At 70.9% G+C, this 92,965-nt stretch carries 70 protein-coding genes and 1 riboswitch (1 of these 71 only partly in view); of the genes, 53 read left to right on the forward strand and 17 right to left on the reverse strand.

Annotation, left to right across the window (positions count from 1 at the left end; genetic code table 11):
• Together C7444_RS20860 and C7444_RS05590 are read right to left on the reverse strand one after the other, a co-directional pair.
• Window positions 1-59 carry the start of a methyl-accepting chemotaxis protein gene (locus C7444_RS20860; protein ID WP_110399854.1) on the reverse strand. It extends 1,516 nt beyond the left edge of the window, so 59 of the gene's 1,575 nt are visible here — the first part of the coding sequence; it begins with the start codon at window positions 57-59; its stop codon lies off the left edge, out of view.
• A gap of 146 nt (window positions 60-205) precedes the next feature.
• The gene (locus C7444_RS05590; RefSeq protein WP_110399855.1) at window positions 206-1,645 is read right to left on the reverse strand and encodes an aminotransferase-like domain-containing protein; all 1,440 of its coding nucleotides are present in this window, start codon (window positions 1,643-1,645) and stop codon (window positions 206-208) included.
• A gap of 74 nt (window positions 1,646-1,719) precedes the next feature.
• Between C7444_RS05590 and C7444_RS05595 the strand changes: the two genes are divergently transcribed.
• The 11 genes from C7444_RS05595 to otnI all read left to right on the forward strand — a co-directional run bounded on the left by C7444_RS05595 (window position 1,720) and on the right by otnI (window position 12,804).
• Complete coding sequence (locus C7444_RS05595; protein WP_110399856.1) at window positions 1,720-2,391, forward strand: hypothetical protein; 672 nt, start codon at window positions 1,720-1,722, stop codon at window positions 2,389-2,391.
• Between the two features lie 147 nt (window positions 2,392-2,538).
• Window positions 2,539-3,954 (forward strand): cytochrome c oxidase accessory protein CcoG, encoded by a 1,416-nt coding sequence (gene ccoG, locus C7444_RS05600; RefSeq protein WP_110399857.1) that lies wholly within the window; start codon window positions 2,539-2,541, stop codon window positions 3,952-3,954.
• Window positions 3,955-4,083: 129 nt separating this feature from the next.
• On the forward strand, window positions 4,084-4,905 hold the full coding sequence (locus tag C7444_RS05605) for a FadR/GntR family transcriptional regulator (protein ID WP_110399858.1): 822 nt from the start codon (window positions 4,084-4,086) through the stop codon (window positions 4,903-4,905).
• A gap of 125 nt (window positions 4,906-5,030) precedes the next feature.
• A complete protein-coding gene (locus C7444_RS05610) occupies window positions 5,031-6,008 on the forward strand; it encodes a TRAP transporter substrate-binding protein (RefSeq protein ID WP_211317487.1) in 978 nt (325 codons plus the stop codon).
• A gap of 126 nt (window positions 6,009-6,134) precedes the next feature.
• Window positions 6,135-6,626 carry a TRAP transporter small permease gene (locus C7444_RS05615; RefSeq protein ID WP_110399859.1) on the forward strand — a complete coding sequence of 164 codons (492 nt, stop codon included), beginning with the start codon at window positions 6,135-6,137 and terminating at the stop codon, window positions 6,624-6,626.
• A 49-nt stretch (window positions 6,627-6,675) separates the two neighbouring features.
• Complete coding sequence (locus C7444_RS05620) at window positions 6,676-7,992, forward strand: TRAP transporter large permease (protein ID WP_110399860.1); 1,317 nt, start codon at window positions 6,676-6,678, stop codon at window positions 7,990-7,992.
• 32 nt (window positions 7,993-8,024) lie between these two features.
• Window positions 8,025-8,930, forward strand: a complete 906-nt coding sequence (gene ltnD, locus C7444_RS05625) for an L-threonate dehydrogenase (RefSeq protein ID WP_110399861.1) — start codon at window positions 8,025-8,027, stop codon at window positions 8,928-8,930.
• Between the two features lie 10 nt (window positions 8,931-8,940).
• Complete coding sequence (denD, locus tag C7444_RS05630) at window positions 8,941-9,957, forward strand: D-erythronate dehydrogenase (protein ID WP_110399862.1); 1,017 nt, start codon at window positions 8,941-8,943, stop codon at window positions 9,955-9,957.
• A 30-nt stretch (window positions 9,958-9,987) separates the two neighbouring features.
• Complete coding sequence (gene otnK / locus C7444_RS05635) at window positions 9,988-11,277, forward strand: 3-oxo-tetronate kinase (RefSeq protein WP_110399863.1); 1,290 nt, start codon at window positions 9,988-9,990, stop codon at window positions 11,275-11,277.
• 14 nt (window positions 11,278-11,291) lie between these two features.
• The gene (locus C7444_RS05640) at window positions 11,292-11,975 is read left to right on the forward strand and encodes a class II aldolase/adducin family protein (protein ID WP_110400046.1); all 684 of its coding nucleotides are present in this window, start codon (window positions 11,292-11,294) and stop codon (window positions 11,973-11,975) included.
• Between the two features lie 28 nt (window positions 11,976-12,003).
• A complete protein-coding gene (otnI, locus tag C7444_RS05645; protein ID WP_110399864.1) occupies window positions 12,004-12,804 on the forward strand; it encodes a 2-oxo-tetronate isomerase in 801 nt (266 codons plus the stop codon).
• A gap of 30 nt (window positions 12,805-12,834) precedes the next feature.
• Here otnI and arsC read toward each other — a convergent pair whose 3' ends face one another.
• The gene (arsC, locus tag C7444_RS05650; RefSeq protein ID WP_110399865.1) at window positions 12,835-13,275 is read right to left on the reverse strand and encodes an arsenate reductase (glutaredoxin); all 441 of its coding nucleotides are present in this window, start codon (window positions 13,273-13,275) and stop codon (window positions 12,835-12,837) included.
• Between the two features lie 177 nt (window positions 13,276-13,452).
• On the opposite strand from arsC, the gene C7444_RS05655 reads away from it, so the two are divergent.
• Together C7444_RS05655 and C7444_RS05660 are read left to right on the forward strand one after the other, a co-directional pair.
• Window positions 13,453-14,226 (forward strand): VOC family protein, encoded by a 774-nt coding sequence (locus tag C7444_RS05655; protein ID WP_211317488.1) that lies wholly within the window; start codon window positions 13,453-13,455, stop codon window positions 14,224-14,226.
• A gap of 213 nt (window positions 14,227-14,439) precedes the next feature.
• A complete protein-coding gene (locus C7444_RS05660; protein ID WP_170130643.1) occupies window positions 14,440-15,576 on the forward strand; it encodes a GGDEF domain-containing protein in 1,137 nt (378 codons plus the stop codon).
• 18 nt (window positions 15,577-15,594) lie between these two features.
• On the opposite strand, the gene C7444_RS05665 is transcribed toward C7444_RS05660, so the two are convergent.
• Entirely contained in the window at window positions 15,595-17,562 is a 1,968-nt protein-coding gene (locus C7444_RS05665) for a sensor histidine kinase (protein WP_170130644.1), read from the reverse strand.
• A gap of 46 nt (window positions 17,563-17,608) precedes the next feature.
• Between C7444_RS05665 and C7444_RS05670 the strand changes: the two genes are divergently transcribed.
• From C7444_RS05670 to C7444_RS05775, 22 genes are all read left to right on the forward strand, one after another.
• Window positions 17,609-18,259: a response regulator transcription factor gene (locus C7444_RS05670; protein WP_170130645.1), complete on the forward strand. Its 651-nt coding sequence runs from the start codon at window positions 17,609-17,611 to the stop codon at window positions 18,257-18,259.
• A gap of 202 nt (window positions 18,260-18,461) precedes the next feature.
• A riboswitch (cyclic di-GMP riboswitch) is annotated at window positions 18,462-18,549 on the forward strand.
• Between the two features lie 168 nt (window positions 18,550-18,717).
• The gene (gene tssB, locus C7444_RS05675) at window positions 18,718-19,224 is read left to right on the forward strand and encodes a type VI secretion system contractile sheath small subunit (protein ID WP_110399869.1); all 507 of its coding nucleotides are present in this window, start codon (window positions 18,718-18,720) and stop codon (window positions 19,222-19,224) included.
• Between the two features lie 58 nt (window positions 19,225-19,282).
• Window positions 19,283-20,785, forward strand: coding sequence for a type VI secretion system contractile sheath large subunit (gene tssC / locus C7444_RS05680; RefSeq protein ID WP_110399870.1), 1,503 nt, complete (start codon window positions 19,283-19,285; stop codon window positions 20,783-20,785).
• Window positions 20,786-20,860: 75 nt separating this feature from the next.
• Window positions 20,861-21,340: an Hcp family type VI secretion system effector gene (locus C7444_RS05685; protein ID WP_110399871.1), complete on the forward strand. Its 480-nt coding sequence runs from the start codon at window positions 20,861-20,863 to the stop codon at window positions 21,338-21,340.
• A 66-nt stretch (window positions 21,341-21,406) separates the two neighbouring features.
• The gene (gene tssE, locus C7444_RS05690; protein ID WP_110399872.1) at window positions 21,407-21,862 is read left to right on the forward strand and encodes a type VI secretion system baseplate subunit TssE; all 456 of its coding nucleotides are present in this window, start codon (window positions 21,407-21,409) and stop codon (window positions 21,860-21,862) included.
• Window positions 21,862-23,637, forward strand: a complete 1,776-nt coding sequence (gene tssF / locus C7444_RS05695; protein WP_110399873.1) for a type VI secretion system baseplate subunit TssF — start codon at window positions 21,862-21,864, stop codon at window positions 23,635-23,637. The genes tssE and tssF overlap by 1 nt, the downstream gene beginning before the upstream one ends.
• Window positions 23,601-24,704, forward strand: coding sequence for a type VI secretion system baseplate subunit TssG (gene tssG, locus C7444_RS05700; protein ID WP_110399874.1), 1,104 nt, complete (start codon window positions 23,601-23,603; stop codon window positions 24,702-24,704). The genes tssF and tssG overlap by 37 nt, the downstream gene beginning before the upstream one ends.
• A gap of 10 nt (window positions 24,705-24,714) precedes the next feature.
• Window positions 24,715-27,444, forward strand: a complete 2,730-nt coding sequence (gene tssH, locus C7444_RS05705; RefSeq protein ID WP_110399875.1) for a type VI secretion system ATPase TssH — start codon at window positions 24,715-24,717, stop codon at window positions 27,442-27,444.
• Window positions 27,444-29,483, forward strand: a complete 2,040-nt coding sequence (locus C7444_RS05710; protein ID WP_110399876.1) for a type VI secretion system Vgr family protein — start codon at window positions 27,444-27,446, stop codon at window positions 29,481-29,483. The genes tssH and C7444_RS05710 overlap by 1 nt, the downstream gene beginning before the upstream one ends.
• Window positions 29,484-29,493: 10 nt before the next feature.
• Complete coding sequence (locus C7444_RS05715; protein ID WP_110399877.1) at window positions 29,494-30,216, forward strand: toxin-antitoxin system YwqK family antitoxin; 723 nt, start codon at window positions 29,494-29,496, stop codon at window positions 30,214-30,216.
• Between the two features lie 3 nt (window positions 30,217-30,219).
• On the forward strand, window positions 30,220-30,606 hold the full coding sequence (locus C7444_RS05720) for a DUF4280 domain-containing protein (protein ID WP_110399878.1): 387 nt from the start codon (window positions 30,220-30,222) through the stop codon (window positions 30,604-30,606).
• 19 nt (window positions 30,607-30,625) lie between these two features.
• Window positions 30,626-31,006 (forward strand): hypothetical protein, encoded by a 381-nt coding sequence (locus tag C7444_RS05725; protein ID WP_110399879.1) that lies wholly within the window; start codon window positions 30,626-30,628, stop codon window positions 31,004-31,006.
• 41 nt (window positions 31,007-31,047) lie between these two features.
• Window positions 31,048-32,013, forward strand: a complete 966-nt coding sequence (locus C7444_RS05730) for an ABC transporter substrate-binding protein (RefSeq protein WP_110399880.1) — start codon at window positions 31,048-31,050, stop codon at window positions 32,011-32,013.
• Between the two features lie 22 nt (window positions 32,014-32,035).
• Window positions 32,036-33,310 (forward strand): dicarboxylate/amino acid:cation symporter, encoded by a 1,275-nt coding sequence (locus C7444_RS05735; protein WP_110400048.1) that lies wholly within the window; start codon window positions 32,036-32,038, stop codon window positions 33,308-33,310.
• Between the two features lie 9 nt (window positions 33,311-33,319).
• Window positions 33,320-34,018, forward strand: a complete 699-nt coding sequence (gene cuyB, locus C7444_RS05740) for a cysteate racemase (protein ID WP_110399881.1) — start codon at window positions 33,320-33,322, stop codon at window positions 34,016-34,018.
• A gap of 20 nt (window positions 34,019-34,038) precedes the next feature.
• A complete protein-coding gene (locus C7444_RS05745) occupies window positions 34,039-35,529 on the forward strand; it encodes a dicarboxylate/amino acid:cation symporter (RefSeq protein WP_110399882.1) in 1,491 nt (496 codons plus the stop codon).
• On the forward strand, window positions 35,526-36,077 hold the full coding sequence (locus C7444_RS05750) for a hypothetical protein (RefSeq protein WP_110399883.1): 552 nt from the start codon (window positions 35,526-35,528) through the stop codon (window positions 36,075-36,077). The genes C7444_RS05745 and C7444_RS05750 overlap by 4 nt, the downstream gene beginning before the upstream one ends.
• A gap of 14 nt (window positions 36,078-36,091) precedes the next feature.
• Window positions 36,092-37,423 carry a type VI secretion system baseplate subunit TssK gene (gene tssK / locus C7444_RS05755; protein WP_110399884.1) on the forward strand — a complete coding sequence of 444 codons (1,332 nt, stop codon included), beginning with the start codon at window positions 36,092-36,094 and terminating at the stop codon, window positions 37,421-37,423.
• 2 nt (window positions 37,424-37,425) lie between these two features.
• Window positions 37,426-38,187 carry a DotU family type IV/VI secretion system protein gene (locus tag C7444_RS05760; protein WP_211317489.1) on the forward strand — a complete coding sequence of 254 codons (762 nt, stop codon included), beginning with the start codon at window positions 37,426-37,428 and terminating at the stop codon, window positions 38,185-38,187.
• Window positions 38,188-38,218: 31 nt separating this feature from the next.
• Window positions 38,219-42,352 (forward strand): type VI secretion system protein, encoded by a 4,134-nt coding sequence (locus C7444_RS05765; protein ID WP_110399886.1) that lies wholly within the window; start codon window positions 38,219-38,221, stop codon window positions 42,350-42,352.
• A 23-nt stretch (window positions 42,353-42,375) separates the two neighbouring features.
• Complete coding sequence (gene tssA / locus C7444_RS05770; protein ID WP_110399887.1) at window positions 42,376-43,524, forward strand: type VI secretion system protein TssA; 1,149 nt, start codon at window positions 42,376-42,378, stop codon at window positions 43,522-43,524.
• Between the two features lie 43 nt (window positions 43,525-43,567).
• Window positions 43,568-45,220: a phage tail family protein gene (locus C7444_RS05775; RefSeq protein WP_110399888.1), complete on the forward strand. Its 1,653-nt coding sequence runs from the start codon at window positions 43,568-43,570 to the stop codon at window positions 45,218-45,220.
• 19 nt (window positions 45,221-45,239) lie between these two features.
• On the opposite strand, the gene C7444_RS05780 is transcribed toward C7444_RS05775, so the two are convergent.
• Window positions 45,240-45,944, reverse strand: coding sequence for an alpha/beta fold hydrolase (locus C7444_RS05780; RefSeq protein WP_110399889.1), 705 nt, complete (start codon window positions 45,942-45,944; stop codon window positions 45,240-45,242).
• Window positions 45,945-46,282: 338 nt separating this feature from the next.
• On the opposite strand from C7444_RS05780, the gene bglB reads away from it, so the two are divergent.
• From bglB to C7444_RS05830, 10 genes are all read left to right on the forward strand, one after another.
• Window positions 46,283-47,320 carry a beta-galactosidase BglB gene (bglB, locus tag C7444_RS05785; RefSeq protein WP_211317490.1) on the forward strand — a complete coding sequence of 346 codons (1,038 nt, stop codon included), beginning with the start codon at window positions 46,283-46,285 and terminating at the stop codon, window positions 47,318-47,320.
• 44 nt (window positions 47,321-47,364) lie between these two features.
• Complete coding sequence (locus C7444_RS05790; protein WP_110399891.1) at window positions 47,365-48,672, forward strand: ABC transporter substrate-binding protein; 1,308 nt, start codon at window positions 47,365-47,367, stop codon at window positions 48,670-48,672.
• Window positions 48,673-48,682: 10 nt separating this feature from the next.
• A complete protein-coding gene (locus tag C7444_RS05795) occupies window positions 48,683-49,915 on the forward strand; it encodes a Gfo/Idh/MocA family protein (protein ID WP_110399892.1) in 1,233 nt (410 codons plus the stop codon).
• A 194-nt stretch (window positions 49,916-50,109) separates the two neighbouring features.
• A complete protein-coding gene (locus tag C7444_RS05800; protein ID WP_110399893.1) occupies window positions 50,110-51,132 on the forward strand; it encodes a porin in 1,023 nt (340 codons plus the stop codon).
• Between the two features lie 49 nt (window positions 51,133-51,181).
• Complete coding sequence (gene kduI, locus C7444_RS05805) at window positions 51,182-52,018, forward strand: 5-dehydro-4-deoxy-D-glucuronate isomerase (RefSeq protein ID WP_110399894.1); 837 nt, start codon at window positions 51,182-51,184, stop codon at window positions 52,016-52,018.
• A gap of 74 nt (window positions 52,019-52,092) precedes the next feature.
• Window positions 52,093-52,854, forward strand: a complete 762-nt coding sequence (gene kduD / locus C7444_RS05810; protein WP_110399895.1) for a 2-dehydro-3-deoxy-D-gluconate 5-dehydrogenase KduD — start codon at window positions 52,093-52,095, stop codon at window positions 52,852-52,854.
• A gap of 38 nt (window positions 52,855-52,892) precedes the next feature.
• Window positions 52,893-53,777, forward strand: coding sequence for a carbohydrate ABC transporter permease (locus tag C7444_RS05815; protein ID WP_110399896.1), 885 nt, complete (start codon window positions 52,893-52,895; stop codon window positions 53,775-53,777).
• Window positions 53,774-54,670, forward strand: coding sequence for a carbohydrate ABC transporter permease (locus tag C7444_RS05820; RefSeq protein ID WP_110399897.1), 897 nt, complete (start codon window positions 53,774-53,776; stop codon window positions 54,668-54,670). The genes C7444_RS05815 and C7444_RS05820 overlap by 4 nt, the downstream gene beginning before the upstream one ends.
• A 20-nt stretch (window positions 54,671-54,690) precedes the next feature.
• Entirely contained in the window at window positions 54,691-55,821 is a 1,131-nt protein-coding gene (locus C7444_RS05825) for an ABC transporter ATP-binding protein (protein WP_110399898.1), read from the forward strand.
• Window positions 55,822-55,840: 19 nt separating this feature from the next.
• Window positions 55,841-56,803 (forward strand): sugar kinase, encoded by a 963-nt coding sequence (locus C7444_RS05830; RefSeq protein ID WP_110399899.1) that lies wholly within the window; start codon window positions 55,841-55,843, stop codon window positions 56,801-56,803.
• Here the strand turns inward: C7444_RS05830 and C7444_RS05835 are convergent.
• A complete protein-coding gene (locus tag C7444_RS05835) occupies window positions 56,763-57,806 on the reverse strand; it encodes a LacI family DNA-binding transcriptional regulator (protein WP_110399900.1) in 1,044 nt (347 codons plus the stop codon). The genes C7444_RS05830 and C7444_RS05835 overlap by 41 nt on opposite strands.
• 126 nt (window positions 57,807-57,932) lie before the next feature.
• On the opposite strand from C7444_RS05835, the gene C7444_RS05840 reads away from it, so the two are divergent.
• Window positions 57,933-58,913, forward strand: a complete 981-nt coding sequence (locus C7444_RS05840) for a LysR family transcriptional regulator (protein ID WP_110399901.1) — start codon at window positions 57,933-57,935, stop codon at window positions 58,911-58,913.
• Window positions 58,914-58,924: 11 nt separating this feature from the next.
• Here C7444_RS05840 and C7444_RS05845 read toward each other — a convergent pair whose 3' ends face one another.
• Window positions 58,925-59,776 (reverse strand): SDR family oxidoreductase, encoded by an 852-nt coding sequence (locus C7444_RS05845; RefSeq protein ID WP_110399902.1) that lies wholly within the window; start codon window positions 59,774-59,776, stop codon window positions 58,925-58,927.
• Between the two features lie 93 nt (window positions 59,777-59,869).
• Here C7444_RS05845 and C7444_RS05850 point away from each other — a divergent pair, with 93 nt between their 5' ends.
• A complete protein-coding gene (locus C7444_RS05850) occupies window positions 59,870-60,298 on the forward strand; it encodes a winged helix-turn-helix transcriptional regulator (protein WP_110399903.1) in 429 nt (142 codons plus the stop codon).
• Window positions 60,299-60,316: 18 nt separating this feature from the next.
• On the opposite strand, the gene C7444_RS05855 is transcribed toward C7444_RS05850, so the two are convergent.
• On the reverse strand, window positions 60,317-61,438 hold the full coding sequence (locus C7444_RS05855) for an AraC family transcriptional regulator (protein WP_245909424.1): 1,122 nt from the start codon (window positions 61,436-61,438) through the stop codon (window positions 60,317-60,319).
• A 61-nt stretch (window positions 61,439-61,499) separates the two neighbouring features.
• Here C7444_RS05855 and icmF point away from each other — a divergent pair, with 61 nt between their 5' ends.
• Entirely contained in the window at window positions 61,500-64,790 is a 3,291-nt protein-coding gene (icmF, locus tag C7444_RS05860) for a fused isobutyryl-CoA mutase/GTPase IcmF (RefSeq protein ID WP_110399904.1), read from the forward strand.
• A 30-nt stretch (window positions 64,791-64,820) separates the two neighbouring features.
• On the opposite strand, the gene C7444_RS05865 is transcribed toward icmF, so the two are convergent.
• From C7444_RS05865 to C7444_RS05880, 4 genes are all read right to left on the reverse strand, one after another.
• Window positions 64,821-65,312, reverse strand: coding sequence for a cupin domain-containing protein (locus tag C7444_RS05865; RefSeq protein WP_110399905.1), 492 nt, complete (start codon window positions 65,310-65,312; stop codon window positions 64,821-64,823).
• Window positions 65,313-65,418: 106 nt separating this feature from the next.
• Window positions 65,419-67,470: a phage integrase family protein gene (locus tag C7444_RS05870; RefSeq protein ID WP_110399906.1), complete on the reverse strand. Its 2,052-nt coding sequence runs from the start codon at window positions 67,468-67,470 to the stop codon at window positions 65,419-65,421.
• A 1,523-nt stretch (window positions 67,471-68,993) separates the two neighbouring features.
• Complete coding sequence (locus tag C7444_RS05875; protein ID WP_110399907.1) at window positions 68,994-70,094, reverse strand: ParB/RepB/Spo0J family partition protein; 1,101 nt, start codon at window positions 70,092-70,094, stop codon at window positions 68,994-68,996.
• A 1-nt stretch (window position 70,095) separates the two neighbouring features.
• Window positions 70,096-71,205: a ParA family protein gene (locus C7444_RS05880; RefSeq protein ID WP_110400050.1), complete on the reverse strand. Its 1,110-nt coding sequence runs from the start codon at window positions 71,203-71,205 to the stop codon at window positions 70,096-70,098.
• A gap of 722 nt (window positions 71,206-71,927) precedes the next feature.
• On the opposite strand from C7444_RS05880, the gene C7444_RS05885 reads away from it, so the two are divergent.
• Window positions 71,928-73,304, forward strand: coding sequence for a replication initiation protein (locus C7444_RS05885; RefSeq protein WP_170130646.1), 1,377 nt, complete (start codon window positions 71,928-71,930; stop codon window positions 73,302-73,304).
• On the opposite strand, the gene C7444_RS05890 is transcribed toward C7444_RS05885, so the two are convergent.
• The 5 genes from C7444_RS05890 to C7444_RS05910 form a co-directional block, all read right to left on the reverse strand.
• Window positions 73,305-75,653, reverse strand: a complete 2,349-nt coding sequence (locus C7444_RS05890; RefSeq protein WP_110399909.1) for a putative bifunctional diguanylate cyclase/phosphodiesterase — start codon at window positions 75,651-75,653, stop codon at window positions 73,305-73,307.
• Window positions 75,654-75,774: 121 nt separating this feature from the next.
• Window positions 75,775-81,021 carry a trifunctional serine/threonine-protein kinase/ATP-binding protein/sensor histidine kinase gene (locus C7444_RS05895; RefSeq protein WP_170130647.1) on the reverse strand — a complete coding sequence of 1,749 codons (5,247 nt, stop codon included), beginning with the start codon at window positions 81,019-81,021 and terminating at the stop codon, window positions 75,775-75,777.
• Between the two features lie 27 nt (window positions 81,022-81,048).
• Window positions 81,049-83,328 (reverse strand): GGDEF/EAL domain-containing response regulator, encoded by a 2,280-nt coding sequence (locus C7444_RS05900; RefSeq protein WP_170130648.1) that lies wholly within the window; start codon window positions 83,326-83,328, stop codon window positions 81,049-81,051.
• A 139-nt stretch (window positions 83,329-83,467) separates the two neighbouring features.
• Window positions 83,468-85,039 carry a methyl-accepting chemotaxis protein gene (locus C7444_RS05905; RefSeq protein WP_110399912.1) on the reverse strand — a complete coding sequence of 524 codons (1,572 nt, stop codon included), beginning with the start codon at window positions 85,037-85,039 and terminating at the stop codon, window positions 83,468-83,470.
• A 151-nt stretch (window positions 85,040-85,190) separates the two neighbouring features.
• Window positions 85,191-86,099, reverse strand: a complete 909-nt coding sequence (locus C7444_RS05910; protein ID WP_110399913.1) for a LysR family transcriptional regulator — start codon at window positions 86,097-86,099, stop codon at window positions 85,191-85,193.
• 339 nt (window positions 86,100-86,438) lie between these two features.
• Between C7444_RS05910 and C7444_RS05915 the strand changes: the two genes are divergently transcribed.
• From C7444_RS05915 to C7444_RS05930, 4 genes are all read left to right on the forward strand, one after another.
• Entirely contained in the window at window positions 86,439-88,148 is a 1,710-nt protein-coding gene (locus tag C7444_RS05915) for a DUF1302 domain-containing protein (protein ID WP_245909425.1), read from the forward strand.
• A gap of 27 nt (window positions 88,149-88,175) precedes the next feature.
• The gene (locus tag C7444_RS05920) at window positions 88,176-89,534 is read left to right on the forward strand and encodes a DUF1329 domain-containing protein (RefSeq protein ID WP_110399914.1); all 1,359 of its coding nucleotides are present in this window, start codon (window positions 88,176-88,178) and stop codon (window positions 89,532-89,534) included.
• Between the two features lie 13 nt (window positions 89,535-89,547).
• On the forward strand, window positions 89,548-90,666 hold the full coding sequence (locus C7444_RS05925; RefSeq protein WP_110399915.1) for a WD40/YVTN/BNR-like repeat-containing protein: 1,119 nt from the start codon (window positions 89,548-89,550) through the stop codon (window positions 90,664-90,666).
• On the forward strand, window positions 90,663-92,965 hold a 2,303-nt coding region (locus C7444_RS05930; RefSeq protein ID WP_110399916.1), incomplete at its 3' end, for an efflux RND transporter permease subunit. The genes C7444_RS05925 and C7444_RS05930, both read left to right, overlap by 4 nt.

A 92,965-nucleotide genomic window follows, 5' to 3' on the forward strand; every position in this document is an offset into this window, starting at 1 on the left:
AGGACCAGGGCGAATCCGACGCCCAGGCGGGTGCCGATGCGGGTATCTGCGAACTTCATGACACGGCGCTCCTGTCGTGCGGGGAGGAAAAGACTCATGCCCCGGGACTTCGACACCGCCGTCCGGGCCTTGAGCCCCTTCGAGCACCGCGCAGCGGGTTCCGATCGTATTCTTGATCTGGAACAAGCCTGCCGACCCGCCTCGGTCAAGGCGCCGCGGCCATCGCCTCGTGCGCCAGCTCGCCCAGCTGGCGCAGCGCCGACTCGAAGCGGGGATCGTCGGGGTGGCCGACGTTCAGGCGCAGGTGGTGGGTGAAGCGCCGGTCGGCGGAAAACAGCACGCCCGGGGCGGTGCTGATGGAACGCGCCATGGCCTGGCGGTGCAGCTGCAGCGCGTCGACGCCGGCGGGCAGCTCCAGCCACAGGAAATAGCCGCCGGCCGGCCGGGTCACGCGGGTGCCGGCCGGGAAATGCCGCTCGATCAGGCGCAGCGCACGCTGCTGCTGCACCGCCAGGGCCTCGCGCAGGCGGCGCAGGTGGCGGTCGTAGCCGCCCTGGGCGAGGTAGTCGGCGATGGCCAGCTGCGGGGGCAGCGAGGTGGCCAGCGAGGTCATCGTCTTCAGCCGCTGCACGACCGGCGCGAAACGCCCGGCGGCGGCCCAGCCGACCCGGTAGCCCGGGGCCAGACTCTTCGAGAACGACGCGCAGTGCAGCACCAGGCCGGCCCGGTCGAAGGCCTTGGCCGGCGGCGGGCGGCGGGTGCCGCTGTAGAGCTCGCCGTAGACGTCGTCCTCGATCAGCGGGATGGCGCGCCGGGCCAGCCGCTCGACCAGCGCCTGCTTGCGGGCGACCGGCATCAGCGCCCCCAGCGGATTCTGGAAGCTGGGCATGAACCAGCAGGCGGCCACCGGCTGGCGGTCGAGCAGGGCCTCCAGCGCTTCCAGATCGACCCCGTCGCGCGGATCGGTCTGCACCTCGACCGCCCGCAGGTCCAGCCGCTCGAGCGCCTGCAGCGCGGCGTAGAAGGTGGGGGACTCGACCACCACCACGTCGCCCGGCCGGGTCACGGCCTGCAGGCACAGGTTCAGCGCCTCCATCGCGCCGTTGGTGATGACCAGCTCGTCGTCGGCCAGCGGCACGCCCTGCAGCGTGCAGCGGTGGCGCAGCGCCTGGCGCAGCTGGCTCTCGCCCACGGTCAGCGCGCCGGTGATCTGGGCCGGCTTGAGCCGGCGCATCGCCCGCGCGCCCGACCGCGCCAGCGCCTCGAAGGGGAACAGGTGCGGCGCCGGGAAGGCCGAGCCCAGCGGCACGACGTCGGCGTCGCGGGTCGAGCCCAGCAGCTCGAACACCAGCTCGCTGACGGCCACCGGCGTGGCGTCGTGGCGAGGCTCGGCCGCCCGTGGTGCCGCGCGTGCGGCAGGCCGGTCGGCGCGCACGAAAAACCCCGAGCGGGCACGGGCCTCGATCAGCCCGTCGGACTCCAGCTGGCCGTAGGCCTGGAACACCGTCGACGGGCTGATGCCCCGCTGGCGGCAGGTCTGGCGCACCGACGGCAGGCGCTCGCCCGCCCGCAGCACGCCGTCACGGATGCCGTCGGCCAGCTCCTCGGCCAGCTGTTCGTAGAGGGTCGGGGCCGCGGCGCTCATCGCTCATCTGATCCGGTCGATTTTCAATGTATCTGCATCTTACAGATCAGATGCCCGCTGGGCACCATCAGCGCATGTCCACGCCCGCCGCCTCATCGACCGCCCGCTCCCCGGCCACCGCCGGGCTCGACACCCTGCGCCGGGTCGTCGACTCGGGGCTGCTGCGCTGCGCCGTGCCGGCGGCGCTGGGCGGTGCGGGCACGCTGCAGGACCTGGCCGAGGGCGCCGCCGCCCTGGGTCGGCGCTCGCCGGCCGCGGCCCGGGTGCTGCGCGCGCAGCGCCTGGCGATCGAGGCGCTGGTGCGCTCGCCCAACATCGGCCTGCGGGAGCACCGGCTGGGCGACCTGCTCAGCGGCGAACACGCCGGCACGCTGCCGGCCTCGCTGAGCGGGCCGGCGCTGCAGGGCACCGACACCGGCCGCGGCTGGCTGCTGCACGGCACGCTGGCCGGGGTCGCCAACCTGCAGTGGATCGGCTGGTCGGTGGTCACGCCGGTGCGGCTGGGCGATGAGCCGCCGGTCTGGGTGCTGCTGGGCAGCGAGGACAGCGGCCTGCGCCTGGAGCCCGACCGCAGCGCGCCGCCGGACAGCCGCACCGCGGCGCTGCACGTCGACCGGGTGCACTGGCGCGAGGACGAATGGCTGGCCGGCCCGGACCTGCCGCAGCAGCTGCAGGCCGTGGCCGACGCGCTGTCCGGCGGCCTGCGCCACGACGCCCGGCGCGGCCGCACGACCGCCTCACCCTGAGATCTCCGGCCTGGCGGGTTCGGCCCTTCGGGTGCCTCGCCGAACCCGCGGCCCGCACGCCCCGCCACGAGGCACCTGCCGCACCTGACACACCCCAGCCTGCTGCCGCGGCGCCTGTTGCGCCGCCCCCCCACGAACGGCCCTGCCATGTCCCAGCCCCATCGCGTCATTCCCCTCGTTCCCGACCGCTCCGCAACCGACGGCAAGATCCACGCGCGGGCGGTCACCGGCCTGCACACCCGCTGGCGGTGGGCGATGGTCTGGATCACCCAGCTGGTGTTCTACGGCCTGCCTTGGCTGACGCTGGACGGCCACCAGGCCGTGCTCTTCGACCTGGAGCACGAACGTTTCCACCTCTTCGGCGCGGTGCTCTACCCGCAGGACCTGATCTACCTGACCGGGCTGCTGGTCATCAGCGCGCTGCTGCTGTTCTTCGCGACCACGGTGGCCGGACGGGTGTGGTGCGGCTTCAGCTGCCCGCAGACGGTCTACACCGAGCTGTTCATGTGGATCGAGCACCGCTGCGAGGGCGACCGCAGGGCCCGGCAGCGGCTCGACCAGAGCCCCTGGAACGCCGACAAGCTGCTGCGCCGCGGAGGCAAGCACCTGGCCTGGGGCACGCTCAGCCTGTGGACCGGCTTCACGCTGGTGGGCTACTTCACGCCGATCCACAGCCTGGCGCTGGCGGTGCCGGCGGCCACGCTGGGCCCCTGGGAAGGGTTCTGGACGCTGTTCTACGGCCTGGCCACCTATGGCAACGCCGGTTTCCTGCGCGAGAAGGTCTGCCAGCACATGTGCCCCTACGGCCGCTTCCAGGGCTCGATGCTGGACCGCGACACCCTGATCGTGGCCTACGACCACCTGCGCGGCGAGCCCCGCGGGGCCCGCGCCCGCGGCAGCGATGCGGCCGCCCGGGGCCTGGGCGCCTGCGTGGACTGCACGCTGTGCGTGCAGGTCTGCCCGGTGGGCATCGACATCCGCCAGGGCCTGCAGGCCGCCTGCATCAGCTGCGGCGTCTGCATCGACGCCTGCGATCCGGTGATGGACAAGCTCGGCGCGCCCCGCGGCCTGATCCGCTGGGCCACGCAGCGCGAGATGGCCGGCGAGCCGCAGGCGCGGCGATCGCTGCGGCAGCAGCTGGCCCGCCCGCGCGTGCTGATCTACGGCGGCCTGCTCGGGCTGGTCAGCCTCGCGCTGGTCGTCGGCCTGCTGCAGCGCCCGACGCTGCGCCTGAACGCGATGCGCGACCGCGGCGTGATGGCCCGCCAGGTCGAGGACGGCCGCATCGAGAACGTCTACCGGCTGCAGGCGATGAACGCCAGCGCCACCCCGCGTGAACTGCAGCTGCAGGTCCGCGGCCCGGACGGACTGGCGCTGGCCTCGGACACGCGCCTGCAGCTGGCCCCGGCCGAGGCACGGACCGTGAGCGTCACCGTGCAGCTCGAGGCCGGTCCCGCCCAGGCGCTGGCCGGGCAGATCGTGCCGATCCGCTTCGAGCTGCAGGACCTGGCCACCGGCACCGACACGGCCCTCGCGGACTCGACGCTGGTCGTGCCCCGCTGAGCGCCACCCGCTGCCCGCCGCGGGTGGACCGGGGCCATGCCCCGGGGCCGGGGAGCATAGGCATCATGCGGGCTCGGTGATATGGTTGTCATACAGATTCCTGTACACCCACCTCACGCCCGCGCCCCCATGGACACCCCGTTTCCCCTCGACCAGCTCCCGTCCCTGCGGGTGGGCGCCCGCCTCTCCGAACAACTCGCCGAGGCGCTGGTGGTCAGCATCCGGGACGGCCAGCTGCCCCCCGGCCAGCGCCTGCCCACCGAGAGTGCGCTGGCCACCCGCTTCGGCGTCAGCCGGACCGTGGTGCGCGAGGCGCTGTCCAGCCTCAAGACGCTGGGGCTGATCGAGTCGCGCCAGGGCTCGGGCGCCTTCGTCCGGCACAGCCCGGCGCCCGCGCTCGAGCAGCTGACGCTGGAGCCGGACGGCTCGATGGATGCGGTGATCCAGATGGTCGAGGTGCGCCGGGCGCTCGAGGCGGAGTCCGCCGCGCTGGCGGCCGTGCGCCGCTCGGGCCAGGACCTGCAGCGCATCAAGACCACGCTGGCCCAGCTGGACCGGGCCGTCGCCGCCGGCGGTGACGGCGTGGCCGAGGACGTCGCCTTCCATGCCGCCATCGCCGCGGCCACGCGCAATCCTTTCCTGCTGTCGACGCTGGCCTACCTGAACCATTTCCTGCTGGACGCGACCCGTGTCACGCGCGCCAACGAAGCCACCCGCAGCGACCTCGAGCAGGAGGTGCGCCAGGAGCACGCGGCCATCGTCGCGGCCATCGAGGCCGGCGACAGCGTCGCTGCACGGCGGGCCGGCACGACCCACATGGTCAATGCCGCCGAGCGCATCGGCCGGGCCGATCCGGCGTTCTGGGCCCGCGAAGGCCTGAAGCTGGCCGACCTGCTGCGGGCCGAACTGGGCGCGCCCCAGGCGGCCCCCAGCCGCCCCCGCCGACGCTGATGTAACCACGTAGAAACCCGGATTTCAGCGGATCGACCTCGACGCGATAATTTGTACGACAACATGACCACGTGACAACAAGTCCGCGTGGCCATGGTCCGAATTCCAACGCCGAAGGAGACCCCATGTCCACCCGAACCTCCGTCCTGTTCGCCGCCGCGCTGACCGCCGCCACGATGTGCGCGCCGCTCCAGGCCCAGACCGTCCTGAAGATCGGTCACGTGCTGGCCAAGGGCTCGCATTACGACGTGGGGGCGACCGTGTTCTGCGACGAGATCGACAAGGGCACGCAGGGTCGCTACAAGTGCCAGATGTTCCCCGCCGGCTCCCTGGGTGGCGAGCGTGAGCAGGTCGAGGCGGTGCAGCTGGGCACCCAGGACCTGGTGATCACCTCGACCGGCCCGGTGGGCAACTTCGTGCCCGACATCAAGGTGCTCGACATCCCTTTCCTGTTCCGCGACTACACCCACGCCCGCAAGACGCTGGACGGCAAGATCGGCCAGGACCTGCTGGCCAAGTTCCCGGCCAAGGGCCTGGTGGCGCTGGCCTGGAGCGAAAACGGCTTCCGCCACATGACCAACAACAAGCGACCCATCCACAGCGTGACCGACGCGGGCGGCCTGAAGCTGCGCACCATGGAAAACAAGGTGCACATGGCTGGCTACAAGACCTTCGGCATCCTGCCCACGCCGATGGCCATGACCGAGCTGTTCACCGCGCTGCAACAGGGCACCGTGGACGGGCAGGAGAATCCGGTGGGCGTGATCCTCGCCTCCAAGTTCTCGCAGGTGCAGAAGTACCTGTCGCTGACCGGCCACGTCTATTCGCCCGCGCTGATCCTGGCGTCGCCGGGCGTCTGGTCGCGGCTCAACGAGGCTGATCGCAAGGTCTTTGCCGCGGCCGCCGGCAAGAGCGCCGCCGCGTCCCGCAAGAAGGTCAACGACGACGAGGCCAACGGCCTGGCGCAGCTCAAGAAGGACGGCATGCAGATCGACGAGAAGGTCGATGGCGACAGCTTCCGCAAGGCCGTGGCGCCGGCCTATGCCGAGTTCGCCAAGGAGTTCGGCGCCGCCAACATCGCGGCCATCCAGGCGGTGCGCTGACCTCACCCGGAGCCGGCTCGACACCCCGGCCGGCTCCGCTCCATGCTCGACCGCCCCGATGCCGGGGCGCGGTCCCCCACGCCCTGTCAACGGTGCCACGACGCCGACTTCACTCTGGATCCCCCGATGCGCTCCCTGTTTCTGACCCTGGACCGCTGGCTGACCGGCCTGGCGATGTGGCTCGCCTGCGCGCTGCTGGCGATCATCAGCATGCTGGGCATGTGGCAGGTGCTGGCCCGCTTCGTCCTGTCCGAACCCTCGACCTGGACCGAGGAGCTGATGCGCCGGCTGCTGGTCTGGTGCGTGATGCTGGGCATCGCGGTGGCCTTCCGCCGCGGTGCGCTGGTGTCGGTGGACCTGATGCTGCGCACGGCCAAGGGCCGCTGGCGCGACGCGGTGCGCTGGATCATCACCAGCACCGCACTGGCCTACCTGTCCGTGCTGCTCTGGCAAGGCATCGATCTGACCTCGCGCGTGCGTTTCCAGAGCTTCGCGGCGATGGACCTGTCCATGGCCTGGGCCTATGCCGCCCTGCCGGTGGGGGCATTCTTCTGCATGGTGGCGGTGATCGCCAACCACCTCGACCCGGTGTACGAGGAGCTGGAGAACGCCCAGTGAGCCACGCTGCCGCCGCCCGCCCTTCCTCCGTCGCCCTCAGGATTCCCCCATGTCTCTGACCCTGCTCGTCACCATGATGCTGGGCTTTGCCTTCAGCATCTCGATCGCCGTGTCCATCGGCGGCGCCGGCATGCTGGGCATCGCCGTGTTCGACCCCGAACGCCTGGTGCTCGCCCCCAAGGAAATGTTCACGGCCATCGACAAGTTCCCGCTGGCCGCGATCCCGTTCTTCATCTTCGCCGGCAACCTCATGGAGACCGGCGGCATCAGCCGCAGGCTGGTGGAGTTCGCCAAGAGCCTGGTGGGCGGCGTGCAGGGCGGTCTGCCGATGACCTGCGTGCTCACCTGCATGATCTTCGCGGCCGTCTCGGGTTCGTCGGTGGCGACCACCTTCGCCATCGGCGCGGTGCTCATCCCGGCGCTGATCAAGCACGGCTACCCGACGGCCTACGCCGCCGCGCTGCAGGCCACCTCGGCCGAGCTGGGCGTGATCATCCCGCCGTCGATCCCGATGATCCTGTACGGCGTGTCCGCCGAGGTCTCGATCGGCGAGCTGTTCATCGCCGGTTTCGGTCCGGGCCTGCTGATCGGCGGCGCGCTGATGCTGTTCGTGCACCTGTACTGCCGCTACAAGGGCTGGGGCAAGAACGACGGCGACGGCCGCCTCGGCGTGGGCCGGGCCAGCCTGGACGCGGCCTGGGCGCTGCTGATGCCGGTGATCATCCTCGGCGGCATCTACGGCGGGGTCTTCACGCCCACCGAGGCGTCGGTCGTGGCGGTGTTCTACGCGCTGATCGTGGGCATGCTGATCCACCGTGAGCTGTCGTGGCGCGACCTGCTGCCGGTGCTGCGCAAGTCGGTGATCTCCAGCGCGGTGATCATGTTCATCATCGCCAACGCCGGCCTGTTCGCCTTCATCATCACCCGGGCCGGCGTGCCCGAGGCCATCGGCGAGTGGCTCAGCGAGGTGCTGAAGTCGCCGATGTGGTTCCTGCTGGGCGTGAACGCCGCGCTGTTCGTCATCGGCATGTTCATCGAGACCTCGGCGGCCATCATCGTGCTGGCTCCGATCCTGGTGCCGGTGGCCGTGCACTTCGGCGTGGATCCGGTGCACTTCGGCACCATCATGGTCGTCAACCTGGCGCTGGGCATGATCACGCCGCCCTTCGGCGTCAACCTCTTCGCGGCCTGCACGGTCGCCAGGATCTCGCTCGACCAGATCGTCAGGCACCTGATTCCCTTCGTGCTGGTGATCATCGGCTGCCTGATGCTGGTCACCTACGTTCCCTCCATCAGCCTGGCGCTGCGTGACCTCGTGTTCGCCGCACCCGCAGCCGCCATCGCGCCCGCCATCGGCCCGCAATGACCCCCATGGACCCCCTTGCATCGAGAACCGAAATGACGACTCCAGCTTCCCTCCACATCGGCGTCATCGGCCTGGGCGCCATGGGCCGCGGCATGGCCGCCTCGCTGCGCCGCGCCGGCCACCTCGTGCACGTCTGCGACGTGCGGCCCGAAGCCGCACAGGCCTTTGCCGCCGAAGGGGGCGTGGCCTGCGCCAGCCCGGCCGAGGTGGCCGCGCACTGCGAGGTGCTGGTCAGCGTGGTCGTCAACGCCGCGCAGACCGAGGCCGTGCTGTTCGGTGACGGTGGCGCGGCCGCCGCGATGCGGCCGGGCAGCCTGTTCATCATGTGCTCCACCGTGGACCCGAACTGGTCGGTGGCGCTGGAGGCACGCCTGGCGGACCTGGGCCTGCTCTACCTGGATGCGCCCATCTCGGGCGGTGCCGCCAAGGCGGCCTCCGGCGAGATGACGATGATGACCGCCGGCACGCCCGCCGCCTATGCCAAGGCCGGCGACGCGCTGGAGGCCATGGCCGCCAAGGTCTACCGCCTGGGCGACCGTGCCGGCAACGGCAGCAAGGTCAAGATCATCAACCAGCTGCTGGCCGGCGTGCACATCGCCGCCGCGGCCGAGGCCATGGCGCTGGGCCTGCGCGAAGGCGTGAAGGCCGAGGACATCTACGAGGTCATCACCCACAGCGCCGGCAACAGCTGGATGTTCGAGAACCGCATGGCCCATGTGCTGGCGGCCGACTACACGCCGCTGTCGGCCGTGGACATCTTCGTCAAGGACCTCGGCCTGGTGCTCGACACGGCGCGCGCGAGCAAATTCCCGCTGCCGCTGTCGGCCACCGCGCACCAGATGTTCATGCAGGCCAGCACCGCCGGCTACGGCCGCGAGGACGATTCGGCCGTGATCAAGATCTTTCCCGGCATCACCCTGCCGGGCTCGCCCGCCTGAGGAGGCCACGATGCAGATCCTCATCACCGGTGGCAGCGGCTTCCTGGGCGCCCGCCTGGCCCGCACGCTGCTGGCCCGGGACGGCCTGGCCCTGGCGGGCGGGCGCACGCAGCCCCTGACCCGCCTGCTGCTGACCGACCTGGTGCCCCCGCCGGCCGACCTGCAGGCCCAGGCTCGGGTCCGGTTCGTGACGGGTGAGCTCAACGCGCTGCTGGCCAGCGGCGAGCTCGGTCTGGACGGGGTGGACGCCGTCGTGCACCTGGCCGCGGCCGTCAGCGGCGACTGCGAGGCCGACCTCGACCTGGGCCTGCGCAGCAACCTCGACGCCAGCCGTGCGCTGCTGCAGGCCGCGCGCCATGCCGGCCAGGCTCCGGTGTTCGTCGCGGCCAGCTCGGTGGCGGTGTTCGGCGGCATGCCCGGCCTGCCGCTGCCCGAGCCGGTGGGCGACGACAGCCTGCCCACGCCGCAGGGCAGCTACGGCATCCAGAAGTTCATGGTCGAGCAGCTGGTGGCCGACTTCAGCCGCCGCCGCCTGGTGCAGGGCCGCTGCGTGCGCCTGATGACGGTGGCCGTGCGGCCCGGACGGCCCAATGGCGCGGCCTCCAGCTTCCTCAGCGGCATGGTGCGTGAACCGCTGGCCGGCCGACGGGCCGTGGTGCCGGTGGCCGCCGGCACGCCGGTCGCGCTGGCCTCGCCCGGGCGCACCGTGGCCGGCCTGCTGACGGCGCTCGAGACCGGCGAGGCCGACTGGGGTCCGCGCACCGCGCTCAACCTGCCGGCGCTGTCCACCACGGTGGGCGAGATCGCCGCCGCGCTGGAGCGCCTGGCCGGCCCGGCGGCCACCGCCCTGCTGGACTGGCAGCCCGACGCCCGCATCGCCGCCATCGTCGGCGGCTGGCCCAGCCGTTTTGATGCGGCCCGCGCGCGTGGCCTGGGCCTCTTGCCCGACCCGACCGTCGACGCACTGCTGCAGTCCTATGTCAGCGACCACCCCGAAGCCGTGCGCCTGCCTTTGATGCCGGTTTGACACCTCTTTGACCCCATCGGAATCCTGACCATGACCCGACCGCTGCTCGGCTGCATCGCCGACGATTTCACAGGCGCCACCGACCTGGCCAACAACCTGGTGCGCAACGGCATGCGCACCGTGCAGACCATCGGCGTGCCCGACGGTCCGCTGGACGCCACGGCCGACGCCGTGGTGGTGGCGCTCAAGTCGCGCACCGTGCCCGCGGCCGAGGCCGTCGAGCAGTCGCTGGCCGCGCTGCGCTGGCTGCAGGCCCAGGGCGTGCAGCAGATCTACTTCAAGTACTGCTCCACCTTCGACAGCACGCCGGCGGGCAACATCGGCCCCGTCACCGAAGCCCTGATGGACGCGCTGGGCACGGACTTCACCATCGCCACGCCGGCCTTTCCGGACAACAAGCGCACGGTCTTCAAGGGCTACCTGTTCGCCGGTGAGGGGCTGCTGAACGAAAGCGGCATGCAGAACCACCCGCTCACGCCGATGACGGACGCCAACCTGGTGCGGGTGCTGCAGGCGCAGACGCGGCGCCGGGTCGGCCTGATCGACCACACGGTGGTGGCGCAGGGCGAGGCGGCCATCCGGGCCCGGATCGCCGAGCTGAAGTCGCAGGGCGTGGCCATGGCCATCGTCGATGCGGTGAGCAACGCCGACCTGCTGCGCCTGGCTCCCGCGCTGAAGGACCTGCCGCTGCTGACCGCCGGCTCGGGCGTGGCCATCGGCCTGCCGGGCAACTTCGGCTTGACGCCATCACCGCAGACGGCCGAGCTGCCGCCGGCGCGCGGCCGCCGGGCCATCGTCTCGGGCAGCTGCTCGGTGGCCACCAACGGCCAGGTGGCCGACTTCATCGCGCGGGGCGGCCAGGCCCTGGCGCTGAACCCGCTGCGCATGGCCGCCGGCGAGCCCGTGGCCGCCGAGGCCCTGGCCTGGGCCGCGGGCCAGCTGGCCGGCGCGCCGGCGGCGCCCGTGCTGATCTACTCCACCGCCGAGCCCGAGGCCGTGCGCGCCATCCAGGGCCGGCTGGGCGTGGAAGAAGCCGGCGCGATGGTCGAGCGCGGCATCGCGGCCATCGCCAAGGGCCTGGTCGAGCAGGGCGTGGGCCAGTTGCTGGTGGCCGGCGGCGAGACCTCGGGCGCCTGCGTGCAGGCCCTGGGCATCGCCCAGCTGCACATCGGCGCGCAGATCGACCCCGGCGTGCCCTGGTGCCATGCGGTCTCGCCCGTCGCGGCGCAGGGCCTGCACCTCACGCTGAAGTCCGGCAACTTCGGCACGCCCGACTTCTTCACCAAGGCCTTCGGCCTGCTGGCGGAGGACGCGGCATGAACGGCCCCGCCTTCCTGGACGAACGCACGGCCCGCGACGAGATCTGCCGGGTCGGCCGCTCGCTGTTCGAGCGGGGCTACGTGCACGCCACCGCCGGCAACATCAGCGTGCGCCTGGCCGACGGCTACCTCATCACGCCCACCGACGCCTGCCTGGGCACGCTGGAGCCGGACCGCCTGGCCCGGCTGGACGCCGAGGGCCGCCAGGTCTCGGGCGACCGGGGCAGCAAGACCATCGTGCTGCACCGGCGCATCTATGCGGCCAGCGCCGCCACCGGCCAGGCCGCACGCTGCGTCATCCACACCCACAGCACCCACCTGGTGGCCTGCTCGCTGCAGGCCGACGGCGCGGCGGGGGGCCGGCTGGCCGACGACGCCGAGCTGCTGCCCGCGGTCACGCCCTACTTCGTGATGAAGGTCGGCCATGTGCCGCACATCCCCTACCATCGGCCCGGCGCCCCGGAAGCGGCCGAGTGCGTGGCCCGGGCGATCGAACGCCATGCCGCCGCCGGCCACCCGATCCGGGCGGTGATGCTGGCCCGGCTGGGCCCGAACGTCTGGCACGACCACCCCGCGGCGGCCATGGCCACGCTGGAGGAGCTGGAGGAGACCGCCCGGCTGTGCCTGCTCACCCGCATCCCCCCGCTGGGCGCGCCCCAGATCGACGAGCTGCGCCAGGTCTTCGGCGCCAGCTGGTGACCGTGACCCCCTCCGGAGGATCCTGACCATGCCCCGTTTTGCCGCCAACCTGACCATGCTCTACAACGAGCATGCCTTCCTCGACCGCTTCGGCGCGGCTGCCGCCGATGGTTTCCAGGGCGTCGAGTACCTGTTCCCCTACGCCTTCGCCGCGGGCGAGCTCGCCGCCCGACTGGCCGACCACGGCCTGCAGCAGGTGCTGTTCAACGCGCCGCCGGGCGACTGGGAGGCGGGTGAACGTGGCCTGGCCTGCCTGCCCGGGCGCGAGGCCGAGTTCCGCGCCGGCTTCGAGCAGGCGCTCGAATACGCCCAGGCGCTGGACTGCCCGCGCGTGCACGTGATGGCGGGCCTGGCCCCGGCCGGCGTCGAACGCGCGGCGCTGCAGGCCACCTACGAGGCCAACCTGGCCTGGGCCGCCGGGCGGGCCGCCCGCGACGGCCGCGACGTGCTGATCGAGCCGATCAACCCCCGCGACATCCCCGGCTTCTTTCTGAACCGCCAGGACGAGGCCCACCGCATCGTGCAGGCCATCGGTGCCGCCAACCTGAAGGTGCAGTTCGACCTCTACCACTGCCAGATCGTCGAAGGCGACGTGGCGATGAAGATACGCCAGTACCTGCCCACCGGCCGGGTGGGGCACTTCCAGATCGCCGGCGTGCCCATGCGCCACGAGCCCGACCTGGGCGAGCTGAACCACCCTTACCTGTTCGAGGTGATCGACGAGGTGGCGGCGGCCTGCGGCTGGCAGGGCTGGGTGGGCTGCGAGTACCGGCCCCGGCTCGGCCCGCAGCCCGGCGCGACGACGGCGGGGCTGGGCTGGCGCCCGTGACGGGCGCGCCCGGGGGACAGGCCCCCGGCGTCAGCGCACGATGCGCTGCCCCCGCTCGTCGACCACGGCCTCGCCATCCTCCTTCGTGAAGGCGCGCTGCTGGGCCGAGGGCAGCAGGTCGAGCACCCGCTCGGACGGCCGGCACAGCCGCGCGCCCAGCGGGGTGACGACGATCGGGCGGTTCATCAGGATCGGGTGGGCCACCATGAAGTCGATCAGCTGATCGTCGCTCCATTCGGGGCGATCGAGCTGCAGCTCGTCATGCAGCGTGCCCTTGCTGCGCAGCAGCTCGCGCGGCGACAGGCCGATCGCGGCGATCAGCGCCACCAGCTCGTCGCGGCCGGGAGGGGTCTTCAGGTATTCGATGATCACCGGTTCGACCCCGCTGTTGCGGATCATCTCGAGGGTGTTGCGCGAGGTGCCGCAGGCGGGGTTGTGGTAGATCGTGATGGCAGTTCGGGTATCGGTCACGGTCGGTCTCGAAGTCAGGTCGCAAGCCACGCACCATACGCCCGAACGGCAGCGTCGACGAGACCCCTCGACCGCATCCGGGATGCGCCGCGCGCCTGCCGCCCGGCTTACGATGCAGGCCCGCACCGGTCACAGCCCGTCGGCCGGCCTCGTCGCTGCCCTCCCGGAGACGCCAAGATGCCCCGTTCACCCTGTCCCTTCGTCTGGTACGAGCTGATGACCGCCGACGCCGCGGCCGCCGAGAACTTCTACCAGGCGGTGCTGGGCTGGCAGATGCAGGACGCCGGCATGCCCGGCATGCGCTACACCATCCTGTCGGCGGGATCGACCCCGATCGGCGGGCTGATGGCGCTGGACGAAGCGGCCCGCGCCGCCGGCGCCCTGCCCGGCTGGATCGGCTACCTCGGCGTGGACGACGTGGACGCGGCGGCACGGCGGGTCGTGGCCGCCGGGGGCTCGATCCATGTCCCGCCCGACGACATCCCGGGCGTGGGCCGCTTCTCGGTCGTGGCCGATCCGCAGCGTGCACCCTTCGTGCTGTTCCGCGGCGCGACGCCGCAGGCCCCGGCCCAGGCCGAGCCCGGCACGCCCGGTCATGTGGGCTGGCACGAGCTGCACGCCGGCGACGGGCCCGAGGCCTTGCGCTTCTACCAGGACCAGTTCGGCTGGACCGCCGACGAGGCGATGGACATGGGCCCGATGGGGGTCTACCAGCTGTTCACCACGGGCGGCGAGGCGGTGGGCGGCGTGATGACGAAGAGCGAGGGCATGCCACGCCCGTGCTGGCTGTTCTACGTGAACGTCGAGTCGATCGACGCCGCGGTGGAGCGGGTCCGCACGCACGGCGGGCAGATCCTGCACGGCCCGCACGAGGTGCCGGGCGGCAGCTGGATCGTGCAGGGGCTGGACCCGCAGGGCGCGATGTTCGCGCTGGTCGGGCCGCGGGCCTGAGCGGGGCCCTGGCGCCGTCCACGCGCCGGGCGGCGGCAGGTCGACGCCCGCGGCTGCCTCTTCGTGAGGCAATCCAGGAAAGATCCAGCACTGGCAAGCCCCGATCACGGCCACCCACATCTTGCCCACAGACTTGCCCACACCAACGGGGGACAAGTCCACCGGAACCCCGGCGCGGGCTCAATGTTGCGGTCCGCCGGCCGAAAACCGGACATGGATGCGACCGCCGATGCCCCGTTCAGCCTGACGACCTTCCTGCTGGGACCCGCCGGCGGGGTGCGCACGCGCACGGTGATGAGCCTGATGTCGCTGCTGGTCTTCCTGATGTTCGCGGTGGCCCAGCATGTCGAGGTGCAAATGGGGCTGATCGACCGGCAGGCCTCCCATGCGCTGACCGTCTTCGGCCTCACCGGCGCGGTGCTGTTCGTGGCGATGATGCGGGCCGACCTGCGGCTGCCGGGCATCCGGGACCCCAGCATGACGGTGCTGCAGATCACCTTCGCGCTGGTCGCCATCGCCTGGTCCTACGGCATCCACGGGCCCGCACGCGGGGCGGTGATCTCGATCATGCTGCTGATCCTGGTGTTCGGCATGTTCGCGCTGAGCCCCCGGGAGTCGCGGACGCTGGGCTGGCTGGGCTTCATGCTGCTGAGCGGCGTGATGGCCTACAAGACACGGACGGACCCGCAGCGTTACCCCCCCCAGGTGGAGCTGATCCACTTCGGCTCCGCGGCCATCATCGCCGCGGGCGTGGTCACGCTGTCCTCGCGCTTCGGCCGGCTGCGCACCCGGCTGCTGCAGCAGCGCGCCGACCTGACCGAGGCGCTCGAGCGCATCCACCGGCTCGCCTCCCGCGACGAGCTGACCGGCATCCTGAACCGCCGCGCGATGATCGAGCAGCTGACGGCGCAGAGCTCGCACATGCAGCGTGGCGCGCGCCCGATGTGCCTGCTGGTCGTGGACCTGGACCACTTCAAGCGCATCAACGACACCTTCGGTCACAAGGCCGGCGACCTGGCCCTGCAGGCCTTCGCCAACCTGGCCACCCGGACGCTGGACGAGCGGGACGTGATCGGTCGCTGGGGCGGCGAGGAGTTCCTGCTGATGCTGCCCGAGACCTCGGTCGAGGCCGGGATCGAGCGCACCGAGCGGCTGCGCCAGGCTGCGCTGCGGCAGCCGCTGACCGACGTGCACCCGTCGCTGGTGATCACCTTCTCGGCCGGCCTGTCGCCCTGCCGGGGCATGCACGACATCGACGCGGCGATCGAGCGGGCCGACCAGGCCATGTACCGGGCCAAGACGATGGGACGCAACCGCACGGAGCTGGCGCCGCCGATCGCCGGCGCGTGAGGGCCGGCGCCGCCCGCCTCAGGCCGGCGGCCAGTCGAGAGCGACGACCGTGCCCCGGCCGGCATCGCTGCGCACCGTGAGGCGCGCGCCGATGGCCGCCGCCCGGGCGCGCATCGAGTCCAGGCCGATGCCGCGTGTGGCCACCACGGCAAAACCGCAGCCGTCGTCGTGCACCTCGATGGTGATCGCGCCGTCGGGCCGGCAGTGGGCGGCGAAGCGGACCGACCCGGCCTGCGCATGCTTGAGCACGTTCGAGAACGCCTCCTGCAGCAGCCGCAGCAGGTGCATGCGCTCGGCGTCCTGGCGCAGGAAACGGGCGGGCAGCGCGTCGCAGTGCCAGTGCAGCGCCGTGCCCCGGGTCTGCAGGGCCGGCGCCATGCGCCAGCGCAGCGTGCCGAGCAGGGCCGAGATCGGATCGTCCTCCGGATCGCTGGACGGATCGACCGACAGCACGTCGAGCACGCTGCGCAGCTCCTTGAGCGCATCGTCGAAGAGCTCGGCCACCTGGGCCACCTCGAGCGACTCGCGGGTGCGCAGCATCGCGCTGGCCGACAGCAGGTGGGCACCCAGGCCGTCGTGCATGTCGCGCATGATGCGCCGGCGCTCCTCCAGCACGACGAGCTGCTCGCGCTGCTGCTGCAGCCGCTCGTAGTCGGCGGCGATGCGCACCCGCTGGGCGTCGACCTCACGCTGGAGCTTGACCGCGGTGCGGGCCTCGAGCCGGGCGACGCCGACCAGGCGCTCGATCAGGTGCATGCCGAAGGCGATGCACAGCAGCGGCACGGCGACGTAGGACCAGGCCCGGGAGCCGTAGCTCGACACCGACCACCAGCTGCCGAGGTCGAGCACGTGGGCCAGCAGCATCAGCGCGAACGACAGCGTCATCAGCAGGCGCGAGACCGAGAACTCGCGCCAGACGCGGTGCAGCAGCGCGGCCTGGGCCATCAGGGCCAGCGGCAGCGAAACCAGCGCCATCGCGATCAGCCAGTCCTCTCGGTGCACGACCGGCAGGCCGCACAGCACCAGCAGGCCGCCGGTGTAGAGCCCGCCGATCCAGTAGCGCAGGCGACCGTCCGGGAAGGACGCGAAACAGAGCGCGAACAGCAGCATCGGGGCGATGAAGGCCACCCGCGAGGCGAAGAAGATCAGGCTCCAGTCGTCCAGGCTCATGTCGATCCAGGCCGTGGAGATGTGCAGCAGGTGACTCACCCAGGCCAGGGCCGTCAGGGCCAGCCAGAGCGCGGCCCGCTCACCCAGCGTCCACCACAGCATCAGGCCGGCCACGCCGAGGGTGGCCATCACCCAGGCGATGCTGTGGCTGCGGTCGTGCGCCTGCCGGGCCATCACGGTGCAGGACTCGCGCATCACGTCGCTGTCGCCGAGCAGGAAGGCCCCCAGTCCGGGCGCCAGCCCAGGCGGGGCCCGCACGCGCAGCAGCAGCTCGTGGGGGCCGGCCGCCAGATCGCCGCCCAGCAGCACGTGCAGCGGTCGCGCGAAACTGAGCGCCGCCACGGCGTCGGGCGTGTCACGCAGCACGGAGCGGCCATCCAGGCTCACCTCGCTCAGCAGCGGGCTGCGCGGCATGCAGACGCCCAGGCGGCCCGAGCCCTCGATCGCCGAGGGCAGGTCCAAGCGCACGCGGTAGGTCACGTCGGCCGGTCCGCCGGCGTCCACCGGCACCACGTGGGGCAGCGCACGGGACACGCCGTCGACCTGCGCCGACACGATCGGCCGGCAGTCCGGATCCCCCTCGGGACAGCGCAGCGCCTGCTCGCCCTGGCTGCTGCCCACCGGGGGCCGCACGAACAGGGCCAGCAGGACCAGGCTGATCAGCAGCGCCGCCAGGCCACGCGGCACCATCGGATGCCCGAGCAGGCCCGCCAGCGCCTGTCGCAGCCGGGTGCGCCACCGCCCCCGGCGGCCGCTGCGCCCGGCCTCGGGAGCCGGACCGGAATCGAGGGCCGCGGGGCGGGACGGCATAATCATCTTCATACTTCTCGACGGATGAACCAGACCTGTGCCACGTGCAGCATTGCGCCCGAACGTCCTGCTGGTGGAGGACGATCTCCATTTTGCGCAGTGGGCCAGCGGCGTGCTGCGCAGCGCCGGCGATTTGCGGGTACATGTCACGCACGGACTGAATGAAGGCCTGCAGGCGTGGCAGCTGCACCGCGCCGACTGGCAGCTGGCCGTGGTCGACCTGCACCTGGGCACGCTGCGGGGCGTCGACCTGATCCAGCAGATCGCCCAGGACCGCGCCGACCTGCCGATCCTGGTGATCACCTCGGTCGAGTCCCCGGCCGAAGCGCTCGAGGCGATCCGCGCGGGTGCACAGGGTTACATCCTGAAGTCGACCATCGACCACGAGCTGCTCAACGTGGTGCGCCAGGTGATGGCCGGCGGCTCCCCCATCACGCCGAGCATCGCCCGCCAGCTGCTGACCGAGTTCCGCGGCCATGGCCAGGCCGTGGCGCCGAGCGCCAGCGCCGTGCCCGGCGCGATGATGGAGAAGCTCTCTCAGCGCGAGGTCGAGGTGCTGCGCCTGCTCGCGCGGGGCTACACCGACAAGGAAGTGGCCGCGCAGCTCGAGATCGCCCCCACCACGGTCGACACCCACGTGCGCAAGATCTACCGCAAGCTGAGCATCAACTCGCGGGTCGAGCTGCGCCGGCTGCTGGGCTGAGCACTAATTCCTGTTCCGCGTCCTTCCTGCGGCATCCCGTGTTTCGCGTGATGTCGCGGCGGCGGTTTACCGGGCACATTCGACCCTCATGTGATGAACGTGTCCTGCCGCAACCGGTGTGCGGACAGGCCATGTTCCCGGCGGATCAGTTCCCGCCGGCTGGACGGGACCGGTGCGTGCCACGAGCCGCTGCGGGCCTCTCCGGTGATCAGGGCCCACCCGTGCGAAAGCCGGGGTCGCAAAGCCACCGGTCTACCGCCTGAAGAGGCCATGACAGCGGGGTTGCCACTGGAAGATCGATCCCGGTCGTGCGCCCCGCCCACACCGCCCGAGTCCTCCGGCACCCGAGCCGCTGACCTGGCCTCCCGGCCTGCCCCGGACCTCTGCGCTCCCGATCGACGCACGTGACCAGCCCCCTGCGCTCGTCAACCTCGTGTGTGTGAGAAATAGGAGTTCCCATGGCAGACAGTCTGCAGAAGTGGGTCGGTCGCAACCGCCCGCCACGTGTCCAGATCACCTATGACGTCGAACTCGGCGACGCGGTGGAGAAGAAGGAATTGCCGCTGGTCGTGGGTCTGATGGCCGACCTCAGCGGGCAGCCCCTGACGCCGCCGGCCAAGCTCAAGGACCGCCGCTTCGTCGAGATCGACGGCGAGAACTTCAACGAGATCATGGCCCGCATCGCACCGCGCCTGGACCTGTCGGTGCCCGACACGCTCAAGGGCGAAGGCCAGCTGAAGGTCGAGCTGAACTTCAGCTCGTTCGAGGACTTCCACCCCGAGGCGATCGTCACCCAGGTGCCGCGCCTGGCCCGCCTGCTCGAGGCCCGCCAGCAGCTGCGCGACCTGCTCGCCAAGCTCGACGGCAACGACGAGCTCGACGCGCTGCTCGACGACATCGTCAGCAACACCGAAGAGCTCAAGACGCTGCGCCGCCAGGCCGACGCCGGCACGCCCGCCGCCTGAGGCGGCCCGCACGCCATCGTCCTGCCGTCCAAGAACCTGACCAGAAGGGTGAACTCCCATGTCGACCGAACTTGAAGCTGAAGGCGGCGCTGCCGTCGCCACCCGCCCGGCGCCGAGCGCCGGGGCCAGCCTGCTGGACCGCATCGTCCAGGAAGGCAAGATGGCCATCGACCCGTCCCAGGGCAGCTACGCGAAGAAGCTGCTGGGCCAGCTGGCCACGCAGATCCTCGACGAGGGCATGAAGACCAGCCCCGACAAGGGCGTGGTCACGGCCATCAACGAACGGGTGGCCGAGATCGACCGCATCCTGTCGGACCAGCTCAACGCCATCATGCACGACCCGGCCTTCCAGGCGCTGGAAGGCTCGTGGCGCGGCCTGCACGACATGGTCCACGGCACCGAGACCAGCTCGACGCTGAAGCTGCGGCTGCTGAACGTCTCGAAGAAGGAGCTGCTCAAGGACCTCGAGTCCGCCGTCGACCACGACATGAGCGCGCTGTTCAAGCAGGTCTACGAGTCCGAGTACGGCACCTTCGGTGGCAGCCCCTACTCGCTGCTGATCGGTGACTACGACTTCGGCCGCCAGCCGCAGGACCTGGCCCTGCTCGAGCGCCTGTCCAAGGTGGCCGCCGCCGCCCACGCGCCCTTCATCGCCGCGGCCGCCCCGTCGATGTTCGACATGGCGTCGTTCACCGAGCTGGGGGTCCCGCGTGACCTGGCCAAGATCTTCGAGAGCGCCGAGCTCGCCACCTGGCGCAGCTTCCGCGAGAGCGAGGATTCGCGCTACGTCGCGCTGGTGCTGCCGCGCTACGCGGCCCGCCTGCCCTACGGCGCGCAGACCGATCCGGTCAGCTCGTTCGGCTTCGAGGAAGACGTCGACGGCACCGACCACTCGAAGTACCTGTGGGCGAACTCGGCCTACCAGCTCGGCCTGCGCATCACCTCGGCCTACGCCACCTACGGCTGGACGACGGCGATCCGTGGCGTCGAGGGCGGCGGCAAGGTCGAGGGCCTGACGGCCCACACCTTCAAGACGGCCGAAGGCGACGTGGTGCTCAAGTGCCCGACCGAGGTGAGCATCACCGACCGGCGCGAGAAGGAGCTCAACGACCTGGGCTTCATCGGCATCGTCAACTCCAAGGGCTCGGACCACGCCGCCTTCTTCGGCAGCCAGACGGCCAACAAGCCCAAGGTCTACAGCAAGGACAGCGCCAACGCCAACGCCTCGCTGTCCGCTCGCCTGCCCTACGTGCTGGCCGCCTCGCGCTTCGCCCACTACCTGAAGGTGATCATGCGCGACAAGGTCGGCAGCTTCCAGACGCGCGGGGAGGTCGAGGCCTACCTGAACAACTGGATCGCCGACTACGTGCTGATCAACGAGAACGCGTCGCTGGCCACCAAGGCCCGCTTCCCGCTGGGCGAGGCCCGGGTCGACGTGACCGAGGTGGCGGGCCGCCCCGGCGCCTACCAGGCCACGGTCTTCCTGAAGCCGCACTTCCAGATGGAAGAGCTGAGCGCCTCGATCCGCCTGGTGGCCTCGCTGCCGGCCCCGGCCGCCTGAGACTGAATCCACGGCAACACCCGCGGGCCGCCGGACGGCGGCCCGCTCCCCCACAGCGCAGACGGAGATCCTCACATGGACGTGATCATTCTGGAAATCAAGGACGTCAAGGGCAACTGCCAGATCGACAAGTACCAAGGGCAGATCATCATCCAGTCGTTCAGCCACGGCGTCAGCCTGCCGCTGCAGATGGACACCTCGAACACCGAGCGCACCGCCGGTCGACCGATCTTCCAGGAGATGAGCTTCTCGAAGATGGCCGACATGTCCACGCCGGTGCTCTACGCCGCGTGCGTGGAAGGCCGCAAGCTCGGCGACGCCAAGATCCACATCGGCCGCAACGAGAACGGCGTGTTCATGTCGGTCATCGAGTACGTGCTGACCAACGCCATGGTGTCGAACATCAGCACCTCGGGCGGTGGCGGCATTCCGGGCGACAGCTTCTCGCTGAACTTCACGAAGATCACGATGGACTTCACGCAGCAGAAGTCGGATTCCACCAAGAAGGGCACGGCCAACTTCGGCTGGGACCTGGAAACCAACAAGGCCGCCTGAGGCCGCGGGGACACCGGCGATCCCCTGCCGGTGTCCTGACCCGATTCCCCACTCCGACCGCGCTCCATGGCCACCTTGCTGCCCCACGCCATCGCGCCGCTGTTCGAGCGCCTGTGTGCCGACGCCGATGCGCCGGTGGACAGCGCCGCGCTCGACGAACGGGGCCTGCAGGCGTCGATCGGCCGGGAGCTGGCCCGCCTGCTCAACAGCCGCTCGCGGCTGGACTTCGAGGCCTTCGAGCGCCGCGAGCTCACCGTGCTCGACTACGGCCTGCCCGACTTCAGCGCCCTGAGCACCCGCTCGGGCGAAGACCTCGAGCGCCTGCGACGGGCCGTGCAGCGCGCCATCGCCCGCTACGAGCCGCGCCTGCAGCACCCCCGCATCCGGATCGAGCCCGCGGCGGGCACCGCCCGGGCCCGCATCCGCATCGAGGCGGCCATCTCGCTGGGCCTGACGCTGCGACCGGTGCAGTTCGAGATCGCCGCCGATCCGCATGTCCTTCCCGCTGAAGAGGTGAGCTGATGCGTCTGGGCGACGACCTCCTGGACTGCTACCAGCGCGAGCTGGCCTATCTGCACGACCAGGGTGCCGAGTTCGCCCGCAAGTACCCCAAGGTGGCCGGCCGGCTCGGCCTGGTCGGGGGCGAGTCGAGCGATCCGCACACCGAACGCCTGATCGAGGCCACCGCCTTCCTGGCCGCGCGGGTGCACCGCGACCTCGACCGCGACCTGCCGCAGCTGGCCGCGTCGCTGCTCGACAACCTCTGCCCGTCGCTGGGCCAGCCGGTGCCGTCGATGTCGGTGGCCGAGATCCGGCTCGACCCGACCCAGGGCAAGGTCACCGCCGGCCTGAAGGTGCCGCGCCACACGCTGCTGTCGACGCGGGCCGGCGACGGCCAGACCTGCCACCTGCGCACCGCCTGGGAGACCGTGCTGTGGCCGCTGCAGGTGGTCGAGGTCCGTGTCAGCGAAGGCCGGCTGCTGCGCATCCGGCTGCGCTGCGACGAGGGCACCGACCTGGGCGAACTGGAGCTCGACCGCCTGCGCCTGCACCTGCATGGCGACGCCGGCAGCACCATGCCGCTGTACGAGCTGCTGGTCAGCGGCGTCAGCGCCCTGGCGGTGCAGACCGGCGACGGCCAGCGCCACGTGCTCGACGCCCGCCACTGGCGCGAGGTCGGTTTTGCCGACGACGAGGACGTGCTGCCGCGCCCGCCGCATGCCCCGCCGGCCTACGCGCTGCTGCAGGAGTATTTCGCCTTCCCGCGCAAGTTCCAGTTCTTCGAGATCGGCGGGCTGCGCGGACGGCTGGGCCGCGGCCGCGAATGTGAGCTGTGCCTGACGATCCAGGGCGCGACCGAGCGGCTCGCCCGCCTCGATGCCCGGGTGCTGCGCACCGGCTGCGTGCCCATCGTCAACCTGTTTCCACGCACCAGCGAACCCGTGCGGCTCGACGGGCAGCGGCATGAATACCGGCTGGTCGCCGACCGGCACCGCGAGGGCATCACCGAGGTGCATTCGGTGCTGTCCGTGCAGGTCAGCGACCCCGCGGCCGAGCGGCCGCAGCAGGTTCCCCCTTATGCCGCGCTCGATCCGCAGGATCCGGTCCATGCGGCGGGTGTCTTCTGGGCCGCCCGCCGGGAGGCCAGCGTGCGGGCCGACCTGCCGGGCAGCGACGTCTGGCTGTCGCTGGTCGACCCGGGCCTGGCCCCGGCGCGCCCGGACGCGCCGGTGGCCTGGGCGCGGCTGCTGTGCACCAATCGCCGGCTGGCCGAACAGATCGCCGCGGGCACCCGGCTGCGGGCCGAAGGGCTGTCGAGCGCGCTGCAGGTGCAGTGCCTCTACCCGCCGACGCCGCAGCGCGACGCCCCGCTGGCGGGCGAGGCGATGTGGCGTCTGGTCGCACTGCTGCGGCTCAACCACGGCTCGCTGGTCGGCACGACCGGCGCGGGCCCGGCCCAGGGTGCCGAGGCGCTGCGCAGCATGCTGCGCCTGTTCGCCGACGACAGCGCCAGGGACCTGGCGCAGATCCGCGGCCTGCGCTCGCTGCACGCCCGCCCCTGCACCGCGCGCATCGGCCAGGACGCCTGGCGGGGCCACTGCCGCGGCACCGACGTGCAGCTCGAATTCGACGAGGACGCTTACGTCGGCGGCTCGCCGCTGCTGCTGGCCGCGGTGCTGGCGCGCTTCTTCGCGCTCTACACCACCCTCAATTCCTTCGTGCGCCTGACCGTGCGGCGCCGCGACGAGACCTGGAAACAATGGGCACCGATCAGCGGCCATCAGACCCTGCTCTGACCTCCCCGCTGCCGAGCCGGCCGCAGGCCTGCGAGCTGTTCCAGGCGATCAGCCTGCTCGAGCGCGCGCAGCCGCGGGGGGCCGCGCTGGGCCATGGCAGCGGACGGGGCGAGACCGTGCGGCTGAGCGCGCAGGTGGCCCTCGGCTTCGCGCCCGGCGACGTCACCTCGGTCGAGGCCGTGTGGCCCGGGGATCCGGCCGAGGCGGGCCCGACCGGCAGCGGCGTGCCCGCGGGCTGGCGGCTGGGCACGCCGCTGCTGTCGCTGGCCGGCGCCGACGGCCCGCTGCCGCTGTCCGACACCGAGCTGCTGACGCAGCGCCGGGCCTCGCGGGACCGCGCGCCGCTGGACTTCCTCGACATCTGGCATCACCGCTGGCTGAGCCTGCTCTACCGCAGCCGCAAGAAGAACCACCTCGGCCTGCAGTGGAACGCACCGACCGAAGGTCCGGTGGCGCGCACGCTCGACGCCCTCAGCGCCCTCGGCCTGGCCGAAGGCGCGCGGGGCCCGGGCGGCGAGCGGGCCTGGCTGCGCCACGCCGCCCTGCTGGGACCCGCGCCGCGTTCGATGGCCCAGCTCGAGGCGCTGCTGCAGGACCGGCTGGGCCTGCGCGTGCGCGGGCGGCAGTTCGTCGGCGGCTGGCAGGCGCTGGAGGCCGACGAGACCCCTCGGCTCGGACGCGGCAGCACGCTGGGCCGCACCGTGCTGGGCCGGCGGGCCTGGGATGCCGGGGCCGGCATCTCGCTGGAGATCGGCCCGGTGCCCGGCGCGCGCTGGACGGCGCTGCTGCCCGGTGGCGCCGACCTGGGGCTGGTGCAGTGGCTGGTCGGCCGCCATGCCCAGCAGGACCTGCAGGTGCAGGTCCTGCTGCACGCCGAGGCGGACGCCGCCGCGCCCCCCGCAAGGCTGGGCCAGGCCCGGCTGGGCTGGACCAGCTGGCTGGCGCGCAGCGCCCCGGCGCCGGCCTCGGCCAACCCGTCGGCCGCCCCATCGGCCACGCCGTGCCCGGCCCCCCCCGCACCGGTGCGCCTGCGCCTGGGTGCGGACCGCGCCCGGGCTGGCCTCTGAAGGACGCAGCATGGACATCGACATCCGCACCCTGCTGGGCCGCCTCAACCCCGAGTGCCGCCACGCGATGACCCAGGCCGCCGAGCTGTGCGTGCGGCAGACCCATTTCCATGTCGACCTCGAACACCTGCTGAGCTGCCTGCTCGAGCCGCCGGCGCCCGATGTCGCCCGGGTGCTGCAGGCCTTCCAGATCCGGCCCGAGGCGCTGCAGGCGCAGCTGCAGCGCAGCCTCGACCAGTTCAAGCGAGGCAACGGCCGCACGCCGGCGCTGTCGCCGCATTTCGCGCCCTGGTTCCAGGAGGCCTGGCTGCTCAGCTCGATGCTGCTGGGCGAGCAGCAGGTGCGCTCGGGCACGCTGCTGCTCGCGCTGCTGGAGGTCGACAGCCTGCGCGGCCTGCTGGTCGACGCCGCCCCCGGCCTGCTCGACATCCCGCGTGCCGCGCTGCGCGAGCAGCTCGCGCCGCTGCTGGCCCGCTCGGCCGAGGACGCCGGCGGGGCGACCCGGGCACCGGCACCCGGTGGTGCCGGCACGACCGATGCGGCCGCGGCGGAGGAGCCCGGCGCCCGCATGCCCGGCCTCGGCGAGCCGGGCCGCTCGACCAGCCCGTCGCTGGACCAGTACACCGTCGACCTGACCGCGCAGGCCCGCGAAGGCCGCATCGACCCGGTGCGCGGGCGTGACGCCGAGATCCGCCAGATCATCGACATCCTGCTGCGCCGGCGCCAGAACAACCCCATCCTCACCGGCGAGGCCGGGGTCGGCAAGACCGCGGTGGTCGAGGGCTTTGCGCAGCGCGTGGTCGCGGGCGACGTGCCCCCGGCACTGGCCCAGGTGTCGGTGCGCACGCTCGACCTGGCACTGCTGCAGGCGGGCGCGGGCGTGAAGGGCGAGTTCGAGAACCGGCTCAAGTCGGTCATCGCCGAGGTCAGGGCCTCGGCCACGCCGGTGATCCTGTTCATCGACGAGGCCCACCAGCTCATCGGCGCCGGGGGGGCCGAGGGCCAGGGCGACGCGGCCAACCTGCTCAAGCCGGCGCTGGCGCGCGGCGAGCTGCGCACCATCGCCGCGACCACCTGGGCCGAGTACAAGCGCTACGTCGAGCGGGACCCCGCGCTGGCGCGGCGCTTCCAGGTCGTCAAGGTCGAGGAGCCCGAGCCCGAGCTGGCCATCGAGATGCTGAGGGGCATGGTGCAGACGCTGCAGGCCCACCACGGCGTCGAGATCCTCGACGAGGCGGTGCGCGAGGCGGTGCGGCTGTCGCACCGCTACATCACCGGCCGGCAGCTGCCCGACAAGGCCATCAGCGTGCTCGACACCGCCTGCGCGCGCGTGGCGGTGGGCCAGAGCGGCACGCCCGAGGCGCTGGAGACGCTGACCCGCACGATCGACACGCTGGGCGCACGCATCGCCGTGCTGCGCCGCGAGCAGGCCACCGGCACGCCACGCCAGGACCAGATCACCGCGCTGCAGGCCGAGGTGCAGGCGCTGGGCCGCCGCCGCGACACGCTGCAGGCGCGGCTCGACGAGGAGCGCCGCACGGTGGCCGAGATCATCGCGCTGCGCCGCGCCATCACCCGCGCGCTGGACGAGCCCCCGGTGGTCGGCGAGGACCCCGAGGGCGATGACGGCGCGGTCGACCCGGCCGTGCAGCTGCAGCGCCTGAACAAGGGGCTCGAGGCCTTGCAGGAGGAGGATCCGCTGGTGCCGGTCTGCGTCGACGCCGGCACGGTGGCCGGCGTGATCTCGGGCTGGACCGGCATCCCGGTGGGCCGCATGCTGGCCGACGAGCTGCACGGCATCCTGAACCTGAAGGAGCGCATGGCCGAGCGGGTGGTCGGCCAGGACGATGCGCTGGACACGATCGCGCGGCGCGTGCGCACCTTCCGCGCCCACCTCGACGACCCCGGCAAGCCGGTGGGCGTGTTCATGCTGGTGGGCCCCAGCGGCGTGGGCAAGACCGAGACCGCCTGCGCGCTGGCCGACCTGCTCTACGGCGGCGAGCGCCACCTGGTCACGGTCAACATGTCGGAGTTCCAGGAGGCCCATTCGGTCTCCAGCCTGAAGGGGGCGCCCCCGGGCTACGTCGGCTACGGCCGCGGCGGGGTGCTGACCGAGGCGGTGCGTCGCCGGCCCTATTCGGTGGTGCTGCTCGACGAGATGGAGAAGGCCCACCCCGACGTGCTGGAGCTGTTCTTCCAGGTCTTCGACAAGGGCGTGATGGACGACGGCGAAGGGGTGCAGGTCGACTTCCGCAACACGGTCATCCTGCTGACCTCCAACGCCGCCCAGGACCTCATCACCGACGCCTGCGGCCCGGGACGCCGGCCGGCGCCGGCGGCACTGGTCGAGCGGCTTCGACCCGAGTTGCAACGCCGTTTCAGCCCCGCTTTTCTCGGCCGCCTGGTGCTGGTGCCCTACTACCCTCTGGGTGATGTGCAGATCCGCCGCATCGTCGAACTCAAGCTGGAGCGCCTGGCCCAGCGCTTCGCCAGCCACCACCACGCCCGCTTCAGCTGGGACGAGGCGGTGCTAGCCCACATCACCGCACGCTGCACCGAGGTGGACAGCGGCGCGCGCAACGTCGACGACATCCTGACGCAGTCGGTGCTGCCCGAAGTGTCGACCCTGGTGCTCGAGCACCTGTCGATGGCCGAGCCGTTCTCGGCCATCCACATGGCGCTCGACGCCGGCGGCCGCTTCACCTTCGGCTTCGACGCCGCACCGGCCGGGGCCGCCTGATGCGCACCGACTTCAGGCAGGACGGCGCGTTCATGCAGGTCAGCACGCCCTTCGGGGCCGACGTGCTGCTGCTCGACGCGATGGAGGCCAGCGAAGGCCTGTCGGAGCTGTCCAGCCTGACGCTGGACATGCGCTCGGCCGACACCGCGCTGGACGCCAGCCGCATCATCGGCCAGCCGGTCACCGTCACGCTGCAGGTCGGCGAGGGCCCGAAGCGCCACTTCAACGGCATCGTGGTGCGTTTTGTCCACACCGGTGGCGACCGCGAGTTCTCGCACTACCGCGCCGAGGTCGCGCCCCGGCTGTGGCTGCTGACGCTCAGCCGCGACCGGGCGATCTGGCAGAACCAGAGCGCCGCCGAGATCGTCAAGGCGGTGCTGGGCCGCTTCGGGGTCGGCTTCGACGACCGGCTCAGCGGCAGCTACGGCGCCATCGAGTACTGCGTGCAGCACGACGAGACCGCGTTCGACTTCATCTCTCGCCTGATGGAGGCCGTGGGCATCTTCTACTTCTTCAGCAGCTCCGACGGCGACCACCAGATGGTGCTGGCGGACGCGGCCGGCGCGCACGTCGACTGCCCCGATGGCGCCGCCGTGCGCTTCCTGCCCGCGACCGGGCCGCGCCAGCCCACCGACACCATCACCAGCTTCGAGCTCGAGCACCGGCTGGTGCTGCAGAAGCACACGCTGAGCGACTTCGACCCGCTGCAGCCCGGCACGGCGCTGAAGACCGAAGCCAGCGGCACGCTGGGCAAGGGAGAGGTCTTCGAATGGCCGGCCGGGCACCTGACGGTCAGCGCCGGCACCGCGCTGGCGAAGCTGCGGGTGCAGGCCAGCCAGGTCGACAGCCAGGTGCTGCGCGGCGACGGCCATGTCTACCCCTTCGCGGCCGGCACGCGCTTCACGCTGTCCGGGCATTTCCGCAGCACGCTCAACACCACCCATGTGCTGCGCCGCGTGCGCCACACCGTGCGTGACGGAGGCTACCGCAACCACTTCGAGGCCTTTGCCGCGAGCCTGCCCTTCCGCGCACCGCTGGACACGCCGCGCCCGCGGGTGCTGGGCAGCCAGACGGCCACCGTGGTCGGCCCGTCCGGCGAGGAGATCTGGTGCGACCAGCATGGCCGCATCAAGGTCCAGTTCCACTGGGACCGGCTGGGCCGCAACGACGAGAACAGCTCCTGCTGGGTGCGCGTGATGCAGGCCTCGGCCGGCGCGGGCTTCGGCACGCTGAACCTGCCTCGCATCGGCCAGGAGGTGGTGATCACCCATGTCGACGGCGATCCGGACCGCCCGCTGGTGACCGGCTGCGTCTACAACGGCACGCACGCCACGCCGGTCACGCTGCCAGCCCACCAGACCCAGACGGTGCTGCGGACCCGCTCGTCCAAGCAGGGCACGGCCGGCAACGAGATCCGCCTGGAGGACAAGAAGGACAGCGAGGAGTTCTACCTGCATGCCCAGAAGGACATGAAGGTCGAGATCGAGAACGACCTGAGCGTGACCCTGACCGAAGGCAGCGAGACCCGCACGCTGGAGAAGGGCGACCGCACCATCGAGGTCAGGACCGGCAAGGAGGTCCACAGCGTCAAGGGCACGCGCGAGCTGACCGTCACCGGTGACGAGACCCGTGCCAACGAGGCCGGTTTCAAGCACACCGTCTCGGGCGACTACACGCTCACCGTCGATGGTGACCTGGTGCTCGACATCGGCGGCACCATCCTCATCAAGTCGGCCAAGAGCATCACGGTGCAGTCGGGCACGACGCTCACCCACAAGGCCGGCAGCTCGCTGAGCAACGAGGCGGCCACCGCCCTGAGCAACGAAGCCGGCACCGCGCTCACCAACAAGGCCGGCACGTCGCTGACCAACCAGGCCGGCACGTCGCTGACCAACAAGGCCAGCCTCGGCCTGGTCAACCAGGCCGGCACGACGCTGGACAACAAGGGCGCCATGATCAACAACAAGGCCTCGGCGATGCAGACCGTCGACGGCGGCGGCATGCTCACCCTCAAGGGCGGGCTGGTGAAGATCAACTGAGGCCGGCTCGATGCACGCTGCCACCCACCCCACGATCGACGCCGGCCCGACCGACGCACGGCCCGTCGTGCTCGAGGAGCACGACGACGGCGGCCGGCTGCTGTCGAGCACCGAGCTCGTCGACGGCCTGCCGCACGGCCGCATGCAGCGCTACGGCCCCGAAGGCCGGCTGCAGATGGAGGCCTGTTATGTGCAGGGCCGCCTCGACGGCCTGCTGTGCCTGCATGGCGAGCAGGGCGAGATCGTGCAGAAGGCCCAGTACCGGCAGGGCCTGCAGCACGGGCTGACCCGCATCTACGCGATGCAGCGCTGCATCGCCGAGCAGCGCTACGTCGCCGGCCAGCTGCACGGCGAGAGCGTGATGTTCGACGACGCCGGCCAGCCGTCGGCGCGGCTGCGCTACGTCGAGGGCCGCCTCGAAGGCCAGGCCGTCTTCCTGCAGCAGGGCCGGGTGGTGCGCAAGGCGAACTACCGCAACGGCCTGCTCGACGGCGAGTCGACCGACCTCGACGCGGAGGGCACGGTGATCCAGATCGCCCACCACGTGGCCAACGTGCTGCACGGCCCGACCCGGCGCTACTGGCCCGACGGCGGCCTGATGGACGAGGTGGTCTACCGCATGGGCAAGCCCGTGGCCCCGCCCGCCCGCTTCGACCAGAAGGGTCGCCCGCTCGCCGCCGACGAGGCCACGCCGGGCGTGCTGGCCCGTCTCGAGAAACTCATCCGGGGCTGAACCATGGGACAACAGGTCTGCACCGGCGCGATGACGCAATGCACCTTCGGGGTCGCGCCGGGTTCGCTGATGGTGCTGCCGGTGAGCCTGGTGATGACCGGCGCCCCGGCGGCCAACATCATGGACAACAAGCCGCTGGTCAACGTGCTGCCCTTCGGCATGTGCCAGTCCATGGCCAACCCGATGGTGGCGGCCGCGTCGGCCGCCGCGATGGGCGCGCTGGTGCCCATGCCCTGCCTGCCGATGACCACCGCCCCCTGGGTGCCGGGCGCACCCACCGTGCTGCTGGGCAACATGCCGGCACTGAACAACAGCTCCAAGCTGATGTGCATGTGGGGCGGCGTCATCTCGATCAACGTGCCCGGCCAGTTCACCGTGATGGTGCCCTGAAGCCACGACGGAGCCCACGATGCAATACCGCTACACCCTGACCCGCCGGCTGCTGGCCGTGGGCACCATCAGCCTGCTGCTGCTGCTGACCCTGCTCTTCCTGCTGGGCGTGCAGATCGGCCGGCTGATGGCCGAGCCCGGCGGCCCGCCGGCCGCACCGGGCCTGGCCACGTTCGCGCCGGTCGTGCCGGAGCCGCTCGCCGTGCCGGCCCCGCCCGGGGCGGCCGCCCCGGACCAGCGCACCGCCCTGGCGGACCTCTCCTTCGTCGGCGACGCCGCCGGCAAGACCGCCGACCGGGCCGCCGACACTGCATCGCGCCGCGCCGTCGAGGCCTGGCAGTCGGCCCGTCCGGCACCGGGTGCGGTCGAGCCGGTCACGGCCTCCTTCACCGAGCGCTGATCCATGCGCCGCTCGCCCGCCCTTCTCCTCACGACGCCCGCATGAACTCCCCCCACGACTCCCGGCCCGTGACGCCTGTCGCCACGCCGCTGCACCGCCGCCGCCTGCTGGTCCGGCTCGCCGGCAGCGCGCTGTGCACGGCCCTGCCACTGCTGGCCACGCGCGCGGCCGCTGCCGCACCGGCGTCGGCCCCGCTGGCACCGACCACCGCCCCGGTCGCACCGGCCTCGGCGAGCACGCCGCCGGACCTGGTGCGCAGCGCGGACGGCCGGCTGCTGGCGCCCGACATCGCCCGCATCGTCGCGCGCGGCGAGCTGGTGGTGGCGATGCTGGGCGTGGACACGCCGCCCTTCTTCCAGAGGGTCGACGAGCAGCTGGTCGGACTCGATGTCGACATGGCGCGCGCGATCGCCCATGAGCTGAAGGTCAAGGTGCGCTTCAACCGCGAGGCGCGCAGCTTCAACGAGGTGGTCGACGTGATCGCGCGCAAGGAGGCCGACCTGGGCATCAGCAAGCTGTCGCGCACGCTGGCACGGGCGCAGCTGATCCGTTTCTCCGACCCTTACCTGCGGCTCAACCATGCGCTGGTGCTCAACCGGGTGGCGTTTGCCAAGCTCGCGCTCGACCGGCCGGTGCAGGCGGTGGTGCGCAACTTCCGCGGCAGCATCGGCGTGATCGCCAAGTCCTCGTTCGCCGACTACGCGACCCGCAACTTCCCGCTCGCCACGATCCGCACCTACCCCGGCTGGCCGGAGGTGATCGACGCGGTGCACCGGGGCGAGGTGGTCGGCGCCTACCGCGACGAGCTGGAGATCAAGCGCATGCTCAAGGGCAACCCGACCGCGGCGCTGACGCTGCGCACGGTCACGCTGAAGGACCTGGAGGACTCGCTGGCGATCGCCGTGGGCGTGTCCGACCCGGTGCTGCTGGCCTTCGTCAACCAGTACCTCGCGCAGCGCAGCGACAAGCTCGACATCGAGCGGGTCCTGAAGGCTCTCGATCATTGAACCCCGGAGCCTGAAGATGCGCATCGATGCCAAGACCCTGCAAGCCCTGGTGCTGAACCCCTGGGTCGTGCTGGGCAGCCTCGCCGCCGGATTCCTGCTGGGCGCCCAGGCGCCCGAGGTGGCCCTGAAACTCGGCTTCGTCGGCGACATCTACGTCGACCTGATGAAGATGATCGTGCTGCCCTTCATGGTGTCGGCGGTGATCTTCAGCCTGCAGCGCCTGTTCCAGGAAGGCGGCACGGCCCGCATCCTCGGCCGGGTCGCGGTGGTGTTCATCGCCTTCGCGGCCGTGGCCACCGTCGTGGGGGCGCTGACGCTGCTGACGATGCGCCCCGGCGCGGACCTGTCGCAGGAGACGCTGGCCACCTTCGGTCACATCGTCGGCGGTGACGTCGGCTCCAACGACACGGCGATGGAGCTCAACGGCGTCGACCCGGTGCACAAGGGCATCGGCGTGGTCGACGTGCTGGTCAACCTGGTGCCGGCCAACATCTTCGCGGCGCTGGCCAGCGGCGACACGCTCAAGTCGCTGGTCTTCGCGATGCTGTTCGGCTTCGCGGTCGGCCAGGTGCCTGCGCGGGTGTCCGAAGGGCTGACCCGCTCGCTCGACACCATCTACCAGAGCTGCCAGACGCTGACGCGCTGGCTGAACTTCCCGCTGCCGCTGGTGCTGCTGTGCATGAGCGCGGCGCAGCTGGCCAAGACCGGCGTGGAGCCGCTGGTGGCGATGACGCAGTTCGTGCTGGCCTTCGTCGTCGCGTCGCTGATCGCGCTGGGGGTCGCGCTGCTGGTGCTGTGGCGGCGCAGTGCCGACGACTTCCCGACCACGCTGCAGGCGCTGCGCGGCCCCTTCGCCCTGGCGCTGGCCACACGCAGCAGCGCCACCTGCATGCCGGTGATGATCGAGTCGCTGGCCGACCGGCTGGGCTTCGCCCGCTCGCGCGTCGAGCTGCTGGTGCCGCTGAGCGTGTCGCTGCTGCGCATCGGGCCGATGCTCTACTACGTCTGCGCCACGCTGTTCATCGCCCAGCTCTACGGCCGCTCGCTCGGGGTCGGCGAGGTCGTGCTGGTGATGGCCGCCTCGGTGCTGGCCGGCTTCGCCTCGGCCGGCATGAGCGGGCTGGTGACGATCTCGCTGACCGGCATGGCCTGCGGCTACCTGGGCCTGCCCTTCGAGGCGGCCTTCATCCTGTTCGTCGCGGTCGATCCGCTGTGCGACATGCTGCGCACCCTCGTCATCGTCATCGGCAACACCGCCGCGGTGTCGCTGATCTGTCCCCGTCCCTTGAAGATCTAGGAGATCACCATGCCCTGCATCGGAGTTCTTGGAGGCATGGGGCCCGCCGCGACGGTGGACTTCATGGCCAAGCTGGTCGCGTTGACTCCGGCCCGGAGGGACCAGGACCACCTGCCGATGGTCGTGGCCAACCTGCCGCAGGTGCCGGACCGCAGCGCCGCCATCCTCGGCCGCGGCCCCGATCCGCTGCCCAGCCTGCAGCGGGGCATCGATCTGCTGAACCACTCCGACGTCGGCGTGGTCGTGATCCCGTGCAACTCCTCGCACCACTGGTACGCGCAGCTCAGCGCCTCGAGCCAGGCGCCCATCCTGCACATCGCGCAGGCCTGCGTGCGCAAGGTGCCCGACGGCGGGCGCACCTGCGTGCTGGCCACCCGCGGCGCGCTGGCCTCGGGCTTCTACCAGCGCGAGCTGGCCGCGCGCGGCATCGACTGGGAGATCCCCGACGGCGAGCGGGAACAGCCGCTGGTCGACGAGACCATCCGCCTGGTCAAGGCCGGCCAGCCCGAACAGGCCGGCCGGCGGTTGCAGCAGATGCTGGCCCATGCCCACGGCCGCGGCGTCGAGGTGGTCATCATGGCCTGCACCGAGCTGCCGCTGGCGGCCAGCCACGCCGACACCCACGGCCTGCTGCTGATCGACAGCACGCTCGAGCTCGCCCGCAGCACCGTCGACTACGCGCTGCACGCGGGCTGGAACCACTGCTGAGCGGCCGCGCCCCTGCCACCATGCCCGCCTTCCTGCGCCAGACCTCGCACCCCCTGCTGCTCATGGCCTGTGCCGTGGCCGGGGCGCTGCTGGGCATGCTCAGCCCGGCCTGGAGCGTGGCCGCGGGGGCGATCGGTCGCCTGGCCGTCAACCTGCTGGACATGGCCGCGCTGCCGCTGCTGGGCGTGGCCACCGCCTTCGGGCTGCGCAAGCTGATGGCGCTGCCGCAGCGCGGCCGCCGCGCCGGCCTGGTGCTGGCCACCGCCGCGCTGACGCTGTGGTTGTGCGGCCTGGTCGGTGCGCTGGCAGGCCAGGCGGCGGGCCTGGGCCGCCACCTGGCGCCGCACGAGCTGGAGCGGCTGGGCCAGCTGGTGCAGCAGGTGGGTGGCCAGGCGGAACAGACTGGCGTGACGCTGCGGCCCGCGCGGCATGAGGATCGTCACGCGGGCGTGCAGGACGACCCGCCCGAGGATCCGACCGCCGCGCAGCGCTCCACGGTCCGCCTGCCCGACAACGTCTACGCGACGCTGGCCCGTGGTGAGCTGCCCGCGGTCATGTTCTGCGCGCTGGCCTTCGGCCTCGCCTTCGCGATGCTCGATCGCGGCCGCACCCAGGCCTTCTCGGTGCAGCTGGAGACGATCTACCGCGCCCTCGAGCGGCTGATCCAGCAGGCCAACCACCTGCTGCCGCTGCTGGTCTTCGGCATGGCCGCCCACCTCGCGGCCCGCACCGACACCGGCACGCTGATCCTGCTGGGCGGGCTGTTCGGCGCGCTGCTGCTGGCCTCGCTGTTCGTCGGCGGCCTCGCGCTGGCGCTCGTCTGCCGCCAGGCGCGCTGCTCGACCGGGCAGGCGCTCGCGGCGCTGAAGGTGCCGCTGCTGATCAGCCTGGTCTCGCCCAGCCCGGTCTCGGCCATCCCGCTGACCATCGATGCGCTGAGCGCCAAGCTGGGTTTCGCCCGCGGCGTGGTGGAGCTGCTGGTGCCCACCGGCGCGGTGTTCCTGCGCGCGGGGGGCGCGATCCACATCGCCGTGGTCGTGGTCTTCGTGGCCCAGCTCTACGGCCGCAGCCTCGGCCCGCTCGAGCTGCTGCTGCTGGGGTCGATGGCCGCGGCGGCGGCGCTGACGGTGACCGGCACCGGGCCGTACGGCACGCTGTCGGCCGCGGCGGTGGTGCTGGCCTGGCTGCGCCTGCCCCCCGAGGCGGTGCTGCCGGTGCTGCTGGTGGTCGACCGGCTGTGCGACGGCGCCCGCAACCTGACCTCGCTGCTGTGCATCGCCGCCGTCACCGCGGTGGTCAGCGGCGGGCTGCCGTCCGAATCGCGTGAATCCCCCCTGCCGACCGCGGCCGGACCGGTGCGGCTGGTGATCGGCCGTCCGGCCGCCGCCGCGGCGCTGGCCTGCGTGCTGCTGGCCGGTGCGCTGTCGATGCTGATCGGCGTGGGCGTCGGCCTGCGCCAGGCACGCGGCGGCTCGCCGGCCGCGGCCCAGAACACGGAGCTCCCTCGATGAGCCACCTGCCCTTCTTCTCGCGTGCGCCCGCCGCGGGCCGGCTGCTGCGCCTGGCCTGCGGCCTGGCCGCCCTGGCGCTGGCCGGCTGCGGCACGGTCGGCGGGGTCGCCAGCGTGCTGGCCTCCTCGACCGCCAACGCCTTCAGCGCCCCGCCCGGTCCGGCCTACCTCGACTGGAAGGGGCTGCTGGTGGTGGCCGATGCCGATGCCAACCAGAACAGTCCGGTCGCGCTGGACATCGTCTTCGTGCGCGACATGGCCACGCTCGAGCGGCTCGGCGGCCTGAGCGCCGCCCGCTGGTTCGCCACCCGCACCGAACAGCTGAGCACCGACCCGGACGGGCTGACCGTGCGCAGCGTCGAGCTCGTGCCCCGGCAGGTGCTGCGCCTGCCGGAGAAGGAGCTCGGCTCGCCGCGCGTGGCCGGCGTGCTGCTGTTCGCCGATTACATGACCCCGGGCGAGCATCGTGCCCGCCTGCCCAAGCTGCCCGACGGCACCCTGGTGCGCCTGGGCGCACGCACCTTCACGCTGAGCGCCCACGCGCTCTGAAACCGACTGCCGCGATGAACTCCCGCACCCCGACTCCTCCCGAACGCATCCAGTGGCATGAAGGCATGCTGCTGGGTCCGCAACACTTCCAGCAGCTGCAGGCCCGGATCGACGGCCTGGCGAGCTGGCATCTGCTGGCCGCCGCGCCGCTGGCCTGGGGCCTGCGCCACCTCGAGATCGACACCGGCCTGCTGGCCACCGGCGTGCTGCGGGTGCTGCGGCTCGAGGCGGTGATGCCCGATGGCAGCGCCGTCTGGCACGACGCCCGCGAGGCCGCCCACGGCAGCCTGGAGATCGACCTCGGCCCGCAGCGCGACGCGCTCGAGGCGGGGGCGCTCGACATCCACCTGACGCTGCCGTGGGCCCGCTCGATGCGCAACCCGAGCGTGCCCTCGCGCTTCCGGGCGATCGCCGAGCTGCCGGTCGAGGACGAGGTGTCCGACGGCGAGCCGGCCGATCTGCCGCGCCTGCGCCCGCAGCTGGGCCTGGCCGCGGGCGGGCTGCCCCCCTCGCTGTGGCAGTCGATGCGGCTGTGCACCGTGGTCAAGGACAACGAGCTGATCCGCCTGGGCGACGAGCTGCCGGCGCTGCAGGCGCTCGACCGTGAGCACCCGCTGTGGCGCCGGGCCTGGGCGCTGTGCGGCCAGCTGCGGGGCAAGGCCGCCTACCTGGCGCGCCAGACCCAGCTGCCCTCGTCGCGGCTGGAAGACCGCCTCGCGCTGCTCGAGCAGCGGGAACGGCTGGGCGCGCTGCTCGCGCCGCTGGCGCCGCTGGAGGCGCTGCTGCAGGCCCAGGCACCCGCGCCGCTGACGCTCTACCTGGCGCTGTGCGCGGCCCTCGGCCCGCTGGCCACGCTGCGGGCCGGCGCGATGCCGCTGCTGCCGCCGGCCTACGAGCATGCCCGCCCGCGGGCGGCCTTCGAGGCGGTGTTCGCCGCCCTCGAGGACGCGCTGCAGGCCGTCAGCCAGGAGCACCGCCTGCAGCCCTTCGACTTCCGCGAGGGCCTCTTCGTGCTGGCCCTGCAGCCCGAATGGATCGGCGCCCGGCTGGTGGTCGGCCTGCGTGGCCAGAGCGAGCGCGAGCTGACCGCCTGGATGGACGGTGCGGTGATCGGCTCGGCCTCGGCCTGGACCTCGCTGCGCGAGCGCCGGGTGCTGGGCGCCGCCCGTTCGCGCATCGAGGCCGCGCCCGAGCTCGGCCTGCAGGCCAGCAACGGCTACACGCTGTTCGCCATCGAGGCGAGCGCCCCGCTGGTGCAGCCCGGCGAGCCGCTGCTGATCGCGAACGCCAACGAGTCCCATGCCGCCCAGCGCCCGCATGAGGCGATGCTGTTCGTGAAGGGATGAGCATGTCCGACGCCGTCAACCCGACCGAAGCCGACGATCCGCTGGACGCCGGCCTGCGCCAGTTCCACGAGGCGCTCGAGCAGGTGCTCGTGCAGTTCCCCGACACCGGCGAGGCCGAGGCGGGCGAGCCGGCGGCCCGCCAGGTGCTGCGTGACCTGCACAACCTGATCGAGCTGCAGACGGTCAACGAACGCCGCGGCGGCGGCGGCGGCACGGCCGCGCTGGCCGCGCCGGTGCGCTACCTGAAGGCCGCGCTGGCCGACGAGATCCTGCTGAGCCGGCCGTGGGCCGGACGCCGCGTGTGGCCGCAGCGCCTGCTGGAGGCCGAGATGTTCCGCACCAGCGTGGCCGGGGACCGGGTGCTGGCCGACATCGAACGCCTGCTGGCCGACCGGGAGCCGTCGCAGCGCACGCTGGCGCGGCTCTACCTGTTCGCCCTGGCGCTGGGTTTCCAGGGCCGCCTGCGCGGCCAGCCCGAGATCGGGCGGCTGGCCGGCCTGCGCACCGAGCTGTTCCAGTTCGTCTACCAGCGCACGCCCGAGTCCGGCGCGCGCGACCGCGTGCTGTCCGAGCAGCCCTACGCCAGCACGCTGTCGCACCTGGCGCCGCTGCACCGCCGCGGGGTCAGCCGCTGGGCGCTGATCGGCGCGATCGTGCTGGCCGGCCTGCTGGTGCTGTCGGAGCTGCTGTGGCTGTGGCCGACCTGGCCGCTGCGCCAGGCGCTGGACGGCCCGCGCCCCGTCGCCACCGAGGTGTCACGCTGATGTCCCCGAACCGCCTGCCCACGGAGCCGTCATGTTCCTGAAGGACCACCTTGTCCTCGCCAGTCTCGGCGCACTGATCCTGCTGGTGCTGGGCGTGCTCGCCCTCGTGATCCGCGCCGCGGCCCGGTCCGAGCCGGCCGCCGCCGGCCCGCGCGCGCCGGTGCGCCTGCGCTCGGACACGCTGCGGGCCTCGTTCCGCCAGGCGGTCGAGCTGATCGAGTCGAGCATGGCCAGCCGCGCCAAGCGTTACCAGCTGCCCTGGGTGCTGGTGCTCGACGAAGGCGACGGCAGCAGCGTGCTGCCGCTGGCGCAATCGGGCATCGCCAGCGCGCTGGGCACCGATGCCGCCGGCGCCGCCGCCGCCCAGGGCCTGACCTGGCACTTCTTCGACCAGGGGGTGGTCATCGACGTGCAGGGCGCCTACCTCGGCGGTGCCGACGAAGGGGAGCAGACCGGCGAGCAGCCCTGGGACCAGTTCCTCGGGCTGTGCCGCGAATACCGCCCGGCACGGCCCTTCGACGCGATGGTCGTCACCGTGCCGGCCGCGCTGCTGCTGGATCACCACGCCGACGCCCGGCTCGAGCTCGCCCGGCTGGCCCAGCGCGCCAACCGGCGTGTCTGGCTGGCGCAGAACCGCTTCGCGATGCGCTTCGCGCTCTACGTCGTCGTGTCGGGCTGCGAACACCTGCCGGGCTTCTCGGCCTACGCCCGCGCGCTGCCCGACCTGCTGCGCAAGTCCATGCTGGGCTGGTCCTCGCCGCACGACCTGACGCTGACCTACCGCGCCGACTGGGTCGAGGAAGCGCTGCGGCAGACCCGCCGCACGCTGGCCGACTCGACGGCCGAACTGCTGGCCCTGGGCGCGCCGGACACCGACGCCACCGCCTGTTTCCTGCTGCCGGCCCGCATCGACGCGCTGCGCCCGCAGCTGCAGCTCTTCGTCGACGAGCTGATGCGGCCGAGCTCCTACCACGAGCCCTTCATCCTGCGCGGCCTGTACTTCACCGGCGATGCCAGCGAGGTGGCCGAACGCCTGGCCCGCAGCGCCGGCCACCCGGCACCGGGCGCGGCCGACACGTTCGACGGCTTCCCCGCCACCCGGCCGGTCGCGCTGGCCGACGGCCTCATGCCGGCCGAGGTCGACCTCGGCACCCCGGTACTGCCCGCCGAGGCCCGCCAGCCGGTCTTCCTGCGCGACCTGTTCGAGCAGAAGGTGTTCCGCGAATACGGCCTGACCCGGCCGTCGGGCACGCAGCAGCTGCAGCGCCCGCTGCTCGGGCGGGGCCTGCGCTGGGCCGCCATCGGCCTGGTCGGGGCCTGGTGCGTGGGCCTGGGCGTGGGGTCGCTGATCCTGCACCGCCAGAGCACCGTGCTGACGCAGGTGCTGGGCCGACTGCAGAGCGACACCGACACCCAGCTGCGCGCCGGCCTGCGTGGCGAGACGATGCCCGCGGAGTGGCATCGCCAGCGGGCGCTGGGCCTGCTGCAGCTGATGGAGCAGATGGACCGCCAGCGCCTCTGGTCGCTGTTCATGCCCGGCTCCTGGCCGGTGATCGACTCGCTGCCGCACCGGGTGCGCGACCGGCTCGAGCAGGCGTTCGGCGACATCGCCGTCAGCACGCTGCGCAACGCGCTGTACGAGCGCACCGCCCGGCTGACCGGCGTGGCGCAGGACCCGAGCACCGGGGCGCTGGTCAGCGGCGCGCCCTGCAGCGACCCGGCCGGCCTGCCGGGCCCGGCCGCCGGCGCCGCCCCCCACATGACGCTGGGCTTCGAGGACCTGGGCAGCTTCCAGCGCCTGCTGGCCTACACCGCCGCGGCCGAGCAGCTCGACCAGGCCACGGCCGCGCTGCAGCGCCTGCTCGATCCGGCCCGTCCGGCCGACGGTGCCGACCTCAGCCTGCTGGTGCGGGTCACGCTGGGCGCGGAGCTGCCGGGCCGGCCCGACCATGCCGCGGCGCTGTTCCGCTCGCGGGCCGCGCAAGGCTCGGGCGTGGCCACGACGGCGATGCAGCAGGCCCTGCAATGCAGCCTGCGCCGGGTCGCCACGGCGCTGCTGGCCGATGCCTTCGAAGGCAACGATCTGCTGGAAGCCCAGCGTGCGGTGGTCGAGCAGCTCGAGGCCGCCGCCGGCGGGGAAGGCGACGAGACCGCGGCGCAGACGCTGGCCTCCTGGCACGCGCTGCACGACACGATCCGCAGCCAGCAGGCGCTGCTGGCGCGTGGCAACGGCACCTGGATGCACCAGACCAGCTTCCAGCCGGGCGCCGCCTGGGACCGGACGCTGGGCCGCATCGCCGCCAACCGGCTGCTGGGCCCGGACACCGCCCGCGCGCTGCAGGCCGACAGCGAGGCCGCCTTCCAGCGCTTTTCCGTCGCGCTGGCCGAACAGACCGGCGCCGAAGGCGAGACCGGCGCGGTGTGGAACGACAAGACCCAGCGCTGGGACATGGCACCGGGCCTGACGGCGCTGCACGGCGCGCTGACCGCCCTGTTCAACCAGCCCTACATGAACGGCACCAGCGAGCGACCGCTGCCCGGCAGCGTCGAGCCGATGATCAGCTGGGACCTGGCACGACTGGACCAGGCGCTCGCGGTGGGCGAGCAGCGCAAGCGTTTCCAGGCCGAGCTGCTGGGGCGCTTTCCGCCCGACATGCAGGGCGCGGTGGCCCAGCTGGTCGACGGCCAGTTCGCCCGGCTGATCAGCGACCACCTCAGCTCGGCGCTGGTGCCGGGGGCCCGACTGGCGCCGCCGGACGCCGGCACGGCCGATGCCGAACGCAGCCGGCTCGCCCGCATCCAGGGGCTGCTGGTCGAACTCGGTGCGCAGCCGGTGCTCGAGGCGCTGCGCAACCTGCAGCTGCGCGACGCGTCGGCCCGGCTGCGCCAGCTCGACGAGGCGCTGGACCGCTCGGAGCTCTACGCGCCGCAGCGGGGCAACTTCAGCCAGTGGCGCGGTGAACGCGGCCCGGCGCTGGCCGGCTTCGGGCTGGGGGACGGCGCCGCGCTGGCGGCCTACCTCGGCCAGCAGCGCGCCCGCATCGAGACGCTGGGGCGCGAGGCCGAGATGGTGATCGCTCAGCTGGGCGGGCGCAGCGGCCAGAGCCTGCTGGCCGAGCGCTGGGAGAACATCGCGCGCGACCTGGAGCGCTACCGCCTCAAGAACCCCAACAGCAGCCTGCTCGCGCTGGAGAACTTCCTGCTGACGATGGGCGGCGACGTCGACGTGAACAACTGCGGCGAGCGGCTGGGCACCCGCCCCGCGCCGGCCACGGGTTCGGCCCGCGGCGGCGACTTCTTCGCGATGCGCCAGCAGCAGCTCGCCAGCAGCCTGCAGCAGCGCTGCGCCGAGCTGCAGGGCAAGGACCAGCAGGAGCACTGGGGCCAGTTCGCGCGCCAGTTCAACCAGGGTGCGGCCGGAAGGCCGCCCTTCGTCGTCGGCGGCTGGACGGCCGATGCTCCGGCGCTGGACCTCGACGAGATCGCCGCCCTGCTGCCCGCGTTCGAGCGGGCCCAGCGCAGCCTGCGCCAGATCGGCACCGAGGGCGGTGCCCCCGGCGCCGGCGCGGCGCGGCGTTTCGTCGACCAGTTCGACCGGATGCGCACCTTCCTGCAGCCGCTGCTGCCGGCGGGCGAGGCCGCGACGGGCTACGACCTGGGCGTGGAGTTCCGCGCCCGGCCGCAGGCAGAGGTCGAGGGCAACAAGATCATCGACTGGGTGCTCGAGGTCGGCCCGCAGCGCCTGGGCTGGCGCGAGCCGCCCCGGCCGCTGCGCTGGGAGCCCGGCATGGCGGTGGCCCTGCACCTGCGCCTGGCCAAGGACGGCCCGGTCGTGCCGCGCAGCGACGAGCGCCAGCCGGCGCTGGCGGTCGACGGACGCAGCGTGACCCTGCGCTACGCCGACCCCTGGGCCCTGCTGAACCTGCTGCAGCGCCATCGGGAGAACGAGGCCGCCGGCAAGGCCGACGGCCGCTCGCAGCTGCTGCGCATCGAGTTCCCGCTGCTCGCCACGAGCGTGGCCGGCAGCGAGACGTCCCCGGCCGCACCAGCCGAGACCCGCGCCCGCGTCTACCTGCGCCTGACGCTCAGCCCGGCGGGCAAACGTGCGCCGCTGGCCTGGCCCGGCCCGTTCCCGACCCGGGCGCCCGAGCCCGGCGCGCGCTGAAGCCCCTCCGAGACGGAACCGCCATGAACGCCCCGCTGCTCCACCCCCTGCCCCCGCTGCTGTTCGACCTGGACGAGCTGCTGGCCCCGATCCCCGGTGCCGATCCGGCCGGGCCCTCGATGCGCTACGACCGCACGATGGCCGAGATGCGCCGCGCCCGCGAGGCCGACGACCCCAGCCTGCCGATGGGCGAATGGGAGCGCCCGCTGAAGAAGGCCGACTGGCCGGCCGTCGTGCTGCTGGGCACCCGGCTGCTGGCCGAGCGCAGCAAGGACCTGCAGGTGGCCGCCTGGGTCACCGAGGCCTGGATCCACCTGCACGATCTCGACGGCCTGCAGGCCGGCATCGCGCTGCTGATCGGCCTGATCGAGCGGCACTGGGACGGCATGCATCCGCGCATCGAGGCGGGCGACACCGATGCCCGGGTCGCCCCGCTGGTCTGGCTCAACGAGTCGCTGCCGCTCACCGTGTACCTGCAGGTCGGCGTGACCCAGTGGCCCGACCGCCGTCCCCCGCGCATCTCGCTCGAGGACTGGGACCGCAGCCTGCGCCGCGACGACGACCCGCCGGCGTCCCCACCGGGCAGCGACGCGTCGAGCCTGCCCACCCGCGACGAGCTGCTGCACGGAGGCCGAGGCCCGTCGACCGCCCAGCTCAAGGCGCGCCGCCAGCAGGTGCTGATGCTGGCCGGTGAATGGGCCCGCCTCGACAGCATGGTCAACCAGCACCTGGGGGCCGACGCGCCCAGCCTGGGCAAGATGGCCGAGACGCTGGCGCAGATCGAGCGGGTGCTCAACCAGCTGATCGCCGCCCGTCCGGCCCCGCCGGAGCCTGCCGCGGCCGCACCGGCCGAAGGCGGGCCCACCGATCCGTCCGCAGGGAGCCCCGACATGTCCGAGACCGCCGCCGACCCGGTGACCCTGCACGCCGACCCGGTCGCCCTCGCCAGCGGCGGCTCGATCCGCTCCCGGGACGAGGCCTACCGGCTGCTCACGATGGTCGCCGACTACCTGCAGCGCACCGAGCCGCACAGCCCCACGCCCTACCTGATCCGCCGCGCGATCGGCTGGGGCGAGCTGCCGCTGCCGCAGCTGATGCAGCTGCTGCTGCGCGAGGAAGGTGACCTGAACCGGCTGTTCACCGTGCTGGGGCTGACCCAGGCCACGGACTGACCCCCTCGAGCCCCTCCCGTTCCCCCTGCCTGCGGAGACCGCCATGCCCCCCCCCGAGACCTTCTCGTTCACCCCGCCGCTGCGCCCGCCGTTCGTGTCCTACGAGCAGTGGCTGAGCAAGACCTCGCAGCGCTTCAAGGCCCGCAGCAGCGACACCCGGGCGGTCGACCTGGCCTACCAGCGCTGCGTCAGCGGCCCGAACCGGGGTCCGGCGGCGGAGCGGGCGCTGCTGACCGCGCTCGACCAGTTCCTGACCACCAAGGGGGGCCACTGGCATCTGGTGGCGCGCAACCAGGCCAGCGACGGGCTGATGCAGCGCCTGCACGATCACCTGCGTCAGCAGCATGGCGCGGCCGACCACCGGGAGGCCGGCCTGCGGCGGGTGCTCAGCCACGACGTGCCCGAGTCGCGTTTTGGCGTGCTCTACCTGCTCGGCCATGCACGGATCGACCTGAACCACCTCAGCCTCGCGCTGGAGGGCCTCGCCTCGACCGGCAACGTGGTCGGGCAGGCGATGGGGCCGCAGTTCAGCACCACGGTGGCCGGCCATGCACTGGGCGGCAGCCACATCTCCACGCTCGGGGCGGCCACGGCCCGCCTGGGTGCCGGGGCCGCACGCACCGGCCTGCTGGCGGGGTCGCAGGTGCAGCGTGACCTCGTCACGCCCTCGAGCCTGACCCTGCCACGGCTGGCCTGGCCGCAAGACCGGCAGGCGCTGCTCGCGATGGACCCGACCGGCCTGGTGGCGGGCTTCGCGGCGCTCGGCCCGGTGATGATGCAGATCAGCCAGACGGTGCTGCGGGCGGTGCAGGACTTCCTCGGCTGGTTCCTGCGCAAGCTGCGCGCCAACGAGCGCCTGGTGCTGCAGGTCGCGGGCACGCTGGTCAAGCTGGTGGTGGCCAACATCCTGCAGAACGCCGTGCCCTACCTGAGCTCGGCGATCGACATCGGCCAGGGGGTGGTCAAGACGCTGCAGGCGAGCAAGACCTCGATCGAGACCTGGCTGATGCGCCGCCAGGTGAACCTGATGTCCGGCCACCCCGAGCAGATCGGCGCGGCCATCGAGTCACAGATGCAGCAGGGCATCGGCACGGGGCTGTGGAGCGCGCTCAAGGGCGGAGCCGGCGTGGCCACCCAGGTCTTCCTGCCGGGCATGGGGGCGCTGGTGGGCGCCATCATCAGCGGCGTCGAGTTCATCGTGGTGACGATCAAGCGGCTGTGCGAGCAGTCGGACATCCACGACTTCCTGGACCAGGCCCGCACGCTGTGGACCGAGCAGCAGCGTTTTGCCACCCGCAACGAGCACGGCCACCTGCGGCCGGACCTGACGCCACGCAGCGGCAGCCTGATCCACGACACCGAAGGCTTCAAGGCGTTCTTCCAGCAGGGCTGCGACGCCAGCCCGCTGATCCCGATGCTGACGCTGAACTCGGGCATCTGCGGCAGCCTGTGGACGATGATCAAGCTGTCGGACGACACGCTGAGCCCGAAGATGATCGAGCCGGCCACCTTCAGCGCCGGCGACAGCTACTTCACCCGGCTCAAGCAGTTCGGCCAGCGCTACATGGCCGCCTCGGGCTTCCGTGTCCACTCGGCCAACGCCGACGTGCAGCGTCTGCTGACGCACGCCACCCGCGACCACACCGCCACGCTCAGCCACACGGACCGGGTCCTGGCCCTGGCCGGCGGGCTGTGAAGGCGGACTGGTGCGGCGCTCAGGCCGCACCAGTCCGCGGCAGGAAGCGCGTGATCGCTTCACCCAGCGCGCGGGGCCGCTCCAGCGGAATCATGTGCCCGGTCTGCGGCAGCAGGCAGAGCTCGGCCTGCGGCAGGTGGCGCTGCATCTCCTGCAGATCGGCCACCTCGACGAGGCGGTCCTGCTCGGCGCCGACGATCAGCACCGGGCAGGTGATCTCCGGCAGGCGCTCGACCAGCGACGGCCGGTCCATGGTCTCGCGGATCTGGGCCACCAGCACCTCGCCGCCCAGCGTGTCGTACATGCGCTGCATCACGCCGACCACGTCCGCGTCCTGCAGGCGCTCGGGGTGGACGAACTGGGCCAGCCGGGCCGGCGACATCGGCGCGAACGGCGCCCGGGCCAGCAGTTCGAGCGTGCGCAGGCGCTGCGTCTTCTCCTGCTCGCCGAGGCCGCGGGCCGACGCCGCGATGATCGTCAGCGACGCCACCTGCCCCGGGTGGCTCAGGGCGTGCTCCAGCGCCAGATAGCCCCCCATCGAGAACGCCACCAGGTGGGCCGGATCGCCACTCTCGCGGGCGATCGTCTGCTGCATCGCCCGGCGGCTGGTCGCCTGCTGCAGCGGCACGAAGCGGGCGCTGCAGCCCGCGGGCAGGTGAGGCCGCAGCGTGGCCCACACCCGTTCGTCGCACATCGTGCCGGGAATGAAGTCGAGTCGTGTCATGTGCAGGCCGCCCGCAGGGGCGCAGGAACGAAGTCCGTGCCAGTGTGCCAGCGTGTCCGTCCGGCTCACGATCGGGCCGCTGGCGGACCCGGTCTCGATGGTCGGCAGCAGCCAATCCGTTATCGGGTTTTCACCAATCAAGCGATTCGATAATGGAATAGCCTTCGCGCAATTTTTGATTGGAGTCTCGGCGATCGGCCTCTTACATTTGCGCCACGGACAGACCTGTCCCTCCCCCACCCACTGTCCCGAGGCCTGAACCCATGGCGATCTCCCAGCCCAGCCGTCATACCCCCGCAGAACTTCATCAGCTTGTCCGATGTGTTATCGATAACTTAGTGAACATCAAGGATGCCGACGGCCGCTTCCTGCTGAAGCTCGACGACGGGCGCGTCATCGACACCAAGGGCTGGAACGACTGGGAATGGACCCACGGCATCGGCCTGTACGGCCTGCTGCGCTACCAGCGCCTGACGCACGATGCCCGGGCGCTCGACACCATCACGCGCTGGTTCGACGACCGCTTCGCGGCCGGCACGCCGACCAAGAACGTCAACACCATGGCCGCGATGCTGACGCTCGCGCACCTGTACGAGGCGACCGGCGACAGCCGCTACCTGCCCTATCTGGACATCTGGGCCGAATGGGTGATGCACGAGATGCCGCGCACCGAAGAAGCCGGGCTGCAGCACATCGTGTTCAACAGCGACAACCCGCAGCAGATGTGGGACGACACGCTGATGATGTGCGTGCTGCCGCTGGCCAAGATCGGACTGGTGCTGAACCGGCCGGCCTATGTCGAGGAGGCCAAGCGCCAGTTCCTGCTGCACATCAAGTACCTGACCGACACCCGCACCGGCCTGTGGTTCCACGGCTGGACCTTCGATGGCCGGCACAACTTCGCACGCGCCCTCTGGGCCCGTGGCAACAGCTGGATCACGATCGCCATCCCCGAGTTCATCGAGCTGCTGGACCTGCCCCCGGGCGAGCACCTGCGCGAGATCCTGGTGGGCACGCTGCGCTCCCAGGTGGACGCGCTGTGCCGGCACCAGGATGCCGAAAGCGGCCTCTGGCACACGCTGATCGACGACCGCAGCTCCTACCTCGAGAGCTCGGCTGCGGCCGGCTTCGCCTTCGGCATGCTCAAGGGCGTGCGCAAGCGTTATCTGGATCCGTCGTGCCTGCCGCATGCCCGGCGCGCCGTCGAGGGCGTGATCAGCCAGATCGATGCCAGCGGCGAACTGCGCAACGTCTCCTTCGGCACGGCCATGGGCGACACGCTGCAGTACTACAAGGACGTCGCGCTGACCTCCATGCCCTACGGACAGGCGATGGCCATCCTGTGCCTGACCGAATACCTGCACCATTTCATCTGAGCTCAAACGTTCCCGACCCGATACCGCAGAACAAGGAGACATCCATGAACGATCACCGCCGCCGCCTTCTGAGCACCGTCTGCGCCCTCGCCTGTGCCGGTTCCCTGTCCAGCGCCTTCGCGCAGCCGACGACGACGCTGCGCTTCTCCTGGTGGGGAGGCAACGAGCGCCATCAGCTCACCCTGAAGGCCATCGAGGCCTTCGAGGCCAGGAACCCGGGCGTCAAGATCAAGGCCGAGTACGGCGGCTTCCAGGGTTACCTGGAGCGCCTGACGACCCAGATCGCCGGCAATTCCGAGCCCGACGTGATGCAGACCGACTGGGCCTGGTTGCCGATGTTCTCGAAGAACGGCGACGGTTTCCTGGACCTCAACAAGTACCGCCCGGTGATGGCGCTGGACCAGTTCACCGACGACGCGCTGAAGATGGGCATGGTCAAGGGCAAGCTGAACGCGCTGCCAGCCTCGTTCACGGCCCGGGTCTTCGTCTGGAACAAGACGGCGTTCGAGAAGGCCGGCCTGCAGATCCCCAGGACCTGGGACGAGCTGCTCGCCCTCGGCCCCCAGGTCCAGAAGAAGCTGGGCGACAAGGCCTATGTGCTCGACGGCGACAGCCTGGACATGCTGCTGCTGGCCCACACCTATGCCTTCCAGAAGTTCGGCCAGCCTTACGTGCACCCGACCGAACCGAAGGTGGCGATGAGCGCGGCGGCCATCAAGGAGTGGATCCAGGCCTACAAGCGCCTGACCAGCAACCACGTCGGCGTGCCCCAGCCGACCCGGGCCGCGCTCGGCGGCGCCGACAAGCCCACCGAGCAGCAACCCGACTGGGTCAACGGCAACTGGCTGGGCTACTGCGCCTGGGACTCGGCCACGCGACTGCGCGTGGCGGCGCTGGCGGCCCCGCAGCAGGCCGTGATCGGTGACTTCCTGACCCTGCCCGATGCCAGGAACTCGGGCATGGTCGGCCGCGCCGCGATGGTGCTGGCCGCGAGCCGCAACAGCAAGCAGCCGGAGCTGGCGGCCCGGTTCATCAGCTTCATGCTCACCGATGTCGAGGCCGGACGCATCCTGATCAACAGCCGCGGCATCCCGCTGGCGCAGAGCCAGGTCAAGGAGCTGTTCCGCGAGGGCCGGATCGGTCCGGTCGAGATGCAGGCCTTCCAGCAGATCAAGGCCGTGCGCGAGGCCGGCAGGATCACGCCGCCGTCCCCGCTGTTCGAGAACGCCCGCATGGCCAAGCTGATGCGCGACACCTTCGACCAGGTGGCATACGGCAAGATCAGCGATGACGAGGCCGCCAGGCGCCTGCTCGAGGAAGGCAACTCGACGCTGCAGCGCATCAAGTTCTGAGGGCACGCACATGTCGACGTTCACCCGCAAACGTGTGGCACTGGTCGGCCTGGGTCATCGCGGCACCGGCATGTGGGGCCGCGAGCTGCTGGACGCACAGGGCCGCTGGGTCGAGATGGTCGGCCTGTGCGACAGCAATGCACGACGGCGCGAGCACGCGCAGTCCGTGATCGGTGCCGACGTGCCGGTCCATGCGGACTACACCAGGATGCTGCGCGAGGTGCGCCCGGACTGCGTGATCGTCTGCGTGCCCGACCACCTGCACGACACTTTCATCGTGGAGGCGCTGGAAGCCGGCTGCGACGTGATCACCGAAAAGCCGATGGCTATCAGCGCCGCGCGATGCGCACGCATCATCGAGGCCGAGCAGCGCACCGGCCGGCGTGTGGACGTGGCCTTCAACTACCGTTTCACGCCGACCTCGGTGCAGCTCAAGCAGCTGCTGGCGTCGGGCGTGATCGGCCCGGTGCAGTCCGTGGACTTCAGCTGGTTCCTCGACGTCCAGCATGGTGCCGACTACTTCCGCCGCTGGCATGCCCGTCAGGATCGCTCCGGCAGCCTGTTCGTCCACAAGGCCTCGCACCACTTCGATCTGCTCAACTGGTGGCTGGACGACGAGCCGGTGCAGGTGTTCGCCCGGGCGGCACTGCGCCGCTACGGCCGCAACGGCGTGCAGGGCGGCACCCGCTGCCGGACCTGCGAGCGGCGCTGCGAGTTCCACACCGACATCGGCGCCGATCCGTGGCTCGCCGGCCTGTACGAGCAGGCCTCGCAGCTCGATGGTTATGTGCGTGATGCCTGCGTGTTCCGGCCGGAGATCGACATCCCCGACACGATGAGCGCCTCGCTGTCCTACCGTTCAGGCACGCAGGTGAACTACTCGCTCAACACCTACCTGCCGATCGAGGGATACCAGCTCGCCTTCAACGGCCTGGAGGGTCGCATCGAGGTGCGACAGCATGAACGCCAGCCCTGGGCGGCCCCACCCGCCGACGAGATCCGCGTGCTGCGCAACGCCGGACCCGCCCGCACGCTGTGGGTCGCCCACGGTGCCGGGGGACATTTCGGCGGCGATGCGGCCCTGCAGGACCGGCTGTTCCGACCCGCCCCGACCGACCCGCTGGGACAGCGGGCGGGGGCCCGGGCCGGTGCGCTGGCCGCGCTGTGCGGCATCGCGGCGATGAAGAGCGTGGCCTCCGGGCAGGCCGAGGCGGTGGAGGCCGTCGTGCAGCACGCCCCCTAGCCGGTCGCCCGGCCCCCCTGAAGACTCCGTCGCCATCGACCCTGCCGGTCGATGGCGTGGACGGTCGCGCGCCGGTGCCTGCCATGGCCCGATGCCGGCTGGACCTGGAATCGCACCGCTGGCTCCCTGCGTGAGCCTGTCGGGTCGATCGTTTCATCCGCTTCTCAAGACTCGAGACCACAGGAGACACCCGCATGAAGACCCAAACATCCTTCGCCGCCGCCGCCCTGATCATCACCAGCATCGGCAGCGCCTCCGCCCAGTCGGCGGTCAACATCACCGGTCTGCTCGACATCGGCGTCAAGTACAACGGCAACCCGAGCGCCGGCACGCCGACCTACGCGGTCGCCCGCGGCAACAACAACCGCATCACCTTCTCGGGGGCCGAGGATCTCGGCGGCGGCCTGACCGCCACCTTCGGCCTGCAGCACCGCTTCGAGCCGGACACCGGCACGCTCGAGAACCCCAGCGGGGGCACCAGCCGGCCGTTCTGGCAGGGCGAGTCGCGGGTGGGCCTGCGTGGCGGCTTCGGCTGGATCCGGATGGGTCGCGGCCTCACGGCCGTGCAGGATCCGAACGGGGCCTACGACGTCTACGGCGTCGCCACCGTCGCTTCGCTGCAGGGCGTGCTGACGGCGGGCTTCAACTCCGACCCGGCGCAGAGCAACGGCGCCGGCGGCGGTCGGGTCAACAACGGTATCTTCTACCAGAGCCCCGACCTCGGCGGCACGGTGCTGCGCGCCTCGTTCTCGCCGACCGAAGGGGTGGCCGGCTACAAGCACCGCCACACGGGCCTGTCGGCCGAATACAAGGCCGGCGCGCTGAACGCGATGGCGGGCTGGGAGAAGAACTCGGCCGGCAACAGCCTGGTCGAGATCGCCGGCAAGTACGACTTCGGCCGCGCCATCGCTTTCCTGGGCTTCAGCCACCAGGACACGATCGACAGCGCACGCGACCGCACCGGCGTCGCGTTCGGGGCCCGGATCCCGGTGGGCAAGCTGGTGATCAAGGCCGGCTACGGGCGCCTGAAGACCAAGGACTTCGTCGGCAGCCAGTCCGCCACCGACACGGTGCTGGGCACCGGCGTCGACTACCTGCTGAGCAAGCGGACCTACCTCTACGCCGACGTGGCGCGGCTGAAGACGGCCGAGGGCAGCACGGCCCTCACCTATCGCCAGGCGACCGTGGCCGACCTGGGCATCGCACTGACCTTCTGACCCGGAGTGCGCGCCCGCGGCGGCGCGCCCCATCCCACCTGGAGCATCCATGGACATCCGACAAGCCATCCACAGCGAGCACGCCCGGCAACTCGACACCGAGGGCCTGAGGCGCGAGTTCCTGGTCGAGCGGATCTTCCGCAGCGGCGAGATCACGCTGACCTACAGCCACATCGACCGCATCATCGTCGGCGGCATCCAGCCGGCCGACGTGCCGCTGGCCTTCGGGCCCGAACTCGGCCGGCACACGGGCACGGCCAGCTTCCTGGAGCGACGCGAACTGGGCCTGATCAACATCGGCGGTGACGCGCTGGTGACGATCGACGGCCAGCGCTTCGAGGTCTCGACGCACGAGGCGCTGTACATCGGCAGGGGTGCGCTCGAGGTCACCTTCGCCAGCCTCGATGCCACCCGCCCCGCCCGGCTGTACTTCAACAGCGCCCCCGCGCACAGCAGCTTCGCGCACCGCAGGATCACGCTGGAGCAGGCCTCGCCGCAGACGCTGGGCGACGCGAAGAACAGCAACCGCCGCACCATCCACAAGTTCATCGTGCCCGGCGTGGTCGATTCCTGCCAGCTCGTGATGGGCATGACCCGGCTCGAGCCGGGCAGCCTGTGGAACACCATGCCCTGCCACACGCACGAGCGCCGCATGGAGGTGTACTTCTACTTCGACATGGCCGATGACGCGGTGGTCTTCCACATGATGGGCGAGCCGCAGCAGACCCGGCACGTCATCGTGCGCAACGAGCAGGCCGTGATCAGCCCGAGCTGGTCGCTGCACTCGGGGGTCGGCACCCAGGCCTACACCTTCATCTGGGGCATGGTCGGGGAGAACCAGGTCTTCCCCGACATGGACCACGTCCGGATGCAGGACCTGCGCTGAAGCCGCCAGCCCTCCCTGACGCGCAAGCGCACGCACACGCACACGCTGCAACCCCCACCCCACACGGAGGCCACATGGCCAGACACGACTTCCAACTCGATGGCAAGGTCGCCATCGTCACCGGCTGCAACACCGGCCTCGGCCAGGGCATGGCCCGCGCACTGGCCGCCGCCGGCGCCGACATCGTCGGCGTCAACCTGTCCGACGCCCGGGAGACCGCCCGCCACGTCCAGGACCTGGGCCGCCGCTTCCACGCCGTTCAGGCCGACCTGGGCGACACCGGCGGCGTCGCCGACATCGTCGCCCAGGCGGTGCAGGCCTTCGGCCAGGTCGACATCCTCGTCAACAACGCCGGCATCATCCGGCGCGACGATGCCCTCCAGTTCAGCGAGAAGGACTGGGACGACGTGATGAACATCAACCTGAAGACGGTGTTCTTCCTGTCGCAGGCCTTCGCGCGCCAGGTCATCGCGCAGAAGACGACGGGCAAGATCATCAACATCGCCTCGATGCTGTCCTTCCAGGGCGGCATCCGCGTGCCCTCCTACACCGCCTCCAAGAGCGGCGTGATGGGCATCACCCGGCTGATGGCCAACGAGTGGTCCGGCCTGGGCATCAACGTCAACGCGATCGCCCCGGGCTACATGGCGACCGACAACACCGCCGCGCTGCGTGCCGACGAGGGCCGCAGCCGCGCCATCCTCGATCGCATCCCCGCCGCACGCTGGGGCACGCCGGCCGATCTGGCCGGTCCGGTCGTCTTCCTGGCCTCGTCTGCGTCAGACTATGTCCATGGACACACCCTGGCGGTCGACGGTGGCTGGCTGGCACGCTGACGGCAGACTCCGGGGACTGACGCCAAAGGAGACACCCCATGTATGAAAACAAGACCCTGGGTTTCATGTACGCCCTGCCGTTCGTGCTCGGCATGCTGATCTTCACCCTGTTCCCCTTCGTGATGTCGTTCGCGCTGAGCTTCACGCACTACGACATCATCAACCCGCCGGAATTCGCCGGCCTGGACAACTACCGCGAGATGGCCGGCGACCCGCTGTTCACCCAGTCGCTCGGGGTGACGATGCTGTTCGTGGTGCTCACCGTGCCGATGCGGCTGGCCTTCGCGCTGCTGATCGCGCAGGTGCTGAACTTCAGGCTGCGTGGCATCGACTTCTTCCGGTCGGCCTACTACCTGCCGTCGATCCTGGGCGGCTCGGTCGCGGTGGCGGTGATGTGGCGCTTCCTGTTCTCGCGCAACGGGCTGATCAACATCGTGCTGATCCAGCTGGGCTTCACGCCGATCGACTGGCTCGCCGACGAGCACTACGCCATCTGGACCATCGTGCTGCTCAACGTCTGGCAGTTCGGCTCGGCGATGGTGATCTTCCTGGCCGCGCTGCAGAACGTGCCGATCTCGCTGTACGAGGCTGCGCTGATCGACGGGGCCGGCAAGTTCAGCATCTTCTTCCGCATCACGGTGCCGCTGATCACCCCGGTGATCTTCTTCAACCTGGTGATGCAGACGGTGCAGGCCTTCCAGGAGTTCAACGGACCCTACATGGTGACCGAGGGCGGCCCGCTGCACTCGACCTACCTGCTGTCCCTGTACATCTACGAGCAGAGCTTCAAGTTCTTCAACCTCGGCTACGGCAGCGCGCTGTCCTGGGTGATGTTCCTGCTCGTCGTGGTGATGACCGGCATCGCCTTCTGGTCTTCGAAGTACTGGGTGTTCTATTCGGGCGAGAAGGAGAAGGCACGATGAGCACCATCACCCGGACCGACGTGCAGGTCGCCGGCGACGAGGCGCTGCGCACGCAGCGCCGCGAGCTGCTGAGCACCCTCGTGCGCTACACCCTGCTGATCACCGTGGGGGTGCTGATGCTCTACCCGCTGATCTGGCTGGTGGGGGCCTCGTTCAAGAGCAACGCCGAGATCTTCTCCGAGATCGGCTTCTGGCCCGACCGCCTCGATTTCAGCGCCTACGTGAAGGGCTGGAAGACCAGCACCGAGTTCACCTTCGCGACCTACTTCCTGAACTCGTTCGCGATCATCGTGCCGCGCATCATCGTCACCGTGATCTCGTGCGTGATGGTGGCCTATGCCTTCGCGCGCTTCGAGTTCTGGGGACGCAAGGTCCTGTTCGGCATCATGATCGCCACGATGATGCTGCCGCAGATCATCCTGCGCGTGCCGCAGTACCTGATGTACAAGGAGTTCGGCTGGCTCGACACCTACCTGCCGCTGATCGTGCCCTCGGCCTTCGCCACCGACGCGTTCTTCATCTTCCTGCTGGTGCAGTTCCTGCGGGCCGTGCCGCGCGACATGGAGGAGGCCGCGCAGATCGATGGCTGCAACTCGGCGCAGCTGCTCTGGTACATCATCGTGCCGCTGCTCAAGCCCGCCATCATCTCGGTGGTGGTGTTCCAGTTCATCTGGACCATGAACGACTTCATGGGCCCGCTGATCTACCTGTCGACGGTCGAGCATTACCCGGTCTCGCTGGCACTGAAGATGAGCATCGGGGCCACCGAGGAGGTCGAGTGGGCCAGCGTCATCGCGATCTCCGTGGTCGCGCTGCTGCCCTCGGTCATCGTCTTCTTCATGGCCCAGCGCCACTTCATCGAAGGTGCCACGTCCAGCGGCATCAAGGGCTGAACCCTTCTCAAGGACACATCATGGCAAACGTTTCACTCAAGGGCCTGGAGAAGGTCTACGGCAACGGGTTCAAGGCCGTGCACGGCATCGATCTCGACATCCACGACGGGGAGTTCATCGTCTTCGTCGGACCCTCGGGCTGCGCCAAGAGCACGGTGCTGCGCATGATCGCGGGGCTGGAGAGCATCAGCGGGGGCGAGCTGCACATCGGCGGCACGGTCGTCAACAACCTCGCACCCAAGCAGCGCGGCATCGCGATGGTGTTCCAGAACTATGCGCTCTACCCGCACATGACGGTGCGCGAGAACCTCGCCTTCGGCCTCAAGCTGGCGGGCACCGGCAAGGAGGACCTGAAGCAGCGGGTCGACCAGGCCGCCAGGACGCTGGAGATCGAGCACCTGCTCGACCGCCTGCCCAAGCAGCTGTCGGGCGGCCAGGCGCAGCGGGTGGCGGTGGGCCGGGCCATCGTCAAGCGGCCGGAGGTCTTCCTGTTCGACGAGCCGCTGTCCAACCTGGACGCCAAGCTGCGGGCCTCGATGCGGGTGCGCATCACCGAGCTGCACAAGCAGCTCAAGCAGAGAGGCCAGCCCTCGACGGTGATCTACGTCACCCACGACCAGACCGAGGCGATGACGATGGGCGAGCGCATCTGCGTGCTCAAGGACGGGACGATCCAGCAGGTCGACACCCCGACCGCGCTCTACGAGCGCCCCGCCAACGCCTTCGTGGCCGGCTTCATCGGCTCGCCCGAGATGAACCTGCACGAAGCCCGGGTGACCGAGCATGGCGGGGGCACCGCGATCGAGGTTGGAGGGGTCGTGCTGCCGCTGCCCGGGCACAAGGCGGACCGGCTGCGCGGGCACCTGGGCAGCACCGTGCGCTTCGGCATCCGGCCCGAGCACATCGCCTCACGCGAGACGGCGGACCGGCCGGGCCCGGTCATCGGCGGGCAGATCCGCCTGCAGGAGAACATGGGCAGCGAGATCTTCGTGCACTTCGACGTCGGGGGCGTGCCGCTGGCCAGCCGGCTGCCCTCGGACCGGCTGGGCCAGCTCGCCGGCAAGGGCCGTGGCGCGTCGCACGACTTCGTCGTGCAGATGGACCGGTGCCATGTGTTCGACGCCACCAGCGGCGTCAACCTGACGTTGTGATGCCGGAGCAGGTGTCCGCATGAAACCACCAGAGCAAGCCGCGGCCGCGGGCCGCCAGGTCGCCGTGTTCGGCGAATGCATGATCGAGCTGCAGGGCGAACCCTTCGGCCCGCTGCGCCAGAGCTACGGCGGCGACACGCTGAACACCGCCGTCTACCTGGCGCGGCTGGGCGCGCGCCACGGCATCCGCGCCTGCTACGCCACCGGTCTGGGCGACGACGTCTACAGCCAGGGGCTGGTGCAGCGCTGGCAGGCCGAGGGCATCGACACCTCGCTGGTGCGCCACCTCGCCGGCCGCCTGCCCGGCATGTACTCGATCCACCTCGACGCGAGCGGCGAGCGCCAGTTCGCCTACTGGCGCGACAGCAGCGCCGCGCGGTCCTACTTCGATGTGCCGCAGACGCCGCTGGAGCAGGCCGGCGCCGACATCGACACCCTGTACTTCAGCGGCATCAGCCTGGCCATCCTGCCCGACGCGGCCCGCCTGCGCCTGCTGGATCTGGCCCGGCGGCTGCGCGCCCGGGGAGGCCGGGTGGTCTTCGACAACAACTACCGGCCACGCCTGTGGCCCGATGCCGAGGTCGCCCAGGCCTGGTTCGCGCAGGCCTTCGCCTGCACCGACATCGCCCTGGTGACCGCCGACGACGAGCGCCTGCTGCACGGGCTGCCGACGCTCGACGCGGCCGTCGCCCGCAGCCTGGCGCTGCCGGCATCCGAGGTGGTGATCAAGCGAGGCGCGCAGCCGGTCATCGTGCGCCGCGCCGATGGCACGACGGTCGAGGTCGCCGCCGTGCCCGTCGCGCGGGTGGTCGACACCACGGCGGCTGGTGATTCGTTCGCCGCGGGCTACCTGTGCGCCCGGATGATCGGTCGCGACGTCGAGAGCGCCGCCAAGCTCGGCCACGCGCTGGCGGCCGAGGTGATCCAGCATGCCGGGGCGATCATCCCGGCGACGGCGACGGACCGGTGGAACCCCGGATGACCAGCTGGCTGGCGAACTCGATCGGTGCGGCGGCCGGCACCGGATCGTCGATGCGCTGCAGCAGCAGCCTGACGGCGGCTTCGGCGATCTCGGTGGTGGACTGGCGCACGGTGGTCAGGCCGGGCTGGGTGTGCATCGAGGGGGGAATGTCGTCGTAGCCGACGATGGACACGTCGTCGGGCACGCGCAGGCCGAGCGTGCGCACCGCATCCATCGCCCCGAAGGCCATCTCGTCGCTGGCCGCGAAGACCGCCGTCGGCGGCACGCTCAGGGCCAGCAGCTGCCGGGTGCGCTCGAAGGCCTGGGCCTGGTCGAACCCGCCTTGCACGATCAGCGCCGGATCGCCGGCCAGCCCGGCCGCCTTCAGGCTGTCGAGGTAGCCGCGCTGGCGCTCCGGCGACTGCCCGGTGTGCGAGGTGCCGGCGATGAAGGCGATGCGTCGATGGCCCAGGCTCAACAGGTGATCCACTGCCGCCTTGGCGCTGTCGTGGTTGTCCCCGCGCACGATGTCGAGCGTCGTGCCGCTGCGGCTGTAGTCCAGCAGCACCGCGGGCAGGCCGCTGCGCTCGACGGTCTCGATCAGTTGCCGCGACCTGGGCAGGGCCAGCAGCAGGCCGTCGCACAGGCCGCTCAGCATGTGCTTGATGGCCGGCGGCGAGTCGTCGTCCGGGTCGTGCGCGGTCAGGCCGATGAACAGGTCCATGCGATGGCGCCGGGTCGCCAGACTGACCGCCGAGACGATCTGCGCCAGATAGGGCGAATGCAGTTCGTTGACCAGCATGCCCAGCACATGGGTGCGGGTGCGCTTGAGCCCCTTGGCGGCGATGTTGGGGAAGTAGCCCATCTCCTCGGCCGCGGCCAGCACCCTGGCGCGCGTCGCCTTGGCGACATAACCGTTGCCGCTCAGCGCGCGCGAGACGGTCATGGCGGAGACGCCCGCCTTCTCGGCCAGGTCGTAGACGGTGGTCTGCGCGGGCGCCGCCGCGGCGCGAGCCTTCTTCATGGGTCACTTCCTTGTCGCGTGGAAGCGTATTAGACCGTTTCCCGGCCACGGCCGGACCGGATGGATTTCGATGCAGAATCGACGCCGACCCTTGCGCTGCGCAATGCCCCTGAACCGAAAGTCCGCATGTCGCTGACACCCCGACTCGTCAACCGCCTGCGGCTCAAGCACTGGTCGCTGCTGAGCGCGCTGGGCGAGGCCTCCACCCTGAACCAGGCGGCCGCGCTGATCAACGTCACCCAGCCTTCGGCGACGAAGATGCTCTCGGACATCGAGAGCGCCTTCGGCGGTGCGCTGTTCGAGCGCCATGCACGTGGCATGCGGGCCACCCCGCTGGGCAGCGAGGTCGTGGCCTACGCGCGCCAGACCCAGGCCAGCCTGGAGCGTTTCCTCGAAGGCATCGAGATCAAGCGGCGCGGCGGGCACGGGCACCTGGTGTTCGGCACCATCATGGGCGCGGCACCCGACCTGGTGGCCCGGGCCGTGGCCGACATCAAGCGCGAGCGACCGCGACTGAACATCCGCATCCTCGGCGAGACCAGCGACCAGATCGGCGTTCTGCTGGAGCGCCATGACATCGAACTCGCCGTGGGGCGGTTCAGCGATCCGCTGCAGCACAACAAGTTCGACTTCGCGCCGCTGTCGGACGAGCCGCTGCGGGCGGTGGTGCGACACCAGCATCCGCTGGCCCGGCGGCGCAGCCTGGACTGGCCGGAACTGGTGCGCTGGCCCTGGGTGCTGCAGACCATGAGCAGCCCGTCGCGCCTGCTGCTCGAGGAGGAGTTCACCCGGGCCGGCGTGGCCAGTCCCGCGGACGTCATCGAATGCACCTCGGTCTTCGCCACGCTGCAACTGCTGCAGTCCAGCGACGCCGTGGCCGTGCTGCCGGAATCGGTGGTGCGTGACCATGTCAAGGCCAGGCTGCTCGTGGCCCTGCCCCTGGTCGTCGGCCAGGAGCTGAAGGCCTTCGGGCTGCTGACCCGGCGCGACGAACCGCTGTCGGAGATCGCCCAGGCCTTCATCACGCACCTGCAGCACAACGCCAGGCTCCAGGCCACCCCGCGGGCGGCGAAACGATCAAAGGCCGCCCGCCCGCCGGGTGGGTGACGGGCCGGCGTTCACTGCACCGCGGCGCGCACCAGTCCGGCCAGCGGCGTGGTGGGACGGCCGATCAGCGCGCTGAGCTGGTGGCTGTCGTCGAACAGCGCGCCTTGCGCCGCACCGGCATCGGAGTCGGCCAGCAGCGCGGCCAGCGGCTCGGGCAGGCCCGCGCCCAGCAGCGCCGCCTGGAAGTCGGCCTGGGGCAGGTCCTGGTAGACCACGGAGCGGCCGGACTGGCGGCTGATCTCGGAGGCCAGCTCGGCCAGCGTGTAGGCCTGGTCGCCGGCCAGTTCGTGCACCCGGCCGGCCTGGTCGTCGCGCAGCAGCACCGCGACGTCAGCGGCCGCGTAGTCGGCCCGGGTGGCCGAGGCGATGCGACCCGCGCCGGCGCTGCCGATGTAGGCGCCATGCTGCAGCGCCGGGGCGATGCTGGCGAGGTAGTTTTCGGTGTACCAGCCGTGGCGCAGCAGCACATGCGGCAGGCCGGAGGCCTTCAGCAGCGCCTCGGTGGCGACGTGTTCGGCGGCCAGGCCCAGCGGCGAGCGGTCCGCATGCAGCAGGCTGGTGTAGGCGACCAGGCCCACGCCGGCCTGGCGCGCCGCGTCGATCACGTGGCGGTGCTGCTCGACACGCTGGCCGACCTCGCTCGACGAGATCAGCAGCAGCTTGTCGATGCCCTGGAAGGCCGGCACCAGCGTGTCGGGACGGCCGTAGTCGGCCAGGCGGACCTGCACGCCGCGGGCGGCCAGGTCGGCCACCTTGGCCGGGTCGCGCACCGCGGCGACGATCTGGGCGGCGGGCACGGTCTCGAGCAGCGCCTCGACGACGAGGCGGCCCAGCTGGCCGGAGGCACCGGTGATGGCGATCATGCGTGTTCCTTCTGTTGTTGAACGGGTGAAGACAGGGCGCCAGCTTAACCATTACACTCACTTTTTGTAAGTACGCACAAAAAGGTAAGTACCATGGACACTCCCGTGACCCTGAGCGAGGCGCTGCAGCGTGGCAACCTGTTCGCCGAGCAGTGCCCTTCGCGCGAGGTGCTCAAGCACGTCACCAGCCGCTGGGGCGTGCTGGTGCTGGTCGCGCTGATGGGCCGCACGCTGCGCTTCAGCGAACTGCGCCGCCACATCGGCGGGGTCAGCGAGAAGATGCTGGCCCAGACGCTGCAATGGCTGGAGGGCGACGGCTTCGTGCGGCGCCTGTCCCATCCGGTCGTGCCGCCGCACGTGGAATACAGCCTGACGCCGCTGGGCGTCGAGGTCGGGCAGCGGGTGCAGGGCCTGGCGGACTGGATCGAGGGCAATCTGCCCGCCATCCTGGGCACGCGGGAGCGCCCGGCGGCCGCACCCGCACCCGCACCCGCACCGACCCCATCACCACCACAGGCCTGAGGCCCGGGGGCGCCCGGCTCAGCGACTCTCGCCGGCCGGCTCCAGCCGGCGACGCCGGTATTCACCCGGCTGCAGGCCGTTCCAGCGCTTGAAGGCCCGGTGGAAGGCGCTGGCGTCGTGGAAGCCGAGCTCGGCGCCGATCTCGTCGATGCTCAGCGTGCCGTGGCACAGGCGGTCGATCGCCAGGTCGCTGCGCAGCTGGTCCTTGATGCCCTGGTAGCTGGTGCCTTCGGCCTCGAGGCGGCGGCGCAGCGTGGTCGGTGTGGTGCCGAGCTCGGCGGCCACGTCCTGCAGCACCGGCCAGGTGTCGGAGCCGGCGCAGCCGCGCAGGCGCCGCCGCAGCCGGGCGGTCCAGCTGTCGTGGTTCTTGTAGCGCAGGAAGACCGACTGCGGGCAGTGGCGCAGGAAGGTGGCCAGGGTCGCGGCGGTCTGCACCACCGGGCTCGACAGCGCCCGGGCGTCGAAGCGCATGCAGGTGAACGGGGCGTCGAAGCCGACGTGCTGCGAATACATCAGCGTGTACTCGCCCGCATGGGGCGGCCGGTCGTGCGCGAACTCGACCTGCTGCAGCTCGATGCGCCGCCCGGCCAGCCAGCAGGCCAGGCCGTGCACCAGGATCAGGAAGGTCTCGTCGGCGAACCGCCGCTGCGCGGCACCCTCGATGCGGTTGATCAGCCGCAGCTCGGCCCGGCCGCCCTCGACGTGCAGCTCACCCCGCACCTCGTCCAGGAAGAGCGCCAGACCACGCAGCATGCGCCGCAGCGCCCGGTCGAGGTTCTCGCAGCCCAGCACGGCCTGGCACAGCAGCGCGAAGCTGCCGACCTTCATCGCCCGCCGGTCGAGCCCGAAGAACTCGTCGTCCAGCTCACGTGCCACCGCCAGCCACAGCTGGGAGAAGGCCGGCGCGGGCACACGGGCGGCGGTGGCGCCCAGCAGCGCCGTGGGGATGCCGGCGGCGGCCAGCACCCGCTCGGTGGCCGCGGCATCGAGCCGGGCCACCGCGGCCTGGACGAAGTACATCGAGACGGTGTCCCGCTCGATGGGGTCGTCCCGTTCGGTCGAGCTCGCCTGCATCGGCACGATTATCGGCCAGCGGGAACGGGTGGCAAAAAACGCCAGCACGCTGGCGGCCGCGGTCATGGCGCCCGCCCCGGCGCCTGCCTACAGTGGTCGGCGAGTGCATGCCCCCAGGAGACAAGACATGACCGACCTTTCCGCCGAGTTCAAGGCACTGGCCCAGTACCGCCCGACCCACAAGGTGCGCTTCGTCACCGCCGCCAGCCTGTTCGACGGCCATGACGCCGCGATCAACATCATGCGGCGCATCCTGCAGGGCATGGGCGCCGAGGTGATCCACCTGGGCCACAACCGCTCGGTCGACGAGGTGGTGACCGCTGCGCTGCAGGAAGACGTGCAGGGCATCGCCGTCAGCAGCTACCAGGGTGGGCACAACGAGTACTTCAGCTACATGGTCGAACTGCTGAAGGCGCGGGGGGGTGAGCACATCCAGGTCTTCGGCGGCGGCGGCGGGGTGATCGTGCCCGAGGAGATCAAGATGCTGGCCGGCCACGGCGTGCGCATCTTCAGCCCCGAGGACGGCCAGCGCATGGGTCTGGCCGGCATGATCGGCGAGATGGTGATGCGCGCCGACCGCGACCTGACCGGCCATGCACCCACCACCCTGGCCGCCATCCAGGGCCACGGCGAAGCGGCCTGGCGTTGCCTGGCGCAATTGATCACCGCGCTGGAAAACGGCAAGGCCTCGGCAGCACTCGTCACCGAATTGCATGCCGCCGCCAAACTGGCCAAGGCCCCGGTGCTGGGCATCACCGGCACCGGCGGCGCCGGCAAGAGCAGCCTGACCGACGAGCTGATCCGTCGCATCCGGCTGGACCAGGACGACGCGCTGCGCATCGCCGTGATCAGCATCGACCCCAGCCGGCGCAAGAGCGGCGGCGCGCTGCTGGGCGACCGCATCCGCATGAACGCCACGGGCCCCTGGCAGAACGGGCAGCGGGTCTACGTGCGCTCGCTGGCCACGCGCGACACCGGCAGCGAGATCAGCGCCGCCCTGCCCGACGTGCTGGCCGCCGCCAAGGTGGCGGGCTTCGACCTGGTCATCGTCGAGACCTCGGGCATCGGCCAGGGTGACGCGGCGATCGTGCCGCTGGTCGACGTGCCGATGTACGTGATGACGCCCGAGTTCGGCGCGGCCAGCCAGCTCGAGAAGATCGACATGCTCGACTTCGCCGAGTTCGTTGCGATCAACAAGTTCGACCGCAAGGGCGCGGCCGACGCGCTGCGCGACGTGGCCAAGCAGGTGCAGCGCAACCGCAATGCCTTCAACGTCCTGCCCGACCAGATGCCGGTGTTCGGCACCATGGCCAGCCGCTTCAACGACGACGGCGTGACCGCGCTGTACCAGGCGATCAAGGCACGGCTGATCGAGCGCGGCCTGAAGCTGCACGACGGCCGCCTGCCGCTGGTGAACACGAAGCACAGCACGCACCAGACGCCGGTGGTGCCGGCCTCGCGCACGCGCTACCTGGCCGAGATCAGCGACAGCGTGCGCGGCTACAAGGCCCGCGTGCGGGCGCAGGCGAAGCTGGCGCGGGAACTGCAGCAGCTGCGCTCGACAGCGGTGATGCTGGCGGCCGACGACGCCTCGAAGGATGGCGCGAAGAACACCGTGCTGCGCCTGGCCGACGAGCGCGCCACGCGCCAGGACCCGGCGGCGAAGAAGCTGCTCGACCAATGGCCCGAGATGCAGCGCGCCTATGCCGGCGACGAGTACGTGGTGAAGATCCGCGACAAGGAGATCCGCACCAACCTGGTCCACACCACGCTGTCAGGCAACAAGATCCGCAAGGTGGCGCTGCCGGGCTTCGAATGCCATGGCGAGTTGCTGAAGTGGCTGATGCTGGACAACGTGCCGGGCAGCTTCCCCTACACCGCCGGCACCTTCGCCTTCAAGCGCGAGGGCGAGGACCCGACGCGCATGTTCGCGGGTGAAGGCGACGCCTTCCGCACCAACCGGCGCTTCAAGCTGGTGAGCGAGGGCCTGCCGGCCAAGCGGCTGTCGACCGCCTTCGACTCGGTCACGCTGTACGGCAACGACCCCGACCGCCGGCCCGACATCTACGGCAAGGTGGGCAACTCGGGCGTGTCCATCGCCACGCTGGACGACCTGAAGGTGCTGTATTCGGGCTTCGACCTGTGCGATGCGGCCACCAGCGTCAGCATGACGATCAACGGGCCGGCGCCCAGCATCCTGGCGATGTTCATGAACGCGGCGATCGACCAGCAGATCGAGAAGTTCACCCAGCAGAACGGGCGCGCGCCCACCGACACCGAGATCGCCAAGATCCGCGAATGGGCGCAAGCCAATGTGCGCGGCACGGTGCAGGCCGACATCCTGAAGGAAGACCAGGGCCAGAACACCTGCATCTTCAGCACCGAGTTCAGCCTGAAGGTGATGGGCGACATCGCCGAGTACTTCGTGCACCACAACGTGCGCAACTTCTATTCCGTGTCGATCAGCGGCTATCACATCGCCGAGGCCGGCGCCAACCCGATCAGCCAGCTGGCCTTCACGCTGAGCAACGGCTTCACCTTCGTGGAGGCGTATCTGGCGCGCGGCATGCACATCGATGACTTCGCGCCCAACCTGAGCTTCTTCTTCTCCAACGGCATGGACCCGGAATACTGCGTGCTGGGCCGGGTGGCGCGCCGCATCTGGGCGGTGGCGATGCGCGACAAGTACGGCGCCAACGAACGCAGCCAGAAGCTGAAGTACCACGTGCAGACCAGCGGCCGCAGCCTGCACGCGCAGGAAATCCAGTTCAACGACATCCGCACCACGCTGCAGGCGCTGATCGCGGTCTACGACAACTGCAACAGCCTGCACACGAATGCCTTCGACGAGGCCATCACCACGCCCACCGAAGACAGCGTGCGCCGCGCCATGGCCATCCAGCTGATCATCAACCGCGAGTGGGGCCTGGCGAAGAACGAGAACCCCAACCAGGGCGCGTTCATCATCGACGAGCTGACCGAGCTGGTGGAAGAGGCGGTGCTGGCCGAGTTCGAGAAGATCGCCGACCGGGGTGGTGTGCTGGGCGCGATGGAGACCGGCTACCAGCGCGGCAAGATCCAGGAAGAGTCGATGCACTACGAGATGCTCAAGCACACCGGCGAGTACCCGATCATCGGCGTCAACACCTTCCGCAACCCGCACGAAGACCCGAACCCGAAGCAGATCGAGCTGGCGCGCAGCACGACCGAGGAGAAGGAATCACAGCTGGCCCGGCTGGCCGATTTCCACGCCCGCCATGCGGCCGAATCAGCGGCCATGCTGAAGAGCCTGCAGCAGGCGGTGATCGACAACCAGAACGTGTTCAACGTGCTGATGGATGCGGTGCGTTGCTGCAGCCTGGGGCAGATCACCAACGCGCTGTTCGAGGTGGGCGGGCAGTACCGGCGCAGCATGTAGAACCGCTGCCGGACGGCCGGCGCAGCGGGCTCAGCGAGCCGGGAACAGGTGGCGCCAGGCCAGCACCAGCGGGCCAGGGTGCTGCAGCTTGAACACCTTCTTGGCGTGCTCGGGCACGTGCCAGACGGCCTTCGTGCCGGCGTGGAAGACAGCGGTGTGACCCGGGTCGAGCACGAAGCGCCGGCCCAGGTATTCCACCTCGACCCGACCTTCGAGCAGGTGCACCGTCTCGTCGAGACCGAAGGTCCATTCGAAGGTCGTCGGGCCGTCACAGGCCCACAGACCGGTGATGCTGCGTCCGTCCGCCGAGCGGGCGGTCTCCACCGCCCTGAAATTGGGGGTGCCCGATTTCACCCATGACGGGTCGACGTTGAAGGCCGCCATCGGACGGTGCTGCGTCCCGGACGAGGGAGGCGCCGCCTGCTGCAGGTAGTGCCACGCATCCCACAGCACGGCGGCCGTCAGCGCGATGACCGCACCGATGACCATGGCGACAAGATTCTTCAGGTGCGGCTGCTGCATGTGCGGATTCTAGGAACGGGCCCGTGGCAGACGAAGCGCCGAGCAGGCCGGCTTTTGCACGCCTGTTGTGCCCGAGCGGGCACCGCCAACGCCATCGCACGCGCCATCAGGCCTTCCTGCCCCCCCAGAATCGACCGACGGCACGCATGCGACGCTTGTCCTCGGTGCTGACGTAGACCGTCGTGGTCGCCAGCGAGGCATGCCCCAGGTTCTGCTGGGCGATCTCGATGGGCATGCCTGCGGCGATCGCGTGGCTGGCGTGCGAATGGCGCAGCCAGTGGGTGCTGGCGCGGGCCAGGCGATCGGCACCACGCGTGTCGCCCCGGGCCTGCAGCACCGCGGCGCAGTCGGTGAAGAAGGCCTTGATCTGGTCGTACAGCGTGCTGGCCGCGATGCCCTGGCGGGGATCGGCAGGCGAGCACCCCCTCAGCCCCGGCGCCCGCTCGGCGATGTCGCTGGCCTGGCCCAGCAGATGAGCCCCCCGGTTGCTCGCATGCTCGGGGTCGGCGTCCAGCCCCCTGGACAACAGGTAGGCCGAGAGCTGGCCGATGACCTCGGCGGGCACCGGCACCTGGCGCAGCTTGCGCCCCTTGCCCACCACCCGCAGCACCCAGCCCTCGAGCGGCTCGTCATCGTCGAGGTCGGGCGGATACTCGACCCAGCTCAGGTCGTCGACGGTGGCCGCCGTCACCTCCGACAGGCGCAGCCCGGTCGCATAGAGCAGGTGCACGGCCAAGCCCAGCCGCCGCTGGGCGGACGTGCCGGATCGCTGCTCGAGCCGCTCGCGCACGAAGTGCCACTGCGCCACCGTCAGGCTGCGCCCGGCGTTCAGGCTCGGCGCGCCGGCGCGGGGCACCCCGACCGCGGACCAGGGGTTGCCCATCAGGTAGTTCTGGTCGACCAGGAATCCGTAGAGGTTCTTCAGGATGGTCAGCGCCTGACGCTGCGCCGAGGCCGACAGCGGCCCCTCGAACGGCCGCCACAGCGGCGACCAGCGTTCGCGCGAGCGCTCGCCGCACCAGCGGCTGCGGGGCTGGGGATCGGCCAGGAAGTCGCGGAACTCGAGGCAGTCCTCATGGTTCATCGACGACAGCGCCTTGCCCTTGTGCACGATCGCCCAGAGCAGGAAACGCTCGGCCTCCTTGCGGTAGGCCCGCTGGGTGCTGGACAGGCAGCGCAGCCAGTCATCGTCCTGTGCCACCCCGGCGTCGCGCTGGCGCCGGCCCGCCTGGAGCCGCGCCTTCTGCTCCGGGCTCAGGCCGTGCTTGGAACGCAGCCACGCCAGGATGGCCTGGTGATCGTTGTCCGCGCGCAGCAGGCACTGCGCCTGCGGACGGCGGTAGAGCCCCTGGCGCCCGTCGAGCGCGGCCGGCACGATGAACTTCTCCAGCGGCAGGATCGCCGTGGCCGGGGCGACCACCGCCGCGAGCTCGTGCGTGTAGAGCTGACGGCGAGCCAGATCGACATGCGGCCCGACGGCCAGGCCGAGGCTGGCCTCGTGGCGACGCAGCCAGTCCAGGATGCGCCGGGCCTTGCCCTGCCCGATGGCGGCGATGCCCGCATGCCAGCCCCGCCCCACGCCGTTGATGCGCTCGATCAACTGGGCCAGCGTGAACAGGTCGACCGCCTCGAGGCGGCGGGCCAGCGCCGGATGCAGCCAGGCGGCCACCGCGTCACCGGCAGCCGGTGGACGGGCCACCAGATCCTCCAGCCAGCGCAGCGCCTCGAGCTGCCGGGCAATCAAGCGACCCCGACGCTGCAGGCGCTGGGACAGCCGGCCGTACCGCTGCTGGTAGGCGGCGACCTGCTCGGCCTGGGACTGATCCTCGAAGCCATGCTCGTGCGCGAACTCCTCGAGATCGGGCAGGCGCTGGGCCGGCTCGGTCAGCGTCGCCACGTCGATGCGCACCAGCCGGGCCGTGCCAGGGCGATCCTCGCGCCGGGCCGCGGCCGCGAACTCGTCGCGGATCCAGGCGATGGTCGAGCGCACCAGACGCTGGTCGGTGGCCTCGCCTTCGACGCCCAGGTAACGCTCCCAGCTGTGCCGCAGGTCCAGGCCCTGCACGACCGCCCGCATGAACGCGAAATGATCGGCGCCGAGCTTGCGCGCCCGCGGATCGGCCCGCCGGAGTGGGGCAACCCCGTCAGCGCTGCCCATGGAAAAGTCCTGTCGCATCAGTCACCTGGCCGATTGTGGTGCACGCAAGTCCGATTTGTCGATGATTTTTCAGCCGCATGATAAGGATAGTAATCATGCACATGAAAGCACTCCAAATTCTGCTCGAACAACCCGTGGGAGCCAGGAAAGACCGGCAGGCTTCACCACCGCTCGCGGCATGCTCAGACCCTGTCGCCCGACGTGAGGACCGATCGTGAACAGTGGGGCCGGATTCGACGGTCATCCCCGATCCACCGGAGATTGGCGCTCAGCATCCGGCATGGGGCCCACACGGCGGCGCCCGACGGGGCGCACCCGGGTCTGCATCAAACGGGCTGTCCGCCATTGGCGCCTGCGGCCTCGCGCCCTCCCCGGCAACGCGCGGCTCTGGTGCAAGACCCGGGGCCACACGACGCTCGAATGGCGAGCCCGGCGGCCCGACGCACTGACTGCGTGGAAGTCCTCGTCCCTTGCAGACCACGCACACGAAGATCCGCTGGAGGGGGATGCGCCTGATCTCTCCTGGTGGACACTCGCCGAAGGCCAGCGCCGATTCTCATCGCGGCAGACACCGCAGCCCCCGGGACACCAGAAGGCAAGCCGGCGACATGGCCGACCGGTGACCTCGAACGGCAGCACTCGCTCGTCGCCAGGACGGCTGGCGTAGCCTCACCCAGCTTTTCGCCCAAGGGAGAAGGAGTACCGGTCCCTGCCCATTCACCAGTTCCAGGGCGAGCGCAGGCCATCGCCATGCCGTTCTGTCAGCGTTCCCGGGAACAGGACCAGACAGAATCTCGGCAACATCCGCGGGACCAGCCACAGCCAAGACATGGCCGATCCGGCACCGGCCCCTCTGAGCGTCGCCCACGGGCTCACGACACTGATCGCTCAGCCGGCCGACTCACCCGATGCAGGGCCGGCTTCTGCGGTTCATGCCACGGCGAGAAGCTCTGGATGTGCGACGATCCGAGGCAAGTCCGAGGCGTGACAGTCGATCAGCAGCACCAAAGTCTGCACACCATCTCTGGGCAGCGGAAGTCCATCACCGCCGCCACGATGAATGCGTGCGACGGAAAGACCCCCCGCGCAAGCTCCGGCAGCTCTTCCCTGGTGCAGGATGGTGAAGCTCTGCCGATGGCTTCGCGCTGGCGCTCAGGGCGATCGTGTTGCGTTCATTCGCAGCCAGGTTCATGCGACAACGCCGGGCCCGGAGCGCTTCACGGTGCTTGATTCGAAGGACGGTCACTCAGGTCTTCGAAGCACAAGCGCAGGAGGCCGTCCACCGCACGGCCAACAAGGTGGCCGAGCCCGCTGAGGACAGTTCACCGCCATGCGCCTGCCCACGGTTTCCGCAACGCCAGGACTGCCGACCCTCGTGAGCCACGTGCATCGGCAGGGGTGGAACCGTTCCACCCCTGCCCACCCTCCACCGCGGTCCATCGATGTTCTGGAGACAAAAAAAGGGGGTGGAACGGTTCCACCCCCTTGCTGCGAACAAGCTCCGAGCTGATCGGAGCTGAAGATCAAGGCTGAGGTTTCTGGAGCATCCGGATGAAATCTTCCATCGCCCGCCCGAGTCGAGGCAGGCTCTCACCCGGCACCACACCCGCATCGATGCTCACGGTGATGGCGCCCTTGGGCGTCATCTCGATCACGCCGACGGCCAGTCCATCGACCTCGAGCCTGCAGGTCGGCAGGGGGTGGAACGGTTCCACCCCCTTCGTGCCCGCCTGGCTCAGTTGCTCGAAGACGGCCTTGGCCGTGACCTTGCCTTTCTGCTTCGCCAGATCCCTGGCGCGTTGCAAGACAACCTCCGGATGCGCGGAATATGCGTCCGCCAGTGGCTTGGCCCAGCGGAACTGCAGGTCCAGCGGAGACGGGAAGGCGTTCACCAGCGCCTCGGGCAGATCGGCCAGCGCGAGGGCCTTGCCCAGCGCACTCAGGTCGACGCCGATGGCCTCCGCCAGGCGGCGATTGGAGGGGAACAGGCCCTGCTTGAGGGCTCGGCGGTACATGACCCCCTGCTCCCAGGCCGACAGATCCTTGCGGGCCCGATTCTCGCGGTCCATCTCGACGAAGAGCGTGCGGTCATCCAGGTTCTCGACCACGGCCAGGACCGGCAGGCCCAGCTCCAGGCAGGCCTGGTGGCGCCGGTGACCGAACACGATCTCGTAGGACGCTGGTGCGTCCTGGGCGGCCGCGATGGCCCGCACCTTGATGGGCTGCACGTTGCCGCCCGCACTGGCGATCTCGGACTTGAGCTGCTGGAACTCGGCCGTCGAGAAGCTCAACTCATGCCGATTGGCAAACCGGCTGCGGATGACCAGGTGGGGATCGATGGAGCGTGTCGCCTTCGCGCCTTCCCACTGCTGCAGGTCTCCCAGCGCATCACCGAGCTGGTTCTTCAGGCTGGCCGCCTCGGCCGCCCGCAGGCGCAGTTCCTCGTTCTCCTTGAGCAGTTCCGAGCGGGCATCGTTGGCGTAGGCCATCATCGCCCCCGGTGCCGTCTTGGGGCGTGGTGCGGCTTCGGCCACGGGTGTCGCCTCGACGCCCGGCATGCCGGGCAGGCCGCTGAAGTTGAGCCGTGCAGCCTTCACGGACAGCTTGTTCTCTCTCGTTGCCATCTCAGCCTCCGAACTGCTCGACCTGGTTGGCCCACACCGCCTCGATCTGCTGCTCGATCAGCTCGCACATCCGGTCGTAGGCATCCCGTGCACGAGCGAAGGTCCTGGCGTTCATCGAACCCCGCGGCAGGTCGTAGACGGTGCCGAATTCGGCCGCCGCGGTGGCGGTCACGGCCGTCTTCGGGATCTCGATGGGCAGCACCTTCTCGGTGTAGCCCTCGAGCACCCATTGCCGGACGACCGAGCTGGCCGCATCCGTCGATTCGACGCGTGACAGCAGCACGTCGATGAACTCGAAGGTCTTGTCCTGTCCGCGGCTGCGGATCAGCTGGTTGCACAGGTCGCTGAAGAGATCCCAGAACTGGGCGGAGCTGGCGAAATCCAGCGCCGACGGTGGCAAGGGCATCAGCACACCGTCGGCGGCCATCAGCGCATTGATGGTCACGTAGGACAGCGCTGGAGGGGTGTCGATGACGATCACGTCGTAATCGGCTCGAGCCTGGTCCAGCCCGCGGTCCAGGCAGCGCCAGAACTCGAAACCCGGATCCTTGGTCTGGCGAGCGGGCAGGGCGAACTCGGCGCCGAACAGCAGCGGAGCCGCGCAGACCAGGTCGATGCCCGGCCAGTAGCTCTTGCGCACGGCATAGCTCAGGTCATCATGTTCACCCGCGAACAGCAGCATGGCCGTGTCCTCCTGCTCGACCTCGGCGTCGGGCAGCACGCCGAACAGCGTCGTCGCCGACCCCTGCGGGTCGAGGTCGAGCAGCAGCACCTTGTGGCCACGCATCGACAAGCCCTGCGCCAGCGTCACGGCCGAGGTGGTCTTGGCCACCCCACCCTTGAAGTTGGCCACGGTGATCGTGATGGCGGCAGTGTTGGCCGGGCGCAGATGGGCGCTGCGGAACTCCCTGACCCACACCTGGGCATCGGCCATGCTCCATTCCCGTCGGTTGCCCGACATCGTGCCTTCAGGAAGATCACCCCGAGTCAGTCGATAGGAGATCTTGCTCTTGTCGACATTGCACAGCGCTGCCAGCTGTGCGGCGCTGACGGCGGGGGCGCACTTGGTGGCCGAGGGTGGCAGCATGGCTTCCCGGATCTGTCCCATCATGGCAGCGATCCGGGCGGCCTGCAGTTCGATGTCTGCCAGTGACTGTCGTTTGATGGGGGCTCTGGTCGTGCGCAGTGGGTCGCTCATGAGGTGTCTGGTCCTGGTTCCGTCCGCTCCGTCTGGCGGACAACAATTGATTATCAGCCGAGTCGACAGAAAATCGCACAACTTCAGATGAAGCGTCTGTCTTGATGCGCTTCTGTGCGGCTTCAGGCTCCTGTTCTTGTCTTCTTTCAAGCTTCCCGTGGAGATTCAAGAAGAACTTAAATACATTAAAGAGATTAAGCCTTGTGGATAACGTTCAAATTTCATTGAAAATCAAAGGCTTGCGCTTTTTGCGACGGAACTTTCGTCCAGCTTCTACCCGCTTGCGTCCCTGATCTAACCGCATCCGTCCATGTCTTGCCCGGAAGGTGTCCGGCTGCTACCCGGTGGTCCCGGCGGCCCGGTCTATCGGGGCTGTGGAGGCTGTGGACAAGCCAGGTGATCGGATTTTCGAGAACTGACCATGTTTTACCCGGGTAATTCATGCGATGGCCAGGGGGCAGATGCATCGATCTGTCCATGATCTACCCGGTGCTGCCAGGCGACTTCGCTCCATCTGTCCACCTTCTAACCGGTCCTCTCGGCAGAGGAGGGGCGAAATGTCCAGCTTCTGCCCGGTCTTGCAGTCGAAACTCGAGTGGAATTGCGTCCAATCGTCGACGGACATATCATCGGACATGGACAAAAAAGAGATGTCGCTCGACGGGGGAGGGCCGCTGGCGGACCCTTCGTCGGGTGAAGGCACCGAGCTGCGCAAGCCGCACGAGATGATCGTGCTGGTCCCGAAATCGAAGCGCGTGACGCTGACGGGGCGCCGCCTCTACAACGCCTTGCTGCAGGTGGCGCAGTCGCGCCTGATCGCGATGGAGGCGATGCCCCCGGCCGATTTCCTGTTCGAGGCCCCGCTGCCCGCGCTGCTGCGCACCACCGGCTCCAGTGGCGAGGATCGCACCGCCGCCAAACGTTATCTGCGCGAGATGCGCGGCCTGGAGGTGGACTGGGAGACCACCGCGCCCGGGGACGGCATGAAGTGGCGCGACTTCTCGATGCTCTCCGAGGTGGCCATCGAGGTGCGGCGAGGCGAGAACTGGGTGTCCTGGTCCTACCCGCCCACCATCATGGCCGCGCTGCGCGAGCCCGCCCGCTGGGCCAGCATCGATCTGGCGATCCTGGCCCGGCTGGGCACCTATGCCGCGGTCGCGCTCTACGAGATCTGTGCACGCTACCGCCACAACCCGTCCGGCCTGACCAGCCGCAAGCCGGTGCAGTGGTGGGCGGATGCCCTGAGCCAGGCGCCCCGGGGCGCGGAGCGTCGTGAATGGCGCAAGTTCAAGTCCGAGCGGGTCAAGGACGCGATCGAGGAGATCAACCGCGAGACCGACCTGGAGGTCGAGCTGATCGAGCACAAGCAGGGTCGCGCGGTCACCGAGGCCCAGTTCGCGGTGCGCTTCAAGCGGCAGGCCCTGCGCCACAAGCCTCAGGACGACGGTCCGGTCGATGCCAATCTGGTGCTGCGCGGCGAGTCGCTCGGCATCCGCGAGGTGCGGCTCGAAGGACTGATCAGCGAGTTCGGCGAGGCGAGGGTGCGCGAGAAGATCGACGCGCTGGAGCGTCGTGCGGCCAACAGCAAGCTCAGGAGCATCGACAACGCCTACTCCTACCTGCGGTCGCTGCTGCGCAACGACGACGTGCCGGTCGAGCTCGAGAGTCCCCCCGAGGTCGGTCCGGTCGTGGCGCCGGCGCCGCGGGTCCAGATCGGAGGGCTGGCCATGCCGCAGCCGCAGCCAGCTTCATCCGACACCACCTGGCTCAATGCCAGGATCGCCTCGATCAAGGCCGAGATCATGGCCATGGAGGCGCCGCGACGTCAGCAGTGGGTCGACCTGGCGGTGGCGGAGCTGGCGGCCAGGAAGCTGCTCAGCGCGGTCGTCGCCCGGCGCATCGCCCAGGGCGACGTGCTGCACGGCGTGCTGGGTTCGGTGATGGTGCGCCTCTATGCGCTGGACCGTCATGGTGATCAGTGGGATCAGCCGGCCGCCCTGGCTCCGGCCTGATCAGCCTGGCGTCAGCCCGGCCTCGAAATCCTCCAGCGTCGCCGGTCGGCCGAACAGGTAGCCCTGGAAGTGCCGGCAGCCGCTGTCGACCAGGAAGGCTCGCTGCTCGTCGGTCTCCACGCCCTCGGCGATGACCGCCAGCCCCAGGCTGCGGCCCAGCGCGATGACGGTGCGCACGATGGCCGCTTCGCTCGTGTCGCGCGTGACGTCGCGCACGAAGGACTGGTCGATCTTCAGCTGGTCGAGCGGCATGTTCTTCAGGTAGGCCAGCGACGAGAAGCCGGTGCCGAAGTCGTCCAGCGAGAAGCTGACCCCGCGTGCGCGCAGGGCGCTCATCCTGGCGACCACCCCGTCCATGTCGGTGGCCAGGATGCTCTCGGTCATCTCCAGCTTGAGCCGGCTCGGATCGGCCCCGGTGCGCTCCAGGGTGTCGAGCACCTGACCGACGAAATCGGGCTGGCTGAACTCCCGGGTGCTGACGTTGATGGCCAGCATCAGGTGCCGGCAGTGCGGCAGGTCCTGCCAGCGCCGGATCTGCCGGCAGGCGGTCTCCAGCACCCATTGCCCGATGGGGATGATCAGTCCGGTTTCTTCGGCCAGCGGGATGAAGCGGGCCGGAGACACCATGCCCATGCCCGGATGTCGCCACCGGACCAGCGCCTCGGCACCGAGCACCTGCCCCTGGTCGTCGACCTGCTTCTGGTACATCAGCACCAGTTCGTCCGGAATGGCCCGGCGCAGCTGCTGCTCCAGCTGGACCCGCTGCTCGAGCAGCGCCTGCATGCTGCTGTCGAAGAAGCGCACGCGGTTGCGGCCGGCCCGCTTGGCCTCGAACATGGCCATGTCGGCCCGCTTGAGCAGTTCGGCGGCATCGGTGTCCTGCTCGCCGAACAGGCAGATGCCGATCGAGGCCTTGCAGGGGTAGAGCTCGTTGCCCAGCGTCACGGGCTCCTGGATGCGCTGCAGCGCCTGCTGCGCCAGTTCACCGGCCACCGCCTCGGCCTCCTCGCGGTGGGCGCTCAGGCCCTTGAGCAGCAGCACGAACTCGTCGCTGCCCAGTCGTGCCAGCGTGTCGTCCGGGCGGATGAGGCTGGCGAGCCGGCTGGCGATCTCCATCAGCAGCTGGTCACCGATGTCGTGGCCGCGGGTGTCGTTGAGCAGGCTGAAGTGGTCGATGTTGACCAGCAGGACGGCGCCCCGCTGGCGGGTGCCCAGCGCGTGCAGCAGGCGGTCGCGCAGCTGACGCCGGTTGGCCAGGCCGGTCAGCACGTCATGGAAGGCCAGCTGGTGCATCACCTGACCCAGCACGCCGGTCTCGTCCTGCGGCTTGCCGCCCGGGAGGGCTGGCTGGGCGCCGCGCAGGCTGCGGTGGGCCCGGGCGATCTCGGCCAGCGCGACGATGGGGCGCACCACCCGGCCCGAGATCAGCCAGGTGATGCCGGCGAAGGCCATGGCCACGATCACGCTGAAGAGCAGCATCAGGCGGCGATTCCAGGCGATGGACTCGAAGGTGTGGCGCGTCTCCTCGCGCACGATCACGGTCCAGGCCAGGTCTTCGACCGCGGCCTTCGTGCGGACCCGGGCCCGGGCCGAGAAGTGGGTGCCTGACGCGCCCTGCCGCTCCAGTGCCGCGAGGTCGGTCGAGGTCTCGTGGCGGGGCTTGTACAGCCAGATCCCTTCCTTGCTGGCGATCAGCACCTCGATGGAGGCGGTGTTGCCCAGGTCCATCGAGGTGGTCCGGATGATGTCCTGCACCCAGTTCCAGTAGAGGTGCGCGCCCAGCACGCCGCGGGCTTCGCCTCGGGGGCCGCGGATCGGTACGGCGACGTCCACGAAGCGGGGTGGCTCACCGTCCGGGCCCATGTGCAGATGGCTGGCCAGCAGCTTGGCGTCGTGCGGGTCTCCCAGGTAGATGCCTTGCAGGCCATGGGCGAACCAGGGGCGAGACGAGATGTCCTTGCCTTCCAGCAGGCCGCGACTGGCGGCGAGCACCTGTCCGGAGCGTCCGGTCAGGCCGATCCAGGCATAGGCCGGCTGGCGCTTCTGCAGGCCGTCGAGCAGCGGGCGCACCTGCTCGGGATCGCTCAGGCCTGTGCTCGACAGCAGGTCGGCCATCAGCGAGATCTCCTGCTGGCGGTTGTCGAGGTCCTCGACCAGGGTGCGCGCGATCTTGTGGGCCGTCACCTGCAGCGTGCGCTGCGCGCCTTCCTGGATGCCGACCTCCCAGCGCCACTCCATGAAGGCGGTCAGCAGCAGCCCGAACACGATGCCGCTGGCGCCCATGGCCAGCGAGAACCGTCCGCGCACGCTGCGGAAGGGGGACAGTCGGGACAGGAAGAGGAACCGCATGGTCAACCGAGGTTATAGATCGCTTCGATGAATCCTGGGTGTGCAGTTTCTACGTACTCTTGAGTACCATGCGATGGTCTGATCCTGGTCACGTGCGTTCGATGGCGAGTCCTCAGGATCGTCACGGACCCATGGCTTGCGAGCCCCCTGTCGGGATCTCCAGCTCGAAGGTGGCGCCGCGGCCCGGCCCGTCGCTGCGGGCGGTCAGCGTGCCGCCCATGTCCCGGGCGGCCAGCACGCAGCTGTGCAGGCCGAAGCCGTGGCCGTCCTTGCGGGTGGTGAAGCCGTGTGCGAACACCCGCGTCAGGTGTTCCGGGGCGATGCCGATGCCGTTGTCCGACACCGTGATGTGCAGCCGCTCGCCCTGCCGGTCGACCTGCAGGCGCACCAGCGCGTCGGAGCGGCCGTGGTCGGTGCAGGCGTTCTTGGCGTTGGCCAGCAGGTTGACCAGGATCTGCAGCACCCGCGAGCGGTCCAGGCGCAGCCCGGACAGCTCGGCCAGCCGGGTCTCCACCCGCACGTGGTGGCGGGCCATCGAGGCCTCGTTCATCTGCAGCGCGTCGTGCACCAGGCTGCCGATCTCCACCGGCTCGACCACGCTCGAGCGGCCGGCGTACGACTGCTGGGTGGCGACGATGTCCTTGATGTGGCCGACCCGGCCGACCAGCAGCTCGAGTTCGGCCGCCAGCTCGGACTGCTCGATCGCCACCGCCTGCACCAGCCGGTTCAGGTAGCCGGGCAGCCGTCGGCCCTTGTCGTCGTGCGTCAGGAAATGGCCCAGGTCGTCCGGGTGCTCGTTCATCAGCGCCATGGCCCGGCCGAAGCCGCTCACCTTGGACTGGCGCAGCCGGTTGCCGATCAGGTCGGCCGACACGTTGACGCTGTTGAGCACATTGCCCACGTTGTGCAGCACGTTGGTGGCGATCTCGGCCATGCCGGCCCGCCGGGCGGTGTCGAGCAGCTGGGCCTGGGCGTCCTGCAGCTCGCGGGTGCGCTGCTCTACCCGGGCCTCGAGCTCGGCGTAGAGCCGGGCGTTCTCGAGCGAGACCGCCAGCTGCGCGGCCACCAGCTGCACCGCGTCGAGCCGGTCGGCGGCAAAACAGCCGGTGGCCAGCCGGTTCTCCAGCAGCAGCATCGCCCGGGCCTCGCCCTGGCTCAGGATGGGCAGCACCAGCAGCGCGCAGCGCTGCAGGCCGGCCAGGTGCGGGTCGCCGGCGAAGCGGTCGTCCTGCATCGCGTCGTCGATCACCAGCGGCTGGCGCGTGCGTTCGGCGTAGCGGAAGGCCGACATCGGCACCAGGCCCTGCTGCCCGGCCAGATCCAGCGGCATCGCCGGCGTCGCGGCCGCGTCGGCGGCCAGCACCAGCCAGCCGTCCGGCGCCTCCCGCCGCAGCGCCAGGTGCACGTCGGTGGCGCCGGTCATCGCGCCCATCAGCTCCACCACCCGGGCGGTCAGCCGCTCCAGGCTGGTTTCCGAGCTGAGCAGCTGCGAGGCCCGCACGACGGCGAGCAGGTCGATGGCGTGGTCGTCGCGGGCCGGCGTCGGTCCGCCGTCGGCCGGCTCCCGCGCCTCGGGCCGGTGGGCGGTCGGGCGCAGGAAGGGGTGCTGCAGCATCAGCCTCTGCACCTTGGCCGTCGCTCCCCAGTGTTCATGGGCCTGCCGCGCCTCGGCCAGCAGGCAGCGGCCGGTGGCCACGAGTCCGTGGTCCAGGTGGAAGCGAGCGGCCCGCTCGGTGATCAGCGCCCGGTGCCAGGCCCGCGAGCGGGTCGCCACCCGGTCCATCGCGGCGTCGAACGCCCGGGCCGCGGCCCGCTCGTCCCCCAGCGCCCAGGCCTGTTCGGCCTCGATCCAGTGCTGCAGGTGCAGGAAGTTGCCGGGCTGGTCGGCGGCACGCTGCGTCATCCAGGCCCTTGAGCCGGCCAGGGCCGCGCGGGCCTCGGCCAGGTCGGCCCCCGGGGCCGCGGCGCGGATCCGCCCGGCCATCGCCAGCGCGTTCAGGGCGTGCGCCCAGGCGGTCGGGTAGAAGCCGGGCATCGCCCCGAGCAGCGGCATCGCCGCGGCGATGTGCGACTGCAGGCGCGGCAGGTCGTCGAACAGCGCCGCCGACAGCGCCCGCAGCAGGTGGAAGGTCACGCCCAGCGTGCCGACGGCCAGCCGGCCGCTCTGGCGCGCGGCCTCGTCGAACGAGGCGTCGTCGAGGCTGCCGGGCGGCTCGGTGGGCTCGGTCAGGCTGCGCAGCAGCTGTCGGTAGGTGCGGTAGATGCCCTGGGCGAACTCGTTGCCAGTGCGCTGGGCGAAGGCCAGGCCGCGGTCGACTTCGTCGATGCAGGTCTGCAGCGCCGGTGCGCTGTCCAGCACGGCCGGGGTGGTGGCGTTGTAGGTCAGGCAGGCGAACTGCAGGTCGCCGCCGCGCAGCAGCGCCTCGTGTGCCTCGCGGGCCTGGGCGATGCTGTCCTCCAGCGGGCCGAACCAGTGCTGGGTGGCGATCGCGTGCACGTGGCGTGCGGTGGCCGTGGCCAGCTCGTAGCCGCGGGCTTCGCCCACCGACAGCGTCTGCCGGGCCAGCGTGTGGGCCGCCCCGTAGGCCTGGCGGCGGGCCATCAGCACCAGCGGCATGCTCAGCGCGGCGCTGCGCACCAGGGCCGGGCAGGGGCCGTGCACGGTCCACAGCCGCCGGCTTTCCACGGCCAGCCAGGCGTTGATGTCGGGGGCGCACTGCAGCGTCGGGATCACCAGCCGGTCGAGCAGCTGGGCCACGGCGACGACCCGGGCGTCGCTCACGTCCGGGCGGTGGCGGTCGTCCGGGCCGACCGTGTCCGACAGCGCGGACAGGCCCTGCTCGATCGCCGCGGGGTCCTGCGTGGGCACCTCGGTGCCCAGCCGCGCCAGCAGGGCCACGCCGAGCTGCACGGCCTCGGGGCCGCGGGCGCGGTGCGTCAGGCTGGCGATCTGCAGGCAGGTGGCCTCGACCTGATCGAGCGCCTCGTCGCTGCACCGCTGGACGAACCCGAAGGCCGCATCGGCCTCGTCGAGCTGCCCGAGGTTGTAGAGCGACAGGTGGCGCTCGGTGGCCACGGCGATGCGCAGGCTGCGGTCCGTGTCGCCGGCCAGCCCGCTCAGCAGCGTGATGGCCGCCGACATCAGGCGCTCCACCATGCCGTGGCTGACCAGGCGCAGGCGGGCGGCGGCTTCGTGGAACAGGCGGGCGGCCCGGCCGCGCTCATCGGCATCGTCGATCAGCGCGGCCGCCGGCAGGTACTGCTCGGCCGCCACCGCCCTGAAATGGGCGTGCCGGGTCAGGCGGCGCGCCAGGTCCAGGTGCAGGCGGCAGGCGCCCCGTCCCTGGAGCCGGCGGTACGCGGCCTGCTGCACGCGGTCGTGCCGGAAGCGGATCGCCCGCACGCCGTCGTCGATCATCACCAGCAGGCCGTCGTCGAGCGCGGTGGCGGCCTGCGCCTCGACCTCGGCGGGGGCGCGCCCGCTGGCGGCCTGCAGCAGCTCCAGCGACAGCTCGCCCCCCAGGCAGGCCATGATCTCCAGCAGCTCGATGGTGGCCGCAGGCAGGCGCTCGATGCGCGCCTGCAGCAGCTCGAGCACCTCGCCCCGGCCGACGTGGGCCTGGATCTCGCGGGGATCCCACTGCCAGCCGGCGTCGCCGGCCACCAGCACGCCGTCGCGCCGCAGTGCGTTGATCAGCTCCACCGTGTCGAAGGGGTTGCCCGCCGTGCGCGGGGCCACGGCCCGGGCCAGCGCGTCCGCCTGCGGCAGCGGCAGCCGCATCATGCTGGCGAGCAGCTCGGTCAGGTTGTCCGGGGGCAGATTGTCCAGCAGCAGGCGCCAGGGCGGGCCCGGCTGCTGCTGCCAGCGGTCCAGCCGGGCCTGCAGCGCATGGGTGGCCCCGACCTCGCCGGCCCGGTAGGCGCCCACCAGCAGCAGCCCCGTCAGGCGTGCATCCGTCAGGATCGCGTCGAAGGTGCGGATGGCCGGGGCGGCGGCCCACTGCAGGTCATCGATGACCATCACCAGCGGCCGTTCGGGCGAGACGATGGCCCGCAGCAGGTCCAGCACCGCCTGCACCAGCTGGCTGCCGGCGAGCAGCACGTCCTGCGCGGGCGTGCCGTCGGGTTCCACGCCCAGCAGCAGCGCGAACTCGGGCAGCAGCGTGGTGACCAGGCCGACGTTGGGGCCGAGCGTGCGGCGCAGCCGCAGCCGCTGGGCCGCCAGCGCCGCTTCAGGCTCGGCCAGCAGCAGGCGGCCGAGGGCCCGCAGCGCCTGGTGCATCGCGTCGGTGTCCTGGTCCTGGCGCAGCTGGTCGAACTTGCCGCAGACGAACCAGCCGCGCCGGGCGGTCACCAGCGGGCGCAGCGTGTTGATCAGGGCCGTCTTGCCCACGCCGGGCGCCCCGGCCACCAGCACGGCCCGGCGCTGCGGGGTCAGCGCGGCGTCCAGGGCCGAGGCCAGCACGGCCCGCTCCGGCTCGCGGCCGACCAGCTGCGACGGCGGAGCGAGCCAGTCCGGGTGGTCGTGGCGACCGGGCACGAACGGCGGGCGCGGGTCGGCCGCCGGGTCGGGCCGCATCAGTTCGGCCAGGTCACGGGCCAGGCCCTGGCCGCTCTGGTAGCGCCGGTCGGGCGATTTTTCCAGCAGGTGCAGGATCACGTCCGACAGCTCGGCCGGCAGCGCCGGCCGGCGCTCGATCGGGGGCACCGGCAGCACGGCCAGGTGCTGGTGGATCAGGCGCAGCGGATCGGCCTCGACGAACGGCGGGCGGCCGGTGGCCTGCTCGTAGAGCAGGGCCCCCAGCGCGTAGAGATCGGCACGGTGGTCGATGCCCAGGCCGGAGCGGCCGGTCTGCTCGGGCGCGCCGTAGGCCAGCGTGCCGGTCACCAGGCTGTGGTGGATGAAACCGGGCTGCTCCTCGGCCGAGGTGGTGGCGTGCTCGAAGCCGATCAGCACCGGCGTGTCGTCCGCGCCGGTCAGCACGATGTTGAGCGGATGCAGGTTGCGGTGCTGCACGCCGCGCTGGTGCACCGCCGCCAGGATGCGCGCCAGCCGCCCGGCCAGGCGCAGCAGCTCCGGCAGCGCCATCGGCGTGCCGGCCTCGCGCTGCGACAGCCGTTGCCCGCCGTCGTCCTCGAGCAGGATGTGGTCGTCGGCCTCGTCCCCGGGGGCGAGCCGGGGCACGCCCGCCACGCCGGCCAGCCGCTCGAGCACCCGGCGCTCGTTGCGCAGCCGCATCCGCGCCTGCGGGCCGAAGGCCTGCTTGCAGATGACGGTCGTGCCGTCGGGCCGGGTCTGGCGCAGCACCCGCAGGGTGGTGCTGCGGTGCAGCAGCACGTCGGTGTCGGCGGTCGGGGGCAGTGCCATCGGCTCCATGGTGCGGCTCGCTCGTGTTCAGTGGGCTGGGGGGGTGTCCAGCCGGTTGCGCTGGGCCTGCCACAGCGCGTCCAGCGCCGCGGCGGCCATCGGTCGCCCGAGCAGGTAGCCCTGGGCGGCGTCACACCGGTGGGCCTGCAGGAAGGCCAGCTGCTCGGGCGTCTCCACCCCTTCGGCCACCACCGCCATGCCGAGCGCGTGGGCCATGCCGATGATGGCGCGCGTGATGGCCTCGTCGGCCTCGATGCTGGCCAGCCCGGCGACGAAGGCGCGGTCGATCTTGATGAGGTCGAGCGGAAAGCGCCGCAGGTAGCTCAGGCTGGAGAAGCCGGTGCCGAAGTCGTCCAGGGCCAGCGACACGCCCATGGACTTGATCGACCGCAGCGTCTCGATCACCGCGTCGGTCTGGTGCATCAGCAGGCTTTCGGTCAGCTCCAGCTCCAGCAGCCCGCCGGCCAGGCCCGAATCGTCCAGCACGCGCCGCACGGTGGCGGGCAGGTCGTGCTGGCGGAACTGCCGCGGCGACACGTTGACCGCCACCGACAGCCCCAGCTGCCAGCGCTGCTGCCAGGCCTGCGCCTGGGCGCAGGCGGTGCGCAGCACCCAGTCGCCGATGTCCACGATCAGGCCGGTCTCCTCGGCGATCGGGATGAAGCTCGAGGGCGGGACCATGCCCAGCGCCGGGTGGCGCCAGCGGATCAGCGCCTCGACGCCGGTGACGCGGCCGCTGCCCAGGTCCAGCTTGGGCTGGTAGTGCAGCTCGAACTGGTTCTCGTCGACGGCGGTGTGCAGCGCCCGGGCCAGCGTCTCGCGCTCGCGGGCCTGCTCGCTCATCTCGCGGCTGTAGAACTGGAAGCCGTTGCGGCCATCGTGCTTGGCCCGGTACATCGCGGTGTCGGCATGCATCAGCAGCGCCTCGCTGCTGTCGCCGTCCTCGGGGAACAGGCTCACGCCGACGCTGGTGCTGGCGTGCAGCAGGTGGCCGTCGATCTCGAAGGGCGGGGCCAGCGCGTCGAGCACCTTCTGCGCCGCGGCGGAGGCATCGCAGGCCCGGTGGATGCCCGGCAGCAGCACGACGAACTCGTCGCCGCCCAGGCGGGCCACCGTGTCCGACCGGCGCATGGTCTCGCGCAGCCGGGTCGACAGCGCCACCAGCAGGCCGTCGCCGACCGGGTGTCCGTAGCTGTCGTTGACGAACTTGAAATGGTCCAGGTCGAGCCAGAGCACGCCGACCCGCTCCTGCATGCGCCGGGCGTGCGCGATGGCCTGGTCCAGCCGATCGCGCAGCATGAGGCGGTTGGGCAGGCCGGTCAGCGCGTCGTGGCGGGCCTGGAACTCCAGCGCCTGCTGGTGGTCCCGGGCGGCGGTGACGTCGTTGAGCACGCCCACGAAGTGCGTCACCGCACCCTCGGCGTCACGCACCGGCGCGATGTGCAGCTCGTTCCAGAACGCGCTGCCGTCCTTGCGGCGGTTGCGGAACACGCCGTGGCCTTCACGCTCCTCGCGCACGGCGGCGGCGATCTCGCGCAGGGCCGGCTGCTCGGACTCGTCGCCCTGCAGGAAACGGGCGTTGCGTCCGAGCACCTCCTGGGGCGGGTAGCCGGTGATGCGCTCGAAGGCCGGGTTGACGTATTCGATCGGCTGGTCGGCCCGCAGGTGGTCGGTGATCATGATGGCGTTGACCGCGGCCTCGATCGCCCGGTCCCGCACCCGCAGCGCCAGTTCGGCCTGCCGGCGCGCCTGCACCTCGTCGCTGAGCTCGCGGGTGCGCTGCCTCACCGCCGCTTCCAGCCCGTCCATCTGCGACTGCGCCTGCAGGCTCAGCGACCACTTCATGACCAGCGTGCGCGCCAGCTGCAGCACCTCGATGGTGTCGAAGGGCTTCTTCAGCACCAGCAGGCGGTCGCGCGCGTCCAGGCGTCGCAGCACGTCCTCCCAGGCGTGGTCGGTGTAGGCCGTGCAGATCACCACCTGCAGGCGTGGATCGGCCTGCCACAGCCGCTCGATCGTCTCCACGCCGTCCCAGCCCGGCGGCATGCGCATGTCGACGAAGGCCATCGCGTAGGGCCGGCCCTGCTGCAGCGCCTGCTGCACCCGGCTCAGGCCCTCCTGTCCCTGGTAGGCCGAGTCGAGCTCGAACTCGATCTGCTCGGCCGCGGCGCTGTCGCCGAACAGCAGGGCCTCGTCGTCGAGCAGGTCCATCGCGTCGGAGGACACGGCCAGGAGCTTGCGGAAATCCTCGTGGATCGACGGCATGTCGTCGATCAGCAGGATGCGGCGGTTCGTCGGCAGGTTCATCATGCGTTCCTCGTGCGTGGCCCGGTGCCCACGGGGGCGGACACCGACGGCAGCCAAGTCCTGCAGTGTGAACCACCCGGCCTGAACCTCCCGTCTCGCGGCCCGCGATGCCCGGGCCGTCGCGCCACCCCTGGGGTGGTCACCAGGGTTGTATCGGAGCGCACGCAGGCTTCTTGAGGCGAGGGGGCTCGAAGCGGAACACCCCGACGGTGCCCACCAGCCGCTGCGCCTGCCGCCTCAGGCTCTCCGCGGCCGCGCTGGTCTCCTGGACCAGCGCGGCGTTCTTCTGCGTGCCCTGGTCGATGTGCTGCACGGCCAGGCCGATGTGGCGGACCCCTTCGTTCTGCGTGCCGCTGGCCTGGCTGATCCGGGTGACCAGGTCGTGGACCTGGCCGATGGCGAGCACGACCTGCTCCATCGTGCTGCCGGCGCGGTCGACCAGCGCGCGACCCCGCTCGACCCGGTCGCCGCTCGAGGCGATCAGGGCCCTGATGTCGCGCGACGCGTCACCCGAACGCCGCGCCAGGGTGCGCACCTCGTCGGCGACGACCGCAAAGCCCCGGCCTTGCGCACCGGCCCGGGCGGCCTCGACCGAGGCGTTGAGGGCCAGCAGATGGGTCTGGAAGGCGATGGCGTCGATCACGCCGATGATGTCGGCGATGCGCCGGCTGTCCTCGCCGATGCCGTGCATGGTGTCGACCACCTCGTGCACCACCTGGCCGCCCTGGCGGGCGACGCCGCTGGCCTGCTGCGCCAGGTCGCAGGCCTGGCGGGCATCGACGGCGTTGTGGTGGCTGGAGCTGCCCAGCGTCTCCATCGAGGCGTTCGTCTGCTGCAGGGCCGCGGCCTGCTGCTCGGTGCGCATCGCCAGGTCCGCACTGCCGTGGGCGATCTCGGCGCTGGCATTGGCCACCGTCTCGGCGCTGTCACGCACCTGACCCACCAGCTGGCGCAGCCGGTCCTGCATGTGGGCCAGCGCCTGCAGCAGCTGCGAGGTCTCGTCCCGCCCGGGCACGTGGATGACCCGGGTCAGGTTGCCGCCCGCCACGTCGCTGGCCACCTCGATGGCGTGGCGCAGCGGCTGCACCACCGAGCGGCTGAGCATCAGGCCGATGGTGATGCCCAGCGCCGTGGCCAGCAGCATCAGCCCCACGCTCCAGCCGACCGCCTGCCGCCCCTGCCGGAAGGCCTCGGCCGCGATGTCCGCGCTGTGGGCGGCGATCTGCTGCTGCAGCGCGTCGAGCAGCCGGGCCGGCTCGCGGTCGATGCCACGCACCATCAGGTCGCCGATCGACGGCTCCAGCCCGTTGTCCTTGAACTTCTCGAGTCCGGCCCGGTAGCCGGTGGCCATCTGCCGGTGGGCCGCGATGAAGCGCTCCAGCAGCTCCCGCAGCGCCGGGTCCCGGAGGCGGGCCTTCAGCGCCTGCGCGCCCTCGGCGACGGCCTTCTCCTCGTCCTGGAAGGCGCTCCAGTGCCGCTCCAGCAGCGCGCCGTCCATGCCACGCAGCAGCAGGTTCTTCCATTCCTGCACCTGGGTCTTGAAGTGGCTGACCATCACCGCGGTGGCCCGTTCGTCGGCGACCCGCTCCAGCACGTCGGCCCGCAGCGTGTCCAGCGACCGGCTGCTGATGAACAGCCCGCCCAGGCCCGCGGCCAGCGTCAGCAGCAGCGCCAGTGCGAAGGCGAGGGGGACTTTCCTGTCGATGTTCATGGCGTCCTGGCTCGATCGACTTCAGGCCGGCCCCTGCCGGGGCCGGTTCGTCGCCGCGGGATCCCCCGCCGCTGGAGTCTGTATCGGGCGTGCCGGTCGCGGATTCAATGAAGTTTTCGTGACACGCCGGCCGGGCGGAGGCGGGCGGGGCTCAGGCCGCGTCCTGCGCCACCGCGATCAGCTGCTGGCGCAACCACGCATGGGCCGCGTCCTGGGTGTTGTGGCGGTTCCACTGCATCACCAGGTGCAGCGGCGGGATCTCGAAGGGCGGGGGCAGCAGGCGGATCGGCAGGATGCGGGCGTACATGCGTGCCAGGCGGGTGTGCATGGTGGCGATGCGCTGCGTGCCCACCACCAGCGGGGGCAGCGAGTTGAAGGTGCTGGCGGTGACCACCACCTCGCGGGCCACGCCGTGGGTCGACAGGAACCAGCTCTCGAAGGTGGCGACCCGCTGGTCGCCGAACTGCGCGGCGACGTGGCGCGAGGCCATGTAGTGCTCGAAGCTCAGGCCCTGCGCCGGCAGGCGATGGCCGGTCCAGACCACGCAGGTGTAGCTCTCGGACATCAGCTGCTGCATCGGGTGCTGGTCGCTCGCGTTGCGTTCGGGATAGAGCGCGAAGTCGACCTCGCCGCGCTCGAGGCGCTGCAGGTTGCTGTCGCCCAGGCTGACCACGTCCATCGAGATGCCCGGGGCCTCGGTCTCCAGGCGCTGCGCCAGCGGCGTCAGCAGCACGGTGGTGGCGTAGTCCGAGGCGTTGAAGACGAAGCGGCGCTGCTCGCGCGTGGCGTCGAAGTCGGCCTTGGCCGCCAGCGTGGCCTGCGAGCGCAGCAGCAGGTCGCGCACCGGCTCGCGCAGGTTCTGCGCCAGCGGCGTGAGCTCCATGCGCCGCCCGACCTGCACCAGCAGCTCGTCGCCGAAGTGCTCGCGCAGCCGCGCCAGCGCGCTGCTGGTGGCCGAGGCGCCGATGTGCAGGCGCTCGCCCGCGCGGCTGACGCTGCGGGTGTCGAGCAGCGCGTCGAGCGTGACGAAGAGGTTGAGGTCGAAGTGGCCGAGGCGCATGGGATGGGGTCTCCTGTCTTTCGATGCCATCGGATGATGGTGTCGAAAGTAATTGATTTGCCTGGATGGTAATGACTTCTAGGATTGCGACACATCAAACACCAAGAACACCGGAGACCGACATGAATCCACGCGCCACCGCGCCGCCGCCGCGCACCCGCCCGGACTGATCCGTCCGCGCGCCGGAACCCGGCCCTCGCGCCGTTCCGATCCCGCTTTCCCTCCAGGCCATGCCGGCGCTCCGCGCGTCCGGCAGGGCGCAGCGCTGCCCTGCCGGGCGGCTGACCACGCCGCAGAGCGTGCTGCGAACGCTTCCGACCGCCCCACAGGAGACCCCCAGTGAACCTCGCCCGAACCTGCATCCGCCCGAGTCGGCCCCGCCGCGCGCCCGGCATCCCCCTGCTGCCCGGTGCGCTGATGAGCGCCGTGCTGCTGGCCCTGAGCCCGGGCGCGGCCCGCGCCTTCGAGGTCGACACCGGCCACCCGGACCTGAAGGTGCTGTGGGACACGACGCTGAAGTACAGCACCGGCTTTCGTGTCAAGGGACCCTCGTCGTCGGTGGTCGGAGGCTCGAACTACGACACCACGTCGTCGAGCTATTTCCCCAACACCGACGACGGCAGCCGCAATTTCCGCCGCGGCCTGGTCTCGAACCGCCTCGACCTGCTCAGCGAGCTGGACGTCTCCTACCAGGGCTTCGGCGCGCGCATCTCCGGCGCGGGCTGGTACGACCGGGTCTACCAGCGCGGGCGCAACGACAACGACTCGGCGTCGACCGCCAACGCCACCTCGGTCGAGCACGACCAGTTCACCGAGGCCACGCGCAAGCTGCACGGCGGCAGCGCGGACCTGCTCGACGCCTTCGTGTTCGGCAAGTTCCAGCTCGGCTCGACCAACGCCTCGGTGCGCCTGGGCAAGCACACGCTGCTCTACGGCGAGAGCCTGATGCTGGGGGCCAACGGCATCGCGGCGGCGCAGGCCTCGATCGACGTGGTCAAGGCCGCGACGGTGCCCAACGCGCAGTTCAAGGAATTCATGATGCCGATCAACCAGCTGTCGGCACAGCTGCAGGTCTCCGAGGACGTGACCGTGGGCGGCTACTACATGCTCGACTGGAAGAGCGACCGCCTGCCGGGCTCGGGCAGCTACTACTCCTTCATGGACTCGCTGGCCACCGGCGGCGAGCGGCTGATCGTCGGCCACTCGCCGGCCGGCAACGTCGGTTTCGCCCGAGAGGCCGACATGAAGGCCAGGCGGTCCGGCCAGGGCGGCGTGCAGGTGCGCTTCCACGTCGAGGACGTCGACTACGGCCTCTACGCGGTGCAGTGGCACGACCACGGCCCGTCCGGCCTCTACCTGCACCCCTCCGCCACGCCGGTGGCCTCCTCCAGCGGTCTGCAGGTGGGCACCTACCAGTGGGCCTTCCATGAGGGCATCCGCGCGGTCGGCGGCAGCTTCAGCACCACGCTGGGCAACGTCAACCTGTCGGGCGAGGTGTCCATGCGCAGCAACACGCCGCTCGACAGCGATGCGCAGGTCGACGTGGCCGGCGCCGACAACAGCGGCAATCCGCTGTACGCGGTGGGCAAGTCGGCCCATGCACAGGTGAACTGGATCGCCAGCATCGGCCCGACCTTCCTGGCCCGCGAGGCCGACTTCGTCGGCGAGGTGGCGTGGAACCGCCGCCTGTCGATCAGCAAGAACGCCGCGGCGCTCAACCCCAACGCCTCGCGTGACGCGGCGAACCTGCGGGTGGTGTTCGAGCCCAAGTACCGCCAGGTGCTGCCGGGCCTGGACCTGAGCGTGCCGGTGGGCGTGGGCTACGGCCTGTGGGGCAACTCGTCGACCGTCGGCGCCTTCATGGGCGCGGGCACCGGCGACGTGAGCATCGGCGTGAACGGCGCCTACCTGGACGTGTGGCGCTTCGGCCTCAACCTGACGCACTACATGGGGCCGGCCGGGCCGTTCATCGAGAACGGCCACCGCTCGTTCAAGCAGTACTACGCCGACCGCGACTACCTGTCGTTCAACCTGCGCCGCACGTTCTGATCCCCCGATCTTCCGGAGACCCCTTCCATGTTCCCCCTCAAGTCACTGCCTCTGGCGATCACCCTGGCCTGCAGCACGGCCTTCATGTCCCCGGCCTGGTCGGCGGTGGGCGCCGATGAAGCCGCCCGCCTCAAGACCGACCTCACGCCGCTGGGCGCCGAGAAGGCCGGCAACAAGGACGGCAGCATCCCGGCCTGGACGGGCGGCCACACCACGGCCATCCCGGGCTTCAGGAACGGCGGCAAGCGGGCCGATCCGTTCGCCGCCGACAAGCCGCTGCTGCAGATCACCGCCAAGAACATGGACCAGCACGCCGACCGGCTGACCGACGGCGTCAAGGCCATGCTGAAGAAGTACCCCGACAGCTTCCGCGTCGACGTCTACCCGACCCGGCGCACCGCGGCCGCGCCGCAGTGGGTCTACGACAACACCGCGAGGAACGCGGTCAAGGCCGAGCTCAAGGACCTGGTGCCGAGCAACGCCTACGGCGGCATTCCCTTCCCCATCCCGAAGAGCGGCGCCGAGGCGATGTGGAACCACTCGCTGCGCTGGCGCGGCGAGGCCTGGCACGTGGCGGTCAAGGGCATCCAGGGCACCGGCGACGGCAAGCACGTGGTCACGACCGTGGCCTCGGGCGACTTCCAGATGCCCTACTACTTCAAGGACGGCAGCCCGGAGAAGTTCGACGGCCAGTTCTGGTCCATCCGCCTGATCAACTCCGGCCCGCCGCTGCGTGCCGGCGAAGGGGTGGTCGGCCGTGAGCACATGGTCGGCGACAAGACCCAGGTCTGGGCCTACATCACCGGCCAGCGCCGCGTGCGCAAGGTGCCCAACGCCTGCTGCGACACGCCCACCCCGGCCAGCGCGGGCATCTCCATGTTCGACCAGACCGACGTGTTCAACGGCCGCCTCGACCGCTTCGACTGGAAGATCGTCGGCAAGAAGGAGATGCTGATCCCCTACAACGGCAACAAGCTGCTGGCCACGCCCGAAGCCAAGGCGCTGGACAAGCACCACCTGGCGTCGGACGCGATGCGCTGGGAGCTGCACCGCGTCTGGGTGATCGAGGCCACGGTGGCCGCCGGCAAGCGCCACCTCGCGCCCAAGCGCCGCTACTACCTCGACGAGGACACCTGGATCGCCGTGCTCGCCGACCACTGGGACGCCAATGGCCAGCTCTGGCAGATGGGTTTCTCCAACCCGGTGGTGATGCCCGACCTGCCGGCGACGACCTCGCCGGGCATGTTCGGCTTCTACGACCTGATCTCGGGGGCCTGGTACTACGACGGCGCGATGAACGACTCCGCCGAGCAGTACCGGATCATGCCGCGCTACAGCGACACGGTCTTCACGCCCGAGGCCCTGACCGGCGAGGGCGTGCGCTGAGCACGCACCGGGCATGAGCGCAACACATCGCGTGGAACAGGGGCCCGGGGCGGCGGGCATCGACCGCCGTCGACGGGCATGTCTCGGAGCGCTGCTGCTGGCCGGCACCGGGGTCGGGCCGGTCCGGGCCGAGGCGGCTCCGGGCGGGGCGGCTCCGGTGGCCGGTCCGCTGGAGCGGCCCGCCACGGTCCTCAGGGATCCGCGCCGCGCGATGCTGCTCGGCCTGGCGCGGGCCGGCGCGCGCACCGTGTCGGTGGGCAGCCACGGGGTCGTGCTGCTGTCCGACGACGACGGCGCCACCTGGCGCCAGGCGGCGTCGGTGCCGGTCAGCGTCACGCTGACGGCGGTGCGCTTCGTCACGGCCCGGGTCGGCTGGGCGGTGGGCCACCAGGGCGTGGTGCTGCGCACCGACGACGCCGGCGAGCACTGGACCCGCCAGCTCGAGGGGCGGGCGATCGCGCAGCTGCTGCTGGCCGACGCGGTGCGCCGGGGCGACGCCCGGGCCGAGGCCGAAGCCCGCCGCGCGGTCGAGGAAGGCGCCGACAAGCCGCTGCTGGCCCTGCATTTCCGCAGCGAGCAGGAGGGTCTCGTCGTCGGCGCCTTCGGCCTGGTGCTGGCCACCACCGACGGCGGGCGCCACTGGACGCCGCAGGGCGACCGGCTCGACAACCCGAAGGGGGCCCACCTCTACACGATCGACCGCCACGAGGACACGGTGCTGATCGCCGGTGAGCAGGGCCTGCTGCTGCACTCCGGCGACGGCGGGCGCAGCTACCGCCGCGTGCCGACCCCGTATGCCGGCAGCTACTTCGGCGTCGGCCGGGATGCGGCCGGGGCCTGGGTGCTGGCCGGGCTGCGCGGCACGGTGCTGCGCAGCGACGACCAGGGCCGCCGCTGGGCCACGCTGGCCAGCCCCGTGCCCGCCAGCGTGACCGCGCTGACCCGTGACCGGGACGGCACGCTGTGGCTGGCCAACCAGGCCGGCCAGCTGCTGCGGCCGACCGCGGCCGCAGCGCCGCTGCAACTGGCGGCGCAGACCGCCGCCCAGCAACCTGCCGACCTGCTCCGGCTCGACGACGGCCGGATGCTGATCGCCGGCTGGAACGGCATCACCCGAGTGAGCCTGCGATGAAACCCGCGATTCCCCTGACCGTCAGCGAACAGACGCTGAGCTTCGACCGCCAGTCGGGCTCGCTGGTCGAGCGCGCGCTGTTCAACCACCGCCTGATCGTGCTGCTGGTCTGCGCGCTGGTCACCGTGCTGCTGGGCTGGCAGGCCACCCGGCTGCAGCTCAACGCCAGCTACGAGAAGACCATTCCCCAGGGCCATCCCTACATCGTCAACTGGCTGGCCCACCAGGCCGACCTGAAGGGCCTGGGCAACGCGGTGCGCATCGCGGTGGCCAACCCCGAGGGCGACATCTACGACGCCCGCTACCTCGAGACGCTGCGCACGCTCAACGACCAGGTCTTCCTGATCCCGGGCGTGGACCGCGCGGCGATGAAGTCGCTCTGGACACCCAACATGCGCTGGACCGGCGTGACCGAGGAGGGCCTCGAGGGCGGGCCGGTCATCCCCGACGCCTACGACGGCCAGGCCGCCAGCCTGCAGCAGCTGCGCGCCAACGTGCAGCGCTCCGGCGAGATCGGCCAGATCGTCGCGCTCGACGGCCGCTCCAGCGTCATCCACGTGCCGCTGCTGGCCACCACGGCCGATGGCCGGACGCTGGACTACGTGGCGCTGTCCCGCCAGCTCGAGGCGCTGCGCGAGCGCCACGAGGCCCGTGGCGTGACGCTGCACATCACCGGCTTCGCCAAGGTCGTCGGCGACCTGATCGCCGGGCTCAGGCAGGTCGTGGTGTTCTTCGTGCTGGCCATCCTGATCGCCGCGGCCATGGTCTACGGCTACACGCGCTGCGTGCGCTCGACCGTGCTGGTCGTGCTCAGCTCGCTGGTGGCGGTGGTCTGGCAGCTCGGCCTGCTGCCGTCGCTGGGCTATGCGCTGGACCCGTACTCGATGCTGGTGCCCTTCCTGGTGTTCGCCATCGGCATGAGCCATGGCGCGCAGAAGATGAACGGCATCATGCAGGACATCGGCCGCGGCGTGCCCAAGTGGATCGCCGCGCGCTACACCTTCCGCCGCCTGTTCCTGGCCGGCCTGACCGCGCTGCTGGCCGACGCGGTGGGCTTCGCGGTGCTGCTGGCCATCGACATCCGCGTGATCCAGGAGCTGGCGATCGCCGCCTCCATCGGCGTGGCCGCGCTGATCTTCACCAACCTGATCGTGCTGCCCATCCTGCTGAGCTACACCGGCGTGAGCCCGGCGGCCGCGCGGCGCAGCCTGCACGGCGAGCAGGACTTCGCCAGCGCCGGGGGCCACGAGCCGGCCGGGCTGTTCCGCCTGCTGGAGCGTTTCACCGAGCGGCGCTGGGCGCTGCCGGCGGTGCTGGTGTCGCTGGCCCTGGCGCTGGGGGGCTATGGCGTCAGCCGCCACCTGGCCATCGGCGACCTGGACCCCGGCGCGCCCGAGCTGCGGGCGGACTCGCGCTACAACCGCGACGTCGTCTTCGTCAACGCCCACTACGGGGCCAGCAGCGACGTGTTCGCCGTGATGGTGAGCACCCCCGACGGCGCCTGCGCCGACCACGACACGCTGATGCGCGTGGACGCGCTCGAGTGGCAGCTGCAGCAGCTGCCCGGGGTGGAGTCGACCCAGTCGCTGGCCCGCCTCAACCGCCTGGTGCTGACCGGCCTGAACGAGGGCCAGCCGCGCTGGTTCGACCTGATCCCCAACCAGGCCATGCTCAACATGGTCACCGGCAACGCGCCCCGCGGGCTCTACAACGACAGCTGCAACCTGCTGACCGTCAGCGCCTTCCTGCAGGACCACAAGGCGGCGACGCTCAACGGCCTGATCGACACGGTGGACCGCTTCGCGGCGGCCAACGACGGCCCGAAGGCGAAGTTCCTGCTGGCCGCGGGCTCGGCCGGCATCGAGGCGGCCACCAACATCGTCGTGCGCGAGGCCTGGCACCGCATGCTGCTGCTGGTCTATGCCGCGGTCGTGGTGCTGGCCTTCATCACCTTCCGCTCCTGGCGCGCGGTGGTGGTGGCGGTGCTGCCGCTGATGCTGACCTCGGTGCTGGCCGAGGCGCTGATGGTGGCTTTCGGCATGGGCGTCAAGGTCGCCACGCTGCCGGTCATCGCGCTGGGCGTGGGCATCGGCGTGGACTACGCGCTCTACATCCTCAGCGTCATGCTGGGCGAGCTGCGCCGCGGCGCCAGCCTGTCGCGCAGCTACCGCATCGCGCTGCACTTCACCGGCCGCGTCGTGCTGCTGACCGGCCTGACGCTGGCGGTGGGCGTGGCCACCTGGGTGTTCTCGCCCATCAAGTTCCAGGCCGACATGGGCCTGCTGCTGGCCTTCATGTT

Origin of the sequence: Sphaerotilus hippei, assembly GCF_003201595.1 — a bacterium.
Classification (GTDB): Bacteria; Pseudomonadota; Gammaproteobacteria; order Burkholderiales; family Burkholderiaceae_C; genus Sphaerotilus; species Sphaerotilus hippei.

Bases quoted from the DNA above. Each gene is read 5' to 3' on its own strand.
- C7444_RS05590 (WP_110399855.1), bottom strand. From the start codon at position 1,645: ATGAGCGCCGCGGCCCCGACCCTCTACGAACAGCTGGCCGAGGAGCTG.
- C7444_RS05595 (WP_110399856.1), top strand. From the start codon at position 1,720: ATGTCCACGCCCGCCGCCTCATCGACCGCCCGCTCCCCGGCCACCGCC.
- ccoG (WP_110399857.1), top strand. From the start codon at position 2,539: ATGTCCCAGCCCCATCGCGTCATTCCCCTCGTTCCCGACCGCTCCGCA.
- C7444_RS05605 (WP_110399858.1), top strand. From the start codon at position 4,084: ATGGACACCCCGTTTCCCCTCGACCAGCTCCCGTCCCTGCGGGTGGGC.
- C7444_RS05610 (WP_211317487.1), top strand. From the start codon at position 5,031: ATGTCCACCCGAACCTCCGTCCTGTTCGCCGCCGCGCTGACCGCCGCC.
- C7444_RS05615 (WP_110399859.1), top strand. From the start codon at position 6,135: ATGCGCTCCCTGTTTCTGACCCTGGACCGCTGGCTGACCGGCCTGGCG.
- C7444_RS05620 (WP_110399860.1), top strand. From the start codon at position 6,676: ATGTCTCTGACCCTGCTCGTCACCATGATGCTGGGCTTTGCCTTCAGC.
- ltnD (WP_110399861.1), top strand. From the start codon at position 8,025: ATGACGACTCCAGCTTCCCTCCACATCGGCGTCATCGGCCTGGGCGCC.
- denD (WP_110399862.1), top strand. From the start codon at position 8,941: ATGCAGATCCTCATCACCGGTGGCAGCGGCTTCCTGGGCGCCCGCCTG.
- otnK (WP_110399863.1), top strand. From the start codon at position 9,988: ATGACCCGACCGCTGCTCGGCTGCATCGCCGACGATTTCACAGGCGCC.
- otnI (WP_110399864.1), top strand. From the start codon at position 12,004: ATGCCCCGTTTTGCCGCCAACCTGACCATGCTCTACAACGAGCATGCC.
- C7444_RS05655 (WP_211317488.1), top strand. From the start codon at position 13,453: ATGCCCCGTTCACCCTGTCCCTTCGTCTGGTACGAGCTGATGACCGCC.
- C7444_RS05660 (WP_170130643.1), top strand. From the start codon at position 14,440: ATGGATGCGACCGCCGATGCCCCGTTCAGCCTGACGACCTTCCTGCTG.
- C7444_RS05665 (WP_170130644.1), bottom strand. From the start codon at position 17,562: ATGATTATGCCGTCCCGCCCCGCGGCCCTCGATTCCGGTCCGGCTCCC.
- tssB (WP_110399869.1), top strand. From the start codon at position 18,718: ATGGCAGACAGTCTGCAGAAGTGGGTCGGTCGCAACCGCCCGCCACGT.
- tssC (WP_110399870.1), top strand. From the start codon at position 19,283: ATGTCGACCGAACTTGAAGCTGAAGGCGGCGCTGCCGTCGCCACCCGC.
- C7444_RS05685 (WP_110399871.1), top strand. From the start codon at position 20,861: ATGGACGTGATCATTCTGGAAATCAAGGACGTCAAGGGCAACTGCCAG.
- tssE (WP_110399872.1), top strand. From the start codon at position 21,407: ATGGCCACCTTGCTGCCCCACGCCATCGCGCCGCTGTTCGAGCGCCTG.
- tssF (WP_110399873.1), top strand. From the start codon at position 21,862: ATGCGTCTGGGCGACGACCTCCTGGACTGCTACCAGCGCGAGCTGGCC.
- tssG (WP_110399874.1), top strand. From the start codon at position 23,601: ATGGGCACCGATCAGCGGCCATCAGACCCTGCTCTGACCTCCCCGCTG.
- tssH (WP_110399875.1), top strand. From the start codon at position 24,715: ATGGACATCGACATCCGCACCCTGCTGGGCCGCCTCAACCCCGAGTGC.
- C7444_RS05710 (WP_110399876.1), top strand. From the start codon at position 27,444: ATGCGCACCGACTTCAGGCAGGACGGCGCGTTCATGCAGGTCAGCACG.
- C7444_RS05715 (WP_110399877.1), top strand. From the start codon at position 29,494: ATGCACGCTGCCACCCACCCCACGATCGACGCCGGCCCGACCGACGCA.
- C7444_RS05720 (WP_110399878.1), top strand. From the start codon at position 30,220: ATGGGACAACAGGTCTGCACCGGCGCGATGACGCAATGCACCTTCGGG.
- C7444_RS05725 (WP_110399879.1), top strand. From the start codon at position 30,626: ATGCAATACCGCTACACCCTGACCCGCCGGCTGCTGGCCGTGGGCACC.
- C7444_RS05730 (WP_110399880.1), top strand. From the start codon at position 31,048: ATGAACTCCCCCCACGACTCCCGGCCCGTGACGCCTGTCGCCACGCCG.
- cuyB (WP_110399881.1), top strand. From the start codon at position 33,320: ATGCCCTGCATCGGAGTTCTTGGAGGCATGGGGCCCGCCGCGACGGTG.
- C7444_RS05745 (WP_110399882.1), top strand. From the start codon at position 34,039: ATGCCCGCCTTCCTGCGCCAGACCTCGCACCCCCTGCTGCTCATGGCC.
- C7444_RS05750 (WP_110399883.1), top strand. From the start codon at position 35,526: ATGAGCCACCTGCCCTTCTTCTCGCGTGCGCCCGCCGCGGGCCGGCTG.
- tssK (WP_110399884.1), top strand. From the start codon at position 36,092: ATGAACTCCCGCACCCCGACTCCTCCCGAACGCATCCAGTGGCATGAA.
- C7444_RS05760 (WP_211317489.1), top strand. From the start codon at position 37,426: ATGTCCGACGCCGTCAACCCGACCGAAGCCGACGATCCGCTGGACGCC.
- C7444_RS05765 (WP_110399886.1), top strand. From the start codon at position 38,219: ATGTTCCTGAAGGACCACCTTGTCCTCGCCAGTCTCGGCGCACTGATC.
- tssA (WP_110399887.1), top strand. From the start codon at position 42,376: ATGAACGCCCCGCTGCTCCACCCCCTGCCCCCGCTGCTGTTCGACCTG.
- C7444_RS05775 (WP_110399888.1), top strand. From the start codon at position 43,568: ATGCCCCCCCCCGAGACCTTCTCGTTCACCCCGCCGCTGCGCCCGCCG.
- C7444_RS05780 (WP_110399889.1), bottom strand. From the start codon at position 45,944: ATGACACGACTCGACTTCATTCCCGGCACGATGTGCGACGAACGGGTG.
- C7444_RS05790 (WP_110399891.1), top strand. From the start codon at position 47,365: ATGAACGATCACCGCCGCCGCCTTCTGAGCACCGTCTGCGCCCTCGCC.
- C7444_RS05795 (WP_110399892.1), top strand. From the start codon at position 48,683: ATGTCGACGTTCACCCGCAAACGTGTGGCACTGGTCGGCCTGGGTCAT.
- C7444_RS05800 (WP_110399893.1), top strand. From the start codon at position 50,110: ATGAAGACCCAAACATCCTTCGCCGCCGCCGCCCTGATCATCACCAGC.
- kduI (WP_110399894.1), top strand. From the start codon at position 51,182: ATGGACATCCGACAAGCCATCCACAGCGAGCACGCCCGGCAACTCGAC.
- kduD (WP_110399895.1), top strand. From the start codon at position 52,093: ATGGCCAGACACGACTTCCAACTCGATGGCAAGGTCGCCATCGTCACC.
- C7444_RS05815 (WP_110399896.1), top strand. From the start codon at position 52,893: ATGTATGAAAACAAGACCCTGGGTTTCATGTACGCCCTGCCGTTCGTG.
- C7444_RS05820 (WP_110399897.1), top strand. From the start codon at position 53,774: ATGAGCACCATCACCCGGACCGACGTGCAGGTCGCCGGCGACGAGGCG.
- C7444_RS05825 (WP_110399898.1), top strand. From the start codon at position 54,691: ATGGCAAACGTTTCACTCAAGGGCCTGGAGAAGGTCTACGGCAACGGG.
- C7444_RS05830 (WP_110399899.1), top strand. From the start codon at position 55,841: ATGAAACCACCAGAGCAAGCCGCGGCCGCGGGCCGCCAGGTCGCCGTG.
- C7444_RS05835 (WP_110399900.1), bottom strand. From the start codon at position 57,806: ATGAAGAAGGCTCGCGCCGCGGCGGCGCCCGCGCAGACCACCGTCTAC.
- C7444_RS05840 (WP_110399901.1), top strand. From the start codon at position 57,933: ATGTCGCTGACACCCCGACTCGTCAACCGCCTGCGGCTCAAGCACTGG.
- C7444_RS05845 (WP_110399902.1), bottom strand. From the start codon at position 59,776: ATGATCGCCATCACCGGTGCCTCCGGCCAGCTGGGCCGCCTCGTCGTC.
- C7444_RS05850 (WP_110399903.1), top strand. From the start codon at position 59,870: ATGGACACTCCCGTGACCCTGAGCGAGGCGCTGCAGCGTGGCAACCTG.
- C7444_RS05855 (WP_245909424.1), bottom strand. From the start codon at position 61,438: ATGACCGCGGCCGCCAGCGTGCTGGCGTTTTTTGCCACCCGTTCCCGC.
- icmF (WP_110399904.1), top strand. From the start codon at position 61,500: ATGACCGACCTTTCCGCCGAGTTCAAGGCACTGGCCCAGTACCGCCCG.
- C7444_RS05865 (WP_110399905.1), bottom strand. From the start codon at position 65,312: ATGCAGCAGCCGCACCTGAAGAATCTTGTCGCCATGGTCATCGGTGCG.
- C7444_RS05870 (WP_110399906.1), bottom strand. From the start codon at position 67,470: ATGGGCAGCGCTGACGGGGTTGCCCCACTCCGGCGGGCCGATCCGCGG.
- C7444_RS05875 (WP_110399907.1), bottom strand. From the start codon at position 70,094: ATGGCAACGAGAGAGAACAAGCTGTCCGTGAAGGCTGCACGGCTCAAC.
- C7444_RS05880 (WP_110400050.1), bottom strand. From the start codon at position 71,205: ATGATGGGACAGATCCGGGAAGCCATGCTGCCACCCTCGGCCACCAAG.
- C7444_RS05885 (WP_170130646.1), top strand. From the start codon at position 71,928: ATGGACAAAAAAGAGATGTCGCTCGACGGGGGAGGGCCGCTGGCGGAC.
- C7444_RS05890 (WP_110399909.1), bottom strand. From the start codon at position 75,653: ATGCGGTTCCTCTTCCTGTCCCGACTGTCCCCCTTCCGCAGCGTGCGC.
- C7444_RS05895 (WP_170130647.1), bottom strand. From the start codon at position 81,021: ATGGCACTGCCCCCGACCGCCGACACCGACGTGCTGCTGCACCGCAGC.
- C7444_RS05900 (WP_170130648.1), bottom strand. From the start codon at position 83,328: ATGAACCTGCCGACGAACCGCCGCATCCTGCTGATCGACGACATGCCG.
- C7444_RS05905 (WP_110399912.1), bottom strand. From the start codon at position 85,039: ATGAACATCGACAGGAAAGTCCCCCTCGCCTTCGCACTGGCGCTGCTG.
- C7444_RS05910 (WP_110399913.1), bottom strand. From the start codon at position 86,099: ATGCGCCTCGGCCACTTCGACCTCAACCTCTTCGTCACGCTCGACGCG.
- C7444_RS05920 (WP_110399914.1), top strand. From the start codon at position 88,176: ATGTTCCCCCTCAAGTCACTGCCTCTGGCGATCACCCTGGCCTGCAGC.
- C7444_RS05925 (WP_110399915.1), top strand. From the start codon at position 89,548: ATGAGCGCAACACATCGCGTGGAACAGGGGCCCGGGGCGGCGGGCATC.